Origin of the sequence: Pantoea sp. BR_17 (assembly GCF_041955125.1) — a bacterium.
GTDB classification, from domain to species: domain Bacteria; phylum Pseudomonadota; class Gammaproteobacteria; order Enterobacterales; family Enterobacteriaceae; genus Pantoea; species Pantoea stewartii.
Window position 1 is genome coordinate 1 of the sequence record NZ_JAVAXT010000011.1, and the last position, 114,033, is coordinate 114,033.

Sequence of the window (114,033 nt, forward strand, 5' to 3'; positions counted from 1 at the left end):
TGAGAACCTCCGCCACCAGCCCCGCATCTTTAATCTCTGCCAGCGCTTTAGCCGTTTGCAGATACTGGCTATGAGGGTTTGCCGCATCGACATGCTTCTTCATCACGTCGTCGGTATAGGCTTTCACTTCGATGACTTTGTCATCCACATACTGGCGCGTGGCCAGCACCACCGAAGGATCAATCTTTAATGTGACGGCACTGGTGCTGTTCACGATCAGAATCATGCGCACGGTCTGGGTACGGCCGCTGCCTTCCTGAAGTTGTGGCTTATAAGTTTCAGCGCAGTTTGCCACCGCAACCATAACGCCATCGGCGTCATACAGGCCAATTTCGCGGATCCAGAAGCCGCCTTCGCCTTCAGGGATAATCTGCTCAGCAATAATCTGGCTGGTGTTCGCGGCATCCACCTTCAGTGAATTCAGCGCGGCGCGTCGCTTTTCGCCGACCAGTTTGGTCTGTGCAGGATCGGGCGTGGGCAAAGTGCCGCCGCCATCCCCCACCGCCATTTGGGTGATTTGCAGTTGGGTACCCAGGGCCGCGGCATTGGCCAGCTTAGCCGCGCCCTGATTGGTCAGTATGGCAAAATATTTCGTTGTCATGCTCTCACTTCCGTCAGGTCAATAAGATGGACCGCTGCGCCGGTGTAACCGGAACCGCCTGCGGTGATAACTTCAGGTGTATAGGGATAAACGGTAAGCTCATCGCCACTGTAACTGGCGGCCGCAACAGGAACGGTGCCGGTGCTGTCCAGATTGATGGATAACCCCGTCAGATGACGGCTGACCGGCTTGGCATCGGCAATTAATCGCTCCAGCTCGTTGTACATGGCCTCAGTGATACCGGTTTCCAGCACGCCCACGTCCAGGCGGAATGTGCCCGGCGCTTCGTTGGTGTTCCACCATTCCTTGATGCGGATTAGATAGCCAAGCGGCTCCACCACACGGCGCAGCGATCCAATCGTTCCCTTGTGCTTATGGATGTATTCCGATGCGGCAACCACGCTGCGCTTGGTGCTTTCGCTCCAGCCTGAATCCCAACGGTCAACCGACCAGGCCCAGGCCAGATAAGGCAGCAGCTCGACCGGGCAGGTCTGAGCATTCCACAACATGCGCATCGGCGCAGGGATGGCCTCCAGCGTTGCGCAGGCTTCCGCCGCCGCCACTTCCAGTGCCGAAGATCCGGTGGGCAGCAGGCGTTTACTCATCAGAACCTCCTACCGTGATCTGATAACCGGTGCAGAACGCCGCCTGGGTTTTATCCAGCACTACATCCGCAGTCGGCTGCGCCAGTTCGACACGCTGTACGCCTTCGACGTGCAGGGCGGCGTAAAGCGCAGACTTACGGATATCGCGGCCCAAACGTGCCTGGGTGTTCACGAACGCCTGCAGTTTTGCTTCTGAGGCAGCGCGAATAGGTTCGGCTTCGGGGCCGGGATAGAGGTACAGCGTGGCCTCGACGCGATAATCCACAATCTGAGCCGACTGAACAGTGACGCGGTCGGCGACCGGCCGTACATCTTCATCGTTCAGGGCGGCATCCACGATTGCCAGCAGATCGTTATCCGCCACGCCATTGCCTTCGCGTGACAGCACGGTAATGGTGACGCTGGCAGGAGACGGACTGATGGCAGAAGCATCGGCGACACGTCCGTCGGCACTGCGCGCATGAAACTCATAGGCACCCGATGGCCCTGCCACACTCAGCCCCTCAAAGGCAGCTGCAATGCGGGCGCGAAAATCTTCGTCGCGCTCCATTACGGCTTCAACAGGCGGCGTGGCGGTGGGATCTGCAGGGGTCAGTACCAGCCGCGTCACGCCGTTATTCGCGCCCAGTTGATCCAGATCGCTGCCGTTGGCCCAGGCAACCATCACCGCCTTTGCCGCCTCGTTAACGCGCTGGCGCAGGATAACTTCCCGGTACGCGTTCTCCTGCAGGAGCTTCACCAGCGGATCCGACTCCAGCGCCAGTACGCGGGCAACCGACGCCTGCTGGTCAGCAGGATAGAGCGAAATCAATGTCGCCTTGCGTTCCGCAAGCAGCGTTTCATAGTCCAGCGTTTCCACCACATTTGGCGCAGGCAGCTGGCTCAGGTCGATAGTAGGCATGATTCAACTCACAGGGACGGTTAACGAAAAATCCTGCGCGGTATCCGCACGGTTGCCGGTGATTTCCACCACCATCCCGCCGTTAAACGCAGACTCAAAATTGATGCCGCTCAGGCTGATGCGCGGCTCCCACTGCAGCAGCGCCATATAACAGGCCGACATGATTTGCAGACGCAGCGTGTCGTTTTGCGGCTGGTCAATCAGCGCCGACAGTAGCGAGCCATAATCACGGCGCATCACCCGCGACCCGAGTGGCGTGGTTAAAATGTCGCGCACGGATTGTCGGATGTGATCCAGCTCTTCCAGCGTCGTACCCGTTTCGCGGCTCATACCGCTGTAGCGTGCTGTTGTCATAATGGCGCTCCTGTTGTCCCACCGCTGTCGCCCGGATGTTGGTGCGTATGCAGCACTTTGCCATTGGAGGCGAAACTGCCGCCGCTGTGCGATACGTCGCCCTTCATCGTGCCGCCCTGGGTGACTTCCAGCGTGGCGGTTTTAAGTAACGTTGTGCACTCCACCTCGGGCGTATCCAGCAGGATTTTAACGGCCGCCTTGAGAGTGGCAGTCTGGATCCCCTCCGCTTTTAGCGCGCCGGTCTGGGGCTCATATTCAATAACCGCCCCATCGGGAAAGGAGCAGTGCAGCGCATCCGCAGAGGCCGATGGCGCCGGGCTGGCATCCGAAAACACACCGGGCAAAACAAAGCCGCTGTTCAGCTCGCCGCCCAGGCTCATGATCAACACCTGCTCGCCAACCGAAGGGGCATTCCAGGTACGGGTGCGTCCCGCCCGGGCTGTCAGCCAGTGCAGCCAGTCAGTGGTGTTATCACCGGTCTTTACACGGCAGGTGCCCGCCTCCAGATTGACGTCGGAGACAGTACCGATGCGGACCATGTTGCGCAGCAAGCGCTTGATTTCTAATATTTGCTCGTTCATGGCAATAGTTTCACGTTGCAGGAGAAAAGCAGCAATCGAATGCCGTTTACTCAGAAATGACTAAACAGCGCCTCAGCAACAGCGGCAGTGGCTATGCCTTCCATTCACTGACCAGCTTGCCTTTGATATACAACTGCCAGGGCCGCGCATCGTTTTCTGGCAGCGCAGGTTCCGGCAGATGCGTGATGTGTAATCCGCCCTCCTGCTGCTCAACCCAGACACGTTCGGTCAGCTGGAGCGTGACCGTCACGGTGTGCTTTCCCTCGCCCGTGGCATCGAGCGTGAAGGTAAAGCCGGTGCGGCGTTTTTCCTCCGACACCATGATGTCGGGCTGGTTTTCCCGCAGCCAGGCCAGCACGGGCACCATGATCAGATCAATATCGTCGGCATACTGAGTAATGACGACAGCCAGCTGAAAGTGGTATTCAAACGACAGCGAGCTGGCGAGGGTGGAGACCAGACTGCCGGACTGAATATCGATGGTCAGGTTGTCAGGATTTTGCTGTAGCAGCGGAACGCTGTTTATCAGCACCTGACGGAGTTGGGTTGCTTTCAACATCATGCTGCTCCTGGCACGCTTTAATCATCTCTACCTGCAACCCGCACGATGCGAGCGCAGCCTCTAACTGGCGGTTATCTGCCGCCAAATCACCCTGCGTTTGCAGGCGGTTCTCCGGGATGGGGCAACTGGTCACGCGTGGACAGCCAGTCCAGATAATCTCGGGCATTGCTGAAGGCGGGACGGCTGTGCAGCCGGATAACGTCAGCAGGCAAAGCAGTCGCACTCCAGGCACGTAAAGCGGGATTCGCATCGGTTTCTCTTCTGATTGTCGTTTCGCGGTTCAGCGCCTGAGCGCTGGCCTGGTTTTGCTGTAGCCGCAATTCGGCCTCACGTTTTCGGCTGGCCTGACTGTCCCGGTTGAGTTGATCGATGGCCTTCTCCCGGTTGCTCAGGTCGGCAGCCAGCGCCGCGGCCTTGTGCTGTGCCTTGTCCAGCCGCGCCTCGATGACGCTGAGACGCCAGCCGCCGGCCCCCAGTGCCGCAAGTAACGTCACGATCGCAAACACCATCAATCGCATCATCCAGCCCCCTTCAGGCACCAGGCCATTTCACGCTGGCGACGGTTATCCAGCCCGGCGTTATACGTCCCTTTGACATAGACCCAGCGTCTGAGCTGCAGGCAGGCATCGCGCCAGCGGCCACGGTTAATGAAGCCGGCCAGCGTGGAGTTACAGGCGGCATGTACGCCGACGTTAAAGCCAAAGGACACCACCGCGTCGTAGACCTCGGAGGGCATGTCACGTGTCATGCACTGATCAATGCCGCGCTCAACGCGCATGACGTCATAAACCAGGTTGACTGCTGCCTGGCGCTCGTTCACCACGCTGGCAGGCGTAACGCCCTGTGTATGGCCAATGCCGTTAGTCCAGACGCCGGCGCTGCACTGATAAGGTGACGTGCGGCACCCTTCGGCATCAGCAATCAGCCTGAGTCCGGCTTCGGAGGTTTTTAGCATCTTGATTTGCGGTAGCAGTGCGGCCATGGCCAGCACGGCGACGACGGCACATCGCTTAGCGGTCTGGCTCAAAATTCAGGCCCTTAACGTTGCGCTGCTGCAGCTCGTAGGTTTTGCGGCGGTAATACCAGTTGATAAAAAAGGTTGCGACATTGATGCACATCGTTAACACAGCAACGCCAGAGCCCACCATAAAAGCGATATCCTGTGGTGTGTGACGTCCAAACCACATCAGGACAATCCCGATGAGGTAATTAATCAGAGAACTGATTTTTTCCATTGGCACTAATCCCACAGATTGAGCGTCTCACCAGTAGCCGCCTGGGGCAGATCCGGTAAGACCACTTTGCATCCGTGCGGTAAGGTTGGGCCTTTTTCTGCCAGGCCAGGATTGGCGGCATAAACCTGTTCAACCGCCTGCTGCGTGCGTCCGTAATAACGCCAGCAAATCTCATCAACCGTTTCTTCCTGTCGTGCATAAATCAGCATTGATTGGCCCCTTATGAGCATAAAAACCATGGTTGGCTGGGCGAAATGTTGTCGGTAGCCTGCATTACCGGCACCGCATCGCCAGGCCATATCTCCTGTCGCAAAAGCAGGTTTCATAAAGCTCAGGCCATGCGGTAAACAGGGGGCATGTGCTCAGCGCGGCCTGCGTTGCCAGCGCGCGACAGGAGTAGTGTCTGCTTCAGCAGCGCATTGCTCAACGCGGGAGCGCCCGCTCAACAATGAGCGGGCAAAGGCAGTAAAAATGGGATGACTCCGGCTAAAAAAACGGCAGAAAGGAAGAAAAGCGCGCGTTTTAACGATGAGGTTCAACGACCGGAAGAGGCAATAAAACGGGAAAGGAAGGTGCGTGTTTTAGCCGTGATGATCCGCAGGCGGAAGAGGCAGCGAAACGGGAAAGAAAAGCGCGTGTTTTAACGATGAGCGTCTGCGGCCGGAAGAAGCAGTGAAACGGGAAAGGAACGTGACAACTGCCTGGCGTTTTTTGTGGCCTGACATGACAGAAAGGAACGCTAAAGACCGATCGAAGTGAAGGTCTGTTTGCCCAGACCGCTGCCCGCGCCTGAGCCCACATCATCCTTTGGTGGGCTCAGGCGACGGACAACCCCGCTGACGTTACAGTGAGAACGCCGGCATCATGGTTTTTTTAAAGGCGTAGCCGAAAAGACAACGGAAAATCGGTTATCGGAAAGGGTGTAGTTAGCTGCGAGTTCAGCAATCAAATTTAACGCAATTTCCCTGTCTCGTTCGCCGCAGGCCCCTTCACTGGTGAGCCTGGCGATAAGCTCAACGCGCTCAAGCATAACTCGCTCATGTAATTCATTTCCCACAATTCCCTCCCCCAAAATAAACACTGTACATACATACAGTATCATAGCATTGATTAACTGTGGAAGCGTTTTAAGATAGTTGGTAAAAAATTATATCATGTTGATAGGCATCAACTTTTATTAACCTTCCCTTAAGACAAACCTGCGGCACTGACCTGCAGAAGCGTAAGAAAAATCAATAGATTTTCACTGTTTATAGTTTAAAAATCTGGCCTTTTAACCCGCCTGTTTTCGTCCGGATCAGGCCAGGCCTGCCTGTCACGATAACGCGGCGGTACCGTCAACGCTGTCCGGCTGTCCGGCTTAAAAACCGTGCCGGAGAATGCGACAGACTGGGTTGTGTGTGGGCACTGAAAAGGCTTCTGACCTGTACCGTTCCCGAACCCGACTTTATTCCGCGCCTCCGCAGATAATGTCCCGCTGTCAGAAAGAAGATATGTCTGAGACGTACAGTTATTAACAGAACTCCAAGACCGCAACGCCGGCTGCGGTTTTTGGCCGCCCTCTTCTTCAGCGCGTTTAGGCACAACTTTCCATGTTTTCAGCCGGGTCAACACGGGCGCACCGGGCCCTGTCGCCGTGGCATAAACGCCTTTAATCGACTGCGTTTCCTCGCCAAAGGCATTACAATTTTCATCGGGCTGATACCAGACACGCACGGTAAGTGCGTCACGTTTAACGAAGGGGCCGCCCTGGGCATCGGTGTACGCAGCCCATTGACCGGCATCAGCCGCAGCATGTACGGCAGCAAACGCCTCGCCCGCACCATGAGCGCTTTGCAGATCAGCCAGGCGGCGCAGTTCGCGATAAACCGTGACGGGAGCACCGCCGATAAACTGAAACTGGCGGATGCGCCAACGGGCCGCCCAGGCCGAGACGGCCATCGCCGTTTCCTTCAGCGGCTTTCCGCTTTCATGATCCCGCTCGCCTTCGAGCGCATAGCCATCAATGTTTTTTGCTACGTATTTAGCGATATAGCCTGTCGCGCTGCCTTTTGCTGGATCAATGGCTTCCGCATGAAAACGCGCTTTGCGTGCGCGGGCGCTGTTCAGCTCATCGCTGTCCTGCTGGCAGGCATAATCACGCAGGATCTCACTTACCCGACTGACGTCCTCAGGGCGCATAAACATCAGCATGTGCCAGTGCGGTGTACCATCGTGATGAGGCTCAGCAACGCGCAGACCAAAAATACTGATGTTATTTCGATGCAGTTTGGCACGGACTCGCTGCCAGAGCGTGCAAAGATAGCGCTGCGTGTCCGCCGGGCTGGCCCCGTTCCATTTCGCATTGCGGTGGCCCGTTTGCAAGGTGGCGTGATAGCGAGAGGGGGCGGTTAAAGTATAAAACTCCGCCCGGAAGCCCATATTTTGACAAAGGGTTTCAAAGCCACGAATGCGTGTCATGAGTTCCGCACGACGAATGGCTGGATTGGCCACACTGCCGTCATATTTTTCGATCAGGCTGATGCGGTTCCCCTCCTCATCTTCCAGATCCATACTCTGCAGGAAGTCACGAGTGCGTCGACGCTGTTCCCGCCATTCCGCGACCGCCATCGGGCTGGCATAAGGTGACCGCTTTTTGCTGACGTTGGCTAAGGCAATATGCAGATGTTCTCGCCAGAAGGCGCTGAGACGACGCAACTGTCCTTTCCACCATTTCTCTGCCTGCATACGCAGGATGGCGGCGGTAACATCGTCGGGACAGAAGAAGCGAGTACTGACCGTTTCCCAGAGCGGTGGCGTTTGTCCCAGCTCACGGGTGATGATAGCTGCGGTTGTGTAAAGGTGATGGACATAACGGTAATCCGTCCTGTCACTGATGCTGGCATGCAACTGCACCAGTTCTGCATGAATAAAGCTGGCAATATCGCCCGCGAGTAAATCAACATCAGCACGGGACATATCCGGCAGGCGGTTAAACCGCTTCATCAGTTCCCACAATGTGCCGGCCGCTCTGGCTGCACCTTGCGGGCACGACAGCGTTCGGGATAGCTGCGCCACGATGCCGGGACGCATGGCATGCAACTGGTAGCGCTGGTTGACTGACTCAACACGCGGTAATGTACGCTCAACAAAGGTTTTTGCTAAGTACGCATTAGCCCGGGCTGTGCCCTGTTGCTTTTCAAGTAACGCCATGCGACGCCGGACGTCCAGTTGCACCATCCTGGCCTGGGCGTTAAGGGTTTTCTGCCCATGCAGCCACGCCGCAATCAGGCGATCGCGGTGTTGCTGCTGGTCATAAGTGGGATACGGGCTGGCAATCGCCAGCCGGGGGGCATTCCACGGGTAAGCAAAAGTCATCATCGCGCCTGTCCGTGGTGAAGACGTGTGCGTAACTCGCAGACTTCCTGACAGGACAGGCAGCGGGTGACACCCTGAACGGCGCGACGGCGCGCCTCGGGAATCGGTGCATCACACTCTTCACAAAACGAAGCGCTGATTGCCACGGGCCGTTGCGTGACCTGGGCAATATTGTGCGCCAGGATTTCTTCGCTGCGCTGCTGCGCGACATCAATGGTATCGGCCATCAGCGCAGCGCTCCTGATTCGTTTTCATAACGTTCAGCTTCGTTGCGCAGCAGTTCCGCAGCCTCAATGCCGTTTAATGTCTGACGCGTAATATGCGCCGCCATAACATTCAGCCGTCTGGCGACCGCCAGTGCGCAGGCTTTTCTTTCGTTATCAAGCAGTTTGTTGAGGGTAAAGGTTGTGGCGTCATTCAGTGAATGGGTTTCGCTGTTCATCATTTCTCTCCAGATTTTGGGCAAAGTCATGCCCGACGGGTTTACGTCATTGCGTTACGATTAGGTGGTTTATTCAGGCAAAAAGCAGTCCGCCGTTGAGAACTGTCGCGGCAATATCTTTCCCCAGCGCGCCAGCTTGTTCATCGCCATGATGATGCGTTCACGACGTAACTGATCGAAACACTCGAAAGGTTTGCCAATATCTTCCTGCCTGAAACTGCCGGGCCAGTCACGATTGACCAGCGTTAAAACACAGAATTTGAAATCGTCATTTTGGTGATTGAAGTACCGCAGCGCAGGGTTACGGTTGCTGTCGCGCAGCAAACGCCAGCGCTGACGAAATTCATCAAAGGTCATCTTTTCGCTGCTGCTGTTGTCAAAACGCGCTTCAGCATGCGAAGCGGATAGCGGGCTTTTTATCTGGACGGTGCGACTCATTGTTTTCCTCCGATAAAGTTTGCATCGGGTTTGACTGACCAGTCGCCACCGTCACTGACATCATGGTGTCTGTACCTGATGACGGATTCGCGCCTGTCTCATCGCTGGCTTTTGTTAAGCATTAAGCGAAACGGTAATAAAACTGGCCTCAGTGTCAGCACGACAAGGCGTTAAACCACTTTCACTCACATCTTGCGTGCAATCGCGGCGCTTACCGACACAATCGCCCTTGTTGCCTTATCTCACCGGTGCTGACCGTTACACGCAGACAGGTGAGCGACGCGATAAGGTTCCGGCATGACGATTGTAAAAATGGGCCTCATCAGGCAAAATCTTTCGTTATCTGATAAAGCCGCCTGCTGCCGCATCAATCAAAGGCTAACTAAAACCGGAGGATACTTAGACTAAATCTAAGTGTCAATGAAAATGAGCGTTTATACTAATTTCAAATTTCCGAACTCGAGCGCTGAAGCTCTGGATCGCGTTGTCGATGCCTATGGCTTTACCATGAAAATGCAGCTTGCAGATCACCTTGGAATTGCCGCAAGCAGCCTGTCTGCACGCTATAAACGTGATGTTTTTCCGTCAGATATCGTTTTGCAGTGCGTTATGGAAACGGGGGCGGACTTGCAATGGTTGATTACGGGTAAAGGAAGTAAGTTCTCAGAAAGCAAACCTGACACACCGACACTGATTAGGAAAAAACTAATCAGCGGAAAAATCGAGGATGCGGGTTATGTGATGCTGGATAAAGCCTTATATGCGCCCCTGAAGCAGGAACCGCGCAACGCTTTTTTACTGTTGGCCGAAACCACGCAATACATCATCGATACTGACTTCGAAGATATGCATGACGGCGTCTGGTTGGTCGAAATCGAAGGCACAGCCAGCGTCAGAACGCTGACGCGTATTCCGGTCAGGAAAGTCCACGTCAGCGGGATTGGCGTGGCCTTTGATTGTGGAATTGATGACATCAAACTGATTGGCCGGGTTGTTCTGACCATTCAGTGACAGGCCTGATTGCCTGGCGACGCGGGGATGTCCTGTCGTGAGGCTGGGGAAGCCAGACTCTGTGATATAAAAAAGGGGCGTTACCGCCCCTGCTAAGCGATCAAACCTGAAATGCTTCAACCATGCCGCGTAAGGCGTGCGCCTGCTCTGACAGGGAGTGCGAGGCGGATGAGGATTCTTCAACCAGCGCCGCGTTATTCTGGGTGACCCCATCCATTTGACTGACGGCAACGCTGACCTGCGAGATCCCCTGCATCTGCTCTGACGAAGCCATTGATATTTCATCCATCGCGCCCGCCAGTGCATTGACCATGCCCACGACCTTCAGAATACTTTCTCCGGTCCCGGCGGCGACATGAACGCCGCTATCCACCTGTTCCACCGCATGTTCGATCAGTTCTTTGATCTCTTTTGCGGCAGTGGCGCTACGCTGTGCCAGGATTCTGACCTCGCCAGCGACGACGGCAAAACCGCGCCCACCCTCGCCCGCCCGCGCTGCCTCAACCGCCGCATTTAACGCCAGGATATTGGTCTGAAACGCAATACTCTCAATCACGCCTGTGATGTCGCGTACTTTTGTCGCGCTCAGGGCGATGTCATTCATGGTATGAGACATGCGCTGCACTTCGGACTCGCCGCTGCGCGCCAGGGTTGCAGCCTCGCGGGCAACGGTAGCCGTGTGTTGTGCACTGGCCGTATTGCTCTTCACCGTGGCGGTGAGCTGTTCCATACTGGCCGCCGTTTCCTGTAGGGCGGCAGCCTGCTGTTCAGTACGTGATGACAGCTCAGTATTGCCCTGAGCGATTTCATCGGATGCCGAGGCGACCGATCCGGCGGTCTCTTTGATTTGGCTAACCAGACGACGCAAACTGGTCTGCATATTCGCCAGAGAGGCGAGCAGACTGGTTGAATCGTTGGCACGCAAGGTGACCGGTGCGGTTAAATTGCCGCCGGCAATCGCCGCAGATAATGCCTGCGCCTGAGCAGGTTCACCACCGAGCTGACGCATCAGCACGCGTATAATCATATACCCCGCTGCGACGGAAACGACCACCGACAGAGAGGCAAGAATCAACAGAATCAGCGTGGCCCGGCGCACATTTTGACTGGTGATTTCAACGGACTTTTCACTGTCTTCCATTTGCAGCCTGGTCATCTCTTTCAGCGACTCAAGTAATTGCCCTTGCAATGGCCGAACCGTTTTTATCAGATAAGACGTCGCGTCCTGCTGCTTGTTTTGTAAGCCAAGCTGGCCGGCATGTTCTAGCGCCGCCAGCACCGGGCCCTCGCTACTTACTATCTTATCAAAGGCCTCTCTGGCCTTTGGCGTTGAATCTCTGGCAACCATTGCAGCCAGACGCTCACGGTTCTCTATATAGCTCGCTTTTTGCGTGACAATACGTTGCCACTCTCGCTGCATTTGGTCGGGATCCGTAATCAGGGCAAGGTTACGCACAATGACGGCCATGTCACGTAACCCACCGTACATGTCCATCCCCACACGGTATTTCTTCATTTTGACATTTACGGCTTCATCCATGCCGTTACGGGCATTATTCATACCGGTATAGGCCACTGAGGTGCAGATAATAAACAGCGTAATTAAAAGGCCGAAACTCATCGTCAGGCGCGTTGAAATTTTCATTATGGACTCCCTGCTTATGGTGAAAAACAGGTATCGGTTAAAAAAGTAAAATCCACAGTAAAAATTAAGAGCCCTGTAATAAAAAATAATAAGCAATTGATAATTATGGTTTTTTAATAAAAACAAAAATAATTTGACGAATATTAAATCTTAAACTAAACGAGAAGAATTTCATTTAGAAAAAGAGAATAAAACATTGTATTGGTTACTTTCTGGCGATAAGAAAAAAATATTCAATCGTGGTTAACAGGGAACACTCACCGTTTGCCGCTGCGGCGTCAGAGCGTGCACCACTTCTTCACTGTAAACAGTGCTTAAGCGCAGGAAAACACGCAGGCGATGACGCACGCAGCGACACAAAACGCGTCACAGGGATTGCAACACAACCCTCAGCTTCGGAAGCGTCTTGCGGGAGTAAGCGGAATGTATGTTTAACCGGTCCTGAGCACGTGGCGATACTCATCGTAAGTCATATGACTTTAATTATCTGACCAGAATATTACCCGGTAAAAGCCCCTGGAAGACTTTATTGTTGGCTAAAAAAATAAGGACCGCCATTATCGTCACCCCTCAGGATAACTTTAATTTTTTTTCATTCTTTGGGATCGAGGCTGCTTTTTTATAACAAGCATCCCATATATACCTATTTATGATTAGATGAAAATTAAAAAAGAAAAATAATTTGGCTTAGCCACACTGAAAAGAAAATTTAGTGAATCTTTAACATGATAAACAGAAGAATGCACTCTATACTGTCTTTCACTGTGAAAAATGGGCCTCGCCCTGCCGTTAAATCAAACAGATCGTTGATAATAAGCGAAAAATTTCCATTCTATTACAGTAAAAACATAACATAATTATATTTTGATGATTTTATCAAAAGACACCACTCCACCTGGACCGCAAGTAATGAAAAACATTCTCGACAAACTCGGCCTGCCGACAAAATTTCTTATCCTCGGTATTTTTGCTCTGGTTTTATTTATATTACCTACCTATCTATTTATTCAGACGGGTAATGAAGCGATTAACGTAAAAACACAAGAGTTACAGGGCGTACCGATCGAAAAAGATATCCTGACATTACTTAACCTGATACAGCGCCATCGTGCGGAAAGTGCCATCGCTATTTCCCAAAATAAGCTGGATAACGCGCCACGCGTAGCGCTGGCTTCTCAGATCGATGCAATGTATGAAAAAATAGCCTCTGAATTGCGTCAATATGATGCCAGCGCACAACCCACTCAGCGTTTTTTAAACGTTCAGACCGCATGGTCACAGCTACAACAGGACGTGTTAACGGGGAAGTTAACGCTGTCGAGCAGCCTGACGCATCATGCCCAACTCATTCAAAACCTGCTGGACACGAATCAAGACATTCTTGATTTGTATAGTCTCTCTTTAGATGCCGACCTGAATACTTATCAACTTATCATGAGTATTTATGGCCGCCTGCCAGAGCTGACCGAAACGCTCGGGCGCATCCGGGCAAGTGGTACGTCCATCATTGCGGCGGGGGATAAAGCTGACGAATCCTATCGTGGCGCCATGGAATATCAACTTGAAGGCGGCCGAAATGCACTGGAAAAATTCAGTAATGTACTGAATAAAGCCTTTACCGTGGAGCCAGGACTGAAAACTGACTTTGCCGCGCAGGCGCAGGACGCCTATCAACGTTCGGCCAGCGTACTTAAGATGGCGGAAAACGTCTTTATCACGAAAACCGTGCAGATTACGCCTCTGGACTACGTAAAAGACTTTACCCAGGCGATTAACGCCTATAACGATCTTGGCACAAAACTCAGCCAGCAACTGGCAATCACGCTCAACGATCAAATCGATCAACGTCGTCATTCGCAGTATATCCTGCTGGCCGCATTACTGGTGTTAGCACTCATTGCAGTCTTTGTGGCGTTTATGATTAGTCGTTCGGTCACGCGCCCTGTAAAAGAGGCGGTGGCAGTGGCCAGTAAAGTTGCAGCGGGTGATCTAACCACCGTAATAACGGTCTCGGGCAATAATGAGATCGCCGAACTGCTGAATGCCCTGGCGCAGATGCAGCTACGTCTTTCGCTGTTAGTGACCAGTATTAAAAATAACGCGTCAACCATTGCCAACTCATCGGAAGAAATTGCGATGGGTAATAACGACCTCTCATCGCGTACGGAGGAACAGGCCGCCTCGCTGGCTGAAACCGCCGCCAGTATGGAGCAACTGTCGTCCATTATTAAACAGAATGCCGATAACACACGTTACGCCTCCGATATGGCCGTATCGGCGACTAATGCGGCCTTAATGAGTGGTGATGCGATGAACGCTGTCATGGCGACAATGCAGAAGATTCGTGGCAGCTCAAGCCAGATTGAGGAAATCACCGCCGTCATTGACAGCATCGCCTTTCAGACCAATATACTGGCGCTTAACGCCGCCGTTGAAGCGGCTCGCGCCGGCGAACTGGGTAAAGGATTTGCCGTAGTAGCGGCCGAAGTGCGCGCACTGGCGCAGCGCTCAGCCGGTGCCGCGAAAGAGATTAAAGGTCTCATAGAGCAATCTGTCGTTCAGTCGAATGAAGGCTTAACGCTGGCGCAGGATGCGGGCAGCAAAGTTAAGCAGAGCGTAGAGGCCATAGAGCAAACCTCTCAGCTGATTCGCGATATCTCATCATCGTCTGAAGAGCAGAGCAGCGGCGTAAGCCAGATTAATATTGCCGTTAACCAGATGGATCAGGTGACACAGCAAAATGCGGTACTGGTTGAGCAGTCGGCGTCATCCGCAGATGAACTGGCAAAACGGGCCAGTGATTTGCGCGACATGGTTTCTGTGTTTCGTACAGCCTGACCGCCTGCTCAGTTAACCGGCGATGCAGCAGCATGACCGCCAGGGCCCGGCACTGCCCGGGCTCTTTCTTTGGCAAAGATGAAAAATACGTCAATGTACAATTGAATGATTGCTCAAAGAAACTTATTCTGTTGCCCGCAAAAAAAGCCAGTAAAGGTTTTCGGTGCCATTGCAGTGCCGCCTGCACATCCGTGCAGTCTCATTTTGATGCTGAGCAAACCCCCACTGGAAAAACCTGTGCTAATCTTTCGGTCTCAGAACCGCCTTCCGGGGAGTATATGAATAACGTTTTTGACGAAAAAATGACGGACATCATCATCGGAGAGATGGTGACGCAGCTACTGAATGAGGATGCGGCAATTTCCTGGCGCCTTCTCCTTGAGCGGCTGCAACAGCTTCTGGATACCGAAAGTGATGAGGTACGCATTCGGGCAGCATTGCGGGCCATTGAAGAAATTCGTGCGGAGATGATTTCTCGTCCGGCTGAATCGCAAACGACAGAACTCGGTGATCTCAGTATCCATCACCTTCATTAAGTCGCTGCCAGGCAGCGGCTTACCCCATTTTCTGAAAAACGCTTTGCACGAGTAAGCGCCTTGAAAGGTATTCACATAACCGACGCGCTGATTAATAAAGGCACGTTTTCGCTGACGGAGGTCGAATGAGTGATGACACCGCCATGCAAGACATCTATACCATTATTGGTACGATAGTTGCGCGTTTGCTTAAACCCGATGGCGAGCTCCATCTTCAGGATATTGTCAGTTCACTGCATAATTACAGTGAACAGAGCACAGAGCAGCTTGAAAAGAAAGCGTGTCAGGAAGCGATACGCCTGCTTTCCCGACAGTTTCATTAAGATGATGAAGCACCGGACTAGCGGTGGTACCGATACCGCTTTATCAGTACAGGGCGATGCGCTTTTATTCCATGACAGATTCAGCGAGACCGCGCAGGCTGTATCTTACGCATCGTCCCTGGAGGATGTTCGCCCCACAACAATTTCCAGGCAATGGCGTAACACGGCCAACTCATTGCTATCTTCCGTGCATTCCAGTTCGGCAATCAGACGTATGATGATGGCCTTACTGGTCACCTTTTGCCCCTGAATGACGATGTCACGAATCACCGCATCCAGCACTGCATTTTCAGCCTGAAGTGTGTCACCTGCACGGCGAAAGAGATGCAGTATTTCTGCTTCTGTCGTGTTTTGCTCAATGTCGATAGTATTCGGCATGATGATCTTCTTAATCTGTATCTGTGAAGGTAAGTGACGTCATACTGACTGTTCAGTGCTGCAATCCTGCGTGCATACCAGCAACCGCTGCGTTTTTACCCTGCATGCGTCGCCCTGAAGGCCGCGCAGACTTAGTGCTTACGACTGTTGTCCGGAATGCTCTGACCAAATGCCAGTACGGTGGCATCAATCGGGTCACGTGCGGAGGCAAACTCGTTGCGAACTTCCGTGAGCGCCATTTCAATAGCCTCGTGCCGCTCGTCGTGAGTTTCATCCCGGAGCATGATCTTAAGTCTGTTTGCCAGTGTCGCACCACTGATGGTGTCATTGCTGTCAAGCAACGCGGTAATCGCCTCGCCCATGACAATTTCAATAAGTTTCTCTTGTTTATCTTTTTGCATACCCGCATTCCTGATGACATTGTGCCCCTGTAACCGGGCAAACCAGCCTCAAATGCTCAGGCCTCTGGTGACCTGCTTATTTGACCAATCAGATTACTGCTGCGGGACGTGAATGCACGTGTGCGTCGCAGCGTTCAGCGGTCAAAAAGCATACTGATCAGTTTCTGATAATGTTGCTCTTCAAGCGGACTGGCCGACTGACTCAGTCGACGAATCAGCGCGCTACAAATGGCCTTACGGTTAAGGCTTTTGCCTGCATGAAGGATCTCCACGATGACCTGACCCAGCGTCGCTTTTTCGGAAGGGAGCGTGTCGTTGCCAAAGTAACGGGCAATATCGTGAACCGTATTGGACGTATTTTCGTTCTGACGCATCATGAATCTCCCAAATGAGAAATAGTATAAACGTTAGTCAACGCAATGTTCACTAAACTTATACAACATCTGGAAAATTGTACAGGAATTCTCTTAACTGGCTGGCAGGGTTATTGTGCATAAAGTGCTATATCATACTTAACAGTCACTTGCGTAAGTATCAGATCGCTGACCGTCTTACAGCGTTGCGATTACACCACAGGGCAGAGGCGAGGCGGTAAAGCAGAGGCAGAGAGGTCATTGATTACCTTTTCTTGACTAACTTGCCAACGTTTGGCTATGCACGGTCGTCATCCTCTTCCGGATTAAGACGAATAACATTTTCATCTGTTTTTCCTTCCTGACTGGCTGTCATTAACCAGCGCAGGCCGGAATCCCTCCTGACGGGTGAAGGTCTGAACTGCTTTAGCCAGCGTCGCGCCGAGAAAATGTCGGCTAATCTGTTATCACAGGTTTCTGACTCGGCCATCATATTGAGCTCCGCAATGAGTGTATCAATACTAATTTCTTTCTCATTAAGGGCAAGATTGACCACCGCTTCGCCAAGAATGACATGACTTTTCTCATCGTCGTGAAATAACACTTTACGCTCCTCAATCGGGCAATTAATCACTATTGTTTTTCACATTCTAGTAATAATTAAACAGATGACAAAAGCCTTTTTCTGCCGAAAGAATAGTAGCCTGAAGTGATAAAAATGATACTTTTGAAATGCCTGTTTTAACTTAATGAATTGCAATAAATTTATTAAATTCTTGGCCTGAATGCTGTCTGATAAAGACTATTCTGAATATATCTACAGTACGCCTGACAACACCTGCAGGCCTTGCCAGGCCTGGCCCGGCGTTATGCGTGTATTTTCAAAGGCACGTAAAGACAGATATCCGTCAACGTCGAGATATTATCGTTCAGCATTTTGTAAGAGCAGTATTAATATTTTTTGTTGTGGCGCTGATGGTTATACTTCCTGGCGACTGTTTACCCCCCATGAATAAAACCCTGCTAATGATGATGTTATTCTCTTCGGTAATGCTTCGCACTAAAACGTTATTATTAACGTGCGCCATGCCTGTGCCTGTTCATTTAGCGGCGTTTATGCTCTTATCACAGACTGAAATATTCACGCACAATGGGAAGCCAGTCGCCGCTGTCAGCCAGCGCTGAAGCGCCAGTGCCCGCCTTACATATCGCCGCTTTACCCTGCCAGATCTAAGCCAGACGGCTGGCAACCTTTCTTTCGCCAGTAATCGGTAATACTGCTGTACAGCGGCCCCCAGGATCGGTTAACTTGCGCACAAATACTCCTACTCAGCTTCAAGGAACACTATGCGCCAGGACGGTTTGCCGCCCTCAGGAAAAACCAGCAATCTGGCCCATTATTTCAGCCAGATTGATCACCCACATCAACTTGAAACACTTGGCAGGATCGCAGTCGAAATTCTTCGGGAAAATAAGCCTGTGAGTCGACGCATCATCTGTCTGAAGCTGATTGGTTGTCTTGAAACGGCAACGAATGAGGACGATGCGTCACATTATCGTGAACTTCTGACGCTGCTCTTCAGGCAATAAACGTTACACGCGCCTGCTTACCTGCCTCTCGACTCACCATTACCACGCTGACGTTAATGCCCTTCCTTCTCTTACTCTGTCCTCTGTCCTCTGTCGTTATGCACAGAAAACGGGCTGTCGTCAGCGCTGGCCTGCAGGCAGGTTTTACGGCCTTCCCTGACGCGTTGAACGTGCAACAGAGAGGCAAGGCGCTGTTTAAAGTGCAAAAAAATGCCCGAACCTCGTTAAAGGGCCGGGCCGGAGTTCTCAGGGAAATCCTAAATGACTTCCAAACAGCGTTATTACACTAGTTCACGCTTTGGATTGTCGCCACCCGGGATCAAACAAATTTTCTCTATACCTGAAATGCCTCTCTCTTTTTTTGCGGATAAATGCCCTCAGACCGCTTAAAACCTGCGTCGCGTCACGTTTTCACAAACGTGTCATCGGTTCGCTCAATCTTCCTGGCACAGGGCCGTTAATCTTAGTGTGAGTTGATTATCACAATGATTGTCCTGACAAACGTTGCTCACTTCGGCACCCTCGCGGTGCCGTTTTTTCTGCCTCATCGGTCAGGACAGCGTCATCTTCGTTAACGCTCAGGACCCTGAGCGTTAACGCCGGAAGAACAGCAAATCAGGGTTGGGGGCAATTGAGCGGCGTAACATAAAGCTTTTCGAAGCGAGGCGCGCTGACGGGTGCCCCCATCTGTTTGCCCTGTAAAATGTCACATGCCGCAGCACAAATGAATTCATGCTGTGCACGGTTCTCAATGCCTTCAGCCGCGACCGTGATGCCCATATTTTTGCCTAACGAAGCAATCGCGTTAAACAGCAGTCGGGCTTTGTTGCTCTGCTCAAGTTGGCCCGTCAGCGATTTATCTATCTTGAGACCGGCAACAAAGCGATGCTGCAACAGGCTGAGCGAGGCCAGGCTGCGACCAAAATGGTCGATGATAAATAACGCCCCCGTATTTTTAACCGCATCCAGAACCTGTAATTTTGTCTCATCGGCATCGGTAAGCAGCGGTTCATCGATTTCCAGTTCGATAAAGCCTGCATCTTCCCCGGCACAGTGACGGATAACATCGGCCAGGCCCGTTTCCAGCAACTGACGTGGGAACAGATTAATACTGACACGCAAGGCCGCGTGTTGACGCCGCCACTGCTTAATTTGACTGACAGCGGACTGAATGATCCACTCCCCAAGTTTGACTGACAGCGGACTTTTAATCAGCATATCAATAAACTCAGCGGGAAAAAGGATGCCACGCGCGGGATGCATCCAGCGCACCAGTGCTTCGCAGCCGATCAATGTCCCATCGGCCCCATTAAAACGCGGCTGGTAATGCAGAACGAACTGATGCTGACGTACCGCAGCTTCCAGTTCACGCTCAAAACGGCGTCGTCCCTGTTCCGCCTCACGAAATTCAGGCTGAAAGAGAACAGACTGGCCTTTCCCGCGCGCTTTGGCGCGGTACAGCGCTAAATCGGCGGCTGACATGACCGATGACGTGTCGGTGCCATGTAAGGGAAAACAGGCCACACCGGTGCTGGCTCCCACCGTCAGCACCGATCCCATGTAATCAAATGGCATCTGGATGGCCGCAGTGAGTATGTGCGCTATCCCCATGGCCTCATCGCAACCATTGGGTAGCAGGACAATAAACTCATCGCCGCCAAGTCGGGCTGCCGCAATCGCATGGGTACAAACCGCGCGAATCTGCTCAGCCACATGGCACAGCAAGGCATCGCCTGCGGCATGGCCTAGTGTATCGTTCACCTCTTTAAAACTGTCTAAATCCGTCATCAGCAAGGTATAAGGTACGCCGGATTCCGTCAGCTTACTGAGTTGGGTCATAAACGCACTGCGGCTGGCAAGACGCGTCAGCATATCCAGTGACGCCAGCTCACACAGTCGCGCCTCGCTTTCATAACGCAGCGTAACATCACGGATAATCATGCCGACATAGCGTTCCTCCCCTTCGCGCCAGCCCGAGAAAGAAACTTCTGCCGGAAACTCTTCACCGTTGCAGCGTTTCCCCCAAATCTGCAGAGTGCGAGGGACTGCGATCGCGTCATCGTCATGCTCAAGCCGATCAAGTTCGTTGCGGTAGTCGGTCTGGCAGCGTTCCGGGATCAGTCCGGCGACATATTTTCCCATCATTTCGCTGGCGTCATAGCCAAACATGTTGGTCGCGGCAGGGTTCCAGAAAGTAATCCCGCGATTCAGATCGGTACAAATAATGGCATCAGGCGAGGTGACCGATATGGCTTCAAGCCGCTGCTGACTGGCGTGGCGCAGTACCTCCATACGATGAACCTCCATGCGGTCCATCACCAGCGCAGCCAGATCGGTCAGGTTCTGACGATCCGTTGGGCTCATTGCAGGGCGGGGATGATTGTCGGTCAGACATAATGTCCCAATTCTGTGCCCGTCGGGCGTAATCAGCGGGACGCCAGCATAGAATCGAATATAGGGATAACCCAGCACCAGCGGGCTGTTACAGAAACGGGGATCGTTGAGTGCGTCAGGCACACAAAGAATCGAGTCACTCTCAAGCGTATGATGGCAGAACGCCACGCTCCGCGAGGTTTCAGTAATCTGCAGACCATAGCGAGACTTGAAAAACTGGCGTTTTTCATCAATCAGCGACACAAACGCCACCGGCACGCTAAACAGTCGCGCGGCCAGAATCGTCAGGCGATCGAACGCTTCATTCGGCGGCGTGTCCATCAGGTGATACTGGGCCAGCGCACGCAAGCGCGCTTCTTCAGCGCCGTTTTCGGTTGAGTGCTTCAGAGTATGTCCTCCTGAGGTCGTATACTGTGGCCGGGCATCTCACAGTAAAAAGAGGACGCCTGCAATCAGACAGAACCAGGTAAACGTTATCTGCCAACCTGAAACCGCAACAAAGGCCCGCCTGTACAGCAAAAATCCCAATCTCAGTCATCTGCTCTGATCACGGGATCGCCTTTAACTTCGACCCCGTTTTTACTGTTATCGTCCTCACAGAGATGAACTTCATAGTCTGAGGCTGCTTATCTGTGTAAAACGGTAAAAATCGCTATTTTTTGGACTGTGGCACCAGTTCATAATAGGGATGCTTGCCTGCTAACAGCAGCAGCAATTCATACTCGCCCTGACTCAGTAACGCGACTTTCGCCGTGGCTTCTTTTGTCTGCCAGGCGCGTAAGCTGAGATCAAAGCGTTCGGCTGCGCCCTCCTGTGACAGACCTGCCGCAATACGCAGCTCCCGGACGTTATTCTGGACGGGCACGGGCCGTCGGACGATTGAATTTCCCAAACCAGGCTCCCTGTTGTTGACTTAGGGTAACAGTGCCTTAGCGCAGCCCGTATCGGTTCTCTCACACGGTCATCAGCCACCGCCGCAGCACACATTTCATAAGAATACTTAATCTTAACAGGGGAAATGTCAATCGAGGGAAGGCCGTTCTGGCAGGAATTTTATGGGCCCGAATCTATGCTTTGATCAACTTATATCACTTTCCCTTAAGCGAAACGGCATGACTTTTAAAAAAACCAATAATTTGAGTTTATTTCGTAACGTAAGATGTAAGGAAATATAAATTTAAAACAGGGCGTTCAACAATAAATTCCCCCGCCATAAGGCGGGGGCATGAAAACCACAGTGGTTATTTTCAATTGAAAAACAGACCACCGGCTGGCTTATATATCTTTATTTACCAAACGCAATCCAGGCCGCATCATCTTTTGTCGCCACAGAGACCGAAGGACGAAGAGGTTGCGTGGCCTTATGGCTGGCTGAACGGACAACAGACGAGGTTGTCACGGGCAGTGTAAACCGTGTAATGACGCTGGTCAGTGTCTCAGTCTGGCTGCTCATGCTTTCCGCAGAGGCTGAGATAGTCTGCACCAGACTGCTGTTTTGCTGCGTAACCCGGTCAATTTCCGCTACGGCGAGTGTGACCTGAGAAATACCTTTACTCTGTTCTTCGGAAGCCAGAGCAATCTGACCAATCAGGTCGTTCACGCTGCCGACGTTACGTAACACCTCTTCCATCGTGCTGCCCGCCGTGTTGGCCGCATCACGTCCTTGACTGATACCGGCGACCGTATCCGCAATTAATCCTTCAATCTCTTTCGCCGCTTCGGCACTGCGTTGCGCCAGAGAGCGTACTTCGCTGGCCACTACAGCAAAACCGCGCCCCTGCTCTCCGGCGCGCGCCGCCTCGACGGCGGCATTGAGCGCCAGAATATTGGTCTGGAACGCAATACCATTAATGGTAGCCGTAAACTGACGTATTTTTTCTGCGCCCACAGACAGGCCTTCCATCGCGCCAACCACCGTTTTCACCAGTTGTTCGCCCTGCTGAGTGGTTTGCGCAGTGATGCCTGACAGCGCGCGCGCTTCACGGCTGTTTTCTGCGTTATAGCGCACGGTCGCGGTTAACTGCTCCATGCTGGCAGCCGTTTCTTCCAGCGCGGCTGCCTGAGTCGCCGTCCTGTTCGACAGATCGGCATTGCCTTTAGCGATATCGCTGGCCTCATCCCGTAACACGGATGCATTGTCGCGAATCGCCAGAACGGTCTTCAGCAAACTTTGTTGCATTTCTTTAAGTAACGGCACCATTTGCCCGACACAATTCCGACCAAGATCTTCGGGTTCCTGGGTCAGATCGCCGTCAGCAATGATGCGGAAGTGATTACGCAGTTTTGCTACGGGGCGAACAAGATGGACAACCAGATAGCGGTCACAAAAGAAAAGCAGCCCCGTGACCGCAGCCAACGTAATCAAAAAGAGTTCTACCAGTCTCTGATGCTCTACGCTCAGCGGCGCGTTATTGCTGGAAATCTGCTGCGTCAGAGCACGGAGTCTTTCCTGCGCAGCCGCAGGATAATCCTGTGGCGCGCTGGTCAGCGCGGCACGGTAGCGCTGCCACTCATCACCCGCAGGCACGTCTGCCGCCAGCGCAGCACGATTCGCTGTCGCATTCTCCTGCATCTGCAAACTGGCACGATTGAGGAAAATAAGCTGCTCTGTCAGGCTGTTACTGCGCGTAACTTCCCGATTAATGTCTTTGAGAATCACCGAACCATAGGCACCCGCAAGCGCAATGACGATCACGGCGATAATGAGTATCCATAAGACGACACGTCTTATCGTAAAATTTTTTAGAATATTCATAGTATTTCCCCGGTGTGGCTGTGTAAAAACGTCAATAAAAATATTCATGCCTAATAGTTGCGGGCAAAACAATAGCGCGCTACTCTTTATAAAAATAATTGTGGCAGTGTTAATGAAAAAATAAAACGTAAAAATTGATTAAATGTGTGCATCGTTCATAACTAAGAAATTTATTAAAGAAAATAAAAAGAGACATAAACCCAGAACACGCCTATTATTTAGTGAAAATAAAATTATTTCCTGTTTTTCCTTTCGCGCCCTTTGGCCAGCGTTGCGGTGCTTCTATCCGACACTTTTTCTTTTTAATTTCGCGCCGTTATCAGTACGGAGCGGAGGACACACATGCTTATGAGTCTCGACGGCGATCCTGAACGCCGCATCCGTGCCCTTGAGGCACTTCGTCATCCTGATGAAAGTCGGGATGACATACTGAGAAAATTTGTCAGACTGGCCAGTCAGGCACTGAACATTCCCGGCAGTTTTATTTCTATCATTGATGATGAGTTTCAGTATGTGCGTGCCTCACACAATTTTAAGCTGGAACGTTCGTCCCGGGAGGATTCACTTTGTCGCTATGCGGTAGATGGTGACACCGCCGTCGTCGTGCCTGATACCTATCTCGACAGCCGCTTTGCGGCCCATCCCCTGATCGTTGGGGCGCCCTTTATTCGGTTTTATGCGGGCGTCCCACTGAAAAACCGTGATGGCATAAACCTGGGTACGCTGTGCGTCACGGATGTTCAACCGCACCCCTTCAGCGCCTCACAAATTACGACGCTTCAGTTACTGTCATCATTAGTGATGTCGTTTCTGGAGGCCTGGCATTCTGCGGGCTTTGTCGACCCGGTGACCGGGCTGCCCAACCGCCAGCGCCTGATTCGTGACATGCATTATTTATCGGCAGCAGGCGATACAACCTTACGCCGCCTGGTCCTGATTGACTGTATTGATATGCCGCGCGCCTATGAACTGGCCCGGTCAATGGGCATGGGGCCCGTTGAAAGCCTGCTCAAGGATGTCGCTACCCTTTTGCCCCTTCGGCTGCGTCCTGCGGCCAGTGACATTATTTATACTGTTGCCACCGGGCGTTTTGCGGTGCTGACGCGTGCGGACAGCCGCATCAGTGCGCACTGGGTCGCCTGTCAGATGGAAGGCATCAGCGCCGACCTGGGTGAAGGCCTGTCAGTGGGGCTCAGCACCCACACCGGCGAGGTCGATTTCGTCTCCGGTATTTTCCCGCCCCATGAAACCCTGCGCCAGGCGGTCAGCGCCTTGCACGAGGCCATTGGGCGCGGTTTACCCTCTTTACGCTTTAGTGAAGCCACGGATATCAGACGTACGCAGGATTTCAAGTTAATCAACGATCTGGCGCGCGCGCTGCGCGAAGATGTGGGCCTTTATCTGGTTTATCAGCCTAAAATTTGCCTGCAAAGCGGTAAACCCATCGGGCTTGAAGCCCTGATTCGATGGCATCATCCTGAACGAGGCGAACTCTCACCGGCCACTTTCATCCCGCTTGCTGAGCAGACCGAAACCCTTACTGCCCTGACATCATGGGTGATTGACAACGTTATCGCCCGCCTGAAGCGCCTGCGCAACAGCTGTATCCAGTTGCCTGTTACGATTAATGTGAGTGAGCGCGATTTCTCGCTTGACGGTTTTGCGGATAGTCTGGAAGAGAAAATGCTTAAGGCAAAACTCCCCACCTCCCTGCTGGGAATCGAGTGTCTGGAAACGGAGCGCATTGTTGAGAGCCCCTCGTCCATGCGGGGGCTTGAGATGCTGAAACTGCGCGGCTTTGGCATTTCTCTTGATGATTTTGGTACCGGCTATAGCAATATCAGTTATCTGCGCCGGATGCCGCTGGATGTGATCAAGCTGGACCGTTCGCTAATTAGTGAGCTTTCATCCGATATGGCCTCACGCATTATTGCTCGTAATATTATTACCATGCTGAAAGAGCTGGATTATGTGGTACTGGCCGAAGGCGTGGAATGTGTCGATACCGTGGAAGCGTTAACGGAATATGGCTGCGATCAGGCCCAGGGTTTTTTCTATTCCCGTCCCCTGGCAGACAGCGAACTGGACCACTGGCTGCACTGGAAACTCCGCGAAATGTGTTAAGACGCCGTTGGGTTCACGCCCACGGCGTTACCTGGCAGGATAGCGAGAAATGTTCCCCTCATGGTTCACCATGACGCAGTTACGGCCTTCGTCTTTTGCCGCGTACAACGCTTCATCTGCTCGCCTGAGCAGTGAGGCGTCGTCGCCCAAACCGTTTAAGGTAGCGACGCCGAGGGAAACCGTCATGCTGTTGATAAACGGGAACACCGTATGACTGACGGCCTCACGGATGCGTTCTGCCATTGCGGCCGCGTCGCCCATAGAGGTGCCCGGCAGCAGCAGCACAAACTCTTCGCCGCCGAACCGGCTGATTACATCCAGCGTACGGCAGCGCTTTCTTAACAAACCCGCCAGGCTCACCAGGACTTTGTCGCCAGCATCGTGTCCATAGCGATCGTTGATGATTTTAAAGTGATCGATATCGATGGCAATCGCACTCTGCACAGGCTCCTCGCGGTGCTGAGCCGCCTGTGCATAGAAACCGCGACGGTTATTTAATCCGGTCAGCGGATCGGTCATGGCTTTATCGTTCAGGTCCGCAACATGCCCTGCGACCGCACGCCGATGATGCTGAACCGCTTCTCTTAATCTGTCAGCTTCGTTGTACCAGGTGTTAACGGATGACAGCGGATCCGGGCTGGCCTCACTTCCCCCGTCACGCACCATGCCTGCCAGTTTTTCCAGCGGATAAGAGATGCGGGACGCCAGAAAGGCCATGCAGGTTGCAGTCAGGACGATGATGATCAGAATAAACCAGAAGGCATTTCTGGCCGTATGCATCATCAGGCCATTTACCGTTTCTGAGGTACCGGACATAAAGATATTCCAGTCCGTTTTTTGCAGGCTGGCGTAACCGATAAGGTACTTTTTGCCCGCGTCCTGAATCATAAACTGGCCGCTCATCGTGGCCGCCAGGCGTTTCTGTAACGGCTGACTTAACGCCATGCGCGTCCCGACACGCGTCGGATCCTGACTGAAAATAATCGTGCCATCATCACTGACAATACTGACCGATGTGCCATCACCGTAATAATGCTGGCTCAGGATGTCACTCAACATACTCTGTTTTTTCAGGTAAATCGTTCCCCCAATAAAGCCGAGATAATGACCGTCATGCGCAAACAGGGGATGCGAGATAAAGACCACATAGTTGCCCGAGGGTGAGATAAAAGGCGAAGAAATAAACGGTTTTTGTAGCTTATTCGCCTGTTCCGTTTCAGCGGTGTCCACCTTAACACCCAGCAGAGACAGGCTTTCAGGCGAGATGGAGGCGATAATGGAATGGTTATCCAGCACGACTACCGAGTTGAAAAAACCTGACTGTTGTAACAGGCGCGTAGTTTCGCGATGTAACAGCTGAACGTTATTCAGGTCAGCGATCTGACCGGCGCTCCAGGCCAGTTCACGTTGGGCAATGGCAAGATAGTGATCGGTGGTGTCGGCCAGCTTACGGGCATAGGCAATATTGCTGTCCAGCAGCGACTCTTCAATATTACTTTTTTGAAAAAGAAACAGCGCGCCCAGCAGCAAGCCGGAAGTCACAATGACACTTCCTATCGATAACGCGGTGAGTAACGTTCGAAGATGGATTTTTCTGCGATACATAACGGGATGTGCTGAGAATAAATTATGCAGATAGTAAACGCTAATCAGCCAGACAAAGGGCAGAATAAACGTCACTTTTGTTCTCTACAGTACTGAATGAGTGGCAGTATTCATCCGCAGGCAGCAAGCGACACTTTTTACCTGTGTGCAGATTCTCACCGTGTTGAGGCGTCATCTGAGCTGGCATCAATCATAGTGGCCCCGCACACAATACCGTTATAAGAGTAGTTAATTATTTTTCCTTAAACAAAATCAGCCAGTTATTCGATGACAGATTTTTTTGAATATACGTCATTTCGTTAACCCCGTGTTGAGGAGTACGCTGAAGGAAATTCAGGCGCTACTCCTTGCGAGGTAATGAAGCGTCGCAAGCATTCTGAATCGCGTGTCTCCTCTTTTCTCTCCGACCTTGCCCGGCGAGCTGATCACGACGCACAACAGAAGGCGCTCCCGTTCATCCGGCTGTTTTTTATGACAATGCGCATGCTATGGTAGTGATTTGCGTTTATGTGGATACCTTTGATGAAAAAACAGCGGGTTGGCATCGTCTTTGGCGGGAAATCTTCAGAACATGAAGTGTCGTTGCAGTCAGCAAAAAATATCGTTGATGCCATTGATAAGACCCGGTTTGAGGTCGTGCTATTGGGTATCGACAAACAAGGGCAATGGCACCTCAATGACGCCTCCAGCTTCCTGCTGAATGCAGAAAATCCGTCACTGATTGCCCTCAATCGCACGGCAAAACAGATTGCCCTGATTCCCGGCGAACCTGAGCAGCCACTCATTGCCCGTGACGATGCGCATTCCCTGTCACAGCTGGATGTCATTTTTCCGGTGGTTCACGGTACGCAAGGCGAAGATGGCGCGTTGCAGGGGTTACTGCGCATGGCGTCGCTGCCCTTTGTCGGGTCGGATGTGCTGGGGTCGGCGGTCAGCATGGACAAGGATTTCACCAAGCGTCTGTTACGCGATGCCGGCTTGCAGGTTGCCCCCTGGCTGAGCGTCACGTCTTCACAGCTGAACCAACTGGACACCGAAGCCGTCATCGCCCGCTTCGGCCTGCCGCTGTTTGTTAAGCCTGCCAATCAGGGCTCCTCGGTGGGCGTAAGTAAAGTGACCCATGCCGCAGCGCTCCTGCCCGCGCTGGAAATGGCATTTACGTTCGATCGTAAGGCCCTGATTGAAAAAGCCATTAAAGGCCGGGAGATCGAATGTGCGGTGCTGGGTAACGAAGAGCCACAGGCCAGCCCGTGTGGCGAAGTGGTGGTGAAAGAAGGCTTCTATTCCTACGACACAAAGTACATCAGCGAAACCGGCGCACAAACGGTGATTCCTGCCGCCATCCCACCGGACGTCGATGCGGCGATTCGCCAGGTAGCGATTAAGGCATTTACCACACTGGAATGCTTTGGCATGGCGCGTGTCGACGTGTTTTATACCGAGGAAGGCGAAATCGTGATCAACGAAGTGAATACACTACCCGGTTTCACCAATATCAGCATGTATCCCAAACTGTGGCAGGCGGCGGGCCTGAGCTATCAGGACCTGATTACCCGACTGATTGAACTGGCTATCGCACGCCATCAACAGAGCGCCCTGCTGAAAACCAGTATTCATTAATGTGCGTCCAGCGACCTGCTCAGGCAACGTCGCTGGTCATTTCATTATGGGCTTTGCCCGGCGATGTCTGATTGCGGCCATTTCGCTTGGAAATATAGAGATTTTTGTCGGCTGCGGAGATCAGGTTGTTAATCGTCTCAGCCCAGGCCGTACCCGGTTGGGCTTCGCCGTTTGCCAGGCCCAGGCTCACCGTGATCGTGACGGCATTGCCCTGCAGCACAAATTTCTCGCGGACAATGCTCTGCCGAATCCCCTCCGCCAGCGAATAGATTTTCTCCGGAGACAGATCGAACTGCACCACCACAAATTCTTCTCCGCCAAAACGGCAAATGTGCCCTTTGCTGCCAACCAGCGGCGAAATGCGGCGGGCAATCTCTTCCAGCACGCTGTCGCCCGCATCATGGCCGAAATTGTCGTTGACTGATTTAAAGTAATCCACATCCAGCAGGATCACGCCGACCTGACGTTGCGCATAGCTGGGCTCGTTACGCAGTCTTTCATACAGGCCGGAGCGCGATAATAACTGGGTAAGAAAATCGTAATCGGCGCGCAGAGCCAGCCGCTCATTGAGCTGACGGATAGCATCCACGCTGACCGCCACAATCAGAGGACTGATGGCAAGCGTAGCCACGCCCAGTCGCGCTGACGTCAGATGACTGATGGGCAGCAGGCTTGAATCGCCCTGGATATGCATGACGCCATGGGAAACCAAAATGATCTGGCTGATGCCGGTTATCAGTGTCACCAGGCTGGTGAGCGGGATGGGCAAGACAATGGCGCACCAGATTAACGCCGGCACCGGCAGCGTCAGGCTGCCTGCGCCGCCCATTAAGGCCCCCGTCGTTAAGGACAGCCCCACGGCGATAAGCGGCAGAATCGTCCCCACCTTTACCCGTAGCCCTGAGAACATCACGCGCCAGTTTGGGGTCAACAGAAACGGCAACAGCATTAAGCCGGTCGAAAACTGTTCGCTGAACCAGTTCATCCAGGCATCGGCGAACGCGGCATTGACACTGCCTACCTGTGCCAGTGCGCCCCAGGTGGCGCAACCGAACGCCGCCAGCAGGCAGGCGGGGAAGATCCGTAAGGCATTTGAGATGCGTTCACTGCTGGAATCATGCTGATACTGTTTTCCCATCACTAGTACGCATATCAGGATAAACAGAATATTGGCGACATTGAGCGTAAATGCCGGTAACGTCCAGCCCGAAAAGACCGTATCGTTAAATACCATCGCACTAAAGCAAATAAGATAAAAACGGGTTCGGTGAAGGAAGGGATAACGCAGCATCATACCGGCAATAAACACGTTTACCGGCCAGAACAGGGATAAATCGTGGGGAATGCGCAGATGACCGCCAACGAAACAAAACATCAGCGTAATCATAAACAGCCAGAAGGCACTCTTTTTAGCATTATGCTCTTCAAACAGCTTAGCGCGCATACGTCCGGACCTTGTCACAAAGAGGCTCACTATCTCGCCGCCCACAAAGTATGTGGCGTTATCATCATCATTAAAGCCTGATTCGTGTCTGCGCCATTCAGAGAAAAACAACAGTAAACAGGCGAACGTCAGGGTATTGAAACAGGTTACCGGTAACGAATGGGCTGACAGACATCCCTGCCTATTATGTCTTACAAATAAAAAAATCGGATATCCGAGATATCCGATTTTTCTGCTGTAAATTCCAGAATACCGATGTCTGGTTATTTCACCGCCACCGGCCACTGACTCAGGCGTATGTTTCGTTTATCAGCATTTTCACCAAAATCTTTCAACACGGCTTTTACATCCGGATCGATGTATTCTGCATTATCGTTATCAACAATTACCACGCTATTTTCGGGAATTTTTTCCAGCAGGCCCTGAAGTTTAGGGTTGTGCAAAAACGTCAAATTTTGCTGAAAACGCAGCACATAGTGGTCGTCATAGCGCGTAAGCTGCAAGGCGTTGCGATGACTCTTGTAGATGCTGTAGATAATTTGAGTGGCAATACCTATGCCGATTCCCACCAGCATTCCCAACGTGATAATTCCGATAATCGTCGCCAGGAACGGGACGTACTGCTGTGCGCCCATACGAAACTGTTCGATAAACAGTCGCGGTGCAGCCAGCTTATAACCGGTATAGAGCAGGACCGCAGCCAGACTGGCAAGCGGAATGGCATTCAGCATCTCACTAAACCACATACCGCAAATCAGCAACATCACACCATGAAGCAAAATGGACAATTTGGTTTGTGCGCCTGCGTTGACGTTTGCTGAGCTGCGAACAATAACCGCCGTGATAGGCATTGCACCCAAGAAGCCCGCCGTTATGTTACCAATGCCCTGAGCAAACATTTCTCTGTTGGGCGATGGCGCAGGATTTTGCGGACGTAGCTTTTTCAGGGCTTCCTGGCTCAGGAGCGTTTCCAGACTGGCCACCAGCGCCAGCGTCACCGCGACAACCCACACCTGCGGATTTTGCCAGGCCATCCAGTCCGGCGTTTCAAGTTCGGCTATCATCGCCGAAACGCTGTCAAAAGCGGGCAGTGAAATACGCGGTAAGGCGTCGGTGAGTGACGGGAACAGTCGCGCCCCCAATACTGTCACCCCACAGCCAAACAGAACCGCAAAGAGCGGACCCGGGATCCAGGCTATCGCCTTGATGCGCTTGATGGGGCCGGTTGTCCACGCAAACAAAATGAACAAGCCCACCAACGACACCAACAGCGCCGAGAGCGAAAAGGTCATTTCACCGTTTACCAGCGACACCAGTTTTACGCTGCCGCCGGCTCCTAGCGCCACCGGTATTTGCTGCATGATCAGCAGCAGGCCAATCGCCGCCAGCATACCTTTAATCACGCTACCGGGCACGAGTGCAATAAAACGGCCAGCGCGCAGCAGACCAAACAGGCACTGTAAAAGCCCGGCGATGATCAGCGCAGTGAGAAACGCGGAAAAACTTCCCAGCGTGGCCATCGAGGCGACCACGATAGTGACCAGTCCTGCCGCAGGACCGCTGACGGCGAAGCGTGACGGACTGAGTGATGTCACGATTATCCCGCCAATCACACCGGTCAGTAAGCCGGCAAAAGGCGGTAAACCGCTGGCCTGAGCAATACCGAGGCAGAGCGGGAGTGCGACCAGAAACACAACCAGCCCTGCCGGCACATCGCGGCGTAACGTATCCAGATTCATGGTGAAGACTCCTCTGCAGATTGCTGAATCAACTCTTTAAGATGACCCGATTGCAGGTCGTAAACACAGCCAAACACATCCAGTTCCTGACCAGATTGCCAGGCCTGACGGACAGGGTCGGAAGCCACCAGCCTGGCAAACTGCACCCGCACGTTTGCCTCCACCAGACGGTTCAGTTTCTCACCCTCGGTTTCCTGCGCCGTCGGGTCGCCAAGATGGCTTGCCAGGCCGTCGCGCAAACAGGTAATACGACGCGCCAGTGCAGAATCCTCCGTCGCTAACGGACTGCCAGGCAGATTCAGAGCCGCCTGAACGCCGCCGCAACCATAGTGACCGCTTAATACAATGCGCTTCACGCCAAGAAAGAAGACGGCATATTGCAGAACACTCAGCAGATTGTCGTCTTCCGCCACGACCATATTGGCGATATTACGATGAACAAACAGCTCGCCAGGATGGGAACCCGTTAACACCTCCGCCGGTACCCGACTGTCTGAGCAGCCAATCCATAATGAATGCGGTTTTTGCTGATAGAGCGATTTTTCAAAATAGGCGGGGTTACGTTGGCGGCGCTGTAAGGCCCAACTGCGATTTTTCGCTAATAAGGGTTTAAGTGTCGTCACAATCATCTTCTCTTAACTACCGGGAATATCATTTCCAGGCGAACCACGGAGTGAACCCGCTCACCTTATTTGGCCGAGGGGCTAATGAAACCTGAACTCCATCACATTAAAAGGTTATAGCCGCTTATCATTTTCAATGCACCTGGAATATTACACGCGCCAAAACACTGCCTGCCTGTGTAAGACTTTATTCAACTAACGTCATCAAAACGTAAATAAGATTAAGAGGTCATACCACCAAATTTTGCAGCTATTTTAATTTTATTCATTTAAAATCAAACACATAAAATTCACGCCATGATTTATAAATTGACAAATAAATACAAAAATTTCATAGCGAACTAAGTAATTAAAATAACAGCGACGCCGCAGACCAGGATTAGTCTTAAATGCAGAATTTATGAATAGCACGATTAACCGCCTTTATTTAATGCAGGCAGTGAATCCGTCTTAATGAAGGGGTAAATTAAAGCGAGAGATAGTTAATTTAATTTGCGTGAAAATAGTGACGGATGTAAGTAAATATTTGAGCCAACGTGAAGGCGCCCGCCCAGTGCAGGCGCTTCATATTGACATTTTATTTACCGTTCCAGGCGTTGAGGCGCGCCTCACGAACGGAAAGCTGTTGTTGTGGTGTCAGCTTATTGTAATTTTCCGCCATGCCGCTTTCCCAGTCGCCATACAATGGATTGGGTAAAACAATAAATTGCGTACCGAAAAGCGCGTGATTATTGTCGACAAATGCCCGACGCTGCGCGTTACCCTGATGCCAGGTTGCGCCGCCAAAATCATTCAGGTTGTCACCGATATATAAAACGACATTGTAGCCCGCATTTTTAATGGCATCGAAACGCGCCTGCTTGTTTGAGGAGTCGGTTTTCAGGCTGACCGTTTTCTCACTGACTCCGCTGAAGCCAAGCTGCTGCAGGTTGGCCACCGTGGCGGCATAGTCTTTTTGATCGCGATTGGAAACGTAAAAAACGGTGCCGCCATGGCTGTTGACGTAGCGGGCGAATTCCACCGCGCCGGGAACCGCTTTTGCCTGCCGCGCCTGTGTCCAGGCTGACCAGGTTTTGTCGCTGAAAGGCTGGCCATTCTTCACCTGCCACGCGCTATAGGCACTGTTGTCCAGCATAGTTTCATCTAAATCGACAATGACCGCTTTAGGCTTGCCCGCCAGCGAAGCCGATTGATCAAAGGCCAGACGGGCGCTGTTGAATGCCTGCCAGCAGAGCGCCTGATATTCGCCGGACTGCTGGAACCAGTTCAGGGCCAGGACCGTTTGTTGCCCCAGTTGCTGCTGTGCCTGCTGTCGGGCAGGTTGCGCGCAACCTGCCAGTGCCAGCGCAACCACCGCCGACAGCGCGAAATTCACTGAATGTTTCATCGTTTTATCCTAAGGTGTGAAAGATTTAAGTGGGTAACGCTTCAAAAATGTAGCAGTTAACGTAAGCTGAGGGCAGCAACATTACACGCTGTTTCAACAGGAGATGAGGATGCCCGCTACACCGCGTTCGCCGTTGCTTGATGCACTTGACTGGGTCGATTATGCGTTTCAGCCCGCAGGCGAACCGCCTCCTGATGATGCCGCCTATGCCCATCAGCGTCACAGCGCCGTCGTGTTAACCGACACTCACACTATTCCACCCAAAAGCGGTGATGCAGATGGCGTGATCGCCACCGGCCACCGCCCCGTCGCGGTTTACACGGCCGACTGTTTACCGGTGCTGTTTGCCGACAGCCAGCAGAAACAGGTTGCCGCTGTTCATGCTGGTCTGCAGGGGGCCCTGGCTGGCGTGCTGTATCGGGCGGTAGCGCATCTTTGCGAACGCGGTGCCACGCCAGCGAGCCTGACGGTGGCGATTGGCCCGGCGCTGGCTCCCTGCTGTTTTGAGCTGGATCGTCAACGTCTGGCAGAGATTGAACAGATGCCCGACATGCCATTGCCCCTGCGCTATTATGCGGTTCAGCCCCACAATCCCGGCGCTCAGCGCCCCCAGGCCGTTGCTACCCGTGGCGGTGTCTGGTTTGATCTACCGTATCTGGCGACGCAAATGCTGATAAAAGCAGGCATTCCGGCAGAAAACATTGACCCTGTCCACCAGTGCACCTATTGCACTACCGAGGCGGGCGCCAGCTACCGTTTCAACACGCATCACGGCAGTGGCTATCGTTCCCGCTATTCCTGGATTCGCCGCCGCTGAGGTTGCGTGCACATCCGCTGGCCTTCCCCTGCATTTCCCCGGCCTGGCCGTTTTATGTGGCGGCTAAGGCCGCTTTTATGATGTTTCTCACAGCCTGATGCCATTTCACTTTTTTTTAACAGAAAAATGGTTAAAGCTAACTCATCCGACCACTTTATCTGTGAGTGATTATGACTGTGCTGCCCTCATCCTACCCGGCGTTGTTTACGCCCCTTGATCTGGGGTTTACTCAGCTCAGAAACCGCTTTTTGATGGGATCTATGCACACCGGTCTGGAAGAGCGTGAAGATGGCGCGGCCAGGCTGGCGGCATTCTATGGCGAACGGGCACGGGAAGGCGTGGCGCTGATCGTGACGGGCGGCGTGTCGCCCAATCCTCAGGGCGTGACCGCCGCACACGGTGCGGTGCTGAACCAGGATTCACAGTGTGACTGGCACCGGCAAATCACCGCCGCCGTGCATCAGCACGGGGGAAAAATCGCGCTGCAGATTTTGCATACTGGCCGTTACAGTTTTCAGCGCGATCTGGTTGCGCCCTCTGCAATACAGGCCCCCATTAACCGTTTTACGCCGCGGGAACTGAGCGACGCCGAGGTTGAGCAGACCATTGCCGACTTCGCGCACTGTGCCCGTCTGGCGCAAAAAGCGGGCTACGACGGCGTAGAAATCATGGGCTCCGAAGGGTACCTGATTAATCAGTTTCTGGTACCGCACACCAACCAGCGTCAGGACCGCTGGGGCGGCGATTTTACCGGGCGCATGCAGTTTGCTTTAGCGGTCACCCGCGCGGTCCGTCAGGCCACCGGCGACCGTTTTATCATTATCTTCCGCTTGTCGATGCTGGACCTAATTGAGCAAGGCAGTACGCTGGACGAAACGCTACGACTGGCAACAGCGCTGGAACGCTGCGGCGTGACGCTGTTTAACACCGGCATTGGCTGGCACGAAGCTCGCATTCCGACCATTGCGACCTGCGTGCCCCGCGCCGCCTTCGCGTGGGTCACGCGCCGCTTGCGCCAACACGTTGCCGTGCCCGTGGTGGCAACGAATCGAATCAACCAACCACAGGTGGCAGAACAGCTTTTGCAGGATGGCTGTGCGGACATGGTTTCCATGGCCCGACCGTTCCTGGCCGATGCCGCGTTTGTCAGCAAGGCGCAACGGGGGGATGACGACAGTATCAACACCTGTATCGCCTGTAATCAGGCCTGTCTGGATCAGATCTTTGCCGGTCACGTCACCGCCTGTCTGGTCAACCCGCGCGCCTGCCACGAATCCCTCATGCCGGTGACACCGGCGCACATGCCCAAACGGCTGGCGGTTGTAGGGGCCGGTCCGGCAGGTATGGCGTTTGCCTTACAGGCGGCTGAACGCGGCCACCAGGTCACCCTTTATGAGGCGGCCGATGAGATCGGCGGACAGTTCAATATCGCCCGACAGATCCCAGGGAAAGAGGAATTCCGCGAAACCCTGCGCTATTTTCGCCATCGTTTGCCGGCGGCGGGCGTGGTAATCAAAACAGGCTGTCGGGTCACCGCTCCCCTGCTGGCAGACGCCGATGAAGTCATCCTGGCGACCGGCATTAAACCGCGTACGCCAGATATCCCCGGCATTGATCACCCCAAAGTCCTGAGCTATCTGGCCGTGCTGGCGGATAAGCGTCCGGTTGGTGCACGCGTGGCGATTATTGGCGCGGGCGGGATCGGGTTTGATACGGCTGAATATCTGTCTGAACCGCCCGCAAACGAAACCACCGGGGATTTTTATCGCGAATGGGGCATCGATCAGAGCCTGACGCAGCGCGGCGGCGTGATTGCGCCCGCGCCACAGCCTTCACCGCGTCAAATCTGGCTGCTTCAGCGCAAGCCCGGCAAGCCCGGTGCCACGCTGGCGAAAACGACCGGCTGGATCCATCGCAGCAGTCTCCAGTCACGGGGAGTTGAAATGTGGGGCGGGATTGAGTATCTGGCGATTGATGATGAAGGGCTGCATATCCGGCGCGACGGCGAGCGCCTGCTCCTGCCGGTCGACAACGTGATTATTTGTGCCGGTCAGGAGCCGCAACGCGAGCTGGAAGCGGCGATGCGGGCAAACGGTAAACCCGTGCAGGTGATTGGCGGGGCCGACGTCGCGCAGGAGCTGGATGCCCGTCGGGCGATAGCCCAGGCCACCGCGCTGGCGTTAACGCTGTAGTTAACGCATTTTCACTGCACGCAGCACCACAAATTTTTTGTTGGAGGCAACCAGGGTGCAGTTGCCAAAGAGCTTCTTCAGCTTGTGGTGATAATCCAGGTGACGGTTGCCGACAATGCGCAGCTCCCCGCCGTATTGCAGGCAGCGCTTTGCGTCACGGAACATCTGCCAGGCCAGGTGATCGGTCACCGCGTGCTGCTGGTGGAACGGCGGATTACACAAGACCGCATGCAGCGTATCGGAAGGATAACCGCTCAGGACATTATTGACCCGGAACTGACAGCGTGACAGATCGTCCGGGCGGTTGATCTCTACGTTTAACCGGCTGGACGCCACCGCCATGTATGACTCATCAAGAAAATGCACCTCCGCCTCGGGATTTTGTGCCAGCGCCATCAAGCCAATCACGCCGTTGCCACAGCCCAGATCGACAATCTCGCCTTCAATATTTTCCGGCAGGTGCTGCATGAACAAGCGCGCGCCAATATCCAGTGAAGAGCGGGAAAAGACGTTGGCGTGGTTATGGATCTGATAAGGCGTACCGTCCAGCGACCAGACCTGGGTAGGCGATTTTTCGCGCAGCGCGGGCTGGGTGAACTGGCTGTAAATCACGCGCGCTTTTTTGACGGCCAGTGAGGTTTTGGTCTCACCAATGATTTGCTCAAACAATTGCAGAGTGGAGGTATGAATCTCTTTCGCACGCCCCGCCGCCATTATCACGGTCTCTGGCGTGATAACCTGACGCACTGCGCGCAGTTGCTGCTCCAGCAACGCCAGGGTTTTAGGAATTTTGATCAAGACCAGTGCCGGTGCGGCCGGCAACGGTGCCAGGCTGTCAAGGAACTGGACATCGCTGTCGTCCAGCGCATTCAGGCGCAGGTTCTGACGCGTGGCCTGCTGACTCAGCCAGGAGTCACTGATATGCCACAGCGGACGAGTATTCAGTGCGCAGGTTAACGCCCCAAAGCTGTCGTTAAAGATTAACGCTGGACCAGGCGGCAGGCTTTGCTGCAGGAGATATTCATCAGCGGCATCCCAGGCTTGTAACGGACTTTCGTCACGCATCTGCGGGAAACGGTGCAGGATCAGTGTGCGATCGTTCAGTTCAAGTTGGCTCATGAATTCTCCGGCGTGGTACACTTTGGTTGATTTTCGCCCCAAAAAGGGGGCGCAGTATACTGTCTTTCGCCGGGAATCTCTAATGTCCTCACTGATCTATCTTCAGGGTTATCCTGAGTCCATCCTTGAACAGGTGCAAACGCTCATCGATCGCCAGCGTCTGGGCCCGGTGCTGCAACAGCGCTATCCCGACAGACACGATGTGATGAGTGATAAGGCGCTGTATGACTTTACGCTGGCACTGAAAAACCGCTTCATGCGCAACGCGCCGCCCATCAATAAGGTGATTTGGGATAACAAAATCAAGGTGATGAAGCACGCGCTGGGCCTGCACACGGCCATTTCCCGTGTGCAGGGCGGCAACCTGAAGGCCAAAGCGGAGATTCGTATTTCCACGTTTTTCCGCCAGGCGCCTGAGCCTTTTTTACGCATGATCGTGGTACATGAGCTGGCGCACCTGAAAGAGAAAAATCACGACAAGGCGTTTTATCAGCTGTGCTGCCATATGGAACCGGACTATCACCAGCTCGAATTCGACGCCCGCCTGTGGATGACAGAACAGGCTTTGCAGGGCAATGCGGCTTAGAGAAACTCCTGCGCTTTCTGAATCAGGCTGGTTTTGGTCAGCGCGCCTAAAAAACGGCGCTCCTGGGGATTATTCAGGACAGGCAGACGTTCCAGCGTGACGGCTGCAAAAGCTTCCCATCCTTCCCGCAGGCTTTGGTTTTGATAGGCCACCGGGAAATCCTCATCCATCACGCACTGCACCGGCGAGTCCAGATTAATCTCCTGCGCCAGCACCCGGCGGGATATTTCGTGAATGGAAACCACGCCCAGAAACGCGCCCTGCGCATTGATGACGTACACATAGCGCTCACGCTTAAGCGAACTCACCGCCAGTGCTTCCCCAACCGAGGCCTCAGGTTGCAGGGCCGCCCCCGGAATGATCAGTTCGCTGATGCGCATATTATCGAAGTCATATTTGGCTTCAGAACGGTTGAAATGGTGCGTCACGACGGGATAAGTACTGGCCATTTGCAGGCGGTAGACCACCATTGTCGCCAGAACGGCCGCTATCATCACCGGAAACAGCAGGCTGCTGTTGAGCGTCATTTCCAGCACCATTAACATGGCCATTAACGGCGCCTGACTGACGGCCGCCAGGACGGCCGCCATGCCAACAGCGGCGAACAGCAGGACATTATTCAGGGGAAGATGCAGGGCAACCCCACACAACGCGATGACCATACCCAGCAGCGCCCCGATCAGCAAGGACGGTGTAAACAACCCGCCCACCGCATTGGAGCCTACCGAGAGGCTGGTCGCGAGCGTTTTTAAGACCAGCAGCAGCAGTAAACCTGATAACACATAATGCCCTGCCATCACCTTTACAATGACTTCATAGCCGTTCCCCAGGATATCGGTCGAGACCAGCGCCAGCAGGCCCACGGCAAAGCCACCCGCCCCAAGACGTAGCGGTAAGGACCGGACCCGACTGAACAGCGTTTTAGCACGGGCGATCAGGCGAATCAGGAGCAAACCGGCCAGCCCGGACAGTAAGCCAATCAGGACGGTAATCAGCAGGCTGCTGACATCCATCGTGAAACTCACCTCGGCCAGCGGATAAAGCGCATTACGAAAGCCCAGCGCCCACATGGTCATGACCGCAACAGCGGAGGAGACCACCAGCGGAATCAGGCGTTGCAGGGCGGAGATACCAAACGCGATCTCTGCCACGAAAATGGCCGATGCCAGCGGCGCATGGTAGACCGAGGAAAGCCCGGCTGCGGCGGCCATGGCGACGACGTCGCTGTTTTTTAACTGCACGCCAGGCGGCAACAGGCGGCCGATCATGCTGCCACAGAGCGCGGCCAGTTGAACCATTGGGCCTTCTTTACCGATTGACGCGCCGCTGCCAATACTGGCAACCGAAGACAGCGCCCGGAAAAGGGAGGTTTTCGTCGGCACGGCGTCAAGGCGGGCATTAATGACTTCGAGATAGTCGGTCTTGACGGTTTGCTGCCGCTCTATCGCGACCGCGTAGCGCAGGAAGAAACCGGCCAGCAGACCGCCCACGCCGACCAGAACGGGCCAGAACAGCATGGGCCAGAGATGGATGGATTCGGTGATGTCGTTGCTGCGGCCAAACAGCAGATAATTGATGAACTCAATCGTTTCACGGAACAGCAAAGTAACTAACGAGGCGGCACAGCCCACCGGCACGGCAATCAGTAATGTGGTCCAGTTTAATGCGTGTTTGCTTCCTTTCACCTGCGCTCCCCGTCTTGTGCTTAACGTGCGGTATTCGGACATAGTATTGGAATGGCGATCTCAGGATCAACGTCTGATGTTGCCTGCCGGATGCCGGATGCTACTCTGCACTTTTACCTGCGCAGGAGATCACTGTGATTCGCTTTGCCATTGTGGGAACGAACTGGATAACGCGTCAGTTCATCGAGGCGGCACACGAAACCGGCAAGATGAGGCTGTGTGCCGTCTATTCACGTACCCGGGAGCAGGCGGCGGCATTCTGTCATGACTATCCCTGCGACCAGCGCTTTACGTCGCTGGCGGCCATGGCCGCCTGTCCTGACATCGATGCCGTCTATATCGCCAGTCCCAACGCCCTGCATTGTCAGCAGGCCATGCTGTTTATGTCGCAGGGCAAGCACGTCATTTGTGAGAAACCGCTGGCCTCGAATCTGCACGAGGTCGAAGCCATGATCGCCTGCGCCCGCCAGTATCAGGTGGTGCTGTTCGAAGCCTTCAAGACCGCCAGCTTACCTAACTTTATTCAACTCCAACAAGGACTGCCTGCGCTTGGCACAGTGCGCAAAGCGCTGCTGAACTATTGTCAGTACTCGTCCCGTTATCGGCGTTACCTGAACGGCGAACATCCCAACACCTTCGATCCTCGCTGGTCCAACGGATCCATCATGGATATCGGCTACTATTGCCTGGCGGTCGCCGTCACGCTGTGGGGCGAGCCCCGGCAGGTGCTTGCCTCGGCCACCCTGCTGGAAAGTGGCGTGGACGGCCACGGCACTGTGAATCTGAATTATGGTGAGTTTGATGTCACGATAGTGCACTCAAAAGTCAGCGACTCGGTACTGGCCAGTGAAATCCAGGGGGAAGCGGGATCGCTGGTGGTGACACGTATTTCTGAGTGTCCATCTGTGACCTTTATTCCGCGTGTCGGGGAGAAACAGGATTGGAGCCAGCCTCAACACATCAATACCCTGCTGTATGAAGCAGAAACCTTTGTACGACTGGTAGAACAGCGCCATGTCAGCCATCCGGCGCTGGACATTTCCCGTAGCGTTGCAAAATTACTGACCGAGATCCGACGTCAGACCGGCGTGGTCTTTCCGGCCGACAGTGCCTGAGTGTAAATATTTCAAAATATGACGGGCAGACGATTGATTCCTGACGGCCAGCCACGTAATTTATCGGCTTGCAAAGGGGAGTAACTTGTAAGCTGATTGATCGTCACTACGTTGCGTACGCATCCGGTCATCAGGCAACCCAGAATCCATTCCTGAGTTGTAAGTGAGACCTTGCCGGAAGGCGAGGTTTGCTTACACAGAATAAGCGGCTGACGTCTTCTGACCTCAGCCGTTTTTTTATTTCAGACAGGATACGATTATGCAAACTGTAGGTACGCCACTCCTCTGGGGCAGTTTTGCGGTTGTAGTACTTATCATGCTGGCGATTGACCTGTTCCTGCAGGGCCGTCGCGGTTCGCAAACCATGTCCTTCAAACAGGCTGCCGTCTGGTCGCTGATTTGGGTCTCCGTCTCGCTCCTGTTCAGTGCGGCGTTCTGGTGGTATCTGGACGGTACCGTCGGGCGTGACGTGGCGACCAGTCAGACGCTGGCTTTCCTGACCGGTTACGTGCTGGAAAAATCGCTGGCGGTAGACAACGTCTTTGTCTGGCTGATGCTGTTCAGCTACTTCTCTGTTCCGGCCAACCTGCAACGCCGCGTCCTGATCTACGGTGTACTGGGCGCTATCGTTTTGCGCACCATCATGATTTTTGCGGGTAGCTGGCTGGTAACGCAGTTTAGCTGGATCCTCTATGTATTCGGTGCCTTCCTGCTGTTTACCGGTATCAAAATGGCGATGGCGAAAGAGGACGATGCAGCCGTAGGTGACAAACCGGTTGTGCGCTGGCTGCGTAAACATCTGCGCATGACCGATACGCTGGACGGGGAAAAATTCTTTACGCGGAAAAACGGCGTGCTGTTTGCGACGCCGCTGCTTTTGGTACTGATCATGGTCGAACTGAGCGATGTCATTTTTGCCGTCGACAGCATTCCGGCCATCTTTGCCGTCACCACCGATCCCTTTATCGTTCTGACCTCAAACCTGTTTGCGATTCTGGGTCTGCGCGCCATGTACTTCCTGCTGTCTAACGTGGCGGAACGTTTCTCAATGCTGAAATATGGTCTGGCTGTCGTGCTGGTCTTTATCGGTATAAAAATGTTGATTGTCGATATCTACCACATTCCGGTAGCGATATCGCTGGGCATCGTCGGAACGATTCTGGCGTCGACGCTGCTGATCAACGCCTGGGTTAACCGTCAGAATGACAAAAAGAAGCTGAATAAGCCGTAACGGCACGGCAAGGAAAAACACGGAACAAGGGCGGCATGGGTGCCGCCCTTATGATTTACAGCGTCACACCGCTCTTGAAAATCGCGAGCTCACGAAAATCATTTTGTTCGTTACGGGTGCGTTGCCCGTTGGCAATGGCCACAATCGTGTCCACGAAATCGGCCAGCAGCGCCTCCATGCTCATGCCCTCAACCAGCCTTCCGGCATTAAAATCAATCCAGTGCGGTTTCTTTTCAGCCAGCGGCGTATTGGTGGCCAGCTTAACGGTCGGTACGAATCCGCCGTAAGGGGTTCCGCGTCCGGTGCTGAACAGCACCATATGACAGCCTGCGCCCGCCAGGGCACTGGTCGCCACTGCATCATTGCCCGGTGCGCTTAACAGATTAAGGCCGGGTACCGTCAGGCGTTCACCGTACTTCAGTACGTCCACCACCTGACTTTGCCCCGCTTTTTGTGTGCAACCGAGCGACTTCTCTTCCAGCGTAGTGATGCCGCCGGCTTTATTGCCCGGAGACGGATTTTCATAAATAGGTTGATGGTGATCGATAAAGTACTGTTTGAAATCGTTGATCATTGCCACGGTTTTATCGAAGGTCGCGCGGTCGCGACAGCGCCCCATCAGAATGCGCTCGGCACCAAACATTTCGGGGACTTCGGTCAGCACCGTGGTGCCGCCGTTGGCGATCATCTGATCAGAAAAACGCCCCAGCAGCGGATTGGCGGTAATGCCTGAGAAGCCATCAGAGCCGCCACATTCCAGACCAAATTTCAGCTCGCTGAGTTTGCCCGGTGTACGGCGATCGTGACGCATTTTTTCGTACAGTGCGTGTAGGCGTTCCAGCCCGGCTTCTATTTCATCGTCATGCTGCTGGCAGACCATGAACGCAACGCGGTCGCTTTCAAACGCCCCTAATGTCTCACGAAAGGCATCGACCTGATTATTTTCACAGCCCAGGCCAATCACCAGCACCGCGCCCGCGTTTGGATGACGCACCATGTTTTGCAACATGGTGCGGGTGTTCTCATGGTCCTGGCCCAACTGTGAACAGCCAAATGTGTGGCTGAAAAGAAACGCCCCGTCGGTTCCGGCCGCGTCCTGGGTTTCTTTCAGGAAACGCTGCAGAATTTGCCGGGCAATTCCGTTAACACAGCCGACGGTCGGTAAGATCCACAGCTCGTTGCGAATGCCTGCCTCACCGTTGGCGCGGCGGTAGAGCTGCACGTCGCGATCGCCAGGTTGAGGCGTTAAGGCTGGCGGCTCTGGCTGGTAGTCGTACTGGTCGAGATCGCTAAGATTGGTACGTGCATTGTGCGAATGCACCCGTTCTCCGGCCCCGATAGCCTGCGTGGCGTGCGCGATGGGCAACCCGTATTTCACGACCGTTTCGCCTTTCTCCAGCGAGCGTAAGGCAAACTTATGCCCCCGCTCCACGGCCTGTCGTAACGTCACGGGGTGATCCGCCAGCGCAATTGACGTCCCGATGTCGATATCCTGCAACGCCACGGCGACATTGTCCTGCGGATGAATTTTTATGGCGTCTTGCATCATGATCTCCGGTGGCTCAGCGCGTCGCGTATTCCATGCGCGAGAATGCGTTGCAGATGGTGGCTGACCGTTTCGGTCAGGCCGGGTAGCTGAGTTAAATCCTGTCCCCAGTGCGATGCCTCACCTAAAACCTGCTGAACCAACGCCGCGGGAGAAAGACGTTGTGCGCTGACGGCAGCCCAGCTCTCTGCATAACGCTGCAACCAGTACGGCTCGTCCTGCAAAGTCCAGCGCTTGTCTGCCTGTTCGCCCCGGTAAAACGCGATCAGGGCGGCAAGCGCAAACGTCAGGTTTGTTGGCCACTGACCGGTTTGCTGATGGGCAGTCAGTAATGGCTGCAGCAAACGTGTGCGAAATTTGGTCATGCCATTAAGAGCGATAGACAGCAGCGCATGGTGGATAAAGGGGTTACGAAAGCGGCGCAGTACCGCGTCGGCGAAGGCGTTAAGCTCATCAGCGGGCAAATCGAGCGTAGGGATGATCTCTTTGCGCAGGAGATCGTCAATATACCCAGCGACCTGTGTATCCTCCATCGCATCGCCCACGCTCTCCAGGCCCGCCAGAAACGCCACCGGCACCATTGCGGTGTGCGCGCCATTCAGAATGGCCACTTTTTGGGCTTTATACGGGGCGATATCCTCAACCCGGCGCACGTTGGGTGCCAGCGCCGTCAGCCTGAGTTCGTCAAACAGCGCGGCGGGGCCTTGCAGAACGAACTGATAATAGACCTCGCCCGCTACCAGGAAGTGATCCTGATAACCCAGTTGTGCCTCAAGCGCAGCGCTGTCGGCCGGAAACCCGGTGACGATGCGATCCACCAGCGTATTATAGAACGCACAGCTTGTCATTACCCAGCGTGTAAAGGCGTCCGGTAACTGCCAGTGTTCGGCATAGCGCAGCACTAGCGCGCGCAGCATATCGCCATTATGATCGACCAACTCGCACGGCACGATAAGCCAGCCTTTGCTTTCGTCACCGGCAACGTGCTGATAACGCGCCCAAAGCAGCTGCGTCAGTTTGCCGGGAAAGCTGGCGGCGGGCGAATCGGTCAGCCGATCCGTTTCGCTAAACGCGATGCCCGCTTCGGTGGTATTCGAGAAAACAAAGCGCATGTCGGGCTGGCGCGCCAGCGCCATAAACGCATCGAACTGCGTGTAAGGCTGGATTTCACGGTTCACACTGCGGATCAGGCGGCTTTCGCTCACCGACTCACCCTGCGCGTTCAGGCCACGAACCAGGGTCGTATAAAGGCCGTCCTGCTGATTCAACGTGTCGCTGACTTCGCGATTGCGCGGCCTGACCACCACCACACCGGCATCCGTTCCCTGATGCTCATTGAGCCAGTCCAGTTGCCAGTCGATAAAAGCACGCAGAAAATTGCCTTCACCAAACTGAATCACGCGATCGTGGTAGACCGCGCCGGGAAAGTCGTGGCGGTTCAGCCGCGTCATCATCAGGCTCCCAGCTCAATGCCAAAATAGTCGCGCGCATTGTTAAAGCAGATGTTTTGCACCATCTGTCCTAACAAGGCTTCATCGGCAGGGGCTTCGCCGTGATCCACCCAACGACCAATCATCTGACACAGCAGACGACGGAAATACTCGTGGCGGGTATACGAGAGGAAGCTTCGGCTGTCGGTTAACATGCCCACGAAACGGCTCAGCAGACCGATTTGGGCCAGCTGCGTCATCTGACGTTGCATGCCATCCAGTTGATCGTTAAACCACCAGGCGGAGCCAAACTGCATTTTCCCGGCCTGGCCTTCTCCCTGGAAGTTGCCGGCCATAGTTGCCAGCACTTCGTTGTCACGCGGATTCAGGCAATAAAGGACCGTTTTAGGCAGCGCATTATTGAGGTTTTGCGCACCCAGCAAACGAGCCAGCGGTTCTGCCACAGGCTGATCGTTAATGGAGTCAAAACCGACGTCCGCGCCTAACAGCTGGAACTGGCGCTGATTGGTATTGCGTAACGCACCAATGTGGTATTGCTGCACCCATCCGCGACGGGCGTACTCGCCGCCCAGCCAGACCAGCACCGCCGTTTTGAACTGGGCAATCGCCTGCGCATCGGGTTTGGCACCACTGCGACGGTGCGCCAGAATCCTGTCCAGCGTCGTTTCATCGGCCTCGGCATAACACACGACATCCAGCGCATGATCGGAAATCTTACAGCCGTGTGCGGCAAAGTGGTCCAGCCGTTTGCTGAGCGCCTGACGCAAATCATCGAAGCGTTGCACGCTGACATCGGTAAGGCTTTCCAGCTTTTCAATCCACGGCAGGAAGGTGTCCGCTTCGATGTTGAACGCTTTATCCGGACGCCAGCTTGGCAGCACCTTAACGTTGAAACTGCCGTCTTCGGCGATCGCACGATGGTGCACCAGATCGTCCAGCGGATCGTCGGTGGTGCCGACCATTTTCACATTCATCTGCTGCATGATACCGCGCGCGGTGAAAGCGTCCTGAGCCAGCAGATCGTTACAGCGCTGCCAGATCTCATCCGCCGTTTTTTCTGACAACAGGACGCCGGTAATCCCGAACGGGCGACGCAGCTCCAGGTGCGTCCAATGGTAAAGCGGGTTGCCGATGGTGTGCGGTACGGTCCGTGCCCAGGCATTAAATTTCTCGCGATCGCTGGCATCACCGGTGCACAGCGCCTCAGCCACGCCGTTTGCCCGCATCGCGCGCCATTTATAGTGATCCCCTTTCAGCCAGATATCGTAGAGATTGGCAAAACGGTAGTTTTCAGCGATCTGTTGCGGCGGTAAATGGCAGTGATAGTCGTAGACAGGCTGGTCTTTGGCGTAGTCGTGGTAAAGACGACGGGCGAACTCTGTGTCCAGCAAAAAATCCTCGGTCATGAAACGCGACATAAAAAGCTTCCTTATGGGATACACCCTGAATGGCTCAAAGTTATCATACCAATTTTCACTGACTGCCGTTTTTTTTACGACTCAGGTCACATTTAAGCGAGATTTTTCCCCCGAAAAGCGACCTTTTTGCCGCCGGCAGCGCGCTAACTGGCTGTGTTCTCATCTGTTTGCAGTATCCCACATGCGATTACGGGTTTTTGTGATGGCTTTCAACTTTTAAAGTTGTATAACAAGTTAGGCTCTCGCTTTACCGCAAGGTAACAAACTTCTGACATAAGGCAAGGCAGATAACGGTCGCTCAGGCAGGGCCGGCGGGCGTGAGCAGAGCTGTATCACGAGATGTCCCGCTCCAGATAACAACAGCGGTTTGACCGCATACACAACTGGAAGAGGTACAGAATGCGTAAGATCAAAGGATTACGCTGGTATATGATTGGCCTGGTGACGCTGGGGACGGTACTGGGTTATCTGACGCGTAACACTATTGCCGTAGCAGCGCCAACCTTACAGACCGAGCTGCACATCACCACCCAGCAATACTCGTACATTGTGGCGGCGTACTCCGCCTGCTATACCGTGATGCAGCCCGTTGCGGGTTATGTGCTCGACCTGCTAGGCACCAAAGTCGGTTATGCGGTCTTTGCCGTACTGTGGGCCACATTCTGCGCCGCGACCGCGCTGGCAGGCAGCTGGGGCGGACTGGCCCTGGCGCGTGGCGCTGTCGGTGCCGCCGAGGCAGCCATGATCCCCGCCGGGCTCAAAGCCAGTAGCGAATGGTTCCCGGCAAAAGAGCGCTCCGTCGCAGTGGGCTACTTCAATGTGGGCTCATCCATTGGTGCCATGGTCGCGCCGCCGCTGGTCGTGTGGGCTATTGTGGCGCACAGCTGGCAAATGGCGTTTATCATCGCAGGCGTACTGAGCATGATTTGGGCGCTGTGCTGGCTGGTGTTCTACAAGCATCCTAAGCAGCAAAACAAGCTGAGCGACGAAGAACGTAACTACATCATTTCAGGTCAGGAATTGCAGCATCAGACAGGTAACACGACCAAAATGTCGGCACTGCAGATCCTGCGTAACCGCCAGTTCTGGGGCATTGCGCTGCCGCGTTTCCTGGCCGAACCTGCGTGGGGCACCTTTAACGCCTGGATCCCGCTGTTTATGTTTAAGGTTTACGGTTTCAACCTGAAAGAGATCGCGCTATTTGCCTGGATGCCCATGCTGTTTGCTGACTTTGGCTGTATTCTGGGTGGCTACCTGCCCCCGCTGTTTCAACGCTGGTTTGGCGTAAACCTGATCGTGTCGCGCAAAATGGTGGTCACAATGGGCGCAATATTGATGATAGGCCCGGGCACCATTGGTTTGTTCACCAGCCCGTACGTTGCCATCGCGTTGTTATGTGTTGGCGGCTTTGCCCATCAGGCACTCTCTGGCGCGTTGATTACGCTCTCTTCTGACGTTTTTGGCCGTAATGAAGTGGCCACCGCCAATGGTTTAACCGGTATGGCGGCCTGGACAGCCAGCACGCTGTTTGCGCTGGTGGTTGGCGCGCTGGCAGATACGTTAGGTTTCAGTCCCCTGTTCGCTGCGCTGGCCGTGTTTGATTTGCTGGGCGCCATCGTCATCTGGACCGTCCTGAAAAATCAACCGGTGTCGGAACTGCAGACGCCACATTCGCCTTCTCAGGCTGCGCCCGTTCGCAGCTAATCTCCCGGGCTGGCCTGCGCCAGCCCTTTTCTTCAGTTACAGCAAAGTGGTATAACAACTTATCTGCTTGTTACTTTGGATCGTGCTATGGACCTCACCGAATCGCGTCGACTTTATCAACAACTGGCCAGCGAATTAAAACGGCGCATTGAAAATGGCGTTTATCAGGTGGGAGACAAGCTGCCCGCAGAGCGTCTGATTGCCGAAGAAATGCAGGTCAGTCGCACAGTGGTCCGCGAAGCCATCATCATGCTGGAAGTAGAAGGCTATGTTGAGGTACGCAAAGGCTCGGGTATTCATGTGATAGCCAGCCAGCAGCAAACCCGTGTGGCTGAGTCCAGCAGTCAGTTGGAGTTCGCCACCTTTGGTCCCTTTGAACTCCTTCAGGCGCGTCAGCTGATTGAAAGTAATGTCGCCGAATTCGCCGCCACGCAGGTAACGCGTCAGGATATTGTCGACCTGATGGCGATTCAGGAGAAAGCCCGTCAGGAGGACCATTTCAGGGACTCAGAATGGGATATGCACTTCCATGTTCGTATTGCGCAGTCCACGCAGAACAGTGCCCTCGCGGCCATTGTCGAAAAAATGTGGCTGCACCGGTTACACAATCCCTACTGGCTCAAACTGCACGAGCATATCGATCAGCGCAGTATTCTCAGCTGGTGTGACGATCACGATCAGATTCTTAAAGCACTCATCCGCAAAGATCCTGCCGCCAGTAAGCTGGCAATGTGGCAACATCTCGAAAATACTAAGCAGATGTTATTTAACGCCACCGCCGACGATTTTGAATTTAATGTCGACCGCTACATGTTCAGCGAAAATCCGGTTGTCTTACCTGATGCCGATACGATTCAGCGCTAATCTGACCTAAAAACAGTCAGTTAATCTGCAATAGTGTCAGAACATGTAAAACTCCTTTTTACATCGTAATGGAGAGGGTAAAACTCCTGTTCGTTTAGGAGTAGTTCTGTCTCCGAAGCTGGATTTTTGTTACAGTTATCACCCTTTTCTTACCTTTTGCGTTAAGGGCTTATCAAATCGCTGATTTAACAATCAGTTCTGGAAGGATCCAGACATGCATGCTCAGACGGTCACCCCAGAATTTATAACTAACTGTCAGTCTGCGCTTTAGTCCCTGTGGGACATGTTCAACGATGATGTTCGGGAATGATTGATGGAAATTTTGCAAGCGCTGCTGCATGCCTTATGGCAACAGGATTATGAAACGCTTTCTGATCCAACACTGGTGTGGGCGATTTACGGCGTTTTATTCATGATTCTTTTTCTGGAAAACGGTTTACTGCCTGCCGCTTTCCTTCCCGGGGACAGTCTGCTGATTCTGGTTGGCGTGCTGATTGCCAAGGGGACAATGAGCTTCCCGCTGACGATCCTGGTCTTAACAACAGGTGCCAGCCTTGGCTGCTGGGTCAGCTATATTCAGGGCCGATGGCTCGGCAATACGCCCACCGTACAAAACTGGTTATCGCACCTTCCCGCCCGCTATCATCAGCGGGCCCATAATCTGTTTCATCGCCACGGATTATCCGCCTTACTGGTTGGCCGTTTTATCGCCTTTGTCCGCACCTTACTGCCCACGATTGCCGGGCTGTCCGGTTTAAGTAATGCCCGTTTCCAGTTTTTTAACTGGATGAGTGGCTTCCTGTGGGTAGTGATTCTGACCGTTCTGGGCTTCGCGCTGGGTAAAACCCCTATTTTTCGGCGTTATGAAGATGAGCTGATGTTCTTTCTGATGATGCTGCCGCTGGTGTTACTGGTGGTGGGATTAATCGGTTCGCTGGTTGTTCTCTGGCGCAAGCGCCGTGCAAATCAGCGGGGGACCGGCTTATGAAAACATTACAGGCCATACCTAAACACTGGCGGCCCTGGTTGATTGGCGGTGCATTCGCGCTGATTGCGATAAGCCTGGTACCCGGTCTGATGCGCCATGAAAATGTGGTACAGATTCGCGTTTCGCATGCGGGTGCCCCGATGCCGGACGGCTTTTATTTATACCAACAGTTGAGCGCGCAAGGTATTCGCATCAAAAGCATCACACCGGCAGGTGATGCGCTGGTTATTCATTTCGACAATGAAGAGCAGAGCCTGGCCGCGCAAAAAGTGTTGCGTCGCTTGCTGCCTGAGGGCTTTATCGTCGCGCAACACGATCAATCGCCTCACCTCTCTCTCGCCTGATGCGCGTTTCTTTATACGTTCAGCGTTTATCGACTGCGCGCTGAACGTTTCCCCGTATATCGGTGATCTTTGGACTTTTTCCACCTGATGTCTATGCTTAAACTGAGGCGGGTTTCAACGCACACCGTGAAGCGGTTGCGCCGCGTTGATGTAAATCAGGCAACAATGGAAGGTACTACGCCTAATGAAAAATAAATTACTGCTGGGCATCGTGTTGTTTTCGCTTTCAGGTTCATTGATGGCGGCGGAATCGCTGTGCCAGCAAAAAGAACAGGACATACAGCACGAAATTGAGATGGCGAAGAAGCATAACAATCAGCGCCGGGTAAACGGCCTTGAGCGCGCCCTTACTGAGGTGCGCGCGGGCTGCACGGACAAAAAGCTGAAAGCTTCACATCTGGAAAAAATCAACGCGCAGAAACAGAAAGTGGCTGAGCGTGAACGCGAACTCAAGGAAGAGCGCGATGAAGGTCATGATAAGGACAAGATAGCAAAACGCGAACATAAGCTGGAAGAAGCACGCCAGGAGCTTAAGAAGTTACAGGCGGAGCCCTATTAATCGGATTCACTCTACTGATGTTAAAGGAGTATTTTATGTCTAAAGACACATCATCGGAACATTTGCGTGCTGAGCTGAAAAACCTGGCGGATACGCTGGAAGAAGTGCTGAGCAGCGGCACAGAAAAATCGAAAAGTGAACTGGATAAACTGCGTCATAAAGCGCGCGTGGCGCTGGACAGCTCCCGCGAGCGTTTAGGTGAATCCGGCGAGCGCCTGGCAGCCACTACGCGCGAAGCGGCACAAAAAGCAGACGGTTATGTACGTGATAACCCGTGGCATGGTGTCGGTATTGGCGCGGCGATCGGTGTCGCTATCGGTATGCTGATCTCGCGTCGTTAACCATGACCGATTCACAGCAGAACCACGGACCAGCTAAAGGGGTGATCACGATTGGTCAGCGTATCGTTACGACGCTGGTCAGTATGGTCGAAACACGCGTTCGTCTGGCAGTGGCAGAGCTGGAAGAAGAAAAGGCCAATCTGATACAGATGTTGTTGATGCTTGGCCTGACGATGCTTTTTACTGCTTTTGGCCTGATGAGCCTGATGGTGCTGATTATCTGGGCAGTCGATGCGCAGTACCGTCTTATGGCGATAGCCATCACCACCGGCGTACTGTTCCTGCTGGCGTTGATTTTTGGGCTCTGGACACTGCGTAAATCACGCCAGTCGACGCTGCTGCGTCATACGCGTAAAGAGCTGGCCAACGATCGTGATTTGCTTGAGGATAACCGCTAATGAGCCGCCGCGAACGTGAAGCGCGTATAGAAGAGTTGCTTAAACAGGTTCAGCAACAGCGCCTTGATCTCAGCGCGGCGCGGCGTGGCTGGCTCGAAATCACGGCACCTTACGACCGTGGCTGGTTTACCTTTTTGAGCCTTAAACGCTATCTGGCCATTGGCAGCAGCGCGTTAGCGATTTACTCCATCCGCAGTCCCAACCGCCTGTTACGCTGGGCCAAGCGCGGCTTTGGCCTGTGGAGCACCTGGCGCATGGTTAAGTCAACCTTCCCCCCGCGCTGACATCACCAGGCCAGTCCATTGTGACTGGCTTTTTCTTTTGTCAGATTTACTGAATAACATCGACAGTTTATATCGCTTACAACTGTCACGCCTCGCGACTATCATCTCCAGCTATCAGCCCAGCGGTTTGCTATCAGGCGGCCAACGGGAATATTCACTGCGGGCATTCCTGCCTTGCAAACTTATAGCGTTGGAGTAGATGATGAAAAAATTCGAAGACAGTGGTTTGTTGGCCGCCCGTATCCTGATGACCATTCTGTTTATCACCGCAGGCTGGGGCAAAATTACCGGTTATGCAGGTACACAGCACTACATGGAAGCGATGGGCGTCCCCGGCTTCATGTTGCCACTGGTTATCCTGCTGGAGTTTGGCGGCGGTCTGGCGATCATGTTTGGCTTCCTGACCCGTTTCACCGCGCTGTTCACCGCGGGCTTCACGATTCTGACCGCCTTCCTGTTTCACAGTAACTTTGCCGAAGGCGTGAACCAGCTGATGTTTATGAAAAACCTGTCTATCGCTGGCGGTTTCCTGGTGTTAGGTCTGGTTGGACCGGGCGCGTACAGCATCGATCGCCTGATCAGTAAAAAGCCACAGGGTGTTCTGGCGCGCTAATTCACCGCCAGCAATCCCGCTTTAGCTGAACGCACCGGCTGCTTTTTCCGGTGCGTTTTGCTTTTTTGCTGCCTGCCGTCTCGCCGCTTCTCCGGTACCGCGGAGAAACGCTTAAGGTAAGCCTAATCTACGCATGAAAATATAGTGTCCTGTTCTTTTCATTTCAGGATTGCTATGAACATGTCTTACAGGCAGTGGCTCCCTCATCACGATGCGCCTTTTTTTCGACGTCTCCATCTCTTCGTTGCCGTCCTCATCCTTTCCCAGATCATCAATTCCGGTTTCACCGAACGTGAAGCGCTGGGCGGGCACAGTCTGGAAACGGTGATCACCTGGTTTCATATCCTGTCTGGCCTGTTACTGATTGTCGCCGGATTCGCTATGCTGATCTGGATGCGCATGCAGCGCGGCTTACACTGGTACTTTTCGTGGCTGACGCTGGATTTCCGCGGTATTCGGGACGATCTCGCCTGTCTGGCGCGCATGAAATTACCCGACGCGCACAGTGGCGGCATCGCTGCCACCGTACAGGGGCTGGGCGTTAGCGCGTTGCTTGTGGTGGCCTGCTCAGGCGCGCTATGGTTTTTACTTAACAGCACATCGTTCGCGTCGCCGGGTCTGACGCATGCAGTGCTGCACTGGCACAGGTTCCTGACCACGTTTGTCGAAATCTATTTTTACAGCCACGGTGCAATGGGCGTGCTGCATATTCTGCTTTCGCACGATGAAAATAAGCGTACCCGTCGGGTCGCTGATCACAGGGATAACGAATGCAACACAGTGAAACGCATAAAATAGAACACGCAGGCTGGCTGCGCGCGGCCGTTCTGGGGGCTAATGACGGGATTGTCTCAACCGCGAGCCTGCTGGCAGGCGTGGTGTCAGCCAGTAGTGCCCCCCACACGGTATTGCTCGCCGGGCTGGCGGGAATCGTCGGCGGCGCGATGTCGATGGCCACGGGAGAATATGTCTCCGTGTCTTCACAGTCAGATAGCGAACAGGCCTCTCTGCAGCAAGAAAAAGCCGAGCTGGAGGCTGACTTTGCGGCGGAAACCGTTGAACTGACGGCGATTTACCAGGCGCGCGGGCTGTCTGCTGACCTGGCTCATCAGGTAGCAGAACAACTGATGGCCCATGATGCCCTGGCCGCACATGCCCGGGACGAGCTGGGCATTACCGACTTCAGCAGCGCGAAACCTCTTCAGGCCGCGCTGTTTTCCGCTATCAGCTTTGCCTCCGGCAGCGTGCTGCCGTTTGCTGTCGCCCTGCTCATTACCGGGCCCTTCGCCCTGCCCGCGATTGCATTGTCGGCCCTGCTGGCGCTGGCACTACTGGGTGCCCTGGCAGCTAAAGCGGGGGATGCGCCCGTACGCAAAAGTATCATGCGCATCTGCTTCTGGAGCCTGCTGGCAATGAGCTTTTCGGCGACCGTCGGCTACCTTACGGGTCAGGTACTGGGCTAGCCGCATAAGGCCGTCCACGAGCCCCATCAGGCCTTCACGGACTGGCCCACCACCAGCCCAAGCTGACTGGCCAGAACCCGGCCTGAAACAGATTCACCGTCCGGGCCCTGCCCTTGCAGGATTTCGAGTTGCCCTTGTCCACAGCGAATGATCAGGGGCGATAGTGATACAACCTCACCCGCACGCCCGCTGTTATCGCCGTTCATCACCCGGGTTTGCCAGACGGTAAACCTTTGCGTGCGGGTAAAGCTGAACGCCCCCGGCCAGGGAAAGTCCAGCGCCCGAACCAGATTGTGGATATTGACGGCACTGTCCTGCCAGTGTATCTCGCCGTCCTCGGGTTTGCGGCTGCCCCAGCAGCTGGCGGCCCGTTCATCCTGCGGTGTTTCTGTCAGCTCGCCCGCCACCAGCGCCTTAAGCCAGCCCGGCAACATCTTGCCCGTCGTTGCCACTAAGCGCGTATGCAAGGCCAGAGCATTATCTTCCGGCAGAATATCCACCGCCTGCTGCGCCAGTATGGGACCGGCATCTGGCCGTTTAATCATGCGGTGCAGCGTAACGCCTGTACGGGTTTCGCCCTTGATAATGACCCAGTTGAGATGGGCGCGGCCACGGTAGGCTGGCAGCAGCGCGGCATGAACGTTATAGGCGCCTTTTGTTACCGAAGACAGGATGGCCTCGCTCAGGACCTGACGGTAGGAGAAGCAGAACAGGTAGTCCGCGTCGAAACTGGCAATACGGGCCTGCCACTCGGCGGTATTCACCTCCTCGGTGATGAATACCGGAATAGCGTGACGACGCGCCAGCTCAGCAACGGAACCATAAAATGGTGTGGCGTTGCCGGGATCGGCATGGGTAAACAACGCACTGATACTGAATCCGGCATCCAGCAGCGCCTGTAATCCGGTACAGGCCATTTCATGGTATCCAAAGACGACGGCTTTCATTGCACTTTCCTTTTTCTCCGCCTCTCCGCACGGACAGGCTGGTGGAATGAGATGCCTGGGGCAGGCAGAATGTCCGACATCATAAAGGAATCGTTACCGGTTTACGTCATCAACCCTTCTCTCAGTGAGAGGCCGTTGAGACGATGGCACAAAATGTCTGACGCCATGCGCGCACAACGCTGTCGCAGTCGCGCATCACCACCTATGGTTAATCAGACGAGAACATTTCATTGCACGACAGAGAGTGGAGACAAGATGGGCCAGTTAATTGATGGTGTCTGGCATGACACCTGGTATGACACAAAATCAACCGGCGGGCGTTTTAAGCGCTCGGAATCCGCATGGCGCAGTTGGGTCACGCCGGATGGCAGCGCCGGCCCGAGTGGCAACGCCGGGTTTGCGGCAGAGCGCGATCGCTATCATCTTTATGTGTCGCTTGCCTGTCCCTGGGCACACCGTACCTTGCTGATGCGTCAGTTAAAAGGGCTGGAGAACATGATCGATGTGTCAGTCGTGCATCCGCTGATGCTGGAAAATGGCTGGACCTTCGATGACAGCTTCCCGGCGGCAACCGGTGACAAGCTGCATCAAAATGAATTTCTTTATCAGCTCTATCTGCACGCGGATAAGGACTACACCGGTCGGGTGACCGTGCCCGTGTTATGGGATAAGCAGCAGAATACTATCGTCAGTAATGAATCTGCCGATATCATTCGCATGTTTAATACCGCCTTCGACGGCGTGGGCGCACGTGCGGGCGACTATTATCCGCCGGCACTGCGCGACAAGATTGATGACCTCAACGGCTGGATTTACGACACGGTCAATAATGGCGTGTATAAGGCGGGGTTTGCCACGTCACAGGCGGCTTATGATGAAGCGGTTACGGCACTCTTTCAGTCGCTGTCCCGTCTGGAACAGATCCTGGGCCAGCACCGTTATCTGACCGGCGACACGTTGACCGAGGCGGATTTACGTTTATGGACTACGCTGGTGCGCTTCGATCCGGTCTACGTCACCCACTTTAAATGTGACCGTCACCGTATCAGTGACTACCTGAATCTGAGCGGTTTCCTGCGGGATATTTACCAGATGCCTGGCATTGCTGAGACCGTGAATCTGGCCCATATTCGCCATCACTACTACTGCAGCCATAAAACCATCAACCCGCACGGCGTAATCTCTGTCGGCCCGGCGTTTAACTGGGATGAACCTCACGGTCGCGGTTAACAGGATGACGCAGACCTGACATGGGGGACATGTCAGGTCAAAACGGCTGCGCGGCCCGTCAGAAAAACTTATACGCAATATTCAAAATCGTCAGCACGCCAATCGCGCTCACGAAAACGTTGTCAGCGCGGCCTTTATATTTCGCCAGCGCCGGAACCCTGCGGATAGCAAACATCGGTAACAGGCACAGCAGCGAGGCGATAATGGGCGCACCCATCGCCTCGATCAGGTCAAGAATATTGGGATTGAGATACGCCACCAGCCAGGTGGACCCCATAATAAAGACCATACTTACGGTGTTCAGCTTACGATGGGACACGGCGTCTTTATCACCGTGGTAGCGGAACTTGATGATTAACCCATTCAGCCCTTCCAGCGTGCCCAGATAGTGGCCAAAGAAGGATTTAAAAATCGCGACCAGGGCGATGACCGACGCGCTGTATTCCAGCACCGTGGAAAAGGTAGACTTTTCACCCGCCATACTGGAGAAGTGATTCGCCAGATAAGACAGCACAGGAATATTTTGTGCCCGGGCATCCGCCATGTCCTGCGGCGACAAGGTAAACAGACAGCTAAAGGCAAAGAACATGACCACTGCCACCATCAGGATGCTGGCGCGGGAGATAATCTGACTGCACTTGTTTTCTGTGTAGGTCCGGCCCATTTCCGGCTCGTACTCCTCCCGTTTCGACACCACGAAAGAAGACACAATGGGCGAGAAGTTAAACGAGAACACCATGATAGAAATGCCAAGCCATACCGTGACGAGAATGCCATCATGCCCGGTAAAGGCCAGATCGTTCAGGTGAACCTGATCGATAACGGCGCGATTCCAGTACGGGATGAGCGACAGTGAAATCAGCACCAGACTGGCAATAAACGGAAACACCAGCCAGCTCATCACTTTGACCATCAAATCTTTACCAAACCCAATCACAAACGCCATCAGCAGCAGCAGACACAGCGCGACGACGCCACGATTAAGTGCGGGCAACAGTAGCTGATATTGCCAGAACGCCATAAACGTGTTGGTGATGGTGACGCCATAAATCCATAACAGCGGGCAAATGGCAAAAAAGTAGAGGAAGGTGATGACCACGCCGCCGGTTTTACCGAAGTGTTCTTCTACGGTGTCGGTAATATTGCCCGATACGTTACTGCCGGACAGGCACAGGCGAGCCAGTGCCCTGTGGCAGAAAAAGGCAATCGGATACGCCAGCACTAACATAATCAGAATGGGGATCAGGCCGCCATAGCCCGCTCTGATAGGAAAGAAAAGGACCCCTGCCCCAATGGCGGTACCAAAAAGTCCCAGTGTCCATGTGGTATCGGACTGACGCCAGATCGACGCTTTTTCCCGGTTGAGAATATTTTCAGAATTACTCATAACTTATCCTTTATGCGTCAGCGAGACCCGAAACCCGGGACAAATCAATATTGCCGCCAGAGAGCGTGTAAACGGTTTACCGCCCCTGAATGTCATGGTCCACGTTGCCGCTGAGCGACGCAGCGCAGGCTAACGCACTGACGCTTTCCGTAACCATCTGGTTTCGCTGAGTCTTTTCAATCAAACACTTACGAATGTCGCCTTCACTTAGTCACCCCTTCTGATCGACCTGTTCGTTCATAACCGCGAAGGTGAGTTCACCCGAACAGGCGACATCGCGGCCATCCGCAAGGGTACCCGAGTACAACAATGGGGCGTCATGGTACCAGCAAAAATGGAGGCTGCCATACCGTCAGGATCAACAGATTGCGCACCGTTGACGGTAAACGCTGGATTCCTTGATCTCAGGGCAGCCACCCTACCGGCCCTCCGCCCATGGCGAAACCGACACCGAAAAGTTCGTCAGGCATCGCCAGACCGATGGCGCCCTACCCGGCAATACTGGGCATTTTCTTGCCAGCAGGGATAAAAACAGGGGATGAGTGCGCGAAAAAAACGCCCACCGGGTGAGTGGGCGTGATGAGGACATTACTTCTTGTCGCAGGCGACCGGCCAGGGCTTCGCGGGGGAGTTAAACGGATGGTACTGATAACACCAGGTTTCAGATACCACGTTTTCCTGCGCTTTCAGATAAAGCTTCAGCTCCACCGGGTCACCGTCCCCCGCCACCAAATCAAACTGCGCCAGCCAGTTGCCGGAGTCATCAGGCAGCTTAGAGACCAGCACGTTCTCAAACGTCCCGCGCGAGGCGGACAGCACGGCTTCCGGCGCAACGCCTGACGGCAGGTGATTCAGGTTGCCACCGTGGAATTCAACGGTGAATTTACGACTGTCATGCGGACGGTCAGATCCCGGCACGCCGCCGCGTCCCAGTCGGGTTGCACCACAGCGCGCCAACGTTGAGGGATAAGGTTCATCGGACAGCCAGTGCAGCCGGTAATGGAAATGATGTTCATCACCCGCTTTGGCTGGCGCATCCGGCACCCACATGGCGACGATATTGTCGTAGATTTCGTCATCGGTCGGTATTTCCACCAGTTGTACCGATCCTTTGCCCCATTTCCCTAGCGGTTCGACCCACAGGTCCGGGCGACGCTCGTAGTGCGCAGCATCCAGGTAGCTGTCGAAATTCCTGTCTTTCTGCAGTAATCCAAAGCCTCGCGGATTCTCGTCGTGGAAGCTTGAGGTGACCACACGCAACGGATTGTTCAGCGGTCGCCAGAGATGTTCACCGCTGCCGGTCCACATTGCCAGACCATCGGAGTCATGCACTTCGGGACGCCAGTCTGTCGCAGCCCCCTTGACCGTTTTTGAGAACCAGTACATGGACGTCAGAGGCGCGATGCCGAAACGCTGAATATCCTTACGCAGGAAAAGCGTGCATTCCACGTCCTGCACCACGCCTTTGCCACGATGCAGGATAAACTTGTAGGCACCCGTTATGCTCGGCCCGTTGAGCAGGGCATAGACCGTGAGGTTTTTGCTGTCATCTTTCGGCGCTTCGAACCAGAAATCCGTGAAATCAGGAAACTCTTCATCCACACCGGGCTGGACGGTATTCAGAGCAATACCGCGAGCGGACAAACCAAACTGCCCTAATTCACCAATAGCGCGGAAATAGGACGCCCCCATGAAGGAAATCCAGTCATTTTGGGGATTGGTTTTTAACGCGTCCTGGCTTGCCAGCACTCTGAAACCTGAAAATACGTTTCCTTCCAGCGCCGGCAACCTGACGCTTTTATCCGTCGTGGTGAAGTAATCAATATTTTGAATGATTTCGCGCGCGGCGTTATTTTCCACTACGTGCATTTTCACCGGCATGCGGTGCAGGCCGTTAACCATGAAAAAGGTGACAGGAAACCGCCCGGCATTTTTGAACAGGGCATATTCCGGTTTGTACACGGTCTTCATGTAGGCGTCATAGGTGATGTTGGACAACAATGACGGATCGAATTCGGTGGGTTTTTCGTAAGGTTTGGCTGCCAGCGCTTTAGCCCGGGCAATCAATGTCTGAAAATTAAATGTTTCGCTGTTACCCAGTTTGAGCACACCTGCTGCCATCGCGCCGGGAGAAATGCCTAAAGCAGATAAGGCAGCAAACGCCCCGGAATACGTTAATAAATCCCTTCTTGTAACCATGATCCACCTGTTTTTTTAATCTTCATTCAATGAATGCGTGCCCAATGGGGCAAAACGTAAAATCAGTGACGTCTGGCGAGCTGCCTTCAACTATAGACGAGAGAAACCGTTGCCTCCCAAACAGATGGCAAGCCATCATGTAACACATCGGATGAGCGTATAGGGCATTGGCGAGAAATTGCATGGGATTTGCCTGAGAAACACGCCCTCTGGCAACCGGCCGCTTATCTTCCCCGATCAAAGGGTATAATGGCCTTCTTTCGCCCGGACGCCCGCACAGAACCGCCCTGCCGCATTTTTTTACCACGGCATCGTGAAACCATCCTGTATGACTCGCGCCTAACAGTGGCTCCCGTGGCAACGTCGTGCGCGTCTTTCCCCTGTGCCTGATGGAGACAGCAAAGCCTGCATAGCTGCGCCATAAAGCAAAAACCCCGCTTGCGCGGGGTTTGCATGAATAAGTCGAAACTGACCGATAAGCCGGGTTCTGTCGTGGACAGTCATTCATCTAGGCCAGTAATCGCTTACTGGCTCAAGCAGCCTACCCGGGTTCAGTACGGGCCGTACCATGTGAACCCCTATTTGGCCTTGCTCCGGGTGGAGTTTACCGTGCCACGGACTGTTACCAGCCGCGCGGTGCGCTCTTACCGCACCCTTTCACCCTTACCTGATCCCATTGCTGGGCCATCGGCGGTTTGCTCTCTGTTGCACTGGTCGTGGGTTTCCCCCCCAGGCGTTACCTGGCACCCTGCCCTATGGAGCCCGGACTTTCCTCCCCTTTGCCCGTCTCCCTCAGAGAGGGACGACGACAAAGCGGCGACTGTCTGGTCAGCTTCGGCGCGCATTATAGAGCGTTTAGCCGGCGCTGTCACGCAGGCAAAACAGGATGCTTACGCCTGCTGATCCAGCGCATATTTATAGAGGGCGTTCTTTTTCACCCCATGAATCTCCGCTGTCAGGGCGGCCGCTTTCTTTAGAGGCAATTCCTGCTGTAACAGGGCCAGTGTGCGCAAGGCCTCCGCTGGCAAAGCCTCTTCATCAGGCTGGTGGCCTTCCACAATCAGCACCATCTCACCTTTGCGGCGATTTTCATCCTCTTTGACCCAGGCTAGCAGTTCCGCCACGGGCGCACCATTGAGATTTTCCCAGGTTTTAGTCAGCTCACGCGCCAGCACGACATAACGATCGGCACCCAACTCGGTCACCATGTCCTGCAGGCTGTCTAACAGACGGTGAGTCGACTCATAAAAAATTAAGGTGCGTGGCTCGTCGGCAAGGGCCCGCAGCGCATCACAGCGTGCCTTGGTTTTGGCTGGCAGAAACCCTTCGTAACAGAAACGATCAGACGGCAATCCCGCTGCGCTTAATGCTGTAATCGCTGCACAGGCACCCGGTAAAGGAACGATGCGAATACCGGCCTCCCGGCAGCGGCGAACCAGGTGGTAACCGGGATCGTTGATCAACGGCGTGCCAGCATCAGAAACCAGAGCTATGCTTTCTCCCTGTTGCAGCCTGGCGAGCAGGATGTCTGCTTTCTGCTGTTCGTTGTGGTCATGAAGTGCGAAGAGTCGCGCATTGATGGCGAAATGTTGTAGCAACAGTCCGGTATGACGTGTATCTTCCGCTGCGACCAGATCGACGCTGGAAAGTACCGCTAGCGCCCGCTGGGTAATGTCAGCCAAATTACCTATTGGGGTTGGCACGATGTAAAGCGTGCTGGCGGAAATGTCTGCCCGATCGAGTTGTTTCATTGTTTCATCCGAATTGCCGATTTAATATTGAGCATCTTGAAAAAAACATCACTGGATACAGTATGCTTCCTTCAAAAATCGTTCGTCATAAAGCAGGACGCTTTGTGCCTGTCCTTCTTGCTGGTCTGATTTTAGCCGCGTGTAGTGGCCAGGGTCCCAAAAGCCAGTCCGTAGACATTCAGGGGCCAGCCACCAATAATTCTGCTTACTATCTGCAACAGGTGCAGCAAAGCAGCGATGATAGCAAGACCGACTGGCAATTACTCGCAATCCGCGCCTTGTTAAAAGAGGGAAAATATCCTCAGGCCGACCAGGCGATTGGCGAACTGCCTAATCAACTGTCCTCAACACAGCAACAGGAATTACGCTTGCTGAAAGCCCAGTCGCTGATTGGACAGCAAAAAGTGGCTGACGCGCAGCAACTGTTGAGCCAGGTGAAAACCAGTGAACTGTCTCAGGATCAACTGGCGCGCTACTACGATTTGCAGATCGCCAGCGCACAGGGGAAAACCTCTCTGGCCCTGCTCCGTGCCTACATTGCCCAGGAACCGTTGCTGAAGGGTGACGCACGTCAGAAGAACATTGATGCAACCTGGCAGGCACTGACGCAACTGTCACAGCAAGACATGAACGCGCTGGTCATCAATGCCGATGAAAACATCCTGCAGGGCTGGCTGGATCTGCTGACCGCCTGGCACGCCAATGCGCAGGATGCCAACATGCTTAAGTCGGCCATTAAAGACTGGCAGACGCGCTATCCCGACAATCCCGCGTCCAAAACCTTGCCGACGCAGCTGAGCCAGGTGCAGAACTTCACCAAAGCGTCCACCAGCACCATCGCGCTGCTGCTGCCACTCAACGGTCAGGCTCAGATGTTTGCCAGCGCCATCCAGAAAGGCTTCAACGACGCGAAGAACGGTGTTATCCCGGCGGCACCTCAGGCAACGCCGGGCAGCGCACAGGATCCCATCGCGATGAATCAGCAGCAGCCTGCTGATGCCAACACGGTTGTCAGCCCCTCAGCCGCGCCTACGGCAACAACGCAGACGGGCACGGCGCAGCAACCTGCCACGACCGCCCAGCAGCCTCAACAGCAGCAACAGCCGTCGGCGCAACCGGCCAGTAATGCGCAGGTTAAAGTCTATGACACCAGCAGCCAGCCCATCGCCCAGGTGATGCAGCAGGCGCAACAGGATGGCGCGACACTGGTCGTCGGCCCGCTGTTGAAAAACAACGTCGAAACCGTCGCCAACAGCCAGACACCGTTGAACGTTCTGGCCCTGAATGAGCCGGAACACATCCAGAACCATCCCAATATCTGCTACTTTGCGCTGTCGCCAGAAGATGAAGCGCGCGATGCGGCTCACCATATCTGGGATCAGGGTAAGCGCCAGCCGCTGCTGTTGCTCCCGCGTAATGGCCTGGGCGATCGCGTCGCAACGGCCTTTGCGAAAGAGTGGCAGTCACTGGGCGGTGGCACCGTGCTCCAGCAGCGTTTCGGTTCGGTTTCAGAGCTTAAGCAGGGCATCAACAGCGGTGCAGGAATTAGCATGAGCGGGACGCCGGTGGTTATCCCTTCTGCGTCCCAACCGCAGAACGTGTCCGTTGCAGGGCTGACTATACCGGCCCCCCAAACCAGCGCACCGGCAGCCAGCGAATCGGGTGCGGTAGATGCGGCCTATATCGTGTCGACGCAGGATGAACTGCAGCTGATTAAACCGATGATCAGCATGCGCACCGGCAGCCGCAGTAATGTCGCGCTCTACGCCAGTTCCCGTAGTGCTCAGGCTGGCGCAGGCCCGGATTTCCGTCTGGAAATGGAAGGCCTGCAGTACAGCGATATCCCTCTGCTGTCCGGCGCCAATCCAGGCCTGATGCAGCAGGCCGCCCGGTCGTTTAACAACGATTATTCACTGGTGCGCCTGTATGCCATGGGGATGGATGCCTGGACGCTGGCTAACCACTTCAATCAGATGCGTCAGGTGCCTGGCTTCTCTCTTGATGGCAATACCGGCAAGCTCAGCGCGACGCCTGATTGCGTGATCAACAGGAAGTTGACATGGAACCAGTATCGTCAGGGCAATATCGTACCGGCCAGCTAAACCGCCGCCGTACAGGTGCCGAATATGAACAACGCGCCCGCCGCTATCTTGAGCGGGCGGGGTTAACATGGGTCGCCAGCAATGTGTACTATCGCGCAGGTGAACTTGACCTGATAATGCGAGACAACCAATGCTGGGTGTTTGTCGAAGTGCGTTACCGCCGTAACGCACGATTTGGCGGCAGTCTGGCCAGCATTACCCGACAGAAACAACACAAGCTGCTGCGTGCTGCCTCTCTCTGGCTGGCGCAACGCGGCGGCAGTTTTGAAACAGTGAATTGCCGTTTCGACATCATCGCCATTACAGGCCCGGCGCTCGAATGGTTGCCCAATGCCTTTAATGCAGACGTTTAGAACCAGGTGGTCGTGTGCAGGAAAGAATTAAAGCGTGTTTTACTGAAAGTATCCAAACTCAAATCGCTGCGGCTGAGGCATTACCTGATGCCATCTCACGTGCAGCAATGACCATGGTGCAGTCCCTTCTCAACGGTAACAAGATACTGAGTTGCGGTAACGGCGCATCATCCGCCAACGCACAGCATTTTGCCGCCAGCATGATCAATCGTTTTGAAACCGAACGCCCCAGCCTGCCTGCGCTGGCTTTAAGTGCGGATAACGTCATGCTGACTGCGATCAGTAATGACCGCCTGCATGATGAGATTTATGCCAAGCAGGTGCGCGCCCTCGGGCAAAACGGTGATGTGCTGCTCGCCATCTCGACCCGCGGCAATACGCGTGACATCGTCAAGGCTGTCGAGGCCGCCGTCACGCGCGATATGACGATCGTTGCGCTTACCGGTTATGATGGGGGAGAATTAGCCGGATTGCTGGGACCGCAGGATGTGGAAATTCGTATTCCTTCACATCGCAGTGCTCGCATTCAGGAGATGCATATGTTAACACTCAACTGTTTGTGCGATCTGATTGATAACACCTTGTTTCCCCACCAGGAATGACGGAAGGAGCTCCCATGAAAGCATTGAACGCTGTAGCCATTGTTTTAACCGCCATGCTGCTGCAAGGCTGCGTCGCGGTGGTGGCCGGTAGTGCCGCTGTCGCGACCAAAACCGCCACCGATCCCCGCTCTGTGGGCACGCAGGTTGATGATGGCACGCTGGAGTTACGCGTCAGCAATGCGCTGGCTAAAGATCAGCAAATCAAAACCGATGCCCGCGTCATTGCCACCGCCTACCAGGGCAAGGTTCTGTTGACCGGCCAGGCACCGAATCAGGAAGTCGCTAACCGCGCGAAACAGATCGCCATGGGCGTTGACGGTGCCACCGAAGTCTATAACGAGATTCGGATTGGGCCGAAAGTCAGTCTGGGTACGTCCTCCGCTGACACCTGGATCACCACGAAGATCCGCTCGCAGCTGCTGGGCAGCGATCAGGTGAAATCATCAAGCGTGAAGGTGACCACTGAAAACGGTGAGGTGTTCCTGTTGGGTCTGGTCACGCCGGAAGAAGCGAAAGCCGCTGCGGATATTGCCAGCCGGGTAAGCGGGGTGAAACACGTCACCACGGCCTTTACCATGGTGAAATAACGCGGAGATCGGGGTGGTCTTGCCTGCCTGAATCGCGTGAATAAAAAAGCCGTCCCCTTTCAGGGACGGCTTTTCTCGTTTATGGCGTCTGATCCCATGACCAGGCTGACGCACACCACTTCGCCCTTTGCTGTCGGCTATCCGTCTCTGCGCGGATATCCACTATTGTGATACCGTCACAACGCCACGCCAACAGAAGCGCGTCAGACAGGGATATCGATTACCAGCGCCCGCGTCGGTGTGAGGGCAGCCAGCCACAGTTGCTGCTCTTCCTGCAAAAACGCGCCATCACCACAGCCGAGCGTTTCCTGATGCGATGCACCTGCAGAGGCTTCAAGCGAACCATGGATCGACTGCAGATAGGCGCGCGCGCCATGCAGCGGCACCAGATGCTGCTCGCCAGCCGCCAGCTCAAGCTGGTGGATCCAGACCTGCTGACGCAGTTGCAAGCTGTTGTCGCGGCCATCCGGCGAAGCCACCAGTTGCGAGCACGTTCCTGCGGTCAGGCTGATTTTCTGCATACGCGGGTTTTCCCGTTCCGGGCAGGCCGCCAGCCAGAGCTGCATGCGGGTCAGTGAGCGCTCTTTACTGGGATTCAGTTCACTGTAGCTCACGCCCGGCTGGGCAGAGAGCAGCAGTGCCTCACCTTCACCGACGGTAATGTGATTGCCTTCGCTGTCGCGGTACTCCGCTTCACCCTGCAGGACAATATTCAACACGTCCACCTGAGGATAGGTGCGCGGCTGAAACGCCGCGCCGGGTGCCAGCACTTCCTGGTTCAAAACACGTAAAGCGGCATAACCCATTAATTTGGGATCGAAATAGTGGCCAAAAGAGAAACTATAGCGTGCCTGTAGCCAGCCATAATCAGCCTGACCACAATCGGATGCACTGCGTGTGGTTATCATTGTTTACCTCCTGCATCCGTCGGCAAGAATCGACGACGGGTATGATTCCCTTATGGTAAAAGTCTGGACGCCGGATTGTTAGCCAGTTAATCTGCCGGGCATATTCAAATTTCCTGACAGAGAACCAGGATGGCAAAAGACCGTGCGTTAACCCTTGAAGCTTTACGTGTGATGGATGCTATCGATCGCCGGGGCAGTTTTGCCGCCGCCGCCGATGAGTTAGGGCGCGTGCCCTCGGCACTCAGTTACACCATGCAGAAACTGGAAGAGGAGCTGGATGTGGTGCTGTTTGACCGCTCTGGCCATCGCACAAAGTTTACGAATGTCGGACGCATGCTGCTTGAGCGCGGTCGGGTGTTGCTGGAAGCCGCTGACAAACTCACGACCGATGCCGAAGCGCTGGCGCGCGGTTGGGAAACGCAGTTGACCATCGTGACCGAAGCCCTTGTCCCTACCGATGCGCTGTTCCCGCTGGTTACAAAGCTGGCTGACAAGGCTAACACCCAGATATCCATTATGACAGAAGTGCTGGCAGGTGCCTGGGAAAGGCTGGAACAGGGGCGGGCAGATATCGTTATCGCACCGGATATGCACTTTCGCGCCTCAACTGAGATCAATACCCGCAAACTCTACAGCATCGTCAGCGTTTATGTCGCCAGCCCTGACCATCCTATTCATAACGAACCCGAGCCGCTTTCAGAGGTCACCCGGGTAAAATATCGGGGGATTGCCGTGGCCGATACCGCACGCGAAAGGCCGGTGTTGACCGTACAGCTGCTGGATAAACAGCAACGTCTGACCGTCAGTACGATGGACGATAAGCGGCGTGCGCTTCTGGCCGGTTTAGGCGTGGCGACCATGCCCTATAACATGGTAGAGCAGGATATCGCGGAGGGGCGGTTACGGGTCGTCAGCCCGGAATATTCTCGCGAGGTGGACATCATCATGGCCTGGCGTCGTGACAGTATGGGCGAAGCGAAAGCCTGGTGCCTGCGCGAAATCCCCCGCCTGTTAGCAAAGAAACACTGATAACGGGCTGGACGCTATCCAGCCCACCTTGCCCCCACTTACAGCCGACTCAGGCAGTCCAGCGCCACGGTTTTAAAACTGCTGAAGTCAGTGCTGTCGCGCAGGCGCGTCATCGCCCGCTCACGCATAAACGTGACGAAAAGGTCATAAATTGCCATGGCTTCTTCATACTCGCTTTTACTGATTGCCAGCAGAAAAATCACGTAAGCCGTATCGTCGCCCCACGGAATACCCTGTGGAGCCAGCACGGTGTAGACGACCGTTTCCCGGGCCATGAGCCCCAGCGAGTGCGGTAGCGCAATGCCCTCGCCCAGCATAGTACTGACAATGGCTTCGCGTTCCTCCACGGATGCAAAGAAAGCCTCATCCACCACACCTTCATCCTCAAGCTGATCGCACAATAACCGGAACAGATCCGACTGGCTCATGGGCGCATCAACAATCCGAAAATGCCGGGCATCAAAAAATTTCTCCAACATATAGGGACGGGTACGATCCACCAGCACCAGCTTACCAATCTGCTCCAGCTGGAATTCGGTCGGGAACGGCGCCACCACCACCACCGGTTTTTCTTTTTCGCTGACCCGCGCGGTAGAGATGACAAAGTCTTCTTCGATGCGCTGACGTGCTTCGTATTCGCGCTGAGACAGGCACTGGGTTACCTGCAACTGGGGATAGTTTCGCAGCAGCATCGCTTCAATCATGCGCAGCGTGGAATTCCCGCTGTCGCACACCAGCAGCACCTGAGGGCGACGTTGATAGCCCACGTTGTAATGGCGCTCCAGCCCGACGCCAATATGCAGCACCAGGAAGCCAATTTCATTCTCACTGATGACGTAAGGCGAATATTTGCCCCAACTGGAAACCGCCGCCAGCGTTACGTCATAGGCCATCGGATAGTGCTGCTTGATATTACTTAACAGGGGATTGGGAATATGGATCTGATAACGCACCCGTGTGATCATGGTTTTAATATGGGTGAGCAGATCGGCACGCAACTGAGGATCGTTCTGCAGATCGTAATAGTAGTGTGTGTTAATAAAGCTGAGCAGATAGTCGACCAGCGCATCCGCGTCATCCGCATTGATCGTGCTGGGTGCGCTGTCCTGAATGCGCCGGGCAGCGATATTAACCTGTAGCCAGCTTTCCTCCGCCGGCGAAACGGGCTTGCCGATAAGCGGCAGTAGCGAATGAATCAGGGTTTGTGCCGCGTCGCGTATCGCATCGTCCATCTGTTCCGTGTCCGCGGGATCGTTAACCGGATAACCTTCGCTGATGCGCCGGACCGCCACCGCACAGTAAAACTGTAAATAGCGTTCACCTTCGTCACTGAGACGGATATGGTGCTGGGCAAAACAGCGTTGCAGGCACGGTTCCAGACTTTCCAGCAGGCCACCTTCCAGGGATTCCGGCGTGATCAGCGGGCTGTCTGGCTGCGACTGATCGATCTCGATCAACAGATCGGTTAAGCAGGTGCGGATCGCCACCTCGCTGCCAAACAGTTTCATGCCGTGGTGCGGTTTGCTTTCAATGCTGAGTTGGTAGCGTCCGAGCCATTCACGTACGTCGGCCATGTCATTCTGCAAGGTCGCGCGGCTGACAAACCATTCTTCTGCCAGCGCTTCCAGTTTCAGCGAATAGGCGGCGGTCAGGAAGCGCACCAGCAGATAACGGATCCGCTCCTGAGAGGTACGCGGCACCCGGAGAGGGGCACGCGTTTGCTGCTGGAGAATAGTAAAACGCTGCGCGTCGGCAATTTTAAGCTGATAACCGGCCCCGCGATTCAACACAAACTGCGCGCCGTGCTTTTCCAGTAAGGCATTCAGGGCGGTGATATCCGTGCGTACGGTACGCGTTGACACGGCAAAGCGCCGGGCCAGCTCGTCCTGAGGCAAGGTTTCGTTTTTCAAAGCGTCAAACAGTTGCGCAAGGCGCTGATTAGGAAATCTCACGTCGGTTTACCTGACTGAATGGAGAAAAGAGCAACACTCACAGAGTGCAGGAAACGCGGCTGTACGTCCAGGAAAGGGCGCGCCGACCACAGTTTTCTGCGCCAGCGCACAACCTACGTCAGGCCAGCAAGGACTTGCTCATTGCCAGAAGCTGTTTGACGTCATCCACGCGGGTTTCACCGCTGGCCTGATCAATGATCGAACTGTAAATATGCGGGATCACCTTGCTGACGCCCGCATCCAGCGCAATTTTTACGATCTCGCTAAAATTTGCCAGATCGATCCCGCCTGTCGGCTCCAGCCAAAAATCCTGCTGTGCACAGGCCTCCGCCACGGCGCGGTATTCTTCCACCCTGTCCAGACCGCCCATGGGGAAATATTTTACCGAGCTGCCGCCCATATCGATCAGCATGGCGATGGCGGTGTCAATGGGCACAATGCCGTCGTTGCGCTGTGAGCTGAGCGGACCGGTCGAAATTTTTACTTTTCCTGGCGTCCCCGTCGGCGAGATCAAGCCGTTCACCACCGTTTGCGACTGGCCAAGCAGCGCCCGGCTGGTGCCAACGCCGGTAAAGACCTGGTTAACATGCTGAGGCTGTAGCTCAGCGGCCAGCTCGCTGACCATGCTTGACTGCCGGGGATCGCCCGCGCCCAGGCCAATCGAGAGCGCATTATTGATCAGCGCAGCATAGTCGCGCATATCCGCGATTGCGGCGTCATGACTGGCGTAATTCTTCGATAGCACACCGACCAGAACGTGCCCTTCTGCCGCCTGCCAGATAGCGCGCGCATTTTCTTTTGAGCCGGCCAGCACGTTGAGGCACAGCCGGTCTTGATAAAAATCAGGGGTAAGCGTCATTAGTGTTCTCCGGTTATCAGCGCCTGAATACGGGTAAAAATGATATGCAGCTGCTCAGCGCTGACGCTACGCACGTCGGCTTCGATAATGCCTTCATTCGCTTTGTAGCCACGGAAGTAAATGGCGATATCACCGTTTTTCAATGCCTGAACCAGATCGCCGGTTTGACGCGCAATTTTGGCTTCATCAAAGTGTATTTCAGCGCGTGCAATATCGCGTCCGGCCGCATCCCAGACGACGCGCGCAGTTACGCCGTCCAGCCCATTGAGGTTGTTAATAAAGGGCGTCATTTTTTCTACCATCTGTGCGCCGGTCACTTTCGGCTGAGTCAGATAGGACTCAATGGCCTGCGTCAGCCCCAGAATCCCCTCTTTGCCCACTTTCATGGTGCGGCCAATGCCGTTGCTCTGGCGCTTTACCCACTCAACAAGCTGGTGCTTACCGATAACCAGGCCGCTGGTTGGGCCTTCAATCGCTTTGGCGCCGCTGTAGATCACCAGATCGGCACCGGCCTGGTAGTAACACTGCAAGTCCTCTTCGGCGGCGGCATCCACAATCAGTGGCACACCATGCTTACGTGCGACTTCTGCGGCCTGTGCAACGCTCAGGTGGCTCTTTTGTACGCAGTGATGTGACTTCACGTAGAGAATGGCGGCCGTCTGATCGGTCACCGCGGCGGAAAGCTGCTGAGCCGAGCATTCATTACTGTAACCCGCTTCAACCGTCCGGCCCCCACCCAGCGCGATCATGCTGCCCACCGGCGCACCGTAGTTCACGTTATGCCCTTTTGGCACCACGATGTCGCGCGGCACGGTCAGCGGTGCACTGTGTAAATTATCCAGCAGCCAGTCATCATCTTTCACAATGACGGCGGCCACGCTCTGGGCTATCCCTGCCGAGGCGCAGGAGACCACCAGCGCATTTTCCACTTTCAGCAGGTTAGCAATATACGCGCCGGTTTTATCGACCAGATCCTTTACTTCAAAGTAGTGCGCCAGACCGTACTTAACCGTATCGATCACCTCATCCGATGGCGTTGAAACGCCCAGTATGGTCATACGACCGGAGGCGTTGATGACCTGCTTCAGGCCATATTTTTCATACAGAGAAGACATGGTATTTTTTTCCTTGTTCAGTAATCCAGCACTCGCCGGCGACAATGGCGGCAAGGGGAATCAGGTGACGATCGCCCTGTTCCGCCAGCCCTTCCGCATCTACAAAGGACACCGGCTCTTGCGCGACGGTGAACAGCGTAAAGTCGGCATCGTAGCCGGGCTCAATACGGCCTTTGTGGCGTAAACGCAGGCCGCTGGCTGCCTGGTGAGTCACACAGGCGATAATCTGTGGCAGGGTCATGCCGACATTGAAAAACTTCGACATCACATGGACCAGGGTATAAACCGGTCCATTGAGGCGGTTACGGCAGTAAATATCCGAACTGATGGTGTCAGGCAAAATGCCCCGTGCGATGGCCGCACGCGCGACCTCGAAACTAAAGCTGGCGCTGCCGTGGCCGACATCAAGCCGTACGTCGCGTGCCAGCGCATGTTTGACGGCGGCACGCAGTTCGCCGTCGGGTGTCAGGATGCGATTGGGTTTGCCGTTATAGCAGTGAGTGATGATGTCACCCGAGGTCAGCAGTTCCGCGATCTCATCAAGGCTGGGTGGGTTGTTACCGATATGCACCATCAGCGGCAGATGGCCGTTTTCCTGCTGAATAGCTTTCGCGAGGACCAGCGGCTTAATGCCGTTTTCGCCCACTACACTGCTGCTCATACGGGCTTTAAGCCCCACAATAAAATCGGGGTGACGTTTTACCGCGTCGGCAATGGCCTGGCGATCAATCTGCGTCATGTCCGCCAGTTCATTTTGGGTAATGATGCCAGTGCGCGCGATATTCAGCAGCGCGTAAACCTGCGTGCTCACCGCTCGGGTGCGCTGCCAGAAATCGTCAATGTCATTCGCGCCAGTACTGCCTGCATCCACCACGCAGGTGACGCCGCTTTCCACGCCAACCCGATCGGGATGATCGTGGTAGACGGGGGATTTTTCATAGCAGTGCACATGCGAATCAATCCAGCCCGCACTGAGATAACAGCCTTCTGCCAGCGTTTTCTCGACGGTTGCGTGGCCGCTGATTTCACCTGTGGCGGCAATCTTGCCGTCACTTATCGCAATATCGATCAGGGTTTCATCCAGCAAACGCGCACGCCGCAGAATCAGATCGTACACAGGAACCTCCTTAACTGCCCCGATCGGCCTGAACCGATCGGGGGATAACAGGGTCAGATCGCCACAGGAAAGATCGCGCCCAGGATCATGGCACCCAGGATCGCACCGCCCGTGATCGGTTTATTCCACAGATAGAACACCAGCGCGCCCAGCAAGGATCCGAGGCCGATAGGAATTGAGGCACCCATCGCGGCCAGAATGATCAAGGGTCCCAGGAAACGGCCTGATGCATTGCCCGCCCCCATCATGACGTCCGCACCGTACGTGCTGTTGCTCTGATTGATGGTGAACTTACGCGCCAGGATAATGACGTAACCGATTGCCACACCGAGAATCAGGCCGGTGACCAGCGAAGCCGCAAAGTTGGCGACGGGGAAAACAAAACCCGCCCCGAGCAGCAGCGCCGGCACGCCCAGACCGACACCGGTCTGGATCGCACCACCGATGTCCAGAATCCCGACCAGCGATCCTTCAATGATGCGGGCGAACAGGAAGCTGGCTCCGAAGGCAGCCACCGCCCCATAGACGCCGGTATCGATTCCGGCCCGGAGCATGGACACGAAAGCGACTTCGTTAAACGCCCCAATGCCGTACAGGTAGTACATATGGGTCCCGGCAAACACGCCGGAGGAGAGCAAACCGACAAAAATCGGGAATGACCAGTCGGCATACCAGAAACCTTTGTTTGATTCTTCCATTGCAGACGCTCCGTTATTTGCCGCTCAGGCTGTTATGAATACTGTCGAGCCAGCCAGGAATGCCGAGCTGGAAGGATTGCAGCATCTTCATATCGAAACCGCGGAAGAAGGCGCTGAGGACAAACAGGGCAACGATGGCGGTCATCATGACTTTGGTCACTTTGTGCCAGCCGCTCTCTTCAACCCCTTTACCAATCAAAATACCCAGCACCAGGCCCGGTACTGCATTGCCCATAATCAGCTGCGCCAGACCGCCAAAAATGGTGGCCCAGAAGCCCGATTTCTTACCGGCATCGATTGCGGCCAGCCAGAAGATCACGGGCATGACCGTGTTCACCAGCAGATTCGCCGCAGGGACCAGTACTTTGACCGCCGTAACCTGCAGGGCCGCCGGAACGGCAGAGGCCGTTGAATTCAAAAACGCGACCACCACCATGCCGATGATGCCGCAGGCGATAGCCATCTTTTTTGGATCGTGCAGCGTTTGCGCGACGTTGCGGTTTTTGACCATGATGGCCGCCGCGCCCCAGTTGGGGATGATGCGGTGATCCACATCCTGGGTGAATGCACCCGCCGCAACGGAGGAAGCCCAGGCATTGAAAAAGAAACCCAACCCAAAAGAGAAGTGAGAAGCGGGATCGCCTTCACAGGAGTTGAGTTCACCCAGTGTGCGAAACGCGCCCATACCTTGTGTCGTCGGCGCGTGGAACATGCGGGCAGCGCCAGCACCCACACCGACGCCCACAAGGCCGCCGATGATTAACGACTTGAGCAAAATGATGAGAAACATCCTCTTTCCTTATTTATGTTGTTTGAGGCTGACTTACACGCGGGTGAACGCAACTTTATCGCCGTCCAGACAGGTCACGTTGATGGTGACCTCCAGATCGACACTGAAGTGCCTGCGCTCGCGTGCCAGGAAAAAGAAAAGAAATTTTTCGGTTCTGACGCGCTCCTGCGCGCGCACCACCTTTACGTCCTGGGGTTCGATGCGCAGCAAAATCTTGTTGGCGTTGCGCAGGACTTCGTGCTGCACCCGGCTGAGCGCATCAGAGAACGCTTTCGCTTTGGTATCGCCTTTGCCGCTTACGGCTACCGAGGTTGTAAAGGTCTCTTTCATTCCTTATCCACCGTGTTTTTTGTGCCAGGCCTGAACCAGACGTTCACCCAGCTCTTCTTTATCCATAAACCCGAAGCCCAGCACGGTGGCGCCTTCGTTGATGGCTGTCACACCTTCATCCACTGAGCGCATGCCGTGTTTGGCTTTGTAGCCATACTTGTTTTGTGCCGTAATCGCCCCCGCACCGCCGCTGCCACAAAAAGAAATGCCAAAGTCGGCATTCTCAGCCTTCATCACATCGCCCAACTTCATGTCAGCTGCCACGCCGGGCACGACAACAGCACGCCCGCCCGCTTTCTCAACGCCGGCCGCCACTTTCTGTCCTTTACCTAATCGATCGCCTATTACTACGGTTACCATATGTCTGTACCTCTCATGGTGGTGAAAATCAGTCGTTCTTAGCCACTTCAAAGTGGACGGAGAGCAGCCAGGCTTCTTCCGGCGGTAAATTGCCAAACAGATCCACGACCTGCTGCGCCAGTGCCATTGACGCTGGCGAGATCTCATCGAACAGATCCGCCTCCACCTCCGGCAGCCCTTCACCGGTTACCGATCGCAATGCCATTGCGCGGACATGCGAAGCCAGCATTTGCAGCTGTACCGCATTCGGCTTAATGGACCGCTCGGCAAACAGCGCGCCGATCTGGGTCATTACGCGATCCGCCAGGGCCTGAATCGTTTGCTGCTCGTCTTGTGACGCGTTCATCGCTACCGCTCCATTACACGTGCTCATCGTCTGCATCCCGTTACGCATTCAGCGTGATCACAAACTAAACAGAGTCCGCGCGGCTGTGGAGAACGACTTTTTCCGTTTCGAAGTGGAAATCCTGCACCTGAGCGTGATCGGTGCCGCAAAGTGGGGAGTGAACAGGGGGAGAATGGAGAGTCGGGTTATGTAAAACAACAGGTTAGGCTGTCTTACCTGTACGCAGTGATGCGCCTGTGAACACATAATGCGCGATGGCCGGTACTGTACCGCTGTCACAAAACTGGCAAACAGTTACCTGCCATCACGTCTTAACAGAGAAACTTATGGCTTTTCCGCCCCCGTCACCTGAACGCAGGCCTCGTTGCGCGTAGGGGCAAGAGCGTGCCGTTTACGCTGGTTAATGGCCGCGACAATGCGCGCGAAACGCGCTTCATTGAGCCTGTAACCCCATCCCATAATCAGTGCCGCCGCGATGGCCAGCGTACAGGGCCAGATAAAGATCAACTGCCGCAGCCCCGCCAGCGTGGCATCCGATTGAAGGGCATTCGGCACATAGCCGATTTGTGTCAGCATCAGGCCCGGCAAAAACCCCGCCATGGCGGCAGAGATTTTACGGAAGAAGGTGTAGCCGGTATAGCAGGCGCCCTCTGCGCGGATACCGGTTTTCCATTCACCGTACTCGACGGTATCCGGCACCAGCGCCCAGTTAAGGCTGTTCACAAACGCTGTGCCGAAGAACGCCATACAGGAGAACAGGACGAACATTAGAGATGTGCTGCCCCAGAGAAAATTGCACAGATCGCCGATAGCCCAGAATACTAAACCACCGAGATACACCTGCTTTTTACCCCAACGTTTCACCGCAGCGGGCACCAGCAGCACACCGGCCAGAATACAGCCCATGCTGAAGAAACCCATCCAGGAGAGCAGACTGACATCGTTCAGCACGTACTGGGTGTAATAAACCTGAATCGCCAGCTTGATGTTGAATGCCGCCAGGGTACACAGGTTCGCCAGGCACAGCGTCCGCAAGGGCGGATTGTGAAAGATGGCGCGAAAGGCGGTTGCAACGCCAGGTTTGTGATGGGCGGGCGTGACCTCGACATAGCGTTCTTTCACGCCGCTGTAGCAAAGCCCCATGCACAGCAATCCGCCAGTGACAAAGACGGCAGCCGCCACCTGATAACCCAGCGCACTTTTGCCCACAAACAGCGACTGGATGGGCATAAAGCCTACGGTACAAACCAGCAATCCTAACGTGGCCCCGCCCTGCCGCCAGGCGGCAAGATGAGCGCGCTCGGTGGGATTCCTGGTGATGGCAGGCACCATTGCCCCGTAGGAACAGTTCATCAGACTGTAAAACAGGCCAAACAGCATAAACAGCGCGGTGGCGACAGCCGTTTTACATGTCAGGCTGAGGTCATGCGCCACAAACTGCGCCGCCGCCACCAGCGCGACCGGCAGCGAAAAATACAGGATAAACGGCCTGAATTTTCCTTTTGTGCCAATTGTCCGCCGTGAATCCAGCACGATGCCCGTAAACATATCGGTAAGGGCCGTAAAGAATTTGGCGACGAGGAAAATCACGCCGCCATACCAGGCCGGCATCCCCAGTTCATCGGTGTAAAACTTAAGTAAGTAAAGCGTCCCGATAGCCAGCATCAGGTTGGAGCCGAAATCACCGATGCCGTAAGCAAACTTCTCACGCAGAGGCAGTTTCAGCGTTAAGGGATCAGAACCTGTGTTCATAACGGATCCTTATCACAGAGCCAAATCAGTGCTGACGCTTACGGGCGTCAATCTCGTCAATGATGCGGACATACATCTTTTCATTGAGGTTGTAGAAACACCCCATGGCCACAATCGTGACCACGGCTAACGCACCGGGATAAATAAACATCAGTTGCTTCAGGCCCTCGACCGTACCGGCGCGCTGGACAACGTTAGGCACGTAGCCAATCTGGGTCAGCATCCAGCCGGGGAAAAAGCCCGCCAGTGCCTGTGAGACCTTACGGAAAAAGGTGAAACCGGTATAAACCGTGCCTTCAGAACGCACGCCCGTCCGCCATTCCCCGTATTCGACCGTATCAGAGACCAAAGCCCAGTTAAGACTGTTCACAAAGGCAGATCCAAAAAAAGCCAGACAGGAAAACACGATGAAACTGACGGAACCGCCCCCATAGCAATAGTTGAGCAGATCGCCCACGACCCAAATCAGCAAACCGCCGATATACACTTTTTTCTTACCAAAGCGCCTGACGGCGCCGGGCATCATAAAGACACCGATAAAAATGCAGCCCATGCTAAAGAAGCCCATCCATGACAGCAGGATGGGATCGTTCAGAACGTACTGGGTGTAATAGACCTGAATCGCCAGCTTGACGTTGAACGCCCCCAGTGTGCACAGGTTGGCAATACAGAGAATAAACAGCGGACGGTTACCCGCGATAGCGCGGAAGGAGGCTAACAGGCCCGGGTTTTGCGTGGGGTGGGCAGACGGCTGTTCGACATAGCGCTCCTTTACACCGGCATAGCACCACCACATAAAGAACAAACCAAATGCCGAGAAAAGTGTGGCTGCAGCGATATAGCGGAACTGCGCGCTGCCTTCTGCCAGGTTCATCACCGGCACAAAACCCACAGTACAAATCAGTAACCCCAGCGTTGCACCGCCCTGCCGCCAGGCGGCCAGGGAGGCGCGCTCATCAGGATTTTTGGTGATGGCGGGCACCATCGCCCCGTACGAACAGTTCATCATGCTGAAGAACAGGCCATACAACATAAACAACACCGTGGCGACGACCGCTTTACCGGTGATTTCAAACGGCGTGCCGATAAAGTTGGCGACAGCCAAAAGCGTGACCGGAAACGCGGCGTACAAGACAAACGGTCGGAACTTCCCTTTCGGGCCAATCCTGCGCCGCGAATCCAGCATGATGCCCGTGCCCATATCGGTAAACGCCGTGAAGAATTTGGCGACCAGAAAGATAATTCCGCCGTACGTTCCCGGCAGCTCCAGCACATCGGTATAGAACTTCAGTAAGTAAAGCGTCCCGATATCTAACAGGATGTTAGAACCCAGATCGCCCATGCCATAGGCCACTTTTTCCCGGAACGGCAACCGCAGCGTCGCAGGCTCGCCGGCAGAAGATACAGTTTGCTGATTCATGATGGTTCTCCGGTTTACCCGCCCGCCTGGCGGGTAACCTTGCTCAGGATGAAGGGGAAACGTTTTGCTGCTGTGTTTCCGCGCGTATCGCCGCAACTTTTTTGCCCAATACCCACTGCATAATCGCCAGCAGGCCAAACACCGGCACCAGTACCGACCATGCCGGAATCGCCAACGCCCCCTTGATCAGCATGGCGCCGGATGCGATCAGCAGCAGGAGCACCATCAGCCGGAAAGTGCTGACAGAGATGCGTTGGTGAACATACTGGCCCACCAGCGAGCCCAGGATCATGGTGGGCACGCAGAACAGCACCAGCTTGACGGTTGACAGCGTTAAGATGCCGCTGGTCGTCAGGCCGCCAATAATGGCGATGTTACTGGCGGTAAAAAACGCATTGAGCGTGCCACGAAACGCCGCCGGAGCCAGATTTCTCAACATGCCATAAATCACTACCGGCGGGCCGTTGGTCGCAAAAGCCGACCCCAGAGCGCCGGCGATGATGCCCGTCGGCACCACTAGCCAGTTTTTGTCACAGACGGGCAGACGAGGAACAAACAGGCTGTAAAACGCGTACAGGATCAGGAAAGTGCCCAGCCCGGTTTTCATGATGTTGTCCGGGAAACTGGCGAGCGCATAAATCCCCAGGGGAATGCCGGCAAAGGAGAACAGGATAAGCACCAGCGCAGATCGCCAGTGGGTTTCGTTACGTGACAACCAGGTCGCATATAACGCGGTGGCTGTCCCGACAATGACCGACATAGGTGCCGCCATTTTGACCGGCAGCAACAAGGTGATCAGCGGCATCGTCACCAGTGCGCCACCAAAGCCTGCGCAGATACCGATGAAGGTATACAGGAACATGATGGCGATGATGATGCAGACAACCTCAATACTCAGCTCAAGCCCGTCGGGAGTAAAAAGCGTGAAGAAATCCATACCCTTTCTCCTTTATCGCGTCGAACCGGCACTGTCGATCAGCCGTAATGAGGCAAATAACGCCTGCCATTCACTTTCAGCCCGGTAAAAGACGGGCGGCTGACCAAGCGGTGCGTCCACCGTGATCTCGCCACCGTTGGCCGCTTCACCGGTCCAGAGGTTTATCCAGCGATCCTCCGGCAGATAGAGCGTCCAGTCGTGGCGGCCCTCTTCATACACCGGCGCGACCAGCAAATCACGACCAAACAGGTACTGGTATTTCAGCGAGTAGGTGCGGGCATCCGCTTCATAGTGCAGGAAAAGCGGCCGCATAACAGGCAGACCACTGCGGGCATTCTGCGCCACCGCCTGCCTGATGTAAGGCTTTAAGGAAGTAAAGATCGTCGACATACGGGCAAAATGCGCCATGGTTTCGTCATCGCTGTCAAACTGCCAGTTATCGCCGGGACGGTTACCTTCATGGGTGCGCATCATGGGCGTAAAGGTGTTGAAATCACACCAACGCAGCAGCAGTTCTTTGCTCCGTTTCATGCCGTAGAGCGTGGTATAGCCACCAATGTCACTGTGATGCAAACCGTGCCCACTCATTGCCAGCGACAAGGCGGCAGGCACTACCGACGCGAGGCCATCGTCCAGACTCCAGTCAACGTTTTGATCCCCGGCCCACATCATCACGGCGTATTTCTGACTGCCGGTATAACCCGCGCGCATAAAATAGAGCGTTTCGCCGAGCTTGCCGGTTTCTGCCAGCGCGTCGTAGTTACATTTTGCCCACAGCGCAGGCCAGGCATTATGCATAATCTCGGCATGGACACCGTTGTGCAGAACCGTATCGGTTGGGAGATATTCGCCAAAATCCGCCATCCAGCCGCCACAGCCCAGGCCGATCAGATTTTGTTTGATAACCTCTTTGAACCAGTTATAAGCATCAGGATGAGTCAGATCGACAACGCCCGCATAGAACTCACCAAATTCAACATGGTAGTCCTGACCGGAAGCCGTTTTGGTGAGATAGCCGTGCCGGGCGGCCTCGTCGCACAGAGGGCGATCGCTGGCGACATAAGGATTGATATAAGAGAGAAACTGGACGCCTTCGGCTTTCCATTGCTGAATGCGTGTATCCAGTTGCGGATAGAGTTCGCTGTCCCACTGCCAGTTCCACATGACACGTTTGCCAAACGACGTCATGCGAATACCGGACCAGTCCTGAGCCCAGATACCGTTAACCTTCACACCCGCCTGACGCATCTTGTCTAACTTCTGCTGACACACGTCGGTGCCGCCCTGAATGCCCAGAATCACGCCATCGTAAACCCAGTCAGGCAATTCAGGCTGGCGGCCCAGCAAGGCGCTCAGTTTTTCCAGCAGCGCAATATAGCTGTCGGCGCATTCAAAGCGTAACGTCGCGCGGTTTTCCCAGAACGCCAGTTCGTGATAATCGGGTGCGCTGAAGTCAAAATTCATGTAGCCGCTGTTGTCCACATGGCAGTAATACTTCTGGCTGCTGACGAAGGTGGGCTGAGGGAAAAACGTCCAGTAATAATCGCCGCCGGCATTCTCCGCGCAGTCCGCCTGCCAGGTAACATAACTGTTTTTATTCCGTCCGACGCCCTGCTCACTGGTCCAGAGCGGGAACGGTTTCCCGCGCAGGTCAAAACAGGAAAACTGTTCGCCGCAGCCGTAGATGTGATCCGCCTGCTGCGCTGCCAGCCGTAGCCAGATGCGGTTATGACTGTCGGCGTCATTATTTAGCGTGAGCAGTAAACGCCCGCCGGCATCCAGCCCAACCGTCAGCGTGGCGCTGATGACGTTGCCGCGCGAGAAACGAATGTGCCAACAGTCGGCCTGCGACGTCATGGTGGCCTCAGTCAGGGCCAGCTTTTCATTCAGCCGATCTTTGATACTGAAGTTGCCACGAAACATTTTAATGTCGGCCCGACCGTGCCCCATCCACAGACAGGGCGCTTCCGGGCTGTGGCTCAGAATAACGCGGCCGTGATAAACCAGTGAAAAGCCGTTATCAGTGGCAGTGAGTTTTACCCCTGCCGTTTCAAGATGTTGTAAGTGCATACTGGCCTCTTAGTTGTAGGGTAAGGCGGTAAGGTGATCTTTATCCGGGGCGATCGCAGCCAAGGGTGAAGGCCAGCCGATGCGTCGCCTGCGGTGCGAGCCAGACCAGATCAACGCCGGAGTTAAACGCATCAGGCGGGCAACTCATGGGCTCGGTTGCCAGCCCGGTGCGGCCCAGTTTTTCGCCGGTGTAAATTTGCAGCCAGGGCTGATCGCTACGTAAGTAAACAGAAAGGGACGGCTCCCGGCTGGTCAGGCGCACTTCCCACTGCTGGCCGTCCGTGCCTGTGCGAAGGCTGTCATCAATTTGCGTTGCGCCGAGCTGACGTGGGGAAAGGAAATCGCCTTGCGCTATCGCGGCAGGCAACGTGAGCAGGCACTCGTCCAGCGGCATTCTGTTGCAGGTCAGATACGGGTGCGTGCGCACCTGCGCCATAAGGAGCAGGTTCACGTCCTGTATTTTGACTGTCGAGCGTCACCTGCAGGCCCTGCATGGCATCCAGCCGGTACGCCACCGTTGAAACCAGGGCAAACGGATACCCGTAGCTGGGCGGTAAAAAGATTGTCAGCCTCGCTGTGCTGTCGGTATATTCCGTAATCTGCCAGTCACGCCACGCCAGCAAACCGTGAATGGCGGTTCCCCCTTCGTGATCGTTGATCGGTAAATGAAGCCATTTACCGTTATGGTACCAGGTGCCCTTCGCGACGCGATTGGGCCAGGGAATCAGGACCTTCCCCATGTGCGCCAGCGGCAGGGTTTCAGGGGAATGGGGGAGCACCAGATGCTGACCTGCGTATGTCAGTTCAGCCAGACCCGCGCCCACGGTGACAAGGGTGGCCTGATAGTCTCCGGCCCGCAGTACAAGGGTTTTTCCGCTGCTGTGCATAGCTGGTACTCCCGTCTGTTTTGGAATTATTTTGCGTTACAGTCCAGTAATCCGGCGGCGACAGCGGGTGCCAGGCCCGGTGCCAGCGGAAGGCGTGGGATGACCAGGCAATGCAGCAGGTGATAGATATCCTGTTTGCCGTCCCAGACTTTGGTCGTCACCTTGTTTTCGCAATCCAGTTCCTGCCACCAGGAACCGTTTTCGAAGTCCATCAGGTAGGTCATGCAGTAGTCCCACCACTTCTGATACCAGGCTTCGTATTGCGCCTCACCGGTGACGGTATACAGCGCATAGGCGGTTCCCATCGCTTCGACGATAGGCCAGCGTACCCGCTCGCGCACCACGGGCTTGCCGTCCCAGTCCACGGTATAAACGAAACCGTCTGCACCATCGGGCGCCCAGGCATCACGCAGGGTGGCGTGAAATAACCCTTTGGCATCTTCCACTAACCAGGCCGGTGGGGTTTCAAAGCGCGCTTCAAGCGCGGCGTGCAGATGCAGCATCAGTCGCCCCCACTCAATCCAGTGGCCGGGCGTGCCACCATAAGCACGGAAGCGGTGGGCAGGGTTGTCTTTGTTGTAATCGCGCAGTGGCGTCCAGTGCGTGTCAAAGTGTTCATTCACGCGGTAATTATTTTGACGCGCGCCATCATGGATGATTACGGACGTGACGCGCAGCGCGCGATCCAGCCATTTCTTATCGTGCGTGACGTCATACACGATCAGGAACGCTTCAACGGCGTGCATATTGGCGTTCCCTCCCCGGTAGTCTTCGGTCTTGCTGAATGCCTCGTCCCAGGATTCCAGGCACATCTGCTCGTCTTCACTCCAGAAGTAACGTTCAATGACCTTGATCGCCTCATCCAGCAATGGACGTGCCGCCGGATGGCCGGTGGTAACGGCGCTGGCGGCGCCCAGCAATACAAAAAAATGCTGGTAGCCCTGCTTGGAGGCATCGAGAACGCCTTCATCGTTGACGCAGGCGTACCAGCCGCCATATTTTTTATCGCGAAGCGCACCGTTTAACGCATTGATACCATGTTCAACCAGTTGATAAGCCCCGGGCCGCCCCATTGAGGCCGCCACCGCATAGACGTGCAACATGCGGGCGGTGATCCACAGGTGCGTTCCCTTATCGGGTTTGACCTGACCGTTATTACCCAGCCAGCCAAATCCGGTTGGCACCGCCGCATGCTTGCCAAAACTGAAAATCCGATCGGTTTCCTGTTCGAGCCAGCGATTGTGGCTTAAGGTGTTAAACCATTTCATCTGCTTCTCCCTATTAACGTTTCGCCATCATTTCATCTACGATCTCGCCCAGCCGTTGCAGTCTGGGAACAGAGATATCCCGCAGCATCAGGTCGGTATCGGGCAAACCAATAACCGAAGACCAGACTGCGCGGCCCGCCAGGAATCCGGAGGCACCCGCCTGCATGGCGACTCTGACGGCTCGTGGGAATAATTTTTCGTCAATGCCAGAGGAGAGGATGACCCACGGCATCATGATCAAATCGTTAAGTTTCTGCGCGGCCGTCAGCAGGTCGGCTTGTGAACCTTTGCCGTACAGCGGCATTTCCACCTTATAAAGATCCGCTCCGCTGTTACCCAGTTCCTTCGCTGCAGCGAGGATCGCCTGCTCGCGATCGAAGCGATCGCCCCGGCGCGGCGGTCTGACAACGGGTTCGATAATGCTGAGCAGACCATGGCGGTGACAGCGCGCAGTGAAGCTATTCACCATATCGAGCCGCTGCTGTGCGTCTTCATCGCTGCGCCACAGCACCAGCAGCTTGAGCGCCTTTGCCCCGTCACGTTTGACGGCCTGAGGATCGACGCGGTGATCAATCTCCACACTGTCAACCGGCATGCCGTTGCCAGGGATAAACGCATCCGCCGCGACAATGATGCCGCAACCGGGCGACACAGCCCGCTGCTCCACAATCTGCCGAAAGCAAAATTGCTGATCCACCAGGATGGCGGAGGCATAAGGCGATAACACGCTGGCGGCATTCACTTTGAATTCGGTCAGAACCCGATCGCTGACCGGCTGTGGCGCACCCGCGGCGGCAAACATCAGCCGCATCGCTTCACGCTGATCCACAGCCAGCATGGCGAAACCACCTGATGGCCGGGCGATGTCTTTAAGGGTGTAATGAGTCATGTGCTTTCCTCTGATTAAGCGTCACAAGGGGTTGTCGAAGGTGAGAGGCCTGCGCTGGCGCGCACGTGTTCGAGAAGGGCGGTCCAGTCCTGACGTCCGCGTCCGGCGGCGCGCGCCTGGCTGTAAACCTCACGTGAGGCGGCCCCGAGCGGCATGGGCACATGCAGCTGGTTAGCCACATCCAGCGCGATGCCCAGGTCTTTATGAGCCAGATCGATCATAAAGGCCGGTGACAGGTCGCCTTTCAGCACCTTATTTGGCCAGGTCGTGGTGAAGTGCCCCTTCCCTGCTGGCGTGCCGTTCATGACCTGTAGCGCAACGTCCAGCGGCAGCCCCAGCCCTTCACACAGCACCGCCGCCTCTGCAGAGAGCGCATTCAGGGCGATACTCATGTAGTTATTAATCAGCTTGACGCGAATCCCCATGCCCGGTCCGCCAGCCACCACCACCTCATTTCCCATGGCCAACAGCAGCGGTTTTGCCCGCTCAATCTGTTGCAGTGTTCCGCCTGCCAGCAGCAACAGCGTGCCGGCGATAGCATGATCGGATGTACGCCCAACCGGCACGTCCATCATGCTGAAGCCGCTCGCCCGCATCTCGTTAATCATCTGGTCGGTCTGTAGCGGATGGATCGTCGACATATCGATCACCAGTGCCGAAGGCGACAGCGTGGTACAGACGCCCTGATCACCTGACAGGACAGCGCGCACCAAATCGCCATTGGGCAGCATGGTGATAACGAATTCAGCCCCTTCGGCGGCCTCGGCTGGAGAACGGGCAGCCTGTGCGCCTTTTTCCACTAACCTGGCAACCGCCTCGGGATTGACGTCAAACACCCTGAGCTGATGGCCCTGCTTAAGCAGATTGCTCGCCATCGGCGCCCCCATTTGCCCCAGTCCAATAAACGCTACTTCCGCCATACCGCTCTCCCAAACCCGATGAATGTCATATTTTGTCCGATATATGATTTTTACTGTCTTTTTAGGATCATATTTGTAATTTATGGTCAAAAAATTGACAGGTGTCACTTTTAAAACATTTGATGAAATTAAAATGACAGCACGAGAAAATGTCTGAGGAAGAGTGATGACGCGCATAGCTTGTGTAGGGATCACCGTACTGGATCGCATCTGGTACCTGGAAACGTTACCGCATCAGGGCGGAAAATATGTCGCCAGCAACTATCGGGAAGTCGGCGGTGGCCCGGCGGCCACGGCAGCCGTCGCGGCTGCAAAGTTGGGTGCGCAGGTGGATTTTATTGGCCGGGTCGGGGACGATGACACCGGGAAAAGGCTGCTGTCCGAGTTAAACAGTTACGGCGTAACTACACGTTATACAAAGATTTTTAACGCTGCCCGCTCCTCGCAATCTGCCATTCTTGTGGATGCTAAAGGCGAACGTATCATCGCCAACTATCCCAGCCCGGATTTACCCGACGAGGCCGACTGGCTAGCGGAAATCGATTTTTCTCAGTGGGATGCCGTGCTGGCGGATGTCCGCTGGCATCAGGGCGCAAAATGCGCCTTTACGCTGGCACGCAGGTCCGGCGTTCCCACTATTCTGGATGGCGATGTGACGCCACAAAACATTGCTGAACTGGTAACGCTGAGCGACCACGCGGCGTTTTCCGCACCCGGTTTGCAGCGTCTGACCGGTATGGAAAGTGACGCCAGTGCGCTGAAAAAAGCACAAATGCTCACAAAAGGCCATGTCTATGTGACACAAGGCGTTCAGGGTTGCCTCTGGCTTGATGCGGGCACATTACAGCATCAGCCAGCTTTTCATGTCAGGGTGGTCGACACGACCGGTGCCGGCGATGTGTTTCATGGCGCACTGGCATTCAGGCTGGCCCAAAAGCCCGCCGTGGCGGAAGCGGTGCGCTTTGCCAGCGCTGTCGCGGCCTTAAAATGTACGCGCCCGGGTGGCCGGGCCGGTATTCCCGATTATGAGCAAACCTGTTCTTTTATGTCAGTTAATGGTTAAACTGACAGCCAAAGTGGTCTTCAGAGAGCAGCTCATGATCCTCACGGACGTAACCGGTAATCCTCGCCACGATCGTTTACTCAGCCTGATCGCCGAACGTGGCTACATGAATATTGATGAACTTGCGGTGCTACTGGATGTGTCGACGCAAACGGTACGCCGCGACATTCGCAAACTCAGCGAACAGGGATTGATTACCCGTCATCATGGCGGCGCAGGCCGCGCATCCAGCGTGGTCAATACCGCCTTTGAACAGCGCGAAGTCTCACAAACCGATGAAAAACGATCTATCGCTGACGCCATCGCTGACTACATTCCTGATGGTTCCACGGTGTTTATTACGATTGGCACCACCGTGGAGCATGTGGCCCGCGCCCTGATGAACCATAAGCATCTGCGGGTTATCACCAACAGCCTGCGGGTGGCACATATTCTGTATAAATGCCCCCAGTTTGAAGTCATGGTGCCCGGCGGCACGTTGCGCCCACACAATGGTGGCATTATTGGTCCGGTGACCACGGCCTTTGTGGCCAGTTTCCGGGCGGATTATCTCGTCACCAGCATGGGCGCCATTGAGAGTGACGGTGCGCTGCTGGAATTTGACGTCAATGAGGCCAACGTTGCACAAACGATGATGGCGCATTCGCGTCATATATTGCTCGCCGCCGATCATACTAAATTCCAGGCCTCGGCCGCGGTGGAGATGGGCAGCGTGGCGCAGGCGACAGCCCTGTTCACTGATAAACTGCCGGGTACGGCGCTGCAAAACCTGCTGAAAACCCATCAGGTTGAAGTGATCCTGGCTAAGCCGGGTGGCGATGAGGGGGCGGAATAATTAACCCCGGCAGTGCCGGGGTTAGCGTGGGTTTAGCGGAACTTCTTGTGGTTTTCGTTACGGATAGCAGCCAGTTTTTGCGCTTCTGCTTTCGCTTCATCCAGCTTGCCCTGCTTAGCCAGTGCATCGGCTTTATCAATCTGGGCAATCAAATCATCCATGCCTTTGTGAAAGTCTTTCATTTCCGGGCTGTCCGGTGCTTTGCCTTCCAGTTTGTCCGGGATGCCTTTTTTGGCATCTTCGGCTTTGGCGCGCAAATCACCTAACATTTTGTGCAGCTGATCGGCGCTTTTCGCCCCATCCAGCGACTTGTAAATACCCGCCATCTCTTTCATATCGTGCTCAAGAGAAGCCGCACCGGCGGTGACATTAACAGATAACAAGGCAACAGCTAACAACGACATAAACGCTTTACGCATGCTCAGCTTCCTTTTTATTGTGAAAACGCTGCTTATAAAAAAGCGGAGGGTCGATGCCCTCCGCTTGCTATCGCCTACACAACTTAAAAGAGATTTTACTGTCCGGCAATATACATTTCGGGTAACAGAACAGAACCACACTGAATATTGCTGCGGGTTTCAATGTCATCGCCTACGGTAACAATGTTCCGCCACATATCGCCTAAGTTACCTGCAATCGTAATTTCACTTACCGGATACTGAATCTCGCCATTCTCCACCCAGAAACCGGCTGCGCCACGCGAATAATCGCCCGTGATGGCGCTGACGCCCTGTCCCATCAGTTCGGTCACGACCAGCCCGGTGCCCATCTGCTTCAGCATGTCGTTGAAGCTGTGCCCCTGACCGGCGATGCGCCAGTTATGAATGCCGCCCGCGTGACCGGTGCTGGTCAGGCCCAGCTTGCGCGCAGAATAGCTGGTCATCAGCCAGGTTTGCAGCACGCCATCTTTAATAATGTCGCGGGCCTGTGTACGTACGCCTTCGCTGTCAAACGGCGTGGAGGCCAGGCCTTTTAACAGATGCGGCTGCTCCTGAATGGTCAGCCATTCAGGCAGAATCTGTTTGCCCATCGCATCCAGTAAGAATGTGGATTTACGATAGACGCTGCTGCCGCTGATAGCGCCGACCAGATGGCCGAACAGGCCGGTCGCGACTTCCGGCGCAAAAATGACCGGCGCTTTCATGGTATCAAGCTTACGCGGTGCCAGGCGCGACAGCGTCCGGCGAGCGCACTCAGCCCCAACCCAGTCCGCGCTCTTTAAGTCCTCAATGGCGCGGCCAATGGTGTACGCATAATCACGCTCCATATTGCCGTCCTGCTCAGCAATGACGCAGCTGGACAGCGAATGACGGCTGGAACAGTAGCTTTGCAGCATGCCGTGGCTGTTACCAAAGACTTTGATACCGACATGGCTGTTAAAACTACCGCCTTCAGTATTGGTGATGCGTTTGTCTGCCTGCAATGCCGCCTGCTCTGCCTGTGCCGCCAGCTGGATAGCATAATCGGCATCGATCTCCCACGGATGGTAGAGATCCAGATCCGGTGCGTCATAAGCCAGCAGTTCGGCATCCGCCGGGCCGGCAAAGGGATCCGGCGAGGTATAGCGTGCGATATCAATCGCTGCCTGCACGGTTCGTTTAATGGCATCCGGGCTGAGATCGGTCGATGAGGCACTGCCTTTACGGTTTTGGTGGTAAACAGTGATGCCCAGCGCGCCATCACTGTTGAATTCGACGTTTTCCACTTCGCCGTAACGGGTACTGACACCAATACCGGTGGTCTTGCTCACCGCGACTTCCGCGCCATCCGTACTTGCTTTTGCCAGTTCAAGCGCCTGTGCAATTGCCTGTTCCAGTGCTTTTCGCTGTTCTGCAACTTGAGTTGATACGTTCATCGACCTGCCGTCTAATCTTATGGTTGAATAATTTGAGTCTATCAGAGTCAGAGAACAATTTCGCAGTCACCCGATAAACTGGTAGGATTAGCCTCTTTTTTTTGGAGCCAGATATGACTAAGCAGCCTGAAGAGTGGCTCGATGATGTGCCCGATAATCACGAAGAAGAAGATGAAGAGATTATTTGGGTTAGTAAGAGCGAAATCAAACGCGATGCTGAAGAGCTGAAACGCCTGGGGGCCGAACTGGTCGACCTGGGGAAAAACTCGCTGGATAAAATTCCGCTGGATGAGCGTTTGCGTACCGAGATTGAACTGGCGCAGCGTATTAAGAAAGAAGGCCGCCGCCGTCAGTTACAGTTAATTGGTAAGCTGCTGCGCAGCATCGACGTTGAACCGATTCGTACCGCACTGGATAAGCTTAAAAACCGCCATAACCAGCAGGTTGCGCTGTTTCACAAGCTGGAAATGCTGCGCGATCGCCTGATTGAAGAAGGCGATGAGGCGATGACCGACGTGCTTGCCCTTTATCCTCAGGCCGATCGTCAGCAACTGCGTAGCATGATTCGTAATGCACAGAAGGAAAAAGCGGGTAACAAACCGCCAAAATCTGCCCGTCAGATTTTTCAGTACCTGCGCGAATTAGCAGAAGCCGTCTGACCCTGGCGGTGATGTGCGGCTGAGCAGTGCCCAGCCGCAGGGTTTTCTCTCCCCTCGTTCGGGGAGAAAAGGATCGGCTACCGGTTAACGAGCCAGACGATCCAGCAGCTTCTGATGAATCCCACCAAAGCCCCCGTTGCTCATTACCAGGATGGAATCGCCCGGCTGCGCCGTTTTGGCGATCGTTTCTACCAGCGCATCAATATCCGCGCTGCAGTGCGCAGGCTGCATGCAGGCTTCTGCGACATCCGCGACCTGCCAGGGAATATGGCTCGGCTGGAACAGAAACACTTCGTCGGCACGCGCCAGTGACGGGGCAAGTTCATTTTTATTCACGCCCATTTTCATGGTGTTTGAACGCGGTTCGAGCACGGCCAGGATACGCGCCGTCCCGCCCACTTTGCTGCGCAGCGCGCTCAGCGTGGCAAGAATCGCGGTCGGATGATGGGCAAAATCATCATAGATCTTGATGCCGTTGACCTCGCCGCGCAGTTCCAGACGACGACGGGCATTGATAAAGCTGTCCAGTGCCTGGCTGGCATCCTCGGGTTTCACGCCAACATGACGGGCTGCCGCAATGGCCATTAAACCATTGTGCATGTTGTGTTCGCCGACCAGTGCCCAGTTCACTTCACCCACTTTGTTGCCGTCCAGCCAGACTTCCCAGTGTGAGGCGTCAGGCGTCAGTTTTTTCGCCTGCCAGTGACCGCCGTCGCCGACATGTTCCTGCTCGCTCCAGCAGCCCATCGCCATTACCTGCTTCAGGTTATGATCGTGCTCCGGCAGCAGGATCTTGCCCTGGCCCGGCACGATGCGCACCAGGTGATGGAACTGTTTCTGGATCGCCCGCAGATCGTCAAAAATATCCGCATGATCGAATTCCAGGTTATTCAGAATCAGCGTACGTGGGCAGTAATGAACGAATTTAGAGCGCTTATCGAAAAACGCGCAGTCATATTCGTCAGCCTCAATCACAAAGAATGGGCTTTTTCCTAATTTTGCTGAAACATCGAAGTTGCCGGGTACACCGCCGATAATAAAGCCCGGTTCCAGACCACACGCCTCCAGAATCCACGCTGCCATGCCTGCCGTCGTGGTTTTACCGTGCGTGCCGGCCACGGCCAGCACCCACCGGTCACGCAGCACGAAATCATGCAGCCATTGGGGACCTGAAAGGTAGGGAATGTTGCGTTCCAGAACCGCTTCCACACAGGGATTACCGCGCGTCATGGCATTGCCGATGATGACCAGGTCTGGTTGAGGATCAAGCTGACTGGCGTCATAACCCTCTGTTAATTCAATACCTTGCTGCTCAAGCAGGGTGCTCATCGGCGGATAAACATTGGCATCTGAGCCTGTCACCTGATGGCCAAGGGAGCGTGCCAGCATCGCCAGCCCGCCCATAAACGTGCCACATATCCCGAGGATGTGAATGCGCATAACAACGTCCATAACTCAAAAGTTCGGCGCACAGTGTAACCTCGGTTGCGAGCGGAAGAAACGGATTAGGACTATGGTTTTTGAAGTTCAATCGGCTAAACTGCGTACGCATCCGTCGGCAGTGAAGTATGCCGCTGCCACTCCATCGATGATTCAGGGAATGTGTTATGAAAACGTTGGGCGAATTTATCGTCGAGAAGCAACACGACTTTCCGCACGCTACAGGTGAACTGACGGCGCTTATCTCAGCGATTAAGCTGGGTGCCAAAATTATCCACCGCGATATTAACAAAGCCGGTTTAGTGGATATCCTGGGGGCCAGCGGCGTCGAGAATGTTCAGGGTGAACAGCAGATGAAACTGGATCTGTTCGCCAACGAAAAACTCAAAGCCGCACTGAAAGCGCGCGGTATCGTTGCCGGTATCGCTTCTGAAGAAGAGGACGAATTTGTCATCTTTGAGGGCGAGGAAAACGGCAAGTACGTGGTCTTGATGGATCCGCTGGATGGATCATCAAACATCGACGTTAACGTCTCTGTCGGCACCATTTTCTCAATCTATCGTCGCGTCAGTGAACCCGGTACACCGGTCGTCGAAGCGGACTTCATGCAGCCGGGCAACAAACAGGTCGCGGCCGGTTATGTGGTTTACGGTTCGTCTACCATGATGGTTTACACCACCGGTTGTGGTGTGCACGCGTTTACCTACGATCCGTCACTGGGCGTGTTCTGCCTCAGTCACGAACGGATGACGTATCCGGAAGTGGGCTACACCTATTCCATTAACGAAGGTAACTACATTCGTTTCCCGCAGGGCGTGAAAAAATACCTGAAATTCTGTCAGGAAGAGGATGTGGCAACGCACCGTCCTTACACCTCACGCTACATCGGTTCACTGGTGGCGGATTTCCATCGTAACCTGCTGAAAGGCGGTATCTACCTTTACCCCAGCACGGCCAGCCATCCGAAGGGTAAACTGCGCCTGCTGTATGAGTGCAACCCCATGGCCTTCCTGGCCGAGCAGGCGGGCGGTAAAGCCAGCGACGGGCAAAACCGTATTCTGGATATTCCCCCCGTAACGCTGCATCAGCGCTGCCCGTTCTACTGTGGCAACACCGCCATGGTGGATGACGTAGAGCGCCTCCTGGCAGAGTTCCCGGAGTGTCGTCAGGGCTAAACATAAAGGGCGCGGGTGTCGCGCCCTTATTTTGTCTTATGCCTGCTGAAGCCGGAACAGCGCCATAGCAGCCTGCAACTGCTCTGACTGCGCCTCCAGTGAATGCGTGGCGGCGGTGGCCTGCTCCACCAGCGCAGCGTTCTGCTGCGCCGCTTCATCCATCTGCGTCACCGCATGGTTGACCTGATCGATGCCCCGACTTTGCTCTTCTGAAGCCATCGAAATCTCTTTCATCAGTGCCGTCACGCGCATGACTTCACCAGCGATATCATCCATGGTTTCGCCTGCACGCGTGGCCATTTCACTGCCCTCTTTCACCCGCGTTTGTGAATCGCTGATCAGCGTGCGAATCTCTTTCGCCGCGCTGGCACTGCGCTGCGCCAGGGTGCGCACCTCATTCGCGACGACGGCAAAACCGCGCCCCTGTTCACCGGCACGTGCCGCTTCCACGGCGGCGTTTAACGCCAGAATGTTGGTCTGGAAGGCAATGCCGTCGATCACGCTCAGAATATCGCCGATGCGATTGGCGCTCTCGGTGATCTCACGCATTTTTTCCATCACGTAGTTCACCACTTCCGCCCCGCGATCGGCACTGTCAGAAACGGCATTTGCCAACTGGTGAGCCTGCTGCGCGTTACTGGCGTTCAGACGAACCGTTGCGGTCAACTGTTCCATACTGGCCGCCGTTTGCTCCAGCGACGCGGCGGATTCTTCGGTACGTTGAGAAAGGTGAACGTTGCCCGCCGCCAGCTCGCGGCTGCCGCTGTCGATTTTCAGCCCGGCCTCACGCACCTTATTCACCGAGTCACGCAGAGCCTGCTGCATACCCGCCAGCGCATTGTTAAGACGACCCAGTTCGTTGTTGCCCGCCAGCGGCAACGGTTGAGACAGATCGCCCGCCGCCACCTGCTCAAGGTGAATAATCGCATTGTTCAACGGCGTCAGTAACATGCGGCGCAGCAGCACCCAGGCCAGTACCAGCAGCAGCACGGAGAGCCCCACCGCCACGGCGATCAGCACTTTCATCATGATTTCATTGCGCTGAGCTTCAACTAACTGTGCCTGGGTAATTTCGTCGGCTTTTGCGCCAAAGGTCTCTACCGCTTTGGTGTACTTCGCCGATAAAGGCTCCAGTTTACCTTCCAGCAGTTGGTAATATTCATCGTTATACTGCTTGTCGAGCGCCTTCATCATCGGCAGGATGCCCTGATCAAGGTAATCCTTATAGCTTGATGCAATGGCATCGGCCATGATTTTGCCTTCCGCCGTCACGGTTCCGGCATCCACAAAACGTTTTAAATTGCGCTGAGAGGACTCGACATCGGCCTGCGCCGTTTTGGTGACCTGCGCGCCCTCATCCAGTAAACCAATCTCAATCTTGCGTACTGCAAGCGCAGCACTGGCACGCGCGCGCATTAAATCGGCGTTACTGCGATACAGACTGTTTAACTCAATCCCCTGAATGCGGTTAATCACATCCAGCGAGCGGTTGCCCTTGTTGATTGCCACAATGCCCATCACACTCACCGCCAACAACAGCAGTGTCATGAATGCCAGCAACGCCAGCAACCCCGTGCGTAGTGATAACTGTTTCATCTTGATCGTTTCCGTATGAGTAGTAAAAGGCGAAATAATTTCGACAACCCTTAAACGGAGAAAGTATCGGCATTGCGATTCGCAAACTTTAACGCCTGTGAATGATTAATCCCGTGCTTGCCGCTAACCTGTTAATGAAATTGAAGGTATTTTGTTAAGGAAACAAAGGGGAAATCGATGAAAAAAAGGGTAATGTTGATAGCGCTCTTGAGTTGTAAGCTTGCAGTGGCTGAGCAGTCCACGATTGATGTCACGTTAAATCAATGCCTTAATCAAGCCGATACCACGCTGGCCTTGATGCAATGTCAGGATACGGCAACCCAGCAATGGGACGCGGAAATGAACGCGCAGTACAGTGCATTGATGAAAAAATTAAGCGGAGAACCCAGAGAGAAACTGCGTATCGCCCAGCGCGCCTGGCTGCGTTACCGGGAAGCCTGGTTAGCGGTGAGCCGCAGCCAACTCAACACGCAGGGCACTCTCGGCCCCGTTGCGCTGGCCACCCAGAGCACCGCGCTGGTCCGCAATCAAACTCTACAGTTGCAATCTTTAGCCACTGGCAGTTGCGCGAACCCCGACGATTGTTGATTAATGTAACCCTTTAAAGTCAGTCATAACTGTCTTCATTCATTTTCAGGGAAAAACTATGGTTGCTTACGCCTCCACGCTGATCTTGATCTGCCTTGCTGTACTGAGTTACTTCGTCCACAACACTGCCGTGACCCTGTCCATTCTGATCCTGCTGATCATCAAAATGACACCGCTGTCGCAATTCTTTCCTTATGTGGAAAAACAGGGCATTACAGTGGGCATTATTATCCTTACCGTAGCCGTAATGGCCCCGCTGGCCAGTGGTTCGCTGCCTGCGTCATCCCTGCTGAAATCCTTTGCCAACTGGCAGTCGATTGTCGCGATTTTGGTAGGCATTTTCGTGGCCTGGCTGGGCGGGCGCGGCGTGAGTTTTATGAGTGTACAGCCTTCCGTCATTGGCGGATTGCTGATAGGAACAGTAATCGGCGTGGCGTTTTTCCGTGGCGTTCCGGTAGGGCCACTGATTGCTGCGGGCATTGTATCCCTGTTTGTCACGGCCAAATAGCGTTGAGGAGCATTCTGAAACGCCAAAAAGGGGGCGTACTTTCACAGTCAGTTGGCTATAATAGCCGACACTCAACATACGACGACTGAAGGAATACCCGATGAGTTTGAACCAGGTGCCAGCAGGTAAAGACCTGCCAGAAGATATCTACGTAATTATTGAGATCCCGGCGAATGCCGATCCGATCAAATATGAAGTTGATAAAGATTCTGGAGCCCTGTTTGTGGATCGCTTTATGTCTACGGCAATGTTCTATCCATGCAACTATGGTTACATCAACAATACGCTGTCGCTGGATGGTGACCCGGTAGACGTACTGGTTCCAACACCGTACCCACTGGAGCCCGGCTCAGTGATCCGCTGCCGTCCGGTTGGCGTGTTAAAAATGACCGACGAGTCTGGCGAAGATGCCAAACTGGTTGCTGTCCCGCACACCAAACTCACCAAAGAGTACGATCACATCAAAGATGTGAACGACCTGCCAGAACTGCTGCGTGCGCAGATCACCCACTTCTTTGAGCACTACAAAGATCTGGAAAAAGGCAAATGGGTTAAGGTTGATGGCTGGGATAACGCCGAAGCAGCCAAAGCCGAGATCGTCTCGTCTTTTGAGCGTGCGGCGAAGAAGTAATGCCACTTGTGCTGTGAAATAAAACTGAAGTTGCAGCACAGGATACGCGCTAAATCTGTTGATATAAACAGGCCCAGCAATGGGCCTGTTTTTTTGTCTCAAAACTAATAAATTACAGCAAGCTCTTATACATTAGTGCTGGCAACCCTTTAGCGTAAAGTCGACGGTCAGTCGGTCATGGTACTTATATAAATCATAATCCTGATTATGTGCAATGCGCTCTCCGTGACACAGCGCCATAACCAAATCTTCATTGCTCACAGTAATATTGTCCTGAATAGGATTTTTAGCCTGAAAGCCCCTTATCGCCATGTAAGGAAATGGAAACCACCAGTTGGCGAAATATTCAGGAATCAGCGCGCTGAGAACCGGATAGTTATTTAGGGAATTAAGATATACTGGGGAACGCGGCGAGGCCCCATAAAACTGCATATAGAGGGAGCCAACGGATAATGCATTGGTGTCCTGTTTTAACCGTTGTGTGATTGCGGCATTAATCTCATCTTGCTGATGAATGGCATTCCCATAGACATATATACCTGTAAAGGCATAGAGCAAAGGAATTGCGATAACCATGTTTACGAATGACCATTTTCCTTTCATCGCCCACGCCAGTAATGTTGCACTGAACAACATAAACCCACTCACTGCCAGCATGACCCGAGGTGCAAGTAATGGATTTTGTAAAATGAGCAGGCTACCGGGAATCATCAGGAATGCAGCGAAAGGTAAAAACAGCGCTATAACTGCAACAATAATCCTGGCTGGATTACGTTGTTGCTTTATATAACGCGAAGCGATTATCGCTGCGGAGACCACTGACGCACTCAGGACAACCATGAGCACAGCCATTCCTTTACCATCTTTATAAAAGGTGGCATTAACGAAGTGCCAGTATGCGAGCGCATTATTGCAAGCGGTGAGCCACAATTGCTCAAAGGCTATAGCCGGATGATTAGCTGCGTACTCACCTGAAAAAGTCAATGGTAAAACAATTTTGAGGTAAACAGCTGAGGCGACGATAAACTCTGCGCTTCGCAGTATAAGCCCACGAATGATCTCTGTTGCAGGGGCATTGTTGACCATCTGTCCAAAGACGATCACGAACACCATCATCACAGCAATGTTTGCCGCAATCTGATAGAGGCTAAAGATGGCAACGATAGCAAGTACAGCCACTAAGAACTGTATCCATGTTTTCTGCACAGGGAATAAAATCCATGCGATGCTCAACACCAGCGCGCAACCTATAGTGAGCACGTCAAAACGATAGGAAAAGATTTCAGCAAGATAAGGGTTAGCAAAAAAACTCAGCGCGGCTAAAGCACCGACCCAGGTTTTGAGTGACGTAAAGTGGCGGCGATGATAGTGCGCTAATACCACTGCGATAAGCACACTTGTGATGATCAGCGGTAAAGGAAAAATGTCTGAAACGTGAGAACTAAGAAATAATATTTTCATTAGCAGGTCAGCTAAAGGCCTCCCATCCCGGCCCCAAAGCGCGTTTCCTGTAATGGCTCTTCCGTTGTCATCAATGTAAAAAGTATTGGCAAGCAACAACGGTAATGAAAATAAAAAAACTGCGATAAGATAAATATTGATTGTTTTTTTCATTGCTTTTCACTTTGGTAAAGTTTTGCTGGCGTCGTGATAATGGCACCATTATGCGATTTTCTCGCATGCGTACAGACTCGCAAGCGTCATGTGGGCGCGATTATCAATGTATATTTCTTTTTCGCAAACCGCTTTTTTATAACTAACCCCGCGGATGTACGATTACGCTGTTAAAGTGAATGATCGGAAAATTACCGCTATCAGGTTGGCGCAGGAAGAAACAGAGAGGGCTTTAAGCCACTTTAGTGCATGGATAAAAGGGCACATAACAATCATGAACCCTTTTACCTGAGAAGCATTTAGCCTGATACACGCAACCGCAACGTATTAGTGGCTTTCCTGCTCCTCATCACGCTTCAGCCAGTCTCCACTCTGGATACGCTGGCGACCCGCGACCGAACGCTGATAGACATAAAGCCAAGCACTACCAAACGGCGTCTGAATCAGATGGCGTTTGTACTCACCACCTTTGGTCCGAAGCGCATCTAACTCGGCGAGAATGGAGGCATCAATTCGGTAGACTTCGCAATATACCGTTCCTTCGCCCGTGATCACGCCAGGATAGTGACCCAGACTATAGAGTTCATAACCCTCAATCTGGTGATCACCCAACCATTGCGCATGTGTCATCCAGTGACTGTTTCCCTGTTTGCGCCGTAAACTGCCATAGACAATTATTCGCATTACTAAAACTCAAACTGATAGAGCAAATCAAGAGCCTGATCCACACCGGACACGGCTTCCAAATAGAGTTTGGGCATCAGTCGGTAACGTAAGGTTAACGTTGCCAGTGAATCAAAGATGCCAACCCCGTATTTTACTTGTAGACCCGGCAACACATAGCCGCTGACCTGTACCTGCTGACTGTCGCCAACGCCGGTCGTATCAAGGGCAAGATTACTGACACCGAATGTCTCGCCGATTTTACCCACAACCTGCCCACTTTGTGCAACCCCTAAGCCGACTAACGCTGACGTTAACGCGTTACTGTCGCCGTCGCTATTCAGTCCCTGACCGCGTAACAGGTAAGAAAGGGCCTCCTGCTGTGACATCGCCGGATCGGAGAACACTTCCACTTTCGGCTCATCCGCCAGCCCCGTAACGCGCAATCCTGCCGTTACGCCATCCTCGGTCGCATCCGGATTACGAATCGCTTCCAAGTTGAGATAAGGCTGGTCTGGCGGGCCCGCAAACTGCAGCTCGCCTTTACGCACGATCAAGTCCTGACCGTAAGCATGGAAACGGCCGGATGGAATATTGATCTGTCCGTTGAGTCCCAGTCCTGATTTATCCTGGACCATTTTCAGATCGCCATTCAGACGGGCTTTCAGTCCAAAGGCCGACAGACGCACGTCGTTTCCAACATGAATGGTCAGGTTACTGTTAATCGGTATTGAGGCCGTTTTAGGCGCAATCGGTTTAAGGTTTTTATCCAGCATAACTTCATCAGACGATACGCCGACTGCGCTCTCAGGAACCTCCTGTACCGTGATACGTGCCCAGGGAATATCGACGCGCCCGTCAAGATTAAAGGCGGCTGGCGTGGCTTCAAATACCACATCCGGCGACACATCCATGCGCACCATTGGCGGCACCGTGACACGGACCCGGCTGCCTTTGGCGGCTACGCGCGCACGCCAGTTATCCAGTTGGCTCCAGTCCGCATCGCCGCTCAGGTTGATATTGCCCTGTGCGGTCTGTAGCAGGCCATTCAGCGTCGAACTCATGCCGTTAAACACCATGTTCAGACTGGCACTGGTCAGATCCACCGGCATGAAGTTGCCTTTCACATTCACATCTTTCAGACCCAGTTGCCCAAAAAGCTGCGGCTGCTGCACTGTGCCGCCCAGGCGCAGATCGCTGTTCAGCAGGCCTTTGATGCTCTCGCCCTGCATTAAGGCGGGATTGATCATCGCCAGCGAGATATTGCGGATATTCACATTGCCACCCAGCTCACGGCGCTGTTGCGGATCGGTAATCTGCACATTGCCATCCAGTTGGCCGTTATTGACGAGGCGAATCAGCCAGTCGAGCTGTGCACGTCCGTCCCGCAGTGCCGCATTAACATTAATTGTGTTAAACGCGATGGGCAGCGTATTGCCCTGCACATCCTGCGCGACTTTCACATTATTACTCTTCAGCGCCAGCGTGCCGACGGGCAGTTTGCCATCCGCCGTCCAGTTAACGCGGGCATCACCGCTGAACACGCCGCTCAGTTGGGTCTGGTCAGTCAGGAAGGGTTTTAGCATCGCCAGATCGAAGCGGTTTAATACCACATGAGCGTGACCGCTGGGGCCGGCTTCAATCGGTTCTGGCACACAAAGCTGCGCGTTGGGGTTTTGCCAGCAGTGCGGGCCGATTGACGCAGTCTGCTTCTGATTAACATAGTCGATCGCCATAGCGCGCGTCAGACGCCATTCCCCGACGGGCGTATTAAAACGCGTATTGTTCAGGCTGCCTTTCCATGTCTCCGTCTGGCGGTCAAAGCTACCGTTCAGCGCGAGCTGACCCGATACCGGCTCGCCCTGCACGTTAAGTTTAAGCTGATGCTGCTTTTCGTCGCCATCAGCATTGAGCGTCAACAGATTAATGTTAAGCGCATCCTGCTTCAGTTGTTCAACGCGCAACTGCAGCTTACCGGCGATCTGGTCGCTGGAGCGTACATCGCTTTTCAGCGTTACGCGCCGGACCAGCAGTTGCTGCCAACGTAAGCCAGTGGCCGTCAGATCCGCCAGCAGTTGAGGGGCTTTCAGCGATCCGCGGGCTTTGATATCCCCTTTGACCACACCGCCCAGCCCCGGCAATGCGTTATCAAGATGGGGGGCATCCACGTTGGCATCCAGGTTCAGCGTTTCGCCCAGACTGCCTTTGATATCCAGATGATTGCGGCCCAGCGCAATCTTAATACCCGAAATATCCCACTGGTTGTAGCTGTTGCCCCGTAATGTTCCGTCCGCACTGACCGCGTTCTGTTTGACGTTACCCTTCAACATCAGTTGCGGCACACTCAGCTGCCAGCTGCCGCCATACAGGCTGCCGCGCGTAGTGATTTTACCCTCCAGTCTGGCTGGCCAGTCCGGATACTGGCGGGCGGTATTGATGCCCGCCAGCGTCAGTTCACTGCGCCAGCTGATGGCTTTGCTCCAGTCCACCAGCGCCGTCAGATCGATAGTGCCCTGTAACGCTGCCACACGCAGCTTGTCCAGGCTGAACTGTTCACTATTCCCTTTACCGTCCAGCGTAATCGTGGCAGGCGGCACCGCTTCGCCTTTCACCGCCGTGCGCAGCGACATCACGTAGTCGGTCGCCTTGCCTTTGAACTGATAGTCGAGATTGTCCGCCTGGTACTGAACCGCTCCGGTGAGCGGCCAGCGCAGTTGCGGACTGGTCAGGGTTAATGCCAGCGGAAGACCGGCAACAGCAGGCTGAGCGCGGGCATCCAGCTGCGCCCTGACCGGGCCAGAGAGGTTGAGCGCCAGCTTCAGCTCGTCACGCATCGCGCCCTGTAAGGTCAGACTCAGCTTTTCCCCTTTAACCGGATCAACATTCACATCGCCATTCAGGGCAAAATCAACGGGCCAGTTGTCTGCGAGCGTGGCCTGGCCGCTGCCGTTGAGCCTGCCGAGGTTTGAGTCCACGTCCAGCGTTTGCAGTTGTATATGGCGGTCAAGCGTTTTGGCCTTCACACGCAGCTGATTCACAACGATATCCGTATCGCCGGTAATGCGCAGTTGTTCGCCTACGATGTCCTGAACATCGATATCCAGCGGTAACTGGAAGTCCGGCAGTGTCGGTAGCAGGGGTTTGGCAAACATCGCCTGCAGCGTTTCGCCCAGCGGCTTCTCGTTTGGCTGCGGCTGCTGTACTTTCGGATCGACCACCTGCTCCTTCGCGACCGCTGCTGCTTTAGGCAGCGCAATTAACAGGCTTTGAATGTGGGTAGGATTCAGCGTTAACGCCCGCGCCTGCCAGTGTAATCCGGTGGAAAAATCCACCAGCGAAATCGCGGTATCATCGACTTTCACACTGATGTTATGCAGCCCAACGTGGCGCAGGCTGATGGGGTACGGCGTACTGAGATTGGTCGCGCTGTTATCGTCTTCGGGTGCCGCCGCCGACGGCGTCATCTTTTTACTGTCGACGACCACACTGATATCTTTTAGCGTCAGGTCATCGACGCAGACCGACGAATGCAGCAGGCAATTGAGATTTACCGCCAGATGGATATTGCCCGCGTTAACGCTGACGCCCGGCATGTCGTAACGCAGACCGCTGAGCGTAAGATTACGCCAGCCGCCATCCACTTTGTTGATGGATAATCCCGGTACCCAGCGCGACGCGCCGTTTAACACTAAATGCAGGCCCGGCGTCGTACCAATCAAAAATGCCACGCCAGCCAATAACAAGACCAAAAAAATCAGAAAGCCAGTCAGGACCTTTTTCCAGCGCTTCATAGTTCAGGCCCCAATCCTACGTAAAATTGCAAACCGTGCTCCTCCCTGTCGCCAATGGGACGCGCAATATCAAACTTAATGGGCCCCACAGGCGATGCCCAGCGCACGCCGATACCGGCACCGGTTTTAATATCGCTTTGGCTGATGTCATTGACGGCCTCTCCGGCGTCAACAAACACCGCGCCCCACCATTTTCCGCTGACGTTGTACTGGTATTCCAGTGAACCGGTGGCCATTTTTGAGGCCCCGGTCAGTTTGCCATCACTGTCACGTGGCGAGACGTTTTTGTACTTATAGCCGCGAATACTGCGGTCACCCCCGGCGAAAAAGCGCAGATCCGGCGGCACCTTATCGAAGTCGTTGGTTTCAATCCATCCCACCGTGCCGCGTGCAATAAAGCGGTTCTTTTCGCCCAGCGTACGAATCCAGACGTTTTGCGCCTGCAGGATCAGGAAATCGACATCCGATCCCCAGGTGGTATCGGACACATCGACAGAATAACGCTGCGAGTCGCCCCAGGTCGGCATCAGGCCACCGCGTGAGCGCGTGCGGTTCAGACTGACGCCGGGATAAAGCAACATCGTGGTATTGGTGACATTCCCCTGGGTAAAGTGGTCAAGGCTCCAGCGCAGATTGACGGCCCTTTGCCAGCCACTGCTGCTGTCCCAGTTACGCGATACTGCCAGCGTGCTGGTATCCGCTTTGGTGTCGTTCAGATCGGTGCGTTTGAGCCCGCCTGAAAAAGTGTAGTACTGCTCCAGCGGGCTTTTGAGTAACGGAACTTTGTAGCTGAGATCCACCTGCTGCTCAGGCGCAGAAATATAGGCACTGGCCATCATGCTGTGGCCACGGTCGTTAACCCAGGGCTTTCTCCAGGTGCCTTTCAGACGCGGCCCGACATCCGTCGAATACCCGACACCGGCTTCAACAATATTTTTTGCCCGAGGGGAAACGGCCGCATTTAACGGCAGGACTTTGGTTTTGCGCCCCTCTTTAAATTCCGGCGCGACGACCACCGACTGGAACCACCCCGTCGCCGACAGGCGGCGATTCAGTTCAGCCAAATCACGGGAACTGTAATAGTCGCCCTTTTTAAACGGCACCAGATTTTGCAAATAGGCGTCACGGATCTGTGAGCCCTGGAAGGTGACATCGCCGAAGCGGTAACGCGGTCCGCTATTGTAGTCGATATCCCAAAAGGCTTCGTGGCGCGCCACGGAAACGCCTAACTGACTTTTTTCAAATTCGCCATCGAAATAGCCGTTGCGCAGCGCCAGGTTGGTAAAGCCACTTTTGAATTTATCGTACTGACCATGATTAAGGATTGTGCCAACTTTAGGGCGGCCCTGGGCGATCCAGTTTTTATAGTCCGCATCGTTTTTCGCCTGACCGGTGACAATGATCGTACTACCGGCAATCTTTACCGGCTGGCCAGGCGTCACGCGCGCGATGAGCACCGGACGGCCACCTTGCGCAGGGGCAGGGCGTGATTCAAAGTCGATATCAGGCTCATAGTAGCCGAGCGCGCGAAGCCCTTCTTTGATAGCGGCCGATACACGCGCACGGAAACGGCCATCGTTGGTGACTTCGTCGCTGCTGATGGTCGACAGGCGTGCCCTGACGTTTTTTTGCAGTTCGCCGGTCAGCCCTTCAAGCTGTAGTCGAACCGGTGCCGCCCCAAAGGCGGGCGCGACGAGCAATAAGCCCGCCATGCAATAAACATAAAATCGTGGCACCTGTACTCCTGTCTCTCATGCCCGCCCCATTCCGCAGGGCGCGTGTTAATCCTTGTTGCCGTCACAATCGCAACGGCAACTTACTCATCATAGCCGCACTTTTTGCCAAAGGGCAGTCTGTAACGCGTTCTAAGTCAAATTGCGCATTATTGTCGGTAAAACGGACGCACGATACAACGACCTTGTTGTCCAGACAGGCCGCACGCCAGTAGACCGCTCTCCTGCATTACACATGCATCCTGAGCTGAAAACCTCATTATAAGCCACTGTTTGCCCTCTGGCGGCGGCCTCCTCGCTGCTGCTATAATCACCCACCGCAGGCATCCCGCCTGTCTTCATTTCTGCCCCTTTCCCCTTACAACCTTGTCGAACGGGCGCAGACATTTTTGGCACGGATAGCTCCTCTGCGTCGTACGTACAGGGAATAAGCGCCTCAACCGCACGCTGCCCAGGCCAAAAATGACAAGTGGATAACTCTTTGGATTACTTATGCTTGATAGCTTACTTGTCATTCTGCTACTGATCGTAATCAGTGCTTTTTTTTCTCTCTCCGAAATCTCGCTGGCTGCCGCCCGCAAGATTAAGCTGAAACTGCTGGCTGATGAAGGCAACGTTAACGCTCAGCGGGTGTTGAAGATGCAGGAAACGCCCGGCATGTTCTTCACCGTGGTGCAAATTGGCCTGAACGCCGTCGCCATTTTGGGTGGTATCGTCGGTGATGCGGCCTTTTCCCCGGCATTTTCCGCCCTCTTCAATCGCTTTATGTCTCACGAACTGGCCGAACAGCTCAGTTTTATCTGCTCATTCACCATCGTCACCAGCCTGTTTATTCTGTTCGCCGACTTAACCCCAAAACGGGTAGGCATGATCGCGCCAGAAACCATTGCCCTGCGGATTATCAATCCCATGCGCTTTTGTTTACTGGTTATGCGGCCGCTGGTCTGGCTGTTTAACGGCCTGGCCAACGTCTTTTTTCGCGTCTTTAAGCTGCCGATGGTACGCAAAGACGATATCACGTCCGACGATATCTACGCGGTTGTGGAAGCCGGTGCGCTGGCTGGCGTGCTGCGTAAGCAGGAACACGAACTGATTGAGAACGTGTTTGAGCTGGAATCACGCACCGTGCCCTCCTCCATGACGTCACGTGAAAATATCGTCTGGTTTGATCTGCACGAAGACGAAGTCAGCCTGAAAACAAAAATCGCTGAACATCCTCACTCGAAATTCCTGGTCTGTAATGGGGATATCGACCACATCGTTGGCTATGTCGATTCGAAAGAGCTGCTGCTGCGCGTGCTGGGCAATCAGAGCATGGCGCTGAACAGCGGCGTGCAGATTCGTTCTGCGCTGATTGTTCCGGATACGCTGACGTTGTCTGAGGCGCTGGAAAGCTTTAAAACGGCGGGCGACGACTTCGCGGTCATCATGAACGAATATGCGCTGGTGGTCGGTATCATTACGCTGAATGATGTGATGACGACGCTGATGGGCGACCTGGTGGGTCAGGGCATGGAAGAACAGATTGTTGCGCGCGATGAAAACTCCTGGCTGGTGGAAGGCGGGACGCCGATTGATGATGTTATGCGCGTGCTGGATATCGATGATTTTCCGCAGTCGGGTAACTACGAAACAATTGGCGGCTTTATGATGTATATGCTGCGTAAAATCCCGAAACGTACCGACTTTGTGAAATTTGCGGGCTACAAGTTTGAAGTGGTCGATATCGACAGTTACCGCATTGATCAGCTGCTGGTGACACGGATTGATGAACGACCGCCGATGCTGAACGTGACGAAAAGCGAAGAATAGAAACACTCAGGGCGCCATCGGCGCCCTGTTTTTTAGTTAAACTCTAGCTTGAGACGAACGACCTGGCGGTTAATTTCTGACATCACGCTCAGGTGCTGTTTGTCTTTGACCCGGGGGATCAGGACTTTACCTTTATCAAACTCAAACGCGCCCACATCCTTGATGTACAACCTTCCTTTAAACAGCGTCTTAACATATTTTGCTATCTGTAGCGGATTATAGCGCTGGAAGATTTTCATACTTCTTAACTCCTTAATTTTTAAGCACGCTTCACCGTTGCCAAATTCGGTACGGGTCCATGAAGCGCGAATGCGAGATAAACTATAGAACACTCTGCTTACTTCGCACGACCAGAAATAACTTTTTTTACCGTGCTGACAGAACATTACAGAATACTCTGTTATTTACTTTTCACTATTCAGTATAAACCTTCGTTCGTTACAGAATTGTGTGGTTGATAACAAAGCTGACAGCTTTTTGAGACAGCCGCATCATCCCTGCTTACTATTACAGTTGGATGACTAACTGGTCTGATCACTGGAGAAAATAATGAGGCGTATCACTCTGGCCGCACTGGCCTTGTCACTGCTGCTTCCTGTAAGTGCGTTGGCCCACAATCTTGAGACGGGAAAACGCGTGCCGCCCGTGGGCGTCAATGACAAAGGCGAGTTGATCCTGGCGCAGGAAAAATTCAGTTATCAAGACTGGAACAGCGCGCAACTGAACGGAAAAGTACGTGTCATACAGCACATTGCAGGCCGCTCATCGGCTAAAGAGATGAATGCAGCGTTGGTTGAGGCCATCAAGTCAGCGAAACTGCCGCACGATCGCTATCAGACCACGACTATCGTGAACACCGATGATGCCATTCCCGGCACCAGCCTGTTTGTTCGCAGCAGCATTCAGAGTAATAAAAAGCAGTATCCGTGGTCACAGTTTATCGTCGACAGCAAGGGCAATGTGCAGCACGCCTGGCAGTTGCAGCAAGGCGGATCGGCCATTGTGGTGCTGGATAAAAACGGTCAGGTGAAATATGTCAAAGACGGGGCACTGACGCAGCAGGAAGTCAAAGAAGTCATTACGTTGTTAAAAACGCTGTTAAAAGCACCCTGACAGCTGAAGTCGGGAGGCGAGTGCCTCCCGTCTGACGTCAGAACAGCGATACACGGAAGCCCGGATTCAGGAAAGATTCACGCGGCGCATAATCCAGCGTTCTTCCCTGCCAGTCGTGCACGTGGGCACCTGCCGCGACAGCAACGGCATGACCCGCGCCGGTATCCCAGATATTGGTGGGTCCAAAGCGGGGATAAAGCTGGGCCTTACCTTCAGCGACCAGGCAAAACTTTAACGATGAGCCGGTTGCCACCGTCTGATGTTCCCCTAGCTGCTTCAGGTACTCTTTCATCTCATCATCATCGTTGTGGGAACGACTCACCACCACCAGCGGTGGACGTGCATCCAGAACGTGAATCGGCTGCTTTTCTCCGCCCTCTTCCTTCCAGGCTTTACCTTCTGCTGCCGAGTACATCACGCCCAGCGCAGGCGCGTACACCACGCCCATGATCGGTTTGCCCTGCTCGATCAGCGCAATATTGACCGTAAACTCACCATTGCGTTTGATAAACTCTTTGGTGCCGTCAAGCGGATCCACCAGCCAGTAGCGCTGCCAGTGCTGACGGACTTCCCAACCGGGCGGATCTTCCTCTGACAACACCGGAATATCCGGTGTCAGCTGTTTCAGGCCCTTCACAATCACATCATGCGCGGCCAGATCGGCTGCTGTGACGGGCGAATCGTCTGCTTTATGCGAAACATCAGCGGGAACCGAACCGTTATAGACCTGCATAATCGCGTCGCCTGCCTCACGCGCCAGTTGGCTTATTTGCTCTAACATTTGTCACCTCATGTATGCGAATGCTACGCGTTAACTGTTATGCCTGTTGGGGTACATTTTAGCAGCTTCATGCTCGCCCCTGGTTTCAGGTAAACATTTTGAAGCCTTTTTCAGCTATATCAACACAATAGCCCACAATGGCAAAGACCTCTTTTCACGCTGGCTTCTGCACTGATGTGACTGAAGCAGCACCAGTCAGGCTCAAAACGTTATTTGCATCACGTTTTAATCTGCCCTTTCATCAGCCTTTTACATTACTTTTGTAGCCTTGATCTTTTAACGTTGGGAGTGAACATGGTTAAGGCGGGAATGATGTTACTGGCACTGAGCGTTTCAGTTGCAGCACAGGGAGCCACCGTGGATTTACGCGTGCTGGAAACGACCGATCTGCACAGCAATATGATGGACTTCGACTATTACAAAGATACGCCCACAGAAAAATATGGTCTGGTGCGCACTGCGTCCCTGATCCATGCCGCGCGTCAGGAAGTCACGAACAGCGTGCTGGTGGACAATGGCGATCTGATCCAGGGTAGCCCGTTAGGCGACTATATGGCTGCGAAAGGGCTCAAACAGGGTGAAGTCCATCCCGTCTATAAGGCGATGAATACGCTGGATTACAGCGTGGGCACGCTGGGCAATCATGAATTCAATTATGGTCTGCCCTATCTGCAAAAAGCCCTGGCGGGCGCGCATTTTCCTTACGTCAATGCCAACGTCATCGATCTGAAGAGCGGTAAGCCACTGTTTACGCCTTATCTGATTAAACCCACCACAGTGACCGATCGCGACGGCAACACGCAGACGGTGAACATCGGTTATATCGGCTTTGTCCCGCCGCAGATTATGGTGTGGGATAAAGGCAACCTGCAGGGCAAAGTGCGGGTGGACGATATTACAGAAACCGCCCGGCGCTACGTGCCCGAAATGCGCGCTAAAGGAGCGGACGTGGTTGTCGTATTAGCCCATTCAGGGTTAAGCAGCGAGCCGTATCAGGCGATGGCAGAAAACTCGGTTTATTACCTCAGCGAAGTTCCGGGCATCAGTGCCATTATGTTTGGTCATGCGCATGCCGTATTCCCGGGGAAAGAGTTTGCGGGGATCAAAGGTGCAGACATTGAGAAAGGAACATTAAACGGTGTGCCTGCGGTCATGCCCGGCATGTGGGGCGATCATCTTGGTGTGGTGGATCTGGTGCTGAGCAAGGAAGGCGATCACTGGCAGGTGACAAGCGGTACCGCGCAGGCGCGTCCGATCTACGATATCGCGCATAAAACTGCGCTGGCTGCTGAAGATCCTGCACTGGTTAAGGTTCTGAAAGACGATCATGATGCTACCCGCACCTTTGTCGCCCAGCCTATCGGAAAATCTGCGGATGTGATGTACAGCTATCTGTCGCTGGTGCAGGACGATCCTACTGTGCAAATTGTGAATAATGCCCAGCGCGCCTACGTCGAGCATTTTATCCAGGGCGATCCCGATCTGGCGCACTTGCCGGTACTGTCTGCCGCCGCGCCGTTTAAAGCCGGGGGACGTAAAAACGATCCTGCCAGCTATGTGGAAGTTGAGAAAGGCAACCTGACCTTCCGCAACGCAGCCGATCTCTATCTGTATCCGAATACGCTGGTGGTGATGAAAGTCAGCGGCGAGCAGGTGAAAGACTGGCTGGAGTGCTCTGCGGGTCAGTTTAACCAAATCGATCCGACCAGTCGCCGCACACAGCCGCTGATCAACTGGAATTTCCGCACCTATAACTTCGATGTGATTGACGGCGTGAGCTATCAGATTGATGTCACACAACCCGCCCGTTACGACGAAGAGTGCAACCTGATCCATCCGGACGCGTCACGCATTAAAGATCTTCGCTGGCAGGGAAAACCCATCGATCTTAAGGCGACCTTCCTGGTGGCAACCAATAACTACCGGGCCTACGCGGGCAAGTTTGCCGGAACGGGCGACAAATACATTGCCTTTGCCTCGCCTGATGAAAACCGCGCGATTCTGGCGGCGTATATCAGTGCCGAAACCAAAAAGCACGGTGAAGTGCGCCCACAGGCGGATAATAACTGGCGACTGGCTGCAATATCTGCCGCGCAGCCTCTTGATATTCGCTTTGAAACCGCACCCGGCGATAAAGCCACACACTTTATTCAGCAGCATGCGCAATATCCCATGAAGGCGACAGGGAATGACGAGACGGGATTCGCTCTCTGGCAGGTAAACTTACAGCAGTAGAGGGGTAAGGGCGGCATCGCACCGCCCTTTATCCTTACAGGATTTCCAGCAGCTCAACTTCAAAAATCAGGGTGCTGAATGGCGGGATGGACGCGCCCGCTCCACGCTCGCCGTAGGCGAGGTTGTGGGGAATCACCAGTTCCCACTTCGAGCCAACCGGCATCAGCGTCAGCGCTTCGATCCAGCCCGCAATCACGCCGGTTACCGGGAATTCCGCCGGCTCGCCACGTGCAACAGAGCTGTCAAACACCGTGCCGTCGATCAGTTTACCGGTGTAATGCACGCGTACGCGGTCCTGGCGCGAAGGAATCGGGCCTTCGCCCTGCGTAATCACGCTGAACTGTAAACCTGACTCGGTGCTGCTGACGCCTTCACGCTGAGCATGGTCCTGCAGGAAAGCCTGGCCTTCTGCGGCCATGGCTTCCACGCGCTCACGACGCACGCTTTCCGCACGCTCATGTACGTCACGCAGGGCGCGATGTACCACATCGACAGGCACCGCAGGTGAGTTCCCTTCCAGCGCGTCGCGCAGGCCCGCGAGCAGTGCTTCTGGCTGCAGCCCCTGCAGACCAGATTCCAGCAGCTGCTGGCCAACCTGTAAACCAATACCGTAACTTGCTTGTGCTTCGACGCTGTCGAAAGAAGGGGTAGTCATCTTCGTTCCTTTCACTCTCGGATATAGTAAGACGGGCAGCATAACAGCGCAGGCCGCTGGCGTAAAATCCGCAGCGCTACAGATGACTTTTGTCGGCGAAAGAGAAACAATACGCAGGTCAAATTTACCAATGCTGGCAGGCACTTCGCGTCCACATTGCCCATACTGTATAAGTGACAAGTTCCCCCTTGTCAGTGGCACTATAAGAAAGAGAGAGAATATGGGCCAGATAGCCCCTCGTCGCCGCAGGACGCATGCACTGCGTATTTTAACCCGGTTACAGAACTTACTGCCGCAACGAACGCGGTCGCAAGGTGCCGGAGCGGAGGAACCCGATATGACTTCAGACGTCCCGTCTCGCCTGCCCAGCTGGCTGTATCGCCTCTGGCATTTTACAGACGATATTCGCTGGATGGACCCGCTCCCGGCTTTCCACCGTCGGGGGATCGTCATTGCCGTCATCATACTGCTGCTGGCCTTTCTCTGGCCCTCCAGTACGCCGCAGTATCCGGTCGAACGGCCTGTGACACCTTCGGCCGAAAAAGACGTGCCGATGCAGGCGGATATCTACGATAACAAACCGTCTCGCTCCTCTGCCCAATCCGAACCGAAGGCGGACACGCAGGGTGACTGGCACAGCTACCAGATTGCCGCCGGGCAAACACTGGCACAGCTATTCCGCGACAATAATCTGCCGGTCAATGATGTGTTTGCCATGGCACGCGTTGAGGGCAACGATCAGCCGCTCAGTACGCTGAAGCAGGGGCAGCAGGTGAAGATCCGTCGCGATGCGAATGGCGTCGTTACAGGCTTAACGCTGGAGGGCGTTAACGGTCCTGTCCTGTTTACCCGCCAGCCGGACGGCAGCTTTTTACGTGTAGAATAAGTCCTCCCCGGTGGCGGTCCGTCACCGGTTGCGCCCTTCATGGCCGTCATTTTATTTGCCCGCCCGGTTTCCGGGCAGACCAACCGCAACGCAAGCGGATAGCCGCGTCAGCACAGATGACGGAGCGTGGTCGCTGATGTCGCGTCGTCACCTGATGCGCTGAGGGTTTAGCCGCACATATCATCGTCACCTTTTAATCGGCAAACAGCGCGTTGATCGCATGAGGATCGGGTTGTCCGGTACGCCTTTATGTGATGGCGAAGATGCGGGTGCCGGTGAAGAGGGATGGGGCCGGGCAGAAAAAGAAAGGGTGTTAACGACTGAAAACAAAAACGCCGACACAAGTGTCGGCGTTCAGGTGCGGCAGGCTAATAAAAATTAACCTGCAACCACGTTCACGATCAGTTTCGCGAATACTTCGCTGTGAACCTGGAAGTCCACTTCGTGCTCACCGGTGGTGCGCAGAACGCCGTTCGGTAAACGAACTTCGCTCTTAGCAACGTCAACGCCAGCTGCAGTAACAGCGTCAGCGATGTCGCGGGTACCGATGGAACCGAACAGTTTACCTTCATCGCCTGCTTTAGACGTGATGGTAACAGTGCCCAGTGCGTTGATTTTTTCTGCGCGCGCGTTAGATGCTGCCAGAACGTCAGCCAGTTTGGCTTCCAGTTCTGCACGGCGTGCTTCGAAGAATTCAACGTTTTTCTTGGTAGCAGGAACAGCTTTACCCTGTGGAACCAGGAAGTTACGAGCGTAGCCCGCTTTAACGTTAACCTGATCACCCAGGCTGCCCAGGTTTGCTACTTTATCAAGCAGAATAACTTGCATTACCTTATCCTCTTAAAGTCGTTAATGGACAGTTGCCGATTACTGATGACGATCAGTGTACGGCAGCAGAGACAGGTAACGCGCGCGCTTGATAGCACGAGCCAGCTGACGCTGGTATTTTGCGCGAGTACCAGTGATACGGCTTGGTACAATCTTGCCGCTTTCAGTGATGTAGTTTTTCAGCGTTGCGATATCTTTATAATCGATCTCTTGAACGCCTTCCGCGGTGAAACGGCAGAACTTGCGACGACGGAAATAACGTGCCATTTGGCTAGTCTCCAGAATCTATCAATTCAATCTGCTCGGCATGTAACACCATTTTACTCTGACCATTTCGCGCCTGATGGCAGCTAATAAAGCCTTCGAGAATGAGTTGCGTGCCGACCGTTATATGTTGAGTAATCACCTGATGGGCGCTGCCGCTAAGAATAACAGGCATTCGACACCAGGCTTGCCGGTGAAATCCGGCTTCCATCTGCACCGAGTTGTGCTCAAGCACGAACTGACAGTGCGGAATTCCTGACGGGCTAATTTTTCGAACTGGCGTCTTACACACGGTGCCAGACAGGCGCAGCCGATTAACCGTCACGATGGATTACTCTTCAGAATCCCCAGCATCTGAGTCATCAGCGGATTCGTTAGCAAAATCTTCGCGGCGCTCACGACGCTCGTCTTTCGCTTTAACCATCGGTGATGCTTCAGTTACCGCGTTTTTAACGCGCATAACCATGCTGCGGATAACGGCGTCGTTGAAGCGGAAGTTCGTTTCCAGCTCGTCAATCACTTCCTGCGGCGCTTCTACGTTCATCAGAACATAGTGTGCTTTGTGCAGTTTGTTGATTGGGTAAGCCAGCTGACGGCGGCCCCAGTCTTCCAGACGGTGGATCGTGCCTTCTGCACCAGTGATAGCACCAGTGTAACGCTCGATCATGCCAGGAACCTGTTCGCTCTGGTCAGGATGAACCATAAATACGATTTCGTAATGACGCATCGAAATTGCTCCTTACGGATTATTCAGCCTCCTGTCAGGGTCAGCTGCGGCCCACGGAAGCAAGGAACGTTATAGGTTGTGAATCACCGAAATGACACACACCTCTGAATGCAGCTGAAAAATTGACGCGTAATCATACTGGCGTGGGCGGACAAACTCAAGCGGGGATTTCATTTAAATCGGCGGGAGACCGCCCCGCTCCCGCGCTTATGTGTGAAAAGCAAGCAAGGGCCAAAGCAAGAGGGCGGTTTCGTTAACGGATCAGAGTTGACGCTTAAAAAAGCTGACCAGCGCGGTCAGACCTGACGGCGTAATTTTATGTCCGATATGCGTTTCGGACAGCGTGGTCAGATGGGCATCAAGCCCCTTTTCGCGTAATGCCCGATCCAGGCGCTGAGTTTCAGCAAAAGGCACCACTTCATCGGCATCACCGTGCCACAACAAAAGTGGCCGGTTCGCCAGGTTCTGCAGCCGGGCAGAAGGATCATAGTCCGCCAGCGATGCCATACGTGCTGTGAACTGGGCTTTCTGTTCTTCGTTCGTTACCACCACAGGCGGAAACAACGTATGACTGAGCTGCATAAAGTAGCCTGACCCCATCATGCAGGCAACGCTGTGGATGTGTGAATAGCGCGCCATAATCCCCAGCGCCGTCATGCCTCCCATTGAGGCGCCAGCAACGGCAAAGCGCGCATCGGCAATCAGATCGTCGGCACGTAAGGCGGCCTCGATAGCCGGAAATTCATCAATGTTCTGTTTGAGGATGTCCCAGAAATGGCGCAACCGCGTCTCGGCATCACCGTTATAACGCGCACCATGCATGTCGGCATCGGGCATAACGGCACGGAAGCCTGCCTGCGCCAGCGCAACGGCAAAGTAAGCGTACACCTCTTTGGATGAGGTAAACCCGTGATAGAAAACGAGGGTGGGTAAACGCTGGCGACGCTGACCCGCAGGCGCAGCATGCAGGCACTCGATTCCTGCAAACCTTTCCGTGGTGAGCTCAATCATTTTTTCTCCTCTCCGACGACAAATTGAGACGACATATTAGGGGTTTAATGTAATTCCGCGCTTCACAACATCATAAAGGCAATAATTTCTTAACTAAACATTTGCGCCGCGCTGCCGTTGTTAGTGCATATTTGACAAAAAATAAAGGTACTTTATGAAACGTTTCTCTCTCAGCAGAACAAGCCTTGGAGTGAAGCTGTGCGCC

112 protein-coding genes, 1 other RNA gene and 1 pseudogene (1 of these 114 only partly in view) are annotated in these 114,033 nt (G+C 54.3%); 41 read left to right on the top strand and 73 right to left on the bottom strand.

Annotation, left to right across the window (positions count from 1 at the left end; genetic code table 11):
* From RAC60_RS16360 to RAC60_RS16435, 16 genes are all read right to left on the bottom strand, one after another.
* Window positions 1–601: phage tail protein (locus RAC60_RS16360; RefSeq protein ID WP_375094044.1), on the bottom strand; the 601-nt coding region annotated here is incomplete at its 3' end.
* Window positions 598–1,206, bottom strand: a complete 609-nt coding sequence (locus RAC60_RS16365; RefSeq protein ID WP_033739917.1) for a phage tail protein I — start codon at window positions 1,204–1,206, stop codon at window positions 598–600. The genes RAC60_RS16360 and RAC60_RS16365, both read right to left, overlap by 4 nt.
* Window positions 1,199–2,107 (bottom strand): baseplate assembly protein, encoded by a 909-nt coding sequence (locus tag RAC60_RS16370; protein WP_033739920.1) that lies wholly within the window; start codon window positions 2,105–2,107, stop codon window positions 1,199–1,201. Before RAC60_RS16370 ends, RAC60_RS16365 begins: the two co-directional genes overlap by 8 nt.
* Window positions 2,108–2,110: 3 nt before the next feature.
* Entirely contained in the window at window positions 2,111–2,461 is a 351-nt protein-coding gene (locus RAC60_RS16375; RefSeq protein ID WP_058708656.1) for a GPW/gp25 family protein, read from the bottom strand.
* Window positions 2,458–3,042: a phage baseplate assembly protein V gene (locus tag RAC60_RS16380; protein WP_033739923.1), complete on the bottom strand. Its 585-nt coding sequence runs from the start codon at window positions 3,040–3,042 to the stop codon at window positions 2,458–2,460. The genes RAC60_RS16375 and RAC60_RS16380 overlap by 4 nt, the downstream gene beginning before the upstream one ends.
* A gap of 91 nt (window positions 3,043–3,133) precedes the next feature.
* On the bottom strand, window positions 3,134–3,604 hold the full coding sequence (locus RAC60_RS16385; RefSeq protein ID WP_080752832.1) for a phage tail protein: 471 nt from the start codon (window positions 3,602–3,604) through the stop codon (window positions 3,134–3,136).
* The gene (lysC, locus tag RAC60_RS16390) at window positions 3,534–3,809 is read right to left on the bottom strand and encodes an Rz1-like lysis system protein LysC (protein WP_226374589.1); all 276 of its coding nucleotides are present in this window, start codon (window positions 3,807–3,809) and stop codon (window positions 3,534–3,536) included. Before lysC ends, RAC60_RS16385 begins: the two co-directional genes overlap by 71 nt.
* The gene (gene lysB / locus RAC60_RS16395; protein ID WP_033739927.1) at window positions 3,691–4,125 is read right to left on the bottom strand and encodes an Rz-like lysis system protein LysB; all 435 of its coding nucleotides are present in this window, start codon (window positions 4,123–4,125) and stop codon (window positions 3,691–3,693) included. Before lysB ends, lysC begins: the two co-directional genes overlap by 119 nt.
* Window positions 4,122–4,631, bottom strand: a complete 510-nt coding sequence (locus RAC60_RS16400) for a lysozyme (RefSeq protein WP_033739928.1) — start codon at window positions 4,629–4,631, stop codon at window positions 4,122–4,124. The genes lysB and RAC60_RS16400 overlap by 4 nt, the downstream gene beginning before the upstream one ends.
* On the bottom strand, window positions 4,615–4,839 hold the full coding sequence (locus RAC60_RS16405) for an HP1 family phage holin (RefSeq protein ID WP_033739930.1): 225 nt from the start codon (window positions 4,837–4,839) through the stop codon (window positions 4,615–4,617). The genes RAC60_RS16400 and RAC60_RS16405 overlap by 17 nt, the downstream gene beginning before the upstream one ends.
* Window positions 4,840–4,844: 5 nt before the next feature.
* Window positions 4,845–5,048, bottom strand: coding sequence for a tail protein X (locus RAC60_RS16410; protein ID WP_033739932.1), 204 nt, complete (start codon window positions 5,046–5,048; stop codon window positions 4,845–4,847).
* Between the two features lie 653 nt (window positions 5,049–5,701).
* Window positions 5,702–5,896, bottom strand: a complete 195-nt coding sequence (locus tag RAC60_RS16415; protein WP_072021722.1) for a hypothetical protein — start codon at window positions 5,894–5,896, stop codon at window positions 5,702–5,704.
* A gap of 200 nt (window positions 5,897–6,096) precedes the next feature.
* The gene (locus RAC60_RS16420) at window positions 6,097–8,199 is read right to left on the bottom strand and encodes a replication endonuclease (RefSeq protein ID WP_375094045.1); all 2,103 of its coding nucleotides are present in this window, start codon (window positions 8,197–8,199) and stop codon (window positions 6,097–6,099) included.
* Window positions 8,196–8,423 (bottom strand): TraR/DksA C4-type zinc finger protein, encoded by a 228-nt coding sequence (locus tag RAC60_RS16425; protein ID WP_006118222.1) that lies wholly within the window; start codon window positions 8,421–8,423, stop codon window positions 8,196–8,198. Before RAC60_RS16425 ends, RAC60_RS16420 begins: the two co-directional genes overlap by 4 nt.
* Entirely contained in the window at window positions 8,423–8,641 is a 219-nt protein-coding gene (locus tag RAC60_RS16430) for a DUF2732 family protein (protein ID WP_006118223.1), read from the bottom strand. Before RAC60_RS16430 ends, RAC60_RS16425 begins: the two co-directional genes overlap by 1 nt.
* 66 nt (window positions 8,642–8,707) lie before the next feature.
* Window positions 8,708–9,076 carry a hypothetical protein gene (locus RAC60_RS16435; RefSeq protein ID WP_375094046.1) on the bottom strand — a complete coding sequence of 123 codons (369 nt, stop codon included), beginning with the start codon at window positions 9,074–9,076 and terminating at the stop codon, window positions 8,708–8,710.
* A gap of 426 nt (window positions 9,077–9,502) precedes the next feature.
* Between RAC60_RS16435 and RAC60_RS16440 the strand changes: the two genes are divergently transcribed.
* The gene (locus RAC60_RS16440) at window positions 9,503–10,087 is read left to right on the top strand and encodes a phage repressor protein (RefSeq protein WP_006118225.1); all 585 of its coding nucleotides are present in this window, start codon (window positions 9,503–9,505) and stop codon (window positions 10,085–10,087) included.
* Between the two features lie 100 nt (window positions 10,088–10,187).
* Here RAC60_RS16440 and RAC60_RS16445 read toward each other — a convergent pair whose 3' ends face one another.
* The gene (locus RAC60_RS16445; protein ID WP_006118226.1) at window positions 10,188–11,732 is read right to left on the bottom strand and encodes a methyl-accepting chemotaxis protein; all 1,545 of its coding nucleotides are present in this window, start codon (window positions 11,730–11,732) and stop codon (window positions 10,188–10,190) included.
* 909 nt (window positions 11,733–12,641) lie between these two features.
* Here RAC60_RS16445 and RAC60_RS16450 point away from each other — a divergent pair.
* The 3 genes from RAC60_RS16450 to RAC60_RS16460 all read left to right on the top strand — a co-directional run bounded on the left by RAC60_RS16450 (window position 12,642) and on the right by RAC60_RS16460 (window position 15,429).
* Window positions 12,642–14,570, top strand: a complete 1,929-nt coding sequence (locus RAC60_RS16450; RefSeq protein WP_162285869.1) for a methyl-accepting chemotaxis protein — start codon at window positions 12,642–12,644, stop codon at window positions 14,568–14,570.
* A 32-nt stretch (window positions 14,571–14,602) separates the two neighbouring features.
* On the top strand, window positions 14,603–15,106 hold the full coding sequence (locus RAC60_RS16455; protein ID WP_375094047.1) for a hypothetical protein: 504 nt from the start codon (window positions 14,603–14,605) through the stop codon (window positions 15,104–15,106).
* Window positions 15,107–15,231: 125 nt separating this feature from the next.
* Window positions 15,232–15,429 (top strand): hypothetical protein, encoded by a 198-nt coding sequence (locus RAC60_RS16460; protein ID WP_033739941.1) that lies wholly within the window; start codon window positions 15,232–15,234, stop codon window positions 15,427–15,429.
* A gap of 105 nt (window positions 15,430–15,534) precedes the next feature.
* Here RAC60_RS16460 and RAC60_RS16465 read toward each other — a convergent pair whose 3' ends face one another.
* From RAC60_RS16465 to RAC60_RS16480, 4 genes are all read right to left on the bottom strand, one after another.
* Window positions 15,535–15,807 (bottom strand): biofilm development regulator YmgB/AriR family protein, encoded by a 273-nt coding sequence (locus RAC60_RS16465; RefSeq protein ID WP_058702158.1) that lies wholly within the window; start codon window positions 15,805–15,807, stop codon window positions 15,535–15,537.
* Between the two features lie 131 nt (window positions 15,808–15,938).
* Window positions 15,939–16,208 carry a hypothetical protein gene (locus tag RAC60_RS16470; RefSeq protein ID WP_033739952.1) on the bottom strand — a complete coding sequence of 90 codons (270 nt, stop codon included), beginning with the start codon at window positions 16,206–16,208 and terminating at the stop codon, window positions 15,939–15,941.
* A gap of 134 nt (window positions 16,209–16,342) precedes the next feature.
* Complete coding sequence (ycgZ, locus tag RAC60_RS16475) at window positions 16,343–16,582, bottom strand: regulatory protein YcgZ (RefSeq protein ID WP_033739954.1); 240 nt, start codon at window positions 16,580–16,582, stop codon at window positions 16,343–16,345.
* 277 nt (window positions 16,583–16,859) lie between these two features.
* A complete protein-coding gene (locus tag RAC60_RS16480; RefSeq protein WP_039341929.1) occupies window positions 16,860–17,165 on the bottom strand; it encodes a hypothetical protein in 306 nt (101 codons plus the stop codon).
* 743 nt (window positions 17,166–17,908) lie between these two features.
* On the opposite strand from RAC60_RS16480, the gene RAC60_RS16485 reads away from it, so the two are divergent.
* Window positions 17,909–18,151: a biofilm development regulator YmgB/AriR family protein gene (locus tag RAC60_RS16485; RefSeq protein WP_033739960.1), complete on the top strand. Its 243-nt coding sequence runs from the start codon at window positions 17,909–17,911 to the stop codon at window positions 18,149–18,151.
* Window positions 18,152–18,766: 615 nt separating this feature from the next.
* Here RAC60_RS16485 and RAC60_RS16490 read toward each other — a convergent pair.
* From RAC60_RS16490 to RAC60_RS16500, 3 genes are all read right to left on the bottom strand, one after another.
* Window positions 18,767–20,866, bottom strand: a complete 2,100-nt coding sequence (locus RAC60_RS16490) for an EAL domain-containing protein (protein ID WP_375094076.1) — start codon at window positions 20,864–20,866, stop codon at window positions 18,767–18,769.
* A 331-nt stretch (window positions 20,867–21,197) separates the two neighbouring features.
* The gene (locus tag RAC60_RS16495; protein ID WP_033739962.1) at window positions 21,198–21,437 is read right to left on the bottom strand and encodes a hypothetical protein; all 240 of its coding nucleotides are present in this window, start codon (window positions 21,435–21,437) and stop codon (window positions 21,198–21,200) included.
* A 393-nt stretch (window positions 21,438–21,830) separates the two neighbouring features.
* A complete protein-coding gene (locus RAC60_RS16500) occupies window positions 21,831–23,300 on the bottom strand; it encodes a methyl-accepting chemotaxis protein (RefSeq protein ID WP_039341927.1) in 1,470 nt (489 codons plus the stop codon).
* A gap of 342 nt (window positions 23,301–23,642) precedes the next feature.
* Here RAC60_RS16500 and RAC60_RS16505 point away from each other — a divergent pair, with 342 nt between their 5' ends.
* Window positions 23,643–25,424 carry an EAL domain-containing protein gene (locus RAC60_RS16505; RefSeq protein ID WP_375094048.1) on the top strand — a complete coding sequence of 594 codons (1,782 nt, stop codon included), beginning with the start codon at window positions 23,643–23,645 and terminating at the stop codon, window positions 25,422–25,424.
* A gap of 27 nt (window positions 25,425–25,451) precedes the next feature.
* Here the strand turns inward: RAC60_RS16505 and RAC60_RS16510 are convergent, their stop codons facing one another.
* Complete coding sequence (locus RAC60_RS16510) at window positions 25,452–27,029, bottom strand: diguanylate cyclase (RefSeq protein WP_033740108.1); 1,578 nt, start codon at window positions 27,027–27,029, stop codon at window positions 25,452–25,454.
* Between the two features lie 522 nt (window positions 27,030–27,551).
* On the opposite strand from RAC60_RS16510, the gene ddlA reads away from it, so the two are divergent.
* The gene (gene ddlA / locus RAC60_RS16515; RefSeq protein WP_033739964.1) at window positions 27,552–28,649 is read left to right on the top strand and encodes a D-alanine--D-alanine ligase; all 1,098 of its coding nucleotides are present in this window, start codon (window positions 27,552–27,554) and stop codon (window positions 28,647–28,649) included.
* A 19-nt stretch (window positions 28,650–28,668) separates the two neighbouring features.
* Here the strand turns inward: ddlA and RAC60_RS16520 are convergent, their stop codons facing one another.
* The 4 genes from RAC60_RS16520 to RAC60_RS16535 all read right to left on the bottom strand — a co-directional run bounded on the left by RAC60_RS16520 (window position 28,669) and on the right by RAC60_RS16535 (window position 33,842).
* A complete protein-coding gene (locus tag RAC60_RS16520) occupies window positions 28,669–30,093 on the bottom strand; it encodes a diguanylate cyclase (RefSeq protein ID WP_375094049.1) in 1,425 nt (474 codons plus the stop codon).
* A gap of 263 nt (window positions 30,094–30,356) precedes the next feature.
* Window positions 30,357–31,832, bottom strand: coding sequence for a SulP family inorganic anion transporter (locus tag RAC60_RS16525; RefSeq protein WP_006118229.1), 1,476 nt, complete (start codon window positions 31,830–31,832; stop codon window positions 30,357–30,359).
* Window positions 31,829–32,461, bottom strand: a complete 633-nt coding sequence (locus RAC60_RS16530; protein WP_033739968.1) for a carbonic anhydrase — start codon at window positions 32,459–32,461, stop codon at window positions 31,829–31,831. Before RAC60_RS16530 ends, RAC60_RS16525 begins: the two co-directional genes overlap by 4 nt.
* 571 nt (window positions 32,462–33,032) lie before the next feature.
* On the bottom strand, window positions 33,033–33,842 hold the full coding sequence (locus RAC60_RS16535; protein WP_006118227.1) for a 5'-nucleotidase, lipoprotein e(P4) family: 810 nt from the start codon (window positions 33,840–33,842) through the stop codon (window positions 33,033–33,035).
* Between the two features lie 109 nt (window positions 33,843–33,951).
* Between RAC60_RS16535 and RAC60_RS16540 the strand changes: the two genes are divergently transcribed.
* Together RAC60_RS16540 and RAC60_RS16545 are read left to right on the top strand one after the other, a co-directional pair.
* The gene (locus RAC60_RS16540) at window positions 33,952–34,659 is read left to right on the top strand and encodes a polyphenol oxidase family protein (protein WP_375094050.1); all 708 of its coding nucleotides are present in this window, start codon (window positions 33,952–33,954) and stop codon (window positions 34,657–34,659) included.
* 170 nt (window positions 34,660–34,829) lie between these two features.
* Entirely contained in the window at window positions 34,830–36,851 is a 2,022-nt protein-coding gene (locus RAC60_RS16545; protein WP_375094051.1) for an FAD-dependent oxidoreductase, read from the top strand.
* Here RAC60_RS16545 and rlmG read toward each other — a convergent pair whose 3' ends face one another.
* Window positions 36,852–37,970: a 23S rRNA (guanine(1835)-N(2))-methyltransferase RlmG gene (rlmG, locus tag RAC60_RS16550; protein ID WP_033739973.1), complete on the bottom strand. Its 1,119-nt coding sequence runs from the start codon at window positions 37,968–37,970 to the stop codon at window positions 36,852–36,854.
* Between the two features lie 82 nt (window positions 37,971–38,052).
* Between rlmG and RAC60_RS16555 the strand changes: the two genes are divergently transcribed.
* The gene (locus tag RAC60_RS16555; RefSeq protein WP_006118297.1) at window positions 38,053–38,556 is read left to right on the top strand and encodes a M48 family metallopeptidase; all 504 of its coding nucleotides are present in this window, start codon (window positions 38,053–38,055) and stop codon (window positions 38,554–38,556) included.
* Here the strand turns inward: RAC60_RS16555 and RAC60_RS16560 are convergent.
* Window positions 38,553–40,241, bottom strand: coding sequence for a chloride channel protein (locus tag RAC60_RS16560; protein WP_185200445.1), 1,689 nt, complete (start codon window positions 40,239–40,241; stop codon window positions 38,553–38,555). The two genes, RAC60_RS16555 and RAC60_RS16560, sit on opposite strands and share 4 nt — an antisense overlap.
* Window positions 40,242–40,375: 134 nt before the next feature.
* Between RAC60_RS16560 and RAC60_RS16565 the strand changes: the two genes are divergently transcribed.
* Window positions 40,376–41,356 carry a Gfo/Idh/MocA family protein gene (locus RAC60_RS16565; RefSeq protein WP_375094052.1) on the top strand — a complete coding sequence of 327 codons (981 nt, stop codon included), beginning with the start codon at window positions 40,376–40,378 and terminating at the stop codon, window positions 41,354–41,356.
* Window positions 41,357–41,615: 259 nt separating this feature from the next.
* Window positions 41,616–42,587, top strand: a complete 972-nt coding sequence (locus RAC60_RS16570) for a TerC family protein (protein ID WP_375094053.1) — start codon at window positions 41,616–41,618, stop codon at window positions 42,585–42,587.
* A 55-nt stretch (window positions 42,588–42,642) separates the two neighbouring features.
* Here RAC60_RS16570 and RAC60_RS16575 read toward each other — a convergent pair whose 3' ends face one another.
* The 3 genes from RAC60_RS16575 to uxaC are packed head-to-tail and all read right to left on the bottom strand — an operon-like array spanning window position 42,643 to window position 47,002.
* Window positions 42,643–44,133 carry a UxaA family hydrolase gene (locus RAC60_RS16575; protein WP_006118300.1) on the bottom strand — a complete coding sequence of 497 codons (1,491 nt, stop codon included), beginning with the start codon at window positions 44,131–44,133 and terminating at the stop codon, window positions 42,643–42,645.
* A complete protein-coding gene (locus tag RAC60_RS16580; protein WP_375094077.1) occupies window positions 44,133–45,584 on the bottom strand; it encodes a tagaturonate reductase in 1,452 nt (483 codons plus the stop codon). The genes RAC60_RS16575 and RAC60_RS16580 overlap by 1 nt, the downstream gene beginning before the upstream one ends.
* Window positions 45,585–45,586: 2 nt before the next feature.
* Window positions 45,587–47,002 carry a glucuronate isomerase gene (gene uxaC, locus RAC60_RS16585; RefSeq protein ID WP_033739988.1) on the bottom strand — a complete coding sequence of 472 codons (1,416 nt, stop codon included), beginning with the start codon at window positions 47,000–47,002 and terminating at the stop codon, window positions 45,587–45,589.
* A gap of 399 nt (window positions 47,003–47,401) precedes the next feature.
* Here uxaC and RAC60_RS16590 point away from each other — a divergent pair, with 399 nt between their 5' ends.
* The 11 genes from RAC60_RS16590 to RAC60_RS16640 all read left to right on the top strand — a co-directional run bounded on the left by RAC60_RS16590 (window position 47,402) and on the right by RAC60_RS16640 (window position 54,560).
* Window positions 47,402–48,706, top strand: coding sequence for an MFS transporter (locus tag RAC60_RS16590; protein ID WP_039341892.1), 1,305 nt, complete (start codon window positions 47,402–47,404; stop codon window positions 48,704–48,706).
* Between the two features lie 87 nt (window positions 48,707–48,793).
* The gene (exuR, locus tag RAC60_RS16595; RefSeq protein ID WP_006118304.1) at window positions 48,794–49,570 is read left to right on the top strand and encodes a transcriptional regulator ExuR; all 777 of its coding nucleotides are present in this window, start codon (window positions 48,794–48,796) and stop codon (window positions 49,568–49,570) included.
* 313 nt (window positions 49,571–49,883) lie between these two features.
* A complete protein-coding gene (locus tag RAC60_RS16600; RefSeq protein WP_006118305.1) occupies window positions 49,884–50,558 on the top strand; it encodes a DedA family protein in 675 nt (224 codons plus the stop codon).
* On the top strand, window positions 50,555–50,902 hold the full coding sequence (mzrA, locus tag RAC60_RS16605) for an EnvZ/OmpR regulon moderator MzrA (protein WP_006118306.1): 348 nt from the start codon (window positions 50,555–50,557) through the stop codon (window positions 50,900–50,902). Before RAC60_RS16600 ends, mzrA begins: the two co-directional genes overlap by 4 nt.
* A 184-nt stretch (window positions 50,903–51,086) precedes the next feature.
* On the top strand, window positions 51,087–51,461 hold the full coding sequence (locus tag RAC60_RS16610; protein WP_033739991.1) for a DUF1090 domain-containing protein: 375 nt from the start codon (window positions 51,087–51,089) through the stop codon (window positions 51,459–51,461).
* A gap of 35 nt (window positions 51,462–51,496) precedes the next feature.
* Complete coding sequence (locus tag RAC60_RS16615; protein ID WP_006118308.1) at window positions 51,497–51,802, top strand: YqjD family protein; 306 nt, start codon at window positions 51,497–51,499, stop codon at window positions 51,800–51,802.
* A 2-nt stretch (window positions 51,803–51,804) separates the two neighbouring features.
* The gene (locus tag RAC60_RS16620; RefSeq protein ID WP_006118309.1) at window positions 51,805–52,200 is read left to right on the top strand and encodes a phage holin family protein; all 396 of its coding nucleotides are present in this window, start codon (window positions 51,805–51,807) and stop codon (window positions 52,198–52,200) included.
* Window positions 52,200–52,484 carry a YqjK-like family protein gene (locus tag RAC60_RS16625; protein ID WP_006118310.1) on the top strand — a complete coding sequence of 95 codons (285 nt, stop codon included), beginning with the start codon at window positions 52,200–52,202 and terminating at the stop codon, window positions 52,482–52,484. The genes RAC60_RS16620 and RAC60_RS16625 overlap by 1 nt, the downstream gene beginning before the upstream one ends.
* A 202-nt stretch (window positions 52,485–52,686) precedes the next feature.
* Window positions 52,687–53,097: a DoxX family protein gene (locus RAC60_RS16630; RefSeq protein ID WP_033739992.1), complete on the top strand. Its 411-nt coding sequence runs from the start codon at window positions 52,687–52,689 to the stop codon at window positions 53,095–53,097.
* Window positions 53,098–53,271: 174 nt separating this feature from the next.
* Complete coding sequence (locus RAC60_RS16635; protein ID WP_054633050.1) at window positions 53,272–53,895, top strand: cytochrome b/b6 domain-containing protein; 624 nt, start codon at window positions 53,272–53,274, stop codon at window positions 53,893–53,895.
* A complete protein-coding gene (locus RAC60_RS16640; protein ID WP_006118313.1) occupies window positions 53,868–54,560 on the top strand; it encodes a VIT family protein in 693 nt (230 codons plus the stop codon). Before RAC60_RS16635 ends, RAC60_RS16640 begins: the two co-directional genes overlap by 28 nt.
* Window positions 54,561–54,586: 26 nt before the next feature.
* On the opposite strand, the gene RAC60_RS16645 is transcribed toward RAC60_RS16640, so the two are convergent.
* Window positions 54,587–55,507, bottom strand: coding sequence for a formyltransferase family protein (locus RAC60_RS16645; RefSeq protein WP_375094054.1), 921 nt, complete (start codon window positions 55,505–55,507; stop codon window positions 54,587–54,589).
* 255 nt (window positions 55,508–55,762) lie between these two features.
* On the opposite strand from RAC60_RS16645, the gene RAC60_RS16650 reads away from it, so the two are divergent.
* Window positions 55,763–56,737, top strand: a complete 975-nt coding sequence (locus RAC60_RS16650; protein ID WP_205958860.1) for a glutathione S-transferase family protein — start codon at window positions 55,763–55,765, stop codon at window positions 56,735–56,737.
* Between the two features lie 58 nt (window positions 56,738–56,795).
* Here RAC60_RS16650 and tdcC read toward each other — a convergent pair whose 3' ends face one another.
* From tdcC to rsmI, 4 genes are all read right to left on the bottom strand, one after another.
* A complete protein-coding gene (gene tdcC / locus RAC60_RS16655) occupies window positions 56,796–58,124 on the bottom strand; it encodes a threonine/serine transporter TdcC (RefSeq protein WP_039341878.1) in 1,329 nt (442 codons plus the stop codon).
* Between the two features lie 588 nt (window positions 58,125–58,712).
* Window positions 58,713–60,323, bottom strand: coding sequence for a glucan biosynthesis protein (locus tag RAC60_RS16660; protein WP_033739994.1), 1,611 nt, complete (start codon window positions 60,321–60,323; stop codon window positions 58,713–58,715).
* A 460-nt stretch (window positions 60,324–60,783) separates the two neighbouring features.
* Window positions 60,784–61,159, bottom strand: an RNA gene (gene rnpB / locus RAC60_RS16665) — RNase P RNA component class A.
* A gap of 54 nt (window positions 61,160–61,213) precedes the next feature.
* The gene (gene rsmI / locus RAC60_RS16670; RefSeq protein WP_006118319.1) at window positions 61,214–62,074 is read right to left on the bottom strand and encodes a 16S rRNA (cytidine(1402)-2'-O)-methyltransferase; all 861 of its coding nucleotides are present in this window, start codon (window positions 62,072–62,074) and stop codon (window positions 61,214–61,216) included.
* 62 nt (window positions 62,075–62,136) lie between these two features.
* On the opposite strand from rsmI, the gene RAC60_RS16675 reads away from it, so the two are divergent.
* The 4 genes from RAC60_RS16675 to dolP are packed head-to-tail and all read left to right on the top strand — an operon-like array spanning window position 62,137 to window position 65,718.
* Window positions 62,137–64,176, top strand: coding sequence for a penicillin-binding protein activator (locus RAC60_RS16675; RefSeq protein ID WP_058708640.1), 2,040 nt, complete (start codon window positions 62,137–62,139; stop codon window positions 64,174–64,176).
* Complete coding sequence (locus tag RAC60_RS16680; protein ID WP_006118321.1) at window positions 64,134–64,529, top strand: YraN family protein; 396 nt, start codon at window positions 64,134–64,136, stop codon at window positions 64,527–64,529. The genes RAC60_RS16675 and RAC60_RS16680 overlap by 43 nt, the downstream gene beginning before the upstream one ends.
* A 14-nt stretch (window positions 64,530–64,543) precedes the next feature.
* Window positions 64,544–65,131, top strand: a complete 588-nt coding sequence (diaA, locus tag RAC60_RS16685) for a DnaA initiator-associating protein DiaA (RefSeq protein ID WP_006118322.1) — start codon at window positions 64,544–64,546, stop codon at window positions 65,129–65,131.
* A gap of 14 nt (window positions 65,132–65,145) precedes the next feature.
* Window positions 65,146–65,718 carry a division/outer membrane stress-associated lipid-binding lipoprotein gene (gene dolP / locus RAC60_RS16690; RefSeq protein WP_006118323.1) on the top strand — a complete coding sequence of 191 codons (573 nt, stop codon included), beginning with the start codon at window positions 65,146–65,148 and terminating at the stop codon, window positions 65,716–65,718.
* 203 nt (window positions 65,719–65,921) lie between these two features.
* Here dolP and RAC60_RS16695 read toward each other — a convergent pair whose 3' ends face one another.
* A complete protein-coding gene (locus tag RAC60_RS16695; protein WP_164482607.1) occupies window positions 65,922–66,626 on the bottom strand; it encodes a pirin family protein in 705 nt (234 codons plus the stop codon).
* Window positions 66,627–66,755: 129 nt separating this feature from the next.
* On the opposite strand from RAC60_RS16695, the gene RAC60_RS16700 reads away from it, so the two are divergent.
* Complete coding sequence (locus tag RAC60_RS16700) at window positions 66,756–67,655, top strand: LysR family transcriptional regulator (protein WP_033739998.1); 900 nt, start codon at window positions 66,756–66,758, stop codon at window positions 67,653–67,655.
* Window positions 67,656–67,693: 38 nt separating this feature from the next.
* On the opposite strand, the gene RAC60_RS16705 is transcribed toward RAC60_RS16700, so the two are convergent.
* From RAC60_RS16705 to yihU, 17 genes and pseudogenes are all read right to left on the bottom strand, one after another.
* Window positions 67,694–69,607: a transcription antiterminator gene (locus RAC60_RS16705; RefSeq protein WP_058702673.1), complete on the bottom strand. Its 1,914-nt coding sequence runs from the start codon at window positions 69,605–69,607 to the stop codon at window positions 67,694–67,696.
* A 118-nt stretch (window positions 69,608–69,725) separates the two neighbouring features.
* On the bottom strand, window positions 69,726–70,466 hold the full coding sequence (locus RAC60_RS16710) for a KDGP aldolase family protein (protein ID WP_375094055.1): 741 nt from the start codon (window positions 70,464–70,466) through the stop codon (window positions 69,726–69,728).
* A complete protein-coding gene (locus tag RAC60_RS16715; protein WP_033740001.1) occupies window positions 70,466–71,581 on the bottom strand; it encodes a DgaE family pyridoxal phosphate-dependent ammonia lyase in 1,116 nt (371 codons plus the stop codon). The genes RAC60_RS16710 and RAC60_RS16715 overlap by 1 nt, the downstream gene beginning before the upstream one ends.
* Window positions 71,565–72,698: an amidohydrolase/deacetylase family metallohydrolase gene (locus RAC60_RS16720; RefSeq protein ID WP_375094056.1), complete on the bottom strand. Its 1,134-nt coding sequence runs from the start codon at window positions 72,696–72,698 to the stop codon at window positions 71,565–71,567. The genes RAC60_RS16715 and RAC60_RS16720 overlap by 17 nt, the downstream gene beginning before the upstream one ends.
* A 53-nt stretch (window positions 72,699–72,751) precedes the next feature.
* Window positions 72,752–73,396, bottom strand: coding sequence for a DUF4310 family protein (locus tag RAC60_RS16725; RefSeq protein WP_054633034.1), 645 nt, complete (start codon window positions 73,394–73,396; stop codon window positions 72,752–72,754).
* 13 nt (window positions 73,397–73,409) lie between these two features.
* The gene (locus RAC60_RS16730; protein ID WP_006118328.1) at window positions 73,410–74,186 is read right to left on the bottom strand and encodes a DUF4311 domain-containing protein; all 777 of its coding nucleotides are present in this window, start codon (window positions 74,184–74,186) and stop codon (window positions 73,410–73,412) included.
* A 33-nt stretch (window positions 74,187–74,219) separates the two neighbouring features.
* Window positions 74,220–74,516 (bottom strand): DUF4312 family protein, encoded by a 297-nt coding sequence (locus RAC60_RS16735; protein ID WP_033740005.1) that lies wholly within the window; start codon window positions 74,514–74,516, stop codon window positions 74,220–74,222.
* A 3-nt stretch (window positions 74,517–74,519) separates the two neighbouring features.
* Window positions 74,520–74,876: an SFCGS family glycine-rich protein gene (locus RAC60_RS16740; RefSeq protein WP_006118330.1), complete on the bottom strand. Its 357-nt coding sequence runs from the start codon at window positions 74,874–74,876 to the stop codon at window positions 74,520–74,522.
* Between the two features lie 28 nt (window positions 74,877–74,904).
* A complete protein-coding gene (locus tag RAC60_RS16745) occupies window positions 74,905–75,249 on the bottom strand; it encodes a glycine dehydrogenase (RefSeq protein ID WP_044241509.1) in 345 nt (114 codons plus the stop codon).
* Between the two features lie 297 nt (window positions 75,250–75,546).
* Window positions 75,547–76,974, bottom strand: coding sequence for an MFS transporter (locus RAC60_RS16750; RefSeq protein ID WP_375094057.1), 1,428 nt, complete (start codon window positions 76,972–76,974; stop codon window positions 75,547–75,549).
* A 25-nt stretch (window positions 76,975–76,999) separates the two neighbouring features.
* The gene (locus tag RAC60_RS16755) at window positions 77,000–78,394 is read right to left on the bottom strand and encodes an MFS transporter (RefSeq protein WP_033740007.1); all 1,395 of its coding nucleotides are present in this window, start codon (window positions 78,392–78,394) and stop codon (window positions 77,000–77,002) included.
* A 43-nt stretch (window positions 78,395–78,437) separates the two neighbouring features.
* A complete protein-coding gene (locus RAC60_RS16760) occupies window positions 78,438–79,331 on the bottom strand; it encodes a sulfite exporter TauE/SafE family protein (protein ID WP_375094058.1) in 894 nt (297 codons plus the stop codon).
* 12 nt (window positions 79,332–79,343) lie between these two features.
* The gene (locus RAC60_RS16765; protein ID WP_289367614.1) at window positions 79,344–81,401 is read right to left on the bottom strand and encodes an alpha-glucosidase; all 2,058 of its coding nucleotides are present in this window, start codon (window positions 81,399–81,401) and stop codon (window positions 79,344–79,346) included.
* Window positions 81,402–81,441: 40 nt separating this feature from the next.
* A pseudogene (locus tag RAC60_RS16770) lies at window positions 81,442–82,288 on the bottom strand (aldose-1-epimerase).
* A 26-nt stretch (window positions 82,289–82,314) separates the two neighbouring features.
* A complete protein-coding gene (gene yihS, locus RAC60_RS16775; protein WP_325992383.1) occupies window positions 82,315–83,556 on the bottom strand; it encodes a sulfoquinovose isomerase in 1,242 nt (413 codons plus the stop codon).
* Window positions 83,557–83,569: 13 nt separating this feature from the next.
* Complete coding sequence (yihT, locus tag RAC60_RS16780; RefSeq protein ID WP_375094059.1) at window positions 83,570–84,445, bottom strand: sulfofructosephosphate aldolase; 876 nt, start codon at window positions 84,443–84,445, stop codon at window positions 83,570–83,572.
* A 14-nt stretch (window positions 84,446–84,459) separates the two neighbouring features.
* A complete protein-coding gene (yihU, locus tag RAC60_RS16785) occupies window positions 84,460–85,365 on the bottom strand; it encodes a sulfolactaldehyde 3-reductase (protein WP_164482614.1) in 906 nt (301 codons plus the stop codon).
* Between the two features lie 166 nt (window positions 85,366–85,531).
* Between yihU and RAC60_RS16790 the strand changes: the two genes are divergently transcribed.
* Complete coding sequence (locus RAC60_RS16790) at window positions 85,532–86,428, top strand: sugar kinase (protein WP_375094060.1); 897 nt, start codon at window positions 85,532–85,534, stop codon at window positions 86,426–86,428.
* 34 nt (window positions 86,429–86,462) lie between these two features.
* A complete protein-coding gene (locus tag RAC60_RS16795; protein ID WP_133745666.1) occupies window positions 86,463–87,263 on the top strand; it encodes a DeoR/GlpR family DNA-binding transcription regulator in 801 nt (266 codons plus the stop codon).
* A 32-nt stretch (window positions 87,264–87,295) separates the two neighbouring features.
* Here RAC60_RS16795 and cybC read toward each other — a convergent pair whose 3' ends face one another.
* Together cybC and pmbA are read right to left on the bottom strand one after the other, a co-directional pair.
* Window positions 87,296–87,682 carry a cytochrome b562 gene (gene cybC, locus RAC60_RS16800; RefSeq protein WP_205955716.1) on the bottom strand — a complete coding sequence of 129 codons (387 nt, stop codon included), beginning with the start codon at window positions 87,680–87,682 and terminating at the stop codon, window positions 87,296–87,298.
* A gap of 95 nt (window positions 87,683–87,777) precedes the next feature.
* A complete protein-coding gene (pmbA, locus tag RAC60_RS16805; protein ID WP_006118343.1) occupies window positions 87,778–89,118 on the bottom strand; it encodes a metalloprotease PmbA in 1,341 nt (446 codons plus the stop codon).
* A 113-nt stretch (window positions 89,119–89,231) separates the two neighbouring features.
* Between pmbA and yjgA the strand changes: the two genes are divergently transcribed.
* Window positions 89,232–89,777: a ribosome biogenesis factor YjgA gene (gene yjgA / locus RAC60_RS16810; RefSeq protein WP_033740015.1), complete on the top strand. Its 546-nt coding sequence runs from the start codon at window positions 89,232–89,234 to the stop codon at window positions 89,775–89,777.
* Window positions 89,778–89,861: 84 nt separating this feature from the next.
* On the opposite strand, the gene mpl is transcribed toward yjgA, so the two are convergent.
* Entirely contained in the window at window positions 89,862–91,217 is a 1,356-nt protein-coding gene (mpl, locus tag RAC60_RS16815; protein ID WP_033740016.1) for a UDP-N-acetylmuramate:L-alanyl-gamma-D-glutamyl-meso-diaminopimelate ligase, read from the bottom strand.
* A gap of 167 nt (window positions 91,218–91,384) precedes the next feature.
* On the opposite strand from mpl, the gene fbp reads away from it, so the two are divergent.
* Window positions 91,385–92,392, top strand: a complete 1,008-nt coding sequence (gene fbp, locus RAC60_RS16820) for a class 1 fructose-bisphosphatase (protein WP_375094061.1) — start codon at window positions 91,385–91,387, stop codon at window positions 92,390–92,392.
* Window positions 92,393–92,428: 36 nt separating this feature from the next.
* Here the strand turns inward: fbp and RAC60_RS16825 are convergent, their stop codons facing one another.
* Entirely contained in the window at window positions 92,429–93,988 is a 1,560-nt protein-coding gene (locus tag RAC60_RS16825; RefSeq protein WP_039341822.1) for a methyl-accepting chemotaxis protein, read from the bottom strand.
* A gap of 177 nt (window positions 93,989–94,165) precedes the next feature.
* Between RAC60_RS16825 and RAC60_RS16830 the strand changes: the two genes are divergently transcribed.
* The 3 genes from RAC60_RS16830 to ppa all read left to right on the top strand — a co-directional run bounded on the left by RAC60_RS16830 (window position 94,166) and on the right by ppa (window position 95,715).
* Entirely contained in the window at window positions 94,166–94,576 is a 411-nt protein-coding gene (locus tag RAC60_RS16830) for a lysozyme inhibitor LprI family protein (protein WP_058708628.1), read from the top strand.
* 58 nt (window positions 94,577–94,634) lie between these two features.
* On the top strand, window positions 94,635–95,084 hold the full coding sequence (locus RAC60_RS16835; RefSeq protein WP_039341815.1) for a DUF441 domain-containing protein: 450 nt from the start codon (window positions 94,635–94,637) through the stop codon (window positions 95,082–95,084).
* Window positions 95,085–95,184: 100 nt separating this feature from the next.
* Window positions 95,185–95,715, top strand: a complete 531-nt coding sequence (ppa, locus tag RAC60_RS16840; RefSeq protein ID WP_006118350.1) for an inorganic diphosphatase — start codon at window positions 95,185–95,187, stop codon at window positions 95,713–95,715.
* 132 nt (window positions 95,716–95,847) lie between these two features.
* On the opposite strand, the gene RAC60_RS16845 is transcribed toward ppa, so the two are convergent.
* The 4 genes from RAC60_RS16845 to RAC60_RS16860 form a co-directional block, all read right to left on the bottom strand.
* Complete coding sequence (locus tag RAC60_RS16845) at window positions 95,848–97,329, bottom strand: glucosyltransferase domain-containing protein (protein ID WP_058708627.1); 1,482 nt, start codon at window positions 97,327–97,329, stop codon at window positions 95,848–95,850.
* 327 nt (window positions 97,330–97,656) lie between these two features.
* A complete protein-coding gene (locus tag RAC60_RS16850; protein ID WP_058708626.1) occupies window positions 97,657–98,013 on the bottom strand; it encodes a gamma-glutamylcyclotransferase in 357 nt (118 codons plus the stop codon).
* Window positions 98,014–98,015: 2 nt separating this feature from the next.
* Window positions 98,016–101,783, bottom strand: coding sequence for a translocation/assembly module TamB domain-containing protein (locus RAC60_RS16855; RefSeq protein ID WP_375094062.1), 3,768 nt, complete (start codon window positions 101,781–101,783; stop codon window positions 98,016–98,018).
* On the bottom strand, window positions 101,780–103,495 hold the full coding sequence (locus tag RAC60_RS16860) for an autotransporter assembly complex family protein (protein ID WP_172677636.1): 1,716 nt from the start codon (window positions 103,493–103,495) through the stop codon (window positions 101,780–101,782). The genes RAC60_RS16855 and RAC60_RS16860 overlap by 4 nt, the downstream gene beginning before the upstream one ends.
* Window positions 103,496–104,008: 513 nt before the next feature.
* Between RAC60_RS16860 and RAC60_RS16865 the strand changes: the two genes are divergently transcribed.
* On the top strand, window positions 104,009–105,328 hold the full coding sequence (locus tag RAC60_RS16865) for a hemolysin family protein (protein WP_033740022.1): 1,320 nt from the start codon (window positions 104,009–104,011) through the stop codon (window positions 105,326–105,328).
* A 32-nt stretch (window positions 105,329–105,360) separates the two neighbouring features.
* Here RAC60_RS16865 and RAC60_RS16870 read toward each other — a convergent pair whose 3' ends face one another.
* Window positions 105,361–105,567, bottom strand: coding sequence for a DUF1107 domain-containing protein (locus RAC60_RS16870; RefSeq protein WP_003855513.1), 207 nt, complete (start codon window positions 105,565–105,567; stop codon window positions 105,361–105,363).
* A 310-nt stretch (window positions 105,568–105,877) separates the two neighbouring features.
* Here RAC60_RS16870 and RAC60_RS16875 point away from each other — a divergent pair, with 310 nt between their 5' ends.
* Window positions 105,878–106,441: a YtfJ family protein gene (locus RAC60_RS16875; RefSeq protein WP_205958872.1), complete on the top strand. Its 564-nt coding sequence runs from the start codon at window positions 105,878–105,880 to the stop codon at window positions 106,439–106,441.
* A gap of 37 nt (window positions 106,442–106,478) precedes the next feature.
* On the opposite strand, the gene cysQ is transcribed toward RAC60_RS16875, so the two are convergent.
* Window positions 106,479–107,222, bottom strand: coding sequence for a 3'(2'),5'-bisphosphate nucleotidase CysQ (cysQ, locus tag RAC60_RS16880; RefSeq protein ID WP_033740024.1), 744 nt, complete (start codon window positions 107,220–107,222; stop codon window positions 106,479–106,481).
* Window positions 107,223–107,516: 294 nt separating this feature from the next.
* Between cysQ and RAC60_RS16885 the strand changes: the two genes are divergently transcribed.
* On the top strand, window positions 107,517–109,457 hold the full coding sequence (locus RAC60_RS16885; RefSeq protein WP_375094063.1) for a bifunctional 2',3'-cyclic-nucleotide 2'-phosphodiesterase/3'-nucleotidase: 1,941 nt from the start codon (window positions 107,517–107,519) through the stop codon (window positions 109,455–109,457).
* Between the two features lie 34 nt (window positions 109,458–109,491).
* Here the strand turns inward: RAC60_RS16885 and fklB are convergent, their stop codons facing one another.
* Window positions 109,492–110,112, bottom strand: a complete 621-nt coding sequence (fklB, locus tag RAC60_RS16890) for an FKBP-type peptidyl-prolyl cis-trans isomerase (protein WP_375094064.1) — start codon at window positions 110,110–110,112, stop codon at window positions 109,492–109,494.
* A gap of 220 nt (window positions 110,113–110,332) precedes the next feature.
* On the opposite strand from fklB, the gene RAC60_RS16895 reads away from it, so the two are divergent.
* On the top strand, window positions 110,333–110,998 hold the full coding sequence (locus RAC60_RS16895) for an OapA family protein (protein ID WP_375094065.1): 666 nt from the start codon (window positions 110,333–110,335) through the stop codon (window positions 110,996–110,998).
* A 378-nt stretch (window positions 110,999–111,376) separates the two neighbouring features.
* Here RAC60_RS16895 and rplI read toward each other — a convergent pair whose 3' ends face one another.
* The 5 genes from rplI to yjfP all read right to left on the bottom strand — a co-directional run bounded on the left by rplI (window position 111,377) and on the right by yjfP (window position 113,828).
* Window positions 111,377–111,826, bottom strand: coding sequence for a 50S ribosomal protein L9 (gene rplI, locus RAC60_RS16900; protein WP_006120926.1), 450 nt, complete (start codon window positions 111,824–111,826; stop codon window positions 111,377–111,379).
* A gap of 39 nt (window positions 111,827–111,865) precedes the next feature.
* Entirely contained in the window at window positions 111,866–112,093 is a 228-nt protein-coding gene (gene rpsR, locus RAC60_RS16905; protein WP_000135199.1) for a 30S ribosomal protein S18, read from the bottom strand.
* A 4-nt stretch (window positions 112,094–112,097) separates the two neighbouring features.
* A complete protein-coding gene (gene priB, locus RAC60_RS16910) occupies window positions 112,098–112,415 on the bottom strand; it encodes a primosomal replication protein N (protein ID WP_006120927.1) in 318 nt (105 codons plus the stop codon).
* A gap of 6 nt (window positions 112,416–112,421) precedes the next feature.
* Complete coding sequence (gene rpsF / locus RAC60_RS16915; protein WP_006120928.1) at window positions 112,422–112,817, bottom strand: 30S ribosomal protein S6; 396 nt, start codon at window positions 112,815–112,817, stop codon at window positions 112,422–112,424.
* A gap of 261 nt (window positions 112,818–113,078) precedes the next feature.
* The gene (yjfP, locus tag RAC60_RS16920; RefSeq protein WP_006120929.1) at window positions 113,079–113,828 is read right to left on the bottom strand and encodes an esterase; all 750 of its coding nucleotides are present in this window, start codon (window positions 113,826–113,828) and stop codon (window positions 113,079–113,081) included.
* 154 nt (window positions 113,829–113,982) lie between these two features.
* On the opposite strand from yjfP, the gene RAC60_RS16925 reads away from it, so the two are divergent.
* Window positions 113,983–114,033: the 5' portion of a methyl-accepting chemotaxis protein gene (locus tag RAC60_RS16925; protein WP_205955722.1), read on the top strand. It continues 1,881 nt past the right edge of the window; the window shows 51 of its 1,932 coding nt (coding positions 1–51); it begins with the start codon at window positions 113,983–113,985; its stop codon lies beyond the right edge, outside the window.

What these genes read in the sequence shown, in the direction of transcription:
- RAC60_RS16365 (WP_033739917.1), bottom strand. Translation starts at nt 1,206, where the DNA reads ATGAGTAAACGCCTGCTGCCCACCGGATCTTCGGCACTGGAAGTGGCG.
- RAC60_RS16370 (WP_033739920.1), bottom strand. Translation starts at nt 2,107, where the DNA reads ATGCCTACTATCGACCTGAGCCAGCTGCCTGCGCCAAATGTGGTGGAA.
- RAC60_RS16375 (WP_058708656.1), bottom strand. Translation starts at nt 2,461, where the DNA reads ATGACAACAGCACGCTACAGCGGTATGAGCCGCGAAACGGGTACGACG.
- RAC60_RS16380 (WP_033739923.1), bottom strand. Translation starts at nt 3,042, where the DNA reads ATGAACGAGCAAATATTAGAAATCAAGCGCTTGCTGCGCAACATGGTC.
- RAC60_RS16385 (WP_080752832.1), bottom strand. Translation starts at nt 3,604, where the DNA reads ATGATGTTGAAAGCAACCCAACTCCGTCAGGTGCTGATAAACAGCGTT.
- lysB (WP_033739927.1), bottom strand. Translation starts at nt 4,125, where the DNA reads ATGATGCGATTGATGGTGTTTGCGATCGTGACGTTACTTGCGGCACTG.
- RAC60_RS16405 (WP_033739930.1), bottom strand. Translation starts at nt 4,839, where the DNA reads ATGGAAAAAATCAGTTCTCTGATTAATTACCTCATCGGGATTGTCCTG.
- RAC60_RS16410 (WP_033739932.1), bottom strand. Translation starts at nt 5,048, where the DNA reads ATGCTGATTTATGCACGACAGGAAGAAACGGTTGATGAGATTTGCTGG.
- RAC60_RS16420 (WP_375094045.1), bottom strand. Translation starts at nt 8,199, where the DNA reads ATGATGACTTTTGCTTACCCGTGGAATGCCCCCCGGCTGGCGATTGCC.
- RAC60_RS16425 (WP_006118222.1), bottom strand. Translation starts at nt 8,423, where the DNA reads ATGGCCGATACCATTGATGTCGCGCAGCAGCGCAGCGAAGAAATCCTG.
- RAC60_RS16430 (WP_006118223.1), bottom strand. Translation starts at nt 8,641, where the DNA reads ATGATGAACAGCGAAACCCATTCACTGAATGACGCCACAACCTTTACC.
- RAC60_RS16435 (WP_375094046.1), bottom strand. Translation starts at nt 9,076, where the DNA reads ATGAGTCGCACCGTCCAGATAAAAAGCCCGCTATCCGCTTCGCATGCT.
- RAC60_RS16440 (WP_006118225.1), top strand. Translation starts at nt 9,503, where the DNA reads ATGAGCGTTTATACTAATTTCAAATTTCCGAACTCGAGCGCTGAAGCT.
- RAC60_RS16445 (WP_006118226.1), bottom strand. Translation starts at nt 11,732, where the DNA reads ATGAAAATTTCAACGCGCCTGACGATGAGTTTCGGCCTTTTAATTACG.
- RAC60_RS16450 (WP_162285869.1), top strand. Translation starts at nt 12,642, where the DNA reads ATGAAAAACATTCTCGACAAACTCGGCCTGCCGACAAAATTTCTTATC.
- RAC60_RS16455 (WP_375094047.1), top strand. Translation starts at nt 14,603, where the DNA reads ATGACCGCCAGGGCCCGGCACTGCCCGGGCTCTTTCTTTGGCAAAGAT.
- RAC60_RS16460 (WP_033739941.1), top strand. Translation starts at nt 15,232, where the DNA reads ATGAGTGATGACACCGCCATGCAAGACATCTATACCATTATTGGTACG.
- RAC60_RS16465 (WP_058702158.1), bottom strand. Translation starts at nt 15,807, where the DNA reads ATGCCGAATACTATCGACATTGAGCAAAACACGACAGAAGCAGAAATA.
- RAC60_RS16470 (WP_033739952.1), bottom strand. Translation starts at nt 16,208, where the DNA reads ATGCAAAAAGATAAACAAGAGAAACTTATTGAAATTGTCATGGGCGAG.
- ycgZ (WP_033739954.1), bottom strand. Translation starts at nt 16,582, where the DNA reads ATGCGTCAGAACGAAAATACGTCCAATACGGTTCACGATATTGCCCGT.
- RAC60_RS16485 (WP_033739960.1), top strand. Translation starts at nt 17,909, where the DNA reads ATGCGCCAGGACGGTTTGCCGCCCTCAGGAAAAACCAGCAATCTGGCC.
- RAC60_RS16490 (WP_375094076.1), bottom strand. Translation starts at nt 20,866, where the DNA reads ATGGACACGCCGCCGAATGAAGCGTTCGATCGCCTGACGATTCTGGCC.
- RAC60_RS16500 (WP_039341927.1), bottom strand. Translation starts at nt 23,300, where the DNA reads ATGAATATTCTAAAAAATTTTACGATAAGACGTGTCGTCTTATGGATA.
- RAC60_RS16505 (WP_375094048.1), top strand. Translation starts at nt 23,643, where the DNA reads ATGCTTATGAGTCTCGACGGCGATCCTGAACGCCGCATCCGTGCCCTT.
- RAC60_RS16510 (WP_033740108.1), bottom strand. Translation starts at nt 27,029, where the DNA reads ATGTATCGCAGAAAAATCCATCTTCGAACGTTACTCACCGCGTTATCG.
- ddlA (WP_033739964.1), top strand. Translation starts at nt 27,552, where the DNA reads ATGAAAAAACAGCGGGTTGGCATCGTCTTTGGCGGGAAATCTTCAGAA.
- RAC60_RS16520 (WP_375094049.1), bottom strand. Translation starts at nt 30,093, where the DNA reads ATGCGCGCTAAGCTGTTTGAAGAGCATAATGCTAAAAAGAGTGCCTTC.
- RAC60_RS16525 (WP_006118229.1), bottom strand. Translation starts at nt 31,832, where the DNA reads ATGAATCTGGATACGTTACGCCGCGATGTGCCGGCAGGGCTGGTTGTG.
- RAC60_RS16530 (WP_033739968.1), bottom strand. Translation starts at nt 32,461, where the DNA reads ATGATTGTGACGACACTTAAACCCTTATTAGCGAAAAATCGCAGTTGG.
- RAC60_RS16535 (WP_006118227.1), bottom strand. Translation starts at nt 33,842, where the DNA reads ATGAAACATTCAGTGAATTTCGCGCTGTCGGCGGTGGTTGCGCTGGCA.
- RAC60_RS16540 (WP_375094050.1), top strand. Translation starts at nt 33,952, where the DNA reads ATGCCCGCTACACCGCGTTCGCCGTTGCTTGATGCACTTGACTGGGTC.
- RAC60_RS16545 (WP_375094051.1), top strand. Translation starts at nt 34,830, where the DNA reads ATGACTGTGCTGCCCTCATCCTACCCGGCGTTGTTTACGCCCCTTGAT.
- rlmG (WP_033739973.1), bottom strand. Translation starts at nt 37,970, where the DNA reads ATGAGCCAACTTGAACTGAACGATCGCACACTGATCCTGCACCGTTTC.
- RAC60_RS16555 (WP_006118297.1), top strand. Translation starts at nt 38,053, where the DNA reads ATGTCCTCACTGATCTATCTTCAGGGTTATCCTGAGTCCATCCTTGAA.
- RAC60_RS16570 (WP_375094053.1), top strand. Translation starts at nt 41,616, where the DNA reads ATGCAAACTGTAGGTACGCCACTCCTCTGGGGCAGTTTTGCGGTTGTA.
- RAC60_RS16575 (WP_006118300.1), bottom strand. Translation starts at nt 44,133, where the DNA reads ATGCAAGACGCCATAAAAATTCATCCGCAGGACAATGTCGCCGTGGCG.
- RAC60_RS16580 (WP_375094077.1), bottom strand. Translation starts at nt 45,584, where the DNA reads ATGACGCGGCTGAACCGCCACGACTTTCCCGGCGCGGTCTACCACGAT.
- uxaC (WP_033739988.1), bottom strand. Translation starts at nt 47,002, where the DNA reads ATGTCGCGTTTCATGACCGAGGATTTTTTGCTGGACACAGAGTTCGCC.
- RAC60_RS16590 (WP_039341892.1), top strand. Translation starts at nt 47,402, where the DNA reads ATGCGTAAGATCAAAGGATTACGCTGGTATATGATTGGCCTGGTGACG.
- exuR (WP_006118304.1), top strand. Translation starts at nt 48,794, where the DNA reads ATGGACCTCACCGAATCGCGTCGACTTTATCAACAACTGGCCAGCGAA.
- RAC60_RS16600 (WP_006118305.1), top strand. Translation starts at nt 49,884, where the DNA reads ATGGAAATTTTGCAAGCGCTGCTGCATGCCTTATGGCAACAGGATTAT.
- mzrA (WP_006118306.1), top strand. Translation starts at nt 50,555, where the DNA reads ATGAAAACATTACAGGCCATACCTAAACACTGGCGGCCCTGGTTGATT.
- RAC60_RS16610 (WP_033739991.1), top strand. Translation starts at nt 51,087, where the DNA reads ATGAAAAATAAATTACTGCTGGGCATCGTGTTGTTTTCGCTTTCAGGT.
- RAC60_RS16615 (WP_006118308.1), top strand. Translation starts at nt 51,497, where the DNA reads ATGTCTAAAGACACATCATCGGAACATTTGCGTGCTGAGCTGAAAAAC.
- RAC60_RS16620 (WP_006118309.1), top strand. Translation starts at nt 51,805, where the DNA reads ATGACCGATTCACAGCAGAACCACGGACCAGCTAAAGGGGTGATCACG.
- RAC60_RS16625 (WP_006118310.1), top strand. Translation starts at nt 52,200, where the DNA reads ATGAGCCGCCGCGAACGTGAAGCGCGTATAGAAGAGTTGCTTAAACAG.
- RAC60_RS16630 (WP_033739992.1), top strand. Translation starts at nt 52,687, where the DNA reads ATGAAAAAATTCGAAGACAGTGGTTTGTTGGCCGCCCGTATCCTGATG.
- RAC60_RS16635 (WP_054633050.1), top strand. Translation starts at nt 53,272, where the DNA reads ATGAACATGTCTTACAGGCAGTGGCTCCCTCATCACGATGCGCCTTTT.
- RAC60_RS16640 (WP_006118313.1), top strand. Translation starts at nt 53,868, where the DNA reads ATGCAACACAGTGAAACGCATAAAATAGAACACGCAGGCTGGCTGCGC.
- RAC60_RS16645 (WP_375094054.1), bottom strand. Translation starts at nt 55,507, where the DNA reads ATGAAAGCCGTCGTCTTTGGATACCATGAAATGGCCTGTACCGGATTA.
- RAC60_RS16650 (WP_205958860.1), top strand. Translation starts at nt 55,763, where the DNA reads ATGGGCCAGTTAATTGATGGTGTCTGGCATGACACCTGGTATGACACA.
- tdcC (WP_039341878.1), bottom strand. Translation starts at nt 58,124, where the DNA reads ATGAGTAATTCTGAAAATATTCTCAACCGGGAAAAAGCGTCGATCTGG.
- RAC60_RS16660 (WP_033739994.1), bottom strand. Translation starts at nt 60,323, where the DNA reads ATGGTTACAAGAAGGGATTTATTAACGTATTCCGGGGCGTTTGCTGCC.
- rsmI (WP_006118319.1), bottom strand. Translation starts at nt 62,074, where the DNA reads ATGAAACAACTCGATCGGGCAGACATTTCCGCCAGCACGCTTTACATC.
- RAC60_RS16675 (WP_058708640.1), top strand. Translation starts at nt 62,137, where the DNA reads ATGCTTCCTTCAAAAATCGTTCGTCATAAAGCAGGACGCTTTGTGCCT.
- RAC60_RS16680 (WP_006118321.1), top strand. Translation starts at nt 64,134, where the DNA reads ATGGAACCAGTATCGTCAGGGCAATATCGTACCGGCCAGCTAAACCGC.
- dolP (WP_006118323.1), top strand. Translation starts at nt 65,146, where the DNA reads ATGAAAGCATTGAACGCTGTAGCCATTGTTTTAACCGCCATGCTGCTG.
- RAC60_RS16695 (WP_164482607.1), bottom strand. Translation starts at nt 66,626, where the DNA reads ATGATAACCACACGCAGTGCATCCGATTGTGGTCAGGCTGATTATGGC.
- RAC60_RS16700 (WP_033739998.1), top strand. Translation starts at nt 66,756, where the DNA reads ATGGCAAAAGACCGTGCGTTAACCCTTGAAGCTTTACGTGTGATGGAT.
- RAC60_RS16710 (WP_375094055.1), bottom strand. Translation starts at nt 70,466, where the DNA reads ATGACGCTTACCCCTGATTTTTATCAAGACCGGCTGTGCCTCAACGTG.
- RAC60_RS16715 (WP_033740001.1), bottom strand. Translation starts at nt 71,581, where the DNA reads ATGTCTTCTCTGTATGAAAAATATGGCCTGAAGCAGGTCATCAACGCC.
- RAC60_RS16725 (WP_054633034.1), bottom strand. Translation starts at nt 73,396, where the DNA reads ATGGAAGAATCAAACAAAGGTTTCTGGTATGCCGACTGGTCATTCCCG.
- RAC60_RS16730 (WP_006118328.1), bottom strand. Translation starts at nt 74,186, where the DNA reads ATGTTTCTCATCATTTTGCTCAAGTCGTTAATCATCGGCGGCCTTGTG.
- RAC60_RS16735 (WP_033740005.1), bottom strand. Translation starts at nt 74,516, where the DNA reads ATGAAAGAGACCTTTACAACCTCGGTAGCCGTAAGCGGCAAAGGCGAT.
- RAC60_RS16740 (WP_006118330.1), bottom strand. Translation starts at nt 74,876, where the DNA reads ATGGTAACCGTAGTAATAGGCGATCGATTAGGTAAAGGACAGAAAGTG.
- RAC60_RS16745 (WP_044241509.1), bottom strand. Translation starts at nt 75,249, where the DNA reads ATGAGCACGTGTAATGGAGCGGTAGCGATGAACGCGTCACAAGACGAG.
- RAC60_RS16750 (WP_375094057.1), bottom strand. Translation starts at nt 76,974, where the DNA reads ATGAACACAGGTTCTGATCCCTTAACGCTGAAACTGCCTCTGCGTGAG.
- RAC60_RS16755 (WP_033740007.1), bottom strand. Translation starts at nt 78,394, where the DNA reads ATGAATCAGCAAACTGTATCTTCTGCCGGCGAGCCTGCGACGCTGCGG.
- RAC60_RS16760 (WP_375094058.1), bottom strand. Translation starts at nt 79,331, where the DNA reads ATGGATTTCTTCACGCTTTTTACTCCCGACGGGCTTGAGCTGAGTATT.
- RAC60_RS16765 (WP_289367614.1), bottom strand. Translation starts at nt 81,401, where the DNA reads ATGCACTTACAACATCTTGAAACGGCAGGGGTAAAACTCACTGCCACT.
- yihS (WP_325992383.1), bottom strand. Translation starts at nt 83,556, where the DNA reads ATGAAATGGTTTAACACCTTAAGCCACAATCGCTGGCTCGAACAGGAA.
- yihT (WP_375094059.1), bottom strand. Translation starts at nt 84,445, where the DNA reads ATGACTCATTACACCCTTAAAGACATCGCCCGGCCATCAGGTGGTTTC.
- yihU (WP_164482614.1), bottom strand. Translation starts at nt 85,365, where the DNA reads ATGGCGGAAGTAGCGTTTATTGGACTGGGGCAAATGGGGGCGCCGATG.
- RAC60_RS16790 (WP_375094060.1), top strand. Translation starts at nt 85,532, where the DNA reads ATGACGCGCATAGCTTGTGTAGGGATCACCGTACTGGATCGCATCTGG.
- RAC60_RS16795 (WP_133745666.1), top strand. Translation starts at nt 86,463, where the DNA reads ATGATCCTCACGGACGTAACCGGTAATCCTCGCCACGATCGTTTACTC.
- cybC (WP_205955716.1), bottom strand. Translation starts at nt 87,682, where the DNA reads ATGCGTAAAGCGTTTATGTCGTTGTTAGCTGTTGCCTTGTTATCTGTT.
- pmbA (WP_006118343.1), bottom strand. Translation starts at nt 89,118, where the DNA reads ATGAACGTATCAACTCAAGTTGCAGAACAGCGAAAAGCACTGGAACAG.
- yjgA (WP_033740015.1), top strand. Translation starts at nt 89,232, where the DNA reads ATGACTAAGCAGCCTGAAGAGTGGCTCGATGATGTGCCCGATAATCAC.
- mpl (WP_033740016.1), bottom strand. Translation starts at nt 91,217, where the DNA reads ATGCGCATTCACATCCTCGGGATATGTGGCACGTTTATGGGCGGGCTG.
- fbp (WP_375094061.1), top strand. Translation starts at nt 91,385, where the DNA reads ATGAAAACGTTGGGCGAATTTATCGTCGAGAAGCAACACGACTTTCCG.
- RAC60_RS16825 (WP_039341822.1), bottom strand. Translation starts at nt 93,988, where the DNA reads ATGAAACAGTTATCACTACGCACGGGGTTGCTGGCGTTGCTGGCATTC.
- RAC60_RS16830 (WP_058708628.1), top strand. Translation starts at nt 94,166, where the DNA reads ATGAAAAAAAGGGTAATGTTGATAGCGCTCTTGAGTTGTAAGCTTGCA.
- RAC60_RS16835 (WP_039341815.1), top strand. Translation starts at nt 94,635, where the DNA reads ATGGTTGCTTACGCCTCCACGCTGATCTTGATCTGCCTTGCTGTACTG.
- ppa (WP_006118350.1), top strand. Translation starts at nt 95,185, where the DNA reads ATGAGTTTGAACCAGGTGCCAGCAGGTAAAGACCTGCCAGAAGATATC.
- RAC60_RS16845 (WP_058708627.1), bottom strand. Translation starts at nt 97,329, where the DNA reads ATGAAAAAAACAATCAATATTTATCTTATCGCAGTTTTTTTATTTTCA.
- RAC60_RS16850 (WP_058708626.1), bottom strand. Translation starts at nt 98,013, where the DNA reads ATGCGAATAATTGTCTATGGCAGTTTACGGCGCAAACAGGGAAACAGT.
- RAC60_RS16855 (WP_375094062.1), bottom strand. Translation starts at nt 101,783, where the DNA reads ATGAAGCGCTGGAAAAAGGTCCTGACTGGCTTTCTGATTTTTTTGGTC.
- RAC60_RS16860 (WP_172677636.1), bottom strand. Translation starts at nt 103,495, where the DNA reads ATGGCGGGCTTATTGCTCGTCGCGCCCGCCTTTGGGGCGGCACCGGTT.
- RAC60_RS16865 (WP_033740022.1), top strand. Translation starts at nt 104,009, where the DNA reads ATGCTTGATAGCTTACTTGTCATTCTGCTACTGATCGTAATCAGTGCT.
- RAC60_RS16870 (WP_003855513.1), bottom strand. Translation starts at nt 105,567, where the DNA reads ATGAAAATCTTCCAGCGCTATAATCCGCTACAGATAGCAAAATATGTT.
- RAC60_RS16875 (WP_205958872.1), top strand. Translation starts at nt 105,878, where the DNA reads ATGAGGCGTATCACTCTGGCCGCACTGGCCTTGTCACTGCTGCTTCCT.
- cysQ (WP_033740024.1), bottom strand. Translation starts at nt 107,222, where the DNA reads ATGTTAGAGCAAATAAGCCAACTGGCGCGTGAGGCAGGCGACGCGATT.
- RAC60_RS16885 (WP_375094063.1), top strand. Translation starts at nt 107,517, where the DNA reads ATGGTTAAGGCGGGAATGATGTTACTGGCACTGAGCGTTTCAGTTGCA.
- fklB (WP_375094064.1), bottom strand. Translation starts at nt 110,112, where the DNA reads ATGACTACCCCTTCTTTCGACAGCGTCGAAGCACAAGCAAGTTACGGT.
- RAC60_RS16895 (WP_375094065.1), top strand. Translation starts at nt 110,333, where the DNA reads ATGGGCCAGATAGCCCCTCGTCGCCGCAGGACGCATGCACTGCGTATT.
- rplI (WP_006120926.1), bottom strand. Translation starts at nt 111,826, where the DNA reads ATGCAAGTTATTCTGCTTGATAAAGTAGCAAACCTGGGCAGCCTGGGT.
- rpsR (WP_000135199.1), bottom strand. Translation starts at nt 112,093, where the DNA reads ATGGCACGTTATTTCCGTCGTCGCAAGTTCTGCCGTTTCACCGCGGAA.
- rpsF (WP_006120928.1), bottom strand. Translation starts at nt 112,817, where the DNA reads ATGCGTCATTACGAAATCGTATTTATGGTTCATCCTGACCAGAGCGAA.
- yjfP (WP_006120929.1), bottom strand. Translation starts at nt 113,828, where the DNA reads ATGATTGAGCTCACCACGGAAAGGTTTGCAGGAATCGAGTGCCTGCAT.